The sequence below is a fragment of the Vibrio sp. B1FLJ16 genome, from assembly GCF_905175385.1.
Lineage (GTDB): Bacteria > Pseudomonadota > Gammaproteobacteria > Enterobacterales > Vibrionaceae > Vibrio.
Genome location: NZ_HG992750.1, coordinates 691762 through 807104 on the forward strand (window position 1 = coordinate 691762; position 115343 = coordinate 807104).

Consider the following 115343-nt stretch of genomic DNA (forward strand, 5'->3'; position numbering starts at 1 on the left):
CTAGAAATCTAAAAGATTGTTGAAAGATTAAAAAATTATTGAATAATAGGTGGCAAACAAGAAGTACGCAGCGCGGAAGCGCAATTATAACCTCTGCTCCACAACAGGATAACTAACTCATGTCTAATTCGTTTGTACTGGTGATCAACTCTGGTAGCTCATCACTCAAATTCGCGGTCATCGATTCAACATCAGGTGATGCTGTACTCAGTGGTCTAGGTGAATGCTTTGGTCTTCCAGATTCTCGTATGAGCTGGAAATTCAATGGTGAAAAAAACGAAGTATCAATCGAAGGTGACGATAGCCATCATAAAATCGCTATCGGAAAACTGGTAGGTTTAACTGAAGAGTTAGGTCTGGCGAAGAGCCTAGTAGCGGTAGGTCACCGCATTGTTCATGGTGGAGAGAAATTCACAAAAACCGTTCGCATTACAGGCGAAGTGACTCAAGAAATTGAAAAGCTATCTGATCTTGCGCCATTACATAATCCTGCTGGTGCAATCGGTATCCGTGCAGCGATTGAAGCATTTCCTAGCCTGCCTCAGTTCGCTGTTTTTGATACTGCTTTCCACCAGACCATGCCTCAAAAAGCATTTACCGGTGCAATCTCACATGAGCTTTATGAAAAGTACGGCATTCGCCGCTACGGTTTCCACGGCACAAGCCATTACTTTGTTAGCCGTGAAGCAGCAAAAATGCTTAACAAGCCTTTAGAGCAATCAAACTTCATCACTGTTCACCTTGGTAATGGTGCTTCGGTTTGTGCGATCAAAGACGGACAATCAGTCGATACATCAATGGGCTTTACTCCATTAGCAGGTCTAATGATGGGCACTCGCTCTGGTGACCTTGACCCTGGTATTATCGAGTTCCTGATGAAAAAAGGCTGGACTCAGGAACAAGTATTCGAAACGCTGAATAAAAAATCTGGCTTCTTAGGTGTCTCTGGTGTGACTTCTGACGCTCGCGGTATTCTGCAGGCAATGGAAGAAGGTCACGAAGGTGCGAAACTGGCTTTTGAAGTATTTACCTACCGCGTAGCGAAATACATTGGTTCGTACCTGATTCCTTTAGATAGTCTGGATGCGATCATCTTTACTGGTGGTATTGGTGAAAACTCTTTGGATATTCGCCGCGAAGTACTGAAGAACCTAAACCTGCTTGGCTTTGTTGAAAATGTTGAAGGCAACGAAGCAGCCCGATTCGGTAATGCTGGCGAGATTGGTAAATCAGAGATGCTAGATGCGAAAGTACTTGTGATTCCAACCAATGAAGAGTGGGTGATTGCTCAGCAATCGGTTGAACTTTTGTAATTTAAAGTAAAACAGATAGTTAAAAGCGAGCTTAGTGCTCGCTTTTTTGATCTTATATGTTGGATAGACCATCGCTAAGCATGTGTTGGCGACACGCCCATTGCTTACTAAATTGCCTTCTGTAATTCGTTTTGCTGCTACAAGTTAGCGAGGTTAGTGTTGAATTGTTTTTGTCCCATTTCGCGTTAAAGTATTTACCCAGTATCAGGGAAATCTCGCAGATTCCTTAGTATATGTAATTTGACTAGCCATAGATGCAGGCAATATCAACTTATAGGATTTCATCGTCGTCCCACTCCCAGTCAATTTGGGAAATATCACGGGATACTTTGTGTAAATACCATCCGAGCAAAGCGACATTAGAAAGAATTAAACTATAAAGGTAAAAAGCATATCCTACCCTTAGAGCTTGTATGTGACGTAACTACTGGGCTTACCATGGCAATTGGGTGCCGTCGTAGACAAAAAATAAACCTGAATGTTTAAGTTTTAAATTGTCGATAACATTAAGCATGCCTTTAACACTCTCTTCTACTGTTACCTTGCCATCCTTTCCACCCATATCGGTTTGTACCCAACCAGGATGAATAGCCATGGTCTTCACTCCCGCTTCGGATAGTTCACAGGCGAGCGATTTAATTATTTGGTTGAGGGCGGCTTTTGATGCTCGATAGCTGTATCGACCTCCTGAGCGGTTGTCATCGATACTGGCGAGTATCGAGGTCAATCCAATGATGGTTTTGTCTTCGCCAGCAAGAATATTATTAAGTAAAGCTTGCGTGATTAACATGGGCGCAATGGTGTTGACCTTTAATACATTTATCCATTCATTTTGCCCCATATTGCCTAGGTTTTCACATTCATCTCCGCTCACTCCTGCGTTATGAATGAGTACATCAATGGCGGTATCTGCAAATTTTTCTGTCAAAGCGAGAATATGGGACTCATTACTCACATCCAACGTATGAATACAAATGGTTGGATAAGTTTGTGTCAAGAGAGACAACTCTGGGGCTGTGTTAATGTCACGACAGCATGCAATCACACGCCACCCACGCTGAGCGTATTGTTTAACAAGCTCTAGGCCTAAGCCTCGATTGGCTCCAGTGATAAAAACCGTTTTCATTGTGAGCTACCTAAGTTGATTATAAGTAAGAATTAGCTGGTCAATGCCGAGCTTTGACCAGCTTGTAACCATTGTCGTGATACTTACTTCACAAGTACGTTTGCTTCCGACAAATGAACTTCTGTACGTTTATCAAGACGTCCACTCATTCGAGTAAGAGCGAGCGCAACGATCACTATCACGGCTCCAATCCAAGGGGTATGCATTAAGCCCATTTCTGACACAATCATACCGCCTCCCCAAGAGCCAAGCGCAATACCCACGTTAAACGCCGCAATGTTTAGACCAGAAGCGACGTCTACCGCGTCAGGAGTGTATTTTTCAGCTAGCTTAACCACATAGACTTGTAAACCAGGAACATTACCGAATGCAAAGGCCCCCCAAACTAAAATGGTCGCTACCGCTGCTATAGGGTTAATGGCCGTAAAGTTAAATACAACTAATACGGTGGCGAGTCCCGCAAAAATAATCGTCAGTGCTTTTATTGGCCCCATCTTATCGGCCATTTTGCCGCCCCAAATATTACCAATCGCTACTGATACGCCGTATACCAACATAATTAGGCTGATTGCATTGGCGCTGAATCCTGTTTCCTGTTGCAAAATCGGCGCAAGAAAAGTGAAAGCGGTAAAGGTACCACCGTAACCGAGTGCTGTGATGGCATAAACCAGTAGTAGTCTTGGTTGCGTTAACACTTTTAGTTGGGATGACAGTTTAGCGGCAGCAGGCTGTTTTAGGTTGTTTGGCACCAAGAAAGCACTACCAATCAAGGCAATAAGTCCTAATAGCGCTACAATCAAAAACGTCGATTGCCAACCAAAGGTTTGGCCGATGTAAGTACCAAGCGGCACGCCCGTTACTAATGCCACGGTTAATCCCGTGAACATAATCGCAATCGCGCTGGCTGCTTTTTCTTTAGGTACTAGGCCAGTCGCAATTGTGGAGCCGATTGAGAAGAACACACCATGGGCTAAACCAGTCAAAATGCGAGCCACGATAAGGGTGTTGTAACCAGGTGCTTGCCATGCCAATAAGTTGCCAATCACAAACAGTGACATAACAGCAATGAGGACGTGCTTACGGTTCCACTTTCCCGTTAGCGCGGTTAAAACAGGTGCGCCAATCGCAACACCGAGTGCATAAAGGCTCACCAATAGTCCTGCGGATGGTAGTGAGACGTTTAGGTCAGAAGCCATGGTCGGGATCAATCCCACGATCACAAACTCCGTCGTTCCGATAGCAAAGGCGCTGAGCGTCAATGCGAGAAGTGCTAATGGCATATCATTTACTCTCTTTTGTTAGGTTCTAGTACACAGCAGCGAATGTGCTTATCAACGTGTCGTGCTGCCGTGATTTGATGGCGGGATTTTGCGTGGAAATGTCGTTGCAAAAAATAGGTTATTTAACAAATAATATTTGTTATAAATGCAATAATTAAAACGAAACTGTAGAGTAAATGGTAGGCAGCATGCGCACGAAATCGGACGATTTAGAAATTCTACTTACTGTCGTTGATGCTGGCGGATTTACTGCGGCAGCAGAAAGTTTAGATATACAGGTGGCACGCGTATCACGAGCGGTGAGTAAGGTAGAAAGTCAGCTTGGCGTGACGATATTAAACCGAACCACAAGACGGATTGAATTAACCGATGAGGGGCGGCAATTCGTTGAGTCGGTGCGAATAGGGCTGATGCAGTTACAGCAAGCGGAAGACGAGATCATATCCCGTGGGGAATTACCCAAAGGGCGACTGCGTGTTGATGCCGCCAGTCCGTTTGTGTTTCACCAGTTAGTCCCACTCGTTCAGCCATTTAATCAAGCCTATCCTGATATTGAGTTGGAGTTGACCTCCAATGAAGGTTTTGTTGATTTACTAGAAAAGAAAACCGATATCGCTATTCGTATCGGTGCATTAAATGATTCAACTTTACATGCAAGGCCTCTTGGCCGAAGTTTACTTTACATTGTTGCTTCACCTGATTATTTATCAAAGCGCGGCTTTCCGAGTAAGAGTAGTGATTTGGAACATCACGATACCATCGGATTTTCAACACCAAAAACACTCAATGAATGGCCTCTGAAAGGTTTTTCAGGGCTGAGACCCACGCTGACCTCAAGTAACGGTGAAACGGTGAGACAGCTAGCATTGATGGGAAATGGAATCGCCTGTCTATCGGGTTTTATGGTGAAAAAAGATATTGCGGAAGGAAGATTAATTTCGTTGTTAGAAGGTGAAAAAATCGGCAAATCAGGCAGGGAGCAAATTAATGCTGTCTACTATAAGTCTTCTTCTGTTGCCAAGAGGATTTCTGCTTTTATCGATTTTATTCAGCCGAAACTGGATCTGTAAATCGTTCAACGCGAGGTAACTCCGTACCTCGCTTAGGCTATTTCCTCTGGCACCCTGGACAAGATAGATTCCTATAAAAGTCGATGAGTCATCGACACCCAATAAGACCATTGCTGTAGTGCGCTTAGACTGTTGCATTTTTAACAAATATCATTTGTCTTTGTTGCTATCAATGCGATGCATTGAGTTTGTTAATATCCCTCTCAAGAAATAAGAGGGCTTATTATGTCTAAATCACTTTTTCAACCTATCCAATTGGGGGCGTTGACTCTCAAAAACCGCATCGCAATGGCACCGATGACTCGTTCACGCACGTCTCAACCTGGTGATGTACCAAACGAGATGATGGCAACCTACTACCGTCAGCGTGCCAGCGCTGGTTTGATTGTCACAGAAGGCGCTCCTGTCTCAGCCGTTGGTCGGGGCTACTCTATGACCCCAGGCATTTACACAGAAGAACACATTGAAGGCTGGAAGAAAGTGACTAAGGCTGTTCATGAGGAAGGGGGTAAGATATTTATCCAACTCTGGCATGTTGGCCGTCGTAGTCATTCCGATATTTCAGGTTCACAACCCCTGGCACCATCAGCGATAAAAATTCCAGATCAGGTCTTCGGCCCATTACCTGAAGGCGGGTTTGGCATGGTGGAAACCCAGCAGCCAAAAACAATGAGTGCAGATGAAATCCAAGCAACCATTGCCGACTTTGTTCAAGCTGCAAGAAATGCGGTTGAAGCAGGGTTTGATGGTGTTGAAGTTCATTCTGCGCATGGTTACTTGTTTGATACCTTTTTACGCTTAGAAAGCAACCAAAGAAGTGATCAATATGGTGGCAGCCAAGAGAATCGTATGCGCTTTCTGGTTGATACGTTACAAGCACTTACCGAGGAAATTGGTGGGGAAAGAGTAGCGGTTCGTCTGTCTCCTCATATCGGAGAGGGTTTTGCTGGGGATGATGTTGAAATTGTTCCACTAACGTTAGCATTGCTGGAAAAACTACAACCGATGAACCTTGCGTATGTGCATTTTTCAGAAAACATATCACGCTATGTAGAGGTGCCTGAAGAGTTTCGCCAGCAAGTACGCCGAATATACTCCAATCCAATCATGGTTGCAGGAAAGTTGACCAAGCAATCTGCACAACAGTTGTTAGACAAGCAGTATGCTGATTTCGTTGCCTTTGGTACGCCTTTTGTAACGAACCCTGATTTAGTCGCCCGATTTGCCCATGATTTACCATTGGCCGAGTTTGATGCCGATGCTAGGTTAACCTTGTATGGAGGCGGAGCCGAAGGCTACACCGATTATCCAACTTATCAGGCCTAATACACCAGGTACCAAGGACGATAACTCTTTGGTGCCTGACCTTTTCATTAAGCGGGTGGAAGTGATATGGAACCCTATCGAATTTGGCAATAAACTAGTCTGAGCGAAGAGCGAGCCAAAAGCTTAGGTATTCGCCAAGTTTATCGAGAACAGTCTCAAATCGACATGAAATACTTCGCCATTTTTGATGCAGTGAGTGGGGAAAATGCCGCTCATTTAGTGCCACGGTTGAGAGTGAATGGACATATTATCTGCATTCAAGACCGTATACCTAAACCTATTGTTCCTCCATTTACACGCACTATTTCTTACCACGAAATAGCCCTTGGAGCGTTACATGATTTTGGAGATAAATACGATTGGTATGCATTGATGAAAAACGGTGAAGCGTTACTTGAACGTATTGCAAATGGAAGCGTTGAAGTTAGTTTACCTGCATCTTTTAAATTCGATCAGGTGTCAGAGGCATTGAAACACAGTGAATTAACAAAACCAAAAACAGTGATTACATTGAGTTAGACTGCGCTATTTATTCTTTTGCTGGGAGTCACATAGCGCTGACTCCCTACACTTTGCTTGGTTAGTTGTTCTAATAGCTTATATTGAGTAAAACTCATCTCTGAAACATCGTTTAAAATATGGTCTAAATAATTTTGGTCACACTCCTGCTAGCAGATGCGATACTAATAGCAATCCAACCAATGAAGAATGGGTTATTGCTCAACAGTCGGTAGAGTTACTGTAAACAGCCAAAAACCTGAACATGAATTTGAAGCCCTTTCTTATATTGGAAAGGGCTTTTTATTTGGTGATTGCGATGCTGATAAAGGTAACTAGTGTGCAATTCCTTAGATTGTTAAATGCGGTGGGTCACACATGGTTATTGTGTATTTCATTGATAAGTCATATCTGTGTGATAAATGTTTGATTTCTAGTATACTTCGTGACTAATTTGTAATCTAACTAAAGAACTATTCCAGACCTGAAGTTAATAAGCCTTTGATTTATAATAATTTGGTCGTTTGAGGGAAGTCATGTTTTTCAATAAATCACTTCAAAAAGAAAATCAACAGTTAAAACAACAGCTGCACAGTCTTACGCAAATCCAGCAAAAACTTGATCAGGACATGTTGAGACTCTCACTCGATACTGAAGGAAAAATCACATCCGCGAATGCGAATTTTCTCAAGCAGCTCGGACTGACTGAACAAGAAGTTTTAGCAAAGCATATTTCTGAATTGGTGCCGTCAAAAGCCAGAAATACAGAACACTTCCAGCGAATGAAACAGTCGGTTACTAATAAAGCCTTCTGGAATGGTGCAATACAGGTTGCTAAAGGTAATGGTGAAGAAGCGTGGCTGCGCTCAGTGATTCAGCCTATTGTCGATGCCAATGATAAAGCGACGAGTATAGTGGTGTATGCCTCTGAACTGACTCGCACGATAAAAACCTCCCGTGAACAAGAAGATATGCTCAATGCATTAAACAGTTCTATGGCTGTTATTGAGTTCAGTCTGGATGGTAACGTTCTGAAAGCTAACGATAACTTTCTGAGTACGATGGGGTATTCAATAGAACAGGTTATTGGACAGCATCACCGGATCTTTTGTGAGCAAGAAGAAGCCAACTCTCAAGGCTACAAAGAATTCTGGCAAAGATTGGCTGCCGGTCGTTTTGCGTCTGAACGATTTAAAAGGTTGAATCGTCTGGGGCAGGTGGTCTGGTTAGAAGCGTCTTATAATCCGATCCACAATGATAGGGGCGAGCTCTATAAAGTAGTGAAGTTCGCTACGGATATAACTGAGCAAGTGAATCAAGAGCAGTCAATGGCACAAGCGGCATACTTGGCCAACGAAGTATCTGAAGAAACCGGCACTCAGACAGTTCTAGGGCAGCAAGTCATCGGCTCGACTGTCGAGAACATGCAAAAGCTTTCTGAGCAGATGCAGCAGGCGAACACCGCGATTGAAGAGCTTAAAACGCACTCCGCGAAAATCAATGATTTGGTAAAGAGCATTAGTGGTATTGCTGATCAAACCAATTTATTGGCATTAAACGCCGCGATTGAAGCCGCTCGTGCAGGTGAGCACGGAAGAGGATTTGCGGTAGTTGCAGACGAAGTCAGACAGCTTTCTCTGCGCACCAATACGACGACCGATGAAATTGTGTCAATGGTGGAAGAAAACCTGATGCGTACCAACAACGCGGTTGAACTGATTGCACAGTGTCAAAGAGATGCGCTTAATACCCTTGAGCTATCTGAAAAAGCAGGTAATGTGATGAACGATATTCAAGATGGCGCCAGTCGTGTTGTTGAGGCTGTTTCTCAGTTTAATCGCTCATTGTAGAGCTGATTGATTCTCTTATCTCAATACTTTTCGACAATCTGGCTCTCTTCCTTGTCAAGTGCTCCTATTCACTTGGCGAGGAAGAATAATTGACGCTATACCCAGAAGATTTCCATTTAAATGGCATTAACCCCACTGATGAATATTTCATCGGACACTTTTGTGAGTAACTATGCTTAATTCAGAACGTAAAGCGACGATCATTCTGATTGTCACCACTATGCTCGCAGCACTCGGTTGGATCTTTTCGAAAGAGACTATACAAGGGCTTCCTCCGTTCGGCTTTATCGGTGCCCGCTTTACCATCGCGTCACTCTGTTTACTCCCTCTATGTTACCGACCGCTGCTATCTGCCAATATGAGAGATGTTTTTGCGGCAAGCTGTGTTGGTCTTCTGCTTGGCAGTGCAGTAATGACATGGATTTATGCTATTTCAATAAGTGACACCTTGGGCGAGGGGGCGTTTATCATGAGCCTGTCTATGCTTTTCGTCCCTGTTATTGCCTGGGTTATGTTCCGTCAAAGGCCACAGCGTATATTCTGGGTGTCATTACCTATCGCGGTTCTCGGGTTAGCGTGCCTTTCACTTGCGGATGGATGGAAGCAGTCGGCTAGTCAGCTTTGGTTTCTTGGCGCAGCGCTTATCCTAGCGTTACACTTTAATGTAAACAGCAAGTACTCACAAAAGCTGCCAGTTTTATTGCTTACTTGTCTTCAGCTATTTTCGGCGGGCTGCCTGGGTTTGGTTGTTTCCTATTTTATGGAGTCATTTCCGAGTGAAGTAGATTCATCAATTTGGTGGTGGTTTGCGCTTAGTACCTTGCTTGCAACCAGCTTACGCTATGTGATGCAAACCATGGGACAGAAGTTTGTTCAGGCCGGTAATGCTGCATTGATTATGATTTTAGAGCCAGTTTGGACGGTGGTGCTGAGTATCCTTTGGTATGGAGAAGTGCTGACGACCAACAAGCTTATTGGTTGTTTACTGATTCTGTTTTCTCTCGTGATTTATCGAACTGGCGGCAGGTTCCGTTTTCCAAAACGTATTTAGCCTAAGCTAGAGGTAGAAAAACGGGTGAGTTAAGTAAAGGAATTTACTCATGGCAGATATCGACCATCAGGAAACGCTGGATTTTTGGGATAAACTGAGTGTCAGTTTGTACCGTGCCGGCATCAGTCTGTTTTCTGTCTCTTTGATTGGATTTTCTGCAATGGCATTCGGCTGGTTTAGCGGGCTGGGTGAGCACTACCGAAGTGCGCTTGTTATGATTTCTATTGCTGCGGCGTTGTCGGCCGCAAATGTTCACATATACAGTAAAACAGTCCGCCTGGTCATTAGTTGGTCAAGCTGGGTTGCTTTGGTGCTCATGCTTAGTGATTTTGAGTTGAACCGGGTATGGTTGTCTCTTGGGTTTGTTTTTGTGACATTCTCGGGTATTGCACTTAAAGAGTCTTATTGCTTCAAGGTACCGGGTTTAAAACTAGTCCCCGTACTTTTTGCGGTGAGTACCTTCGCACTTTGTTTTGGCTTCCAGGTTGTCGCTGCTATAGCGATGATGATAGCGGGTTTCATTATGGGGTATTTATCCATCGCGAAATGGCGAATGCCGCTTTATTACGACATTGGCATCAAAGCTAACTATGAGGTGTAGCGGTAGCTTGGAGTTAGCGGGGTTGCTTATCCAAAGCGGTGTCGTAATACCAGCGACACTTTAGATGTCGGTTGACGATGTAACTCTTCGCTTATCATCCATCCCGCTTTTGCTAACAGTTCTAAGTCTACTCCGGTTTCGATGCCTAGCCCCTGACAAAGGTAGAGGACATCTTCTGTTGCCACATTTCCTGAAGCGCCATGTGCATAAGGGCAGCCTCCAAGCCCGCCTACGCTGCTGTCAATGGTGTTGATTCCCATCGTTAACGCCAGATAAATATTTGCGAGTGCTTGCCCCCAGGTATCATGAAAGTGAACGGCTAATTGCTGGCTTGGTATATTCGTCATAGCGGCATAAAGCATCTCTCTGACACGATTGGGAGTCCCCGTTCCGATTGTGTCGCCCAGTGACACCTCATAACAGCCCATGTCAATGAGGCTGTTGGCTATTTTCGCCACTTGCTTAGGACTGGTTGCTCCGTCATACGGACAGTCGATAGTACACGACAAATAACCTCTTACCGGAATATCATGTTTAGTGGCCAGCTCCATTACCGGTTCGAATCGAGTCAGGCTTTCTCCAATCGAACAGTTAATATTGTGCTTGCAAAACCCGTCAGAAGCGGAAGTGAAAACAGCAACCTGATTTGCGCCTGCTTCTAGGGCTTGCTCGAAGCCAGATATGTTTGGGGTAAGGGCAGAATAGATCACCTTATTCCGACGTGTGATTGCCTGCATCACCTCTTTAGAATCGGCCATTTGTGGCACCCATTTAGGCGAGACAAATGATCCTGATTCTATGTGAGTGAGCCCAGTGTCGGATAACAAGTTGATTAGCCTTATCTTCGCTTGTCTTGATACGGGCGGCTCATTTTGCAAGCCGTCTCGCGCACCCACTTCGACAATTTGTACCTTGGAAGGAAGCGTCATCATTCCTCCTTATCTGAACTATGTACCCAATGTGGAGAGCGTTTCTCAAGAAAGGCTTGCAAGCCCTCTTGCCCCTGAGGGGAAACACGAATGTCTGCAATCACTCTGCTGGTGTAAAAAATAAGATCATCATCAATCGGGTTTTGATGGCATTGCTGGCACAAGGCTTTTGCCTTACGCATGGCATCTGGACTGTTCAGAATAAGAGAGTCAATCACCTTCTGAAGTGCAGATTCTATTTCATCGTATTCTATAAGTTCATGAACAATACCGAAACGCTCCGCATCAACGGCGGAAATCACTTCGCCGCTTAATATGTAGCGGCGTGCTTGGCGGTTGCCCATAGCACGCATTACATAAGGGGTAATTGTCGCGGGAACCAGACCTAGTTTTACTTCACTCAAACAAAAACTGGCGTTCTTGCAGGCGATGGCGATATCACTACAGCATATTAAACCTAACGCTCCCCCAAATGCAGAGCCTTGAACGACAGCAACCGTTGGCTGGGGAAAAGTATCCAATGTCTCCATAAGTCGAGCGAGGTTTAGTGCATCAATGAGGTTTTCTGAGCGGGTACTGTTTGCCATGGACTTCATCCAGCTCAAATCCGCACCAGAAGAGAAGTGCTCTCCGTTGCTGCGCAGGATCAAGCAACGGACATCATTCCTCAGGGCCAGATAGTCGAGCCGATGTATAAGAAGATCAATCATACAAGCATCAAAAGCGTTGTGTTTTTGGGTTCTGTTGATGGTGATGGTCGCTACGCCATAGTCATCGACCTGCCAAAGCACATCATCTTGCCTTTTGGCGTTAGGAATGATGCGTGGTTGTAGTTCCTGCATGATGCTTTTCCTTTATTAAAAAATTAGCCTTATCTGTATCTGGTGTATTTACATACCGCTTTCGCTCATCCTGCATTCTCACATGCGAAAAATGCCAAACTCACTGTCAGCTATGGGGGCATTAAGCGCGGCATTGAGCGCCTGAGCCAAAACTTGGCGGGTATTTTTTGGATCGATAATCCCGTCGTCCCATAATCTTGCGCTCGCGTAGTACGGGTGCCCCTGAGTCTCATATAAGTCTATGATCGATTCTCGAAATGTGTGTTCTTCTTGTTCTGACCAACTTTCTCCCTGACGCTCTTTTATGCCTTTACGAACTTGCGTTAATACTCCGGCTGCCTGCTCACCTCCCATTACTGATATTCTGGCGTTTGGCCACATCCAAATCATAGTTGGGTCATAAGCTCTGCCACACATTCCGTAGTTTCCTGCACCGTAAGATCCACCAATGATAATAGTAAATTTCGGTACTTCCGCACATGCAACCGCCATGACAAGCTTCGCGCCATGTTTGGCTATGCCTTCTTCCTCTGCTTTCTTACCGACCATAAAGCCGGTGATATTTTGTAAAAAGAGCAGGGGCGTTTTACGTTTAGTACACAGTTCTATAAAGTGTGCGCCTTTTTGCGAAGAGTCAGAGAACAGGATGCCGTTGTTAGCAATAATGCCAATCAAGTGTCCGTGTAGTCGGGCGAAGCCGCAAACCAGGGTTCTGCCGTACAGCGCTTTGAACTCATCGAAGTCTGAGTCATCAACAATACGCGCAATGATTTCTCTTACATCAAATGATAATCGCAGGTTGGCGTTAACGATGCCGTAGATCTCTTCTGCATTGTAGCGAGGGGGTAGGATTGTGTGTTCGGCTTTGCGGACTTTGGGTTGATTGGCGTTAGCAATAGCCTCACGCGCGAGCATTAGGGCATGCTCATCATTTTCTGCATAGTAATCTGCGACACCGGATTTCCGGCAATGGACATCAGCGCCGCCTAGCTCTTCTCCGGTCACGACTTCTCCGGTTGCTGCTTTAACCAGCGGTGGGCCCGCGAGAAAGATGGTACCTTGTTCTTTAACCATGATGGAGACGTCAGCCATGGCGGGGACATAGGCTCCTCCTGCGGTGCAAAGGCCCATTACAACGGCAATTTGCGGAATGCTTTTGGCTGACATTCTGGCCTGATTGAAAAAGATTCGTCCAAAGTGGTCTTTGTCTGGGAAGACTTCAGACTGATGCGGGAGGTTGGCGCCGCCCGAATCGACCAGATAAACGCAGGGTAATCGGCAGCGCTGTGCAATCTCCTGCGCTCGCAGGTGTTTCTTTACTGTAAGTGGGTAGTAGGTACCGCCTTTAACCGAAGGGTCATTAGCGATTACCATGCATTGAATCCCCGCAATCTTACCTATACCAGCCACAACGCCAGCGCATGGTATGGGCTCTTCATATACCTCCCAGGCAGCGAACTGGCCGATTTCAAGGAACTCACTCTCATCATCGAGTAATTTGTTTATACGCTCACGTACAGGGAGCTTTCCTTTTTTTCTCTGATGTAAAATGGCTTTTTCACCGCGGCCTTGCCTGATGGTTTCAATGTCGCTATGGAGTTTATTTACTAGTTCCTCCATTGCCGCTTTGTTAGAAAGAAACAGATCGTCATTTGGCTTGGTTTTACTTTTTATGATTGCCATGGAGACTCCGTTTTCACAGAAAGGTGACTGTATGGTTAGCGTGACTCTTCGAACAACTCTCGTCCTATTAACATGCGGCGAATCTCTGAGGTACCCGCGCCGATTTCATACAGCTTGGCATCTCGTAGCAGTCTTCCGGTAGGATATTCGTTGACGTAACCATTACCGCCGAGTAGTTGTATCGCATCTAGTGACATTTGTGTGGCGAGTTCTGCGCTGTACAAGATAACGCCTGCCGCATCTTTACGCGTGCATTCGCCTCGGTCACAAGCTGAAGCGACGGTGTAGACGTAGGATTTAGCGGCGTTCATGCGTGAATACATGTCGGCGAGCTTGCCCTGGACTAACTGAAACTCACCAATTGATTGACCGAACTGCTTACGCTCGTGAACGTAAGGCACGACGATATCCATGCAAGCCTGCATTATTCCCAACGGGCCGCCTGCGAGGATTACTCGTTCATAGTCAAGACCACTCATTAATACTTCCACACCACGATTCAGTTCACCGAGAATGTTTGTTTTGGGAACGGAACAGTTCTTAAACACGAGTTCACAAGTGTTGGATCCGCGCATCCCCAATTTGTCGAGCTTCTGCGCATCGCGGAATCCAGCAAACTCTCTTTCGATAATAAAGGCGGTTATTCCCCGAGATCCTTCGTCTGGATCTGTTTTCGCGTAAACGACCAGTACATCCGCATCCGGTCCGTTAGTGACCCACATTTTACTGCCGTTCAGTACAAAGTGATCGCCTTTACTCTCCGCTTTAAGTTGCATGCTTATGACATCAGAACCTGCGTTTGGCTCACTCATAGCCAACGCACCGATATCAGAACCGTCGATTAAACCGGGTAAGTATTTCTCACGTTGAGCAGGGGTACCATTTCGGAAAATTTGATTCACGCAGAGGTTGGAATGGGCACCATAGCTAAGTCCGACAGAAGCTGAAGCACGACTGATTTCTTCCATAGCAACGACATGAGCGAGATAGCCCATACCTGCGCCGCCGTATTCTTCATCTACAGTGACACCCAGTAGTCCCATTTCACCAAAAAGCGGCCACAAATAATCGGGGAATTGATTGTTGTGATCGATATGCGCAGCAATTGGGGTGATATGCTCTGCAGCAAAGGCATTGACGTGGTCGCGGAGCATATCAATGGTCTCGCCAAGACCAAAATTGAGTGGGGTGTAAGCAGATTTCATAACATTTCCCCTGTAACAGGATAAAAGTCAGAGATGCGTGGATATTTTATTGTGCTTCTGCAACGTTTGTAAGCATCGCTCTTTAGCTGCGTTTAACTCACCCATCACAACGTTAATATCATTCATCTGTTGCTGTAGCAGAGCTTGTTTTTCTTCAATGATATTGAGCATTTTAAGTAGCTGCTCATCGGTTTGTTGAAGGTCATAAAGTTCAAAAAGTTCGCGAATTTCGGCGAGTGAGAAACCGAGTCGTTTCCCTCGTAATATCAGTTTTAAACGGACTTTGTCTCTGCGCTGATATACCCGCATATTACCTTTACGTTCAGGCTCAATGAGTCCGACATCCTCATAGAATCGGATGCTGCGAGTCGTAATCTCAAACTCTTTAGCAAGGTCGCTAATTTTGTATTTTTCCATCACACACTTACCTCAATCTGGAATCCAGCTTCTCGAAGTCGGACCTTGTGGTGAAAGGTCGGAGGAAAATATTGTTTTTATCAATTTGTTTCTTTACCTCACTGTAAAGGCTAGTGCTATGCTTACGTAAACGTCAAGAAATCACAGTGCGAAAGATTCGTCGTTATATTGGAAACTTAAGTTGGTTTGAAAGGTTTTGATAGCGAGTGTGATGGGCAAATTCGTACGCTGTGATACATCGTTAAAGGATGTGGAATCATGGAAAACGACATCTGGATTGTCAGTGCGAAAAGAACACCGATCGGACGCTTTCAGGGCCGGCTACAAACCCTCTCCGCGCCTGCATTAGGGGCCATTGCGATTAAAGCTGCTCTCCAACAAGCGGAGATAACATCAGTAGATGAAGTGTTTATGGGCTGCGTGTTACCCGCGGGTTGCGGTCAGGCTCCAGCACGGCAGGCGGCGCTAGAAGCCGAACTGCCAATCTCTACAGGCTGCACCACTATCAACAAAGTATGTGGCTCCGGAATGAAGAGCGTAATGCTTGCTCATGATTTGATTAAGGCTCGTACTATACATAGTGCCGTCGCTGGTGGCATGGAGAGTATGACTAACGCCCCTTATCTAATGAAAGAAGCCAGGAGCGGGATGCGAATGGGGCATCAATCGGTTTACGATCATATGTTCTTAGATGGATTAGAAGATGCCTACGAAGGGCTTTTGATGGGCGTATACGCTCAGCAAATCGCAGACAGGCTCAAGTTTAGCCGCACGAAAATGGATGAATGGGCAGCGATGTCCGCGGCACGAGCGTTAGAAGCGCAAGAGCAAGGGCTGTTTGAAGAGGAAATCTCCCCGGTTGAAATTCGCAGCAAAGCGTCGAATACGGTCTTGGACTACGATGAACACCCACGTTCAATAGACTTCGAAAAAATTGCCCGACTTAAACCCGCATTTGATATTCATGGCTCTGTCACCGCCGCTAACTCAAGCGCAATTTCAGATGGCGCTGCTGCACTCGTCCTGATGGACGCAGAAACTGCTCAGCATCATCACCTCTCACCACTGGCTGCAATCAAGGGCCATTCAACGCACGCCAGAGAACCTGCAGAATTTACTCTCGCTCCAGTCTATGCGATTGAGCAGTTATTATCGCAACTCGATTGGTCGATAGATGAGATTGATCTGTGGGAGATTAACGAAGCCTTCGCTGTTGTCACTCAAATCGCTATCGCTGAACTGGGCCTCGATCCCAGTAAAGTAAACATTAAGGGCGGAGCGTGTGCACTCGGGCATCCAATCGGTGCAAGCGGAGCCCGAATTCTGGTGACCTTAATTCACAGTCTGCGTCAGTTGCAGGCATTGGGTGTGGATGGTGATTCAGGCACTAAAAAGGCAGTAAGAGGGATTGCCGCAATCTGTATTGGTGGTGGAGAAGCAACGGCAATCGGTATCGAGATACCACTTTAGATTAAGAAATATCAGAAAAGGAGTGGGATATGACAACTCGTTTTGTTCCTCTGTTTATTGGTGGTGAGTTTCGTGAATCGCAAACCGCAGATTGGGTGGAAGTGACCAATCCGGCAACTAACGATGTCATTGCTTATGTTCCGTGCTCAACGAATGAGGAGATGCACGCTGCAATCGACAGCGCTAAAGCGACGTTTAAAACCTGGAAAGAGGTGGCGGTTTCTGAACGTGCGAGATTAATGCTCCGCTACCAACATTTGTTGAAAGAGCATCACGATGAACTGGCGGTTTTACTTTCCCATGAAACGGGTAAAACATTAGCCGACGCGAAAGGGGATGTTTGGCGCGGAATCGAAGTTGTTGAGCAAGCCGCCAGCATTGCCAGCAATCTTATGGGTGAAACGGTTGAAAATGTCGCGAGTGATATCGACAGCTACTCGATCATTCAACCTTTAGGGGTATGTTGCGGTATAACCCCGTTTAATTTTCCGGCAATGATTCCGTTATGGATGTTCCCGATTGCGATTGCCAGCGGTAATACCTTTGTTCTTAAACCTTCAGAGCAAGTGCCTCTCACTTCTATTCGACTCGCTGAGATTTTTGAGCAAGCAGGGGCACCAAAAGGCGTGTTGCAAATTGTACATGGCCGTAAGGAGCAAGTGGACTTTCTGCTTGCTCATCACGATATTCGGGCGATTTCCTTTGTTGGTTCCGTCCCCGTAGCTCAATACATCTACACCACGGGTACACAGCACTTTAAACGTGTACAGGCTTTTGCCGGCGCAAAAAATCACATGGTGATTATGCCGGATGCTAACAAGGAACAAGTGCTAAATAATTTAGTTGGTTCGTCGGTCGGTGCTGCGGGTCAACGCTGTATGGCAATATCAGTAGCTGTCTTTGTCGGTGAGTCGAAAGAGTGGATTGCAGAGCTTAAGGATGAGATGGCAAAAGTGCACCCGGGTGCCTGGGATGATGAAGATGCCGCTTATGGGCCGCTGATCAGCGAGCAGGCCAAACAACGGGTATTAGGTTTGATTGAGCTGGGTAAGCAGCAAGGCGCAGTTTGTGAACTTGATGGCAGTCAGTGCGAAGTGGATGGTTTCCCTGACGGGAATTGGGTGGGGCCGACGCTATTCAGCGGAGTAACAACGGGTATGTCGATTTACACCCAGGAGATCTTTGGTCCCGTCTTGGTTTGTATGGAAGTTGACACCTTGCAAGAGGCGATTGATGTCGTCAACCGCAACCCATACGGCAACGGAACGTCGATTTTTACCGCGAGTGGCGCTGCGGCGCGAAAATATCAGCATGAGATTCAGGTTGGTCAGGTCGGTATCAATGTACCTATCCCAGTTCCGTTACCATTCTTTTCATTTACTGGGTGGCGCGGCAGTTTCTATGGGGATTTGCACGCTTATGGAAAACAGGCGGTCCGATTCTATACCGAAACGAAAACCGTCACTTCGCGTTGGTTCGATGATGACCTTCCTGGCGGACCAAACCTGACGATTCAGCTACGTTAAGACTTTACGTCACCTTAATGGTAGGGGGCTTATATGGATTTTGAACTCAGCGACGACCAACGAGCGTTTGCTGATACCGCTGAGCAGTTTGCGACCGAATGTCTAGCCCCGATGGCTGCGGAATGGGACGAAAAACAGATCTTTCCCAAAGAGGTGTTGCGTGAAGCAGGTGAGTTAGGTTTTTTAAGTCTCTATACACCGGAAGAGCAAGGCGGCTTAGGTTTGAGTCGCTTGGATACCTCAATCATTTTTGAACAATTATCCATGGGCTGCACCTCAACAACGGCGTTTATGACCATTCATAATATGGTCACTTGGATGATAGGCAGCTTTGCCAGTGATGACGTTAAACAACGATTTTGCCCTAAGTTAATTACTGGTGAATGGTTAGGCTCTTACTGTCTGACGGAGCCTAACGCAGGTTCAGATGCCGCGTCACTGACGACTTCCGCGACGAGAAAGGGTGGCCAGTATATTCTCAATGGCAGCAAGACCTTTATCTCAGGCGCAGGAGGTACCGACGTTTTAGTCGTCATGGCAAGAACCGGAGACTCGGGCGCAAAAGGTATTTCAGCTTTTGTAGTCGAGGCAAACGCGAAAGGTATCAGTTACGGACGTAAAGAGCCTAAATTGGGCTGGAACAGTCAGCCGACCCGTGCCGTGACTTTTGAAAGCGTTGCCGTTCCCGCCAGTCAAATATTGGGTGAAGAAGGGCAAGGGTTTGTCTTTGCAATGAAAGGGCTGGACGGTGGACGAATCAACATCGCTACATGTTCGGTAGGTACTGCTCAACAGGCACTCAATCACGCTACTCAGTACATGCAGGAACGTAAACAGTTTGGTAAACCATTGGCTCAGTTGCAAGCGTTGCAATTTAAGTTAGCCGATATGGCAACTGAACTGGTCGCAGCAAGACAACTCGTGCGATATGCAGCTAGCAAGCTGGATAAGGGTGATAGCGACGCAACGGCTTATTGCGCAATGGCAAAACGATTTGCTACCGACGTCGGCTTTCAAATCTGCGATCAAGCGTTACAGATATATGGCGGTTACGGCTATATCAAGGAGTACCCGTTGGAGCGTTACTTCCGTGACGTTCGTGTACACCAGATTCTGGAAGGTACTAATGAGATCATGCGTCTGATTATTGCACGTCGCTTGCTGTCAGAAGAGTCAGCGTTACTTTGATTCTGCGTTTAAACATGTCCAATTAGGAGGTTTCAGGCTATGTCATCTACGCAACAAATCAGCGCAAGCATGCCAAAAGAACTGGGCTTAGCAGAGAGTTATTAGTAAAGGGAAAGGCGCTGAACCAAGCAGTGGAACTGGCGACTCGTTGGCTGTTTGCCTTTCTTGAGAAACGTCAACCGAATTGGATGAACCAATAGGAGGCCAAATGGCGGGGACAGTAACGATCACTGAAATGGATTGTCTGGACGGTATCCACAGGGTTGGTGTTGCGACTCTGGATAACACGTCGTCTTTAAATGCGTTGACTTATGACATGTTGTCCCAGCTCCATGAGCAATTAGTTAAATGGAAAGATGATCCCCATTTAGTCTGCGTAGTGCTGTCCGGGGCGGGAGAAAAAGCGTTCTGTGCGGGCGGTGACGTTAGGGCTATTTATCACGTCATGCACAAAGAGGGCAAAGATGCGACAGCAGATTTTTGTACTCGTTACTTCACGTTAGAGTATGAGTGTGATTATCTCATCCACACCTATAACAAGCCAGTGATAGCCTGGGGAGAAGGGATTGTTATGGGAGGAGGGATGGGGCTCTTTATGGGCGCGAGTCATAAGGTGGTTACACCTACATCTCGCTTGGCAATGCCAGAAGTCAACATTGGTCTCTACCCTGATGTTGGTGGTACATGGTTTCTGAGCCAGATAGATCCTGATGTGGGTCTGTTCCTTGGTTTGACCGGGGCAATAGTAAATTCAAGTGACGCTGTCACTATAGGGTTCGCTGACTGGTTGTTGCTAGAAGAGCATTTCCCGACCTTACTGAAAGAACTACAGAGGATATCTTGGGGTACCGAGAAAGCAACGGTACTGGTTGACGCTTTGTTGGCATTGCTGGAAGACGAAATTATCGACAGTAAGCCCGTCACACAAATTTGCCCGTGTTTGGAGCAAATTAAAGAGGCGTGTAAAGGCTTCGATTTAGAACTTATCGGACAGCGGATCATGGCAATGGATAATACCAATCAGTGGTTAGAAAATGCTAAAAACGCTTTCGCTACCGGCAGCCCAATTACGGCTCATATCGTCTTCAGACAAATCAAAGAATTCCACAGTTTGCCGCTTGCAGATTGCTTCCGCTTAGAGCTTACGTTATCCGTTCGCGGTGCATTACTGGGAGAATTTGAAGAAGGCGTTCGCGCGAGACTTATCGACCGTGATGGCGAACCAAATTGGATGTTTAAAAGTATTTCGGAAGTCGATGAGGATCTTATTGATACGCTTTTTAACTCGTTGTGGGCTAAAGATGAACATCCGTTATCAGGGTTAGGAGCTGAAGGAGATTAATCATGAGTACAATCGCATTTATCGGGTTAGGTAATATGGGTAGCCCTATGGCACAGAACCTGCTGGCCTCGGGATTCAATGTTCAGGTGTTTGACTCGGACATAGCAGCAGCACGAAAACTTGAGACATTTGGCGCTGTTGTTGCTGGCTCTCTTCAGCAAGTTATTGGTGGAGCGAGTATCGTCATCACTATGCTGCCAACGGCGACTCAGGTCAGAAGTGTCTACCTTGGTGACTTACATGGTGCGATAGGGGTACTTCATCTAGTGGCTCCGAATACATTATTAATTGATTGCTCAACCATTGATCCTGACTCTGCACGATTAGTGGCTAACGAAGCGGCTAACAGACAGCTGTTGTTTGTCGATTCTCCTGTCTCTGGTGGCGTCACCGGGGCAAAAGCAGCAACCCTGACGTTTATTGTGGGCGGTTCGGATGAGGCGTTTTCCAAAGCCAATGCAATTTTACGCTACATGGGTAAAAACGTGTTCCATGCCGGTAAAGCAGGGGACGGCCAAATGGCGAAGATTTGTAATAACTTAATGCTCGGCATCTTAATGTCAGGTACTTGCGAAGCGCTGAACCTTGGCATTGACCACGGTCTGGATCCGAAGGTTTTGTCGAATATTATGATGCAAAGTTCAGGGAGAAACTGGGCACTAGAGCTGTACAATCCATGCCCGGGAGTGATGGAGAGCTCTCCCGCAAGTCATCAGTATCAACCTGGCTTTATGAGTAAGTTAATGCTGAAAGATTTGGGCTTAGGGTTAGATGCAGCGTTGCAGACACATTCATCGGTACCGATGGGATCGCTCGCTCGTAATCTGTATGCGTTTCATAATGCGAATGGCAACGAAGAGCTCGATTTCTCAAGTCTGTTTGAGTTTTATCAAAAGAAATAATCAGTTGGATCAGGGTCTAAAAAAGGTCCATATCACGTTCTTTGTCGTCTAAATACCATGTGACAATTGTGTGAAATCGTAAAGTTGATTTACATCACACTTTGTTGGTTTGCATTTTGTCCAGTTCGCTTGTCGATCCGGAGTGACTTTTTCGTCACAGAATATCCTTTTTCTCATACATTAAAGCCCCTTTCTGTAAGGCCTCAAGGGTTTCCCGCTGCTATCTAAATAAACCACACAAACACTTAGCTTCCTAACTGATTTGTTGATTAATGCAATGTTAGTTTTCAGATATGACTCGTGAGCTTTAACTTTCAAATCCTCATAATGCGGCCGAATGTAACATTGTATTTCAAAATGTAACAATAAACACATGCTGTTAATGTGGTTTTATATTTTGATCTCCAGTGTTTCACATGCTCAACACATAAACATTCTAATGACTATAACAACTGGTTTTGGACGCAAGTCCTTAATCCAGACAACCATCGAGAAAGTTAATGGAAGCCTCAAGATACAAACGCATCTTATCGAGAGGAAGTCTGGCATCCGTCATACTTTTGCTCTCAGGATGTAACTCTGCTTTGCTTGACCCTAAAGGAGCTATCGGTGTCCAAGAAAAAGAGCTGATTATCACTGCTCTTTTGCTGATGTTGATCGTTGTGATCCCTGTGATTCTGATGACGATTTACTTCGCTTACAGATACCGTGCAAGTAACACTGAAGAAGAGTACGCCCCGGAGTGGTCACACTCGACCAAAATTGAAGTGGTGGTATGGACTATTCCAATCATCATCATTGCGATTCTGGCTGCTATCACATGGCGTTCTACCCACGAACTAGAGCCGTCTAAGCCTCTTGTCAGTGACGTAAAACCAATAACGATAGAAGTCGTAGCACTGGATTGGAAATGGCTGTTCATTTACCCGGAAGAAAACATCGCGACGGTTAACTACGTAGCGTTTCCAAAAGATGTTCCTGTTCAGTTCAAACTAACGTCCGACAACATCATGAACGCGTTCTTCATTCCTCGCTTAGGCAGTCAGATTTACGCCATGCCAGGCATGGTAACCAAGCTGAATTTGATTGCTAACCATGAAGGTGATTTCAAGGGCTTTGCTTCGAACTTCAGTGGGGAAGGGTTCTCACAAATGAAGTTCACGGCGTCGGCTATGCCTGATCGCGCGGCATTCCTTAACTGGGTGCAAAAAGTAAAAGCGAGTCCGGATCGTATTGAAGACTGGGTACAGTACAGCACGTTAGCTGAACCTAGTATCGCTGAGCCGGTGACCTTGTTCTCAAGCGTACCTCCGTTCCTGTTCAATAACGTCGTGACTCAGCACCCTGGTTCTATGAACTGTTTGCCTGAAAACCAAGGATAATCGCAATGTTTGGAAGATTAACTCTGGATTCAATTCCGTTCCATGAACCGATTATTGTCATCACCTTAGCGGTAGTGGCTTTAGTTGGTTTGGCCGTGGTTTACGCGGTTACTAAAGCTGGCAAATGGCAGTATTTGTGGAATGAATGGTTTACTTCGGTAGATCACAAAAAACTTGGCTTTATGTACATCGCAGTTGCGATGGTAATGCTTATTCGTGGTTTTGCTGACGCGGTAATGATGCGTAGTCAGCAGCTGCTTTCCTCTGCGGGTGAAGCAGGTTACCTGCCACCTGAACACTATGACCAAATCTTTACCGCCCATGGCGTAATCATGATTTTCTTCGTGGCTATGCCGTTAGTAATTGGTCTGATGAATATCATTGTTCCACTGCAAATCGGCGCACGTGATGTGGCTTTCCCTTACCTGAACAACCTGAGCTTCTGGCTGTTTATTGTCGGTGTGATTCTGACAAACATGTCGCTTGGTCTTGGTGAGTTTGGCCGTACTGGTTGGTTGGCTTATCCGCCATTATCAGGGATAGAGGCAAGCCCGGGAGTCGGCGTCGACTACTGGATTTGGGCACTACAGATATCGGGTGTGGGTACAACGCTAACCGGTGTAAACTTCTTCGCGACTATCTTGCGTATGCGTACACCTTCAATGCCAATGATGAAAATGCCTGTTTTCACTTGGGCATCTTTGTGTGCAAACATCCTAATCATCATTTCGTTCCCGATTCTGACGGTAACTATCGCGCTACTGACGCTCGACAGATACTTGGGCATGCACTTCTTTACCAATGATCTTGGCGGCAACGTAATGATGTACGTCAACTTGATTTGGGCGTGGGGTCACCCGGAAGTGTACATCCTGATCCTGCCTATTTTCGGTGTGTTCTCAGAAGTAACGGCAACGTTCTCGCGCAAGAAGCTATTTGGATACACCTCGCTTGTATGGGCAACGGTTGTAATTACGATTCTGGCGTTTGTTGTTTGGCTGCACCACTTCTTCACCATGGGCTCTGGTGCGAACGTAAATGCCTTCTTTGGTATCGCTACGATGATTATTTCTATTCCGACCGGGGTGAAGATCTTCAACTGGCTGTTCACCATGTACAAAGGCCGTATTCGCTTTACGACCCCAATGATGTGGACAGTAGGATTCCTGATTACCTTTACAGTTGGTGGTATGACGGGCGTATTGATGGCAGTACCGGGCGCAGACTTTGTTCTGCATAACTCAGTATTCCTGATTGCACACTTCCACAACGTAATTATCGGTGGCGTAGTATTTGGTTGTTTTGCTGCAATCACTTACTGGTTCCCTAAAGCGACAGGTTTCACCATGAATGAAACCTGGGGCAAGCGTGCCTTCTATCTTTGGATAGTTGGTTTCCTGATGGCATTCCTTCCGCTATACGCGCTGGGCTTTATGGGTATGACCCGTCGTATCAGCCAGGAAATCAACCCGGAATTCTTCCCACTGTTAGCGGTTGCCGCAGCTGGTACGGCAGTGATTGCACTGGGCGTATTGTCTCAGTTCATCCAGATCTACGTGAGTATTCGCGACCGTGAGCAAAACCGCGATCTTACTGGTGACCCATGGGGTGGCAGAACCCTTGAGTGGGCAACGTCTTCACCACCGCCGTTCTATAACTTCGCGCATCTTCCAAAAGGTGATGTTCTGGATGCATTCTGGTACCAGAAACAAAGCGGAGAGTTTGATCCGGCTAAGGAAGTCGAATACGAGCGTATTCACATGCCTAAGAACACAGCAACAGGCATCTATGTATCAGCGTGGTCACTGCTATTTGGCTTTGGCATGATTTGGTACATCTGGTGGCTGGCTGGTTTGAGTCTGGTTGCTATCGTCGTGACTTGTATAAAACACAGTTACAACGAAGACGTCGATTACTACGTTGAAGTTGAAGAAATCAAAGCGATTGAAGCGGCACGTCGAGCTGAGTTTGCACAAGCGAAGAAAGGTTCAGTGAAAGACAACGAAAGCGAAGAGGATCTGGAGGTGACGTATGCAAACTAATGTCGCAGCTCATCATGGCCACGATCATGATCACCACCATGATACTAACGGCAATAAGCTGTTTGGTTTTTGGGTTTACCTGATGAGCGACTGTGTATTGTTCGCAACTTTGTTTGCAACATACGCAGTACTTTCCAGCAACTCGATTGCAGGCCCTACAGGCAAAGAGATTTTCGAACTGCCTTTCGTATTTGTGGAAACCATGTTGCTGCTGTTCAGTAGTATCACTTTTGGTTTTGGCATGATCGCAATGAAACGTAATGACGTTGCTGGCCTTAAACGCTGGCTGCAAATTACTTTTGCACTGGGTCTTGGTTTCATCTGCATGGAAGTGTACGAGTTCCACCATCTGATCGAAGAAGGTTACGGTCCTCAGACAAGTGCGTTTCTTTCTGCGTTCTTTACGCTGGTAGGTACGCACGGTCTGCACGTGTCATTTGGTCTGATTTGGCTGGCAGTAGCCTATCACCAGCTGTCAACCAAAGGTCTGAACGATAACATGGCGATGCGTTTTAACTGCCTGAGCCTGTTCTGGCACTTCCTGGATATTGTCTGGATCTGTGTCTTTACCATCGTTTACTTACTGGGGGTAATGTAATGGGACAACATATTGAAACAAATGCGTCTGATTACGTTAAAGGCTTCGTTGCATCACTTATACTGACGGTGATTCCGTTCTACTTTGTCTGGGCGCAAACTTTGCCTCAGGCAACGACATACGCAGTGATGTTTGGTTGTGCACTGGTCCAGATCTTTGTCCACTTCAAATACTTCCTGCATATGGAAGCGAAGACATCTGACGGTCGCTGGAATCTGGTTTCACTGATGTTTACTGCCATCGTTGTACTTATTCTGATCGCTGGTTCGATCTGGATTATCTACAACATGAACGTCAACATGAAGCTATAGGGCAAGGTATGCTGAAAAGTTATTTGTCTATCACCAAACCGGGCATTATTTTCGGCAACCTGATTTCTGTTGCGGCGGGGTACTTCCTCGCCGCAAAAACAGAACCTGCTAGCTTGATGTTGTTTCTGACAACGTTAGCTGGCGTGGGGCTTGTGATTGCTTCAGGTTGCGTGGTGAACAATATTTTTGATCGCGATATCGATCAAAAGATGGCGCGCACTCAGAACCGTGAGTTAGCGAAAGGGAACATCAATATTGATGTCGCGTTTGTTTATGCTTTGGTTTTGCTTTTGGTTGGAACGGGTTTACTGTTTCAACTCGCCAATCCGCTTTCAGCCGTTGTTGTCCTTCTCGGTTACGTGTACTACGTGTTCTTTTACACAATGTGGTACAAACGAAATTCCGTGTATGGCACTTTAGTTGGTAGTATTTCTGGCGCGGTACCGCCATTAGTCGGCTATCTGGCTGTGACAAACTTCATTAGTTTAGAAGCCATACTGCTGTTCACGATGTTCTGCCTGTGGCAAATGCCGCACTCGTATGCGATTGCCATGTTCCGCATTCAAGACTACCGCGAAGCGGGTATTCCTGTTTTACCAGTGAAAGAGGGCATTCACAAAGCACATCGTCATATGAAGGCTTACGTGGTGGCTTTTGGCGTGGTGTCACTGGGACTGTTTCTGCTTGGCGAAGCAGGGTACGAATACTTGGCCGTTTCAGCAGTGGTTTGCTCTTTGTGGACAAAAGTTACCTTCCGCAGCATAGACGATAATAACTACGTCTCCTGGTCGAAGTCGGTATTTAAAGTTTCTTTGCTGGTGGTAATGGGCATCAGTGGCGTTTTAGGTGTGGAACTGCTTCCACTGGCGATCTAAAAGTTAGATGTCAATTCGGCACCGACAAGTCCTAGGCTATTGGTTTGCTCTGCAATTTAACAAATAAACGGCTCATGTTGAGCCGTTTTTAGTATTGCGTTTAAGTTGAATTACTAAACCAGTGTTTCCAACATCGCTGCATCGTACTCGACAAGTTCTTGGTTTTGCTGAACTCGGCTTACGTAATCTGGGTTTGCGATGAATGGACGACCAATCGCGAGTAAATCAAATTTATTAGCTTGGATCGCGTCTGCGCCAGTCTGTGCTGTATAGCCACCCACACCCATTAGCGTTTTAGAGTACGTTGAACGCATGTACTGCGATACGCTACCACCAAGGAAATCAAACTCCATGCTGTCATCGAACATACCTTCGTGCAGGTAAGCCAGATTACGTTTTTCGACTTCAGGTAGGAAGTAATCGAATACCTGACGGTCACGAACATCCGTTTCCATGTGTGCGTAGCCAGCAGGGGATACACGCAAGCCTGTCAGCTCGGCACCGATACGTTCTATGACCGCATCAATTACTTCTAGTGGGAAGCGTGCCATATTTTCCGGTGTTTCACCGTACTCGTCTGTTCGAAGATTCGTATTGTAATGCAGGAATTGATCGATCAAATAACCATTTGCGCCATGTATCTCCACACCGTCGAATCCAGCCTCTATCGCATTTTGTGCTGCCTGTGCATAATCTTCAACTAATTGAGCAATTTCTTCGTGACTTGCTGCTTTTGGAACGGTGTAAACCAGTTCTCGCATACGAGGAACGGTGCCATCAAAAGCGATTGCAGATGGCGCTAATACATACTCGCCACCGAAGAAATGCGGATGCGCTACGCGACCAGTATGCCATAGCTGTGCAAAGATCTTACCGCCGTTCGCGTGAACCGCGGCGGTTACTTTTTTCCAACCAGTTATCTGTGCTTGGGTAAAGAGTCCTGGAGTATTTGGGTAACCCTGACCATCAGGGCGAATAATCGTTGCCTCTGAAATGATCAATCCTGCATCAGCACGCTTTGCGTAGTAGTCCACCATTGCATCAGTAGGAACTAGATCTTCATCTGCCATGCAGCGCGTTAGTGGCGCCATTACGATCTTGTTTTTAAGTGTGATTTTGTCGTTGAGCTTATAAGTTTCAAATAATGTTGTTGTCATGAGCATGCTCCTTATGAATGCTGTGGACACATGCTAACTCTTTTTTGAATGATCATTCAAGATGTTTTTGAACGCTCATTCAAAAAGGTTGTGTAACCTTATGAACCCCAGTAAACTTATGGTGTTTGCAGCGTTACAGACCCCAGCTAATCGAGAAATGTCAGATGAGAAATGCCGAATTCGACCGAGAATATGTTTTAAGTTCAGCGATGAATGAGTTCATAGCCAAAGGCTATAACAAGACCAGTATGCAGGACTTGAAACGTGCTACTGGGCTGCATCCAGGCTCGATCTACTGCGCATTTGAGAACAAAAGAGGATTGTTGCTTGCCGCTCTCGATCACTATGCGACGACCAAATCCCAGTCATTTGAGCAATTTTTTGACGACCCTAAACATATCCTATCCTGTTTTGAACGTTATCTTCATGACATTATCGACTTCAGTAGCTGTGATAACAGTAAAGGCTGTTTATTGCAGAATGCGTTAAGCGAGCTGAATCATCAAGATGATGAAGTCGAGCAAATTATTTGCGATATGCTTAAACAATGGAAGCATAATATTCAATCGAAGTTAGAGCTGGCGAGAGCGAATAATGAGATCGGCCCTGAAGCGGATTGTGAATTATTAAGCGATTATCTAGTGATGAACATTTACGGTTTGCGCTCCTTCGCCAATACCAAGCCCTCCGACGCTCGTTTGGCTCAGCTTGTAGATAAAATTATGCAGAGCCTGAAAAGCGGCGGTATTTATAAGTAAAGAAATTTACTCAGGTGGATGCCTTATAATCTAAAGTATCCATGAATTTTCCTACCATATTGATTAAGAAGCTGCATAGCTAGCGCCTGTCATATTGGCGTAATAACAATTACGTAAATTCTTCACAAAAATGAAGGAACGAGTGTTTGTTATGAACGATGTGATTACACGGATGTGGAACTACAGCCAATTACCTCACGTGTACAAAGTATGTTGCGTGTTAATACTTACTGCGCTGCTTCTGGTCATCCAATTTCCCCGTACTGAGTTACCGCAAGCTACCCCGTTTAACCAGCTAACTTGTGCTGAACTGCAACAGAGTCGTCAATCTCTGGCTAATAAAACCCGCTTAGATATTCTCATTCCAGCGCATACGATGGCATTACCATTGCTGTCCAGGCTATGTGACGAAAGACAATTAGGACAGCAGTATTCAGATATCGCCGTTCATTGGCTACCCAGGCAGCAAGTTACACCGCAAACTATCTACAGACAAAAGTTTGATGTTATGTGGGGCAGAGATTATCAGCTAGCGGGTTTGAGCCCAGATTACGGCAACTACTACGAGAAAATTCTTAATCTTGGTGGCTATGATGTGTTGTGGTTTGCCCATCAGGAAATCGATGACGAGTTTTTAAAGTCACATAGAATTGGGCTTTTGAACGATACATTTAGCCGTTCTGGTTATCAGCTTCCGTTACAAAGTCTAAAGCGACTTTCGCTCGACCTTTCCTCATCTAAAATCATCTTATATCAAACGCGAAAACAGATGCAGGAAGCCTTCATGAGAGGTGAAGTAGACGTGATTGCCGGTACGAATCACAGCAGTTTGAATCAGATTGATAATAATGTTTATAAAGACGTTATCGCAAGTGATGTATCTGCTGGTGGGTGGTACTTATCTCGTTCATCAGAGCTCGGTTCTAATCAAACAACACGTATCCAATTAACTCAGGCGTTAGGGATGATTTTGTAATGCGCGTTAAAGATATATCTTTGAAAAAATGGAAATCTTTTACATGTCTGACGCTCTTTTATTTGGTTGTTTCTCTTATTACCGGAGCATACTTAACTCAATTTTTCTATGAGCAATATTTGGATGGGGACCTTCGAAGCGCAAGGAGTCAAATATGGTTAGACGGAGCTGAAAGTGGGGAACAAAAACAAACACAGCTTATATTCAGACTGAAAAGCCAACGGCTGCTGGAGAAAATCAACTGGCAAAACCCGATACAAATTTTTAATTTTTGTCAGATAAAGGAATTATCCCAAAAGAATACTCCGTTGAGCTTAACCTACAAATTCTCTCTCGATTTATCTTCTAATCAATCCGGTGATTTGGTTGAGGTCGGGTGTCAATTACAAAGCAGAACCTGGCTTGCGAGTTCTATTTTATTCTCTGCTTTATCAATGCTTTTATTTTCCCTTCAACCACGTCCTTTAAACCATGATGATTTGAATTTATTAAAACACTTACGGGCAACTAAGCAAGTAAGGCAGTGGAAACAGGCAATTCATCAATTTCGTGCCATCAAATCAGGCGATAAGATAAATCAAGATTTCTTGTTTAGATTATTGGAGACGAGAACAGAGAATCTTAGGTCTATAGAGGACAAAGTTGCGTTACTTGAAAAGGCATCCAAACCACTTACCTTATCTTTTACACTTAATAATGGGAATGTCGATGTCGCTGTCAATGATGTCGTTATTCCGATTTCAGTCACTCCTGCTATTTACTGGTTATGGTACGCAAAGAAACGGAAATGCGCTCAAGGTGATGGTTGGGTACTTAATCCTCCGAGTAATCGTCCTTCTGAGAAAATGGGCCATGAGCTGATTACATTAATGGAAACTTATGGTGGACACGGCAGAGCCATAAGTGAGCTAAAACAGAATGGATTAAAAGCGAAAACGCTCGATCAAAATCGTAATAAAATTAAAGATGCGCTGGTTAACGTGTTAGGAGAAAACTTTATTGACCACTTAGGCTTCGAAAGCGATAAACATGCAGATAACACCCAGTCAATTTATCGTTTGAAGATATCTCCAAATGCAATATCAATAAGCTGAAATCAAATTAAGCTACTGATTTTAATGTGATAAATTTTATAGATATCTTTAAAATGTATTAGGGGTAAGCCTGTAACGAAAGCTTCATCTTATTTCGTCAAAGTAGCTGCCAATGCGTTCAGACATGAAGTTTGAACGGGGAAAAGTAGTTAAATAAACGGAAATATTATGAACAAACTATCTAAACTTTGCCTTGCGATGGCAGTCAGTTCTTCATGTGTAATTGCATCAAATGCATTTGCGTTAAATATTGTACTAACCAATGACGATAGCTGGGAAACAACCAATATTAACGTAATGAAGTCGGCATTAGAGGCTGCGGGTCATGACGTAATCATGTCCGCTCCTTGTACCGGGCAAAGTGGTAAAGGTGGCGCGATGAGCCACTTTAAACCAGTGTCAATTGATGAGACCCAAGCCGCCGAACAGGAATATTGTATTGGTGATACAGATACAAGCGTTGCATTCAAAGACTATGTAGAGGGGACACCCGTTATGGCAGCGCTCTACGGCATTGATATCGCGGCACAACAAGTCTGGGGACAAAGCCCTGATTTGGTCATTTCTGGGCCGAACGAAGGCAATAACTTAGGTTTCATGAACAATAACTCTGGAACGCTAGGTGCAACAATGGCTGCTTTGAGCCGTGGTATTCCTGCTATTGCGATCAGCGCACATCACAACACGGCTAGTGATGCAGAACAGTCACAGTTAGTTGCAAATGTTATTGTCGATGTTGTCGCTGAACTGGTCGCGAATCAGCCTTCTGGTCAACCACTTTTACCTGCGTACACTGGTTTGAATGTGAACACACCAGAAGATATGAATAATCATCTTGGATACAAGTTTACTGATGTTGGTTGGAATGCAGGAGCAGAGTTCGCATTCAGTAGCGATCTTTCTCAAAACAGTACCGCTATTTATTACATGATGAAAAGTCTAATGGAACAAGGGATGGACTCTGTTGAAGCCCAAGTAGAAGCTGTGGCTTTACTAAAAGATAAGAAAGGGCTCTCTTTTAATGAAGGCGATGCAGGTGATAGCAACGAAAACTCCGAGGGTGTTGCAGTCAGTCAAGGTTATATCACTATTAGTACTATCGACGGAAATGTCCAGGCTGCACGCGGAAAAGTCGCACTGGTTGAACAACGTCTTGTTGGCTTGGAATAGGAGCAACAGGAATGAAACAACAGAATATTCTGCTTATCACTTTATTGTCGGTATCTGCCCTGTGGGGGTGTGATAGTGATGACAACGATCAAGTACAAGTGCAAAGTGGTGTTTATGAAGGCGTTATATGGGCGAGTGATGCCTCTCCGAGCGGTGCCCAGATAGTTGTACAACAGGGCATTGAACCACAACTGACGCTTTGGGATGCAAGAGAACACCAGCTTTCGTATCTGGGAACACTGAACGACGACCAAATCGATTTCTCCGCCGCTTCAGTTAGTTGTGAAATGTCGGATCAAGATCTGGTATGTACTAACGCCAACGGTTCTTCTGCTTTAACATCAGTGTCCTTGGAAAGTGCTGATATTGGCAGTTATGCTGGGACTTATCAGGCTAGGTACTCTGATGCTCTGTATCAGATGTCGATTGATGAATCAGGATCATTATCGTTAACTGGCTCTTCCTGTAATAGCGAAGGTTCACTTGTTACTTCTGGCTCGGTGGAAAACCTAGTAATGATGGAGCTAACTGATGAGCAGTGCATTGAAACAGGCACAGTAAATATTGTAATGCTTGAAGTCGATAACGATTCGTTGGATAGCATCAATGTCCAGACAGATAGTAATCAATTCCCGCAAGTCTGGATCAAATTGTAAAAAGTTTACAGTGTAAACAAAAAATCCGCAGATTTAGCACTTTGATACGTTATTAGGGATCTATGATTGTAGGTCCCTTTTTTATTTTCTTTAAAAATCATAACCTTATTATATTTTTTAAAGCCTTAAACGCGCGTTAGCAGCCAAAGACTATATGGGTTAAAGAAATAATAAACCAGCTAGGTGTCACTTCGAAAGGATCAAAGGCTTTTCAAAGGCGAAGAAAAGCCTGAAACACCGCTGAAAAGAAATCATTCAGGGTTACCATTAAAAACGTAAATTCGAGCTTCCCGATTCAAGTGCCCAAGTAACGCTTTTATGTGTTGCAACTTTATAACTAAGGTAGATGTATTCACATAAGGATGACATTGCAATTCATTAGCATTCCAAACATCTTGATCAATAACCAGTTGTACATGGTCGTTTTGATCTTTTACGATATCTAAAATAGAGACAGAACCTGGCTCGGTTAGTAAGTATTTTTTTAGCCTTGTCGGTGAGGCAAGGCTAAGTCGGTTAACATTGAGACCGTTAGACAACATATTAAAATCAACAGATTTTTCATCAGAAACAATGACTAAAAAATGATGTTTTCCCTTTCTATCGCGTAAAAATAGATTTTTAGTTTTAGCTCCGGGGATATTTTGCTCTAAAGAGTTCGCTTCAGCACAAGTATAAACTGGCTCATGATCAAACCTTTGATAAGCAATATTGTATCGACGAAGCACTTCATATATGTCCATAAACTTTCTCGTAGTACTAGGGGCTGTTAACCTCTCGCGGTTATATTTTGTTCGGGTGGGGCATCGGCTTAAACCCTTCGGGCACTGCTAAAAATCAGCTAGAAAGGTCAGCATACCTTAACTATTTAGATCATCGAATAATACTTTTATACTCAAGTGACCTCAAGATGCAGGATTCAGAGCTTCATCAACGAGTTCAGTTCAAGCTAAATAGCGATAGGAATGGTTATTCCCTTTCAACGTTATTTAGTACAGAAATGGGCTCGTTGATGAGTGCTTTTTTGTCCTAAAGGTTCTCCAATAAATGAGATATAACAAATTTGATATGTTTCGTATAAGTGCAATGACCTTGCTACTACGTATACTTTTCTAACCGTATCGAACGTATAAATTGTCACTATACTGTTTTTGTTTTCTCCCTTTTCTGCCTACTTTTTGAAATGGTAGCTGGTTTAGGATTCATTACCTTATTGGTTAGAGAGGTCAATAATGAATAAAAAACTTATCGTATCAGCGTTAATGTCGGCAATGATTTCAACAGGAGTACTAGCAGCTCCTTTTGACAGTATTTCACCGATTGATTCAAGTCACTGGAGTGTAAACCCCGTTGATTATGGCATGACTGCTGAGCAGTTCATACGCTCAGAGTCACTTAACTTTATGAAAGGCATGGCCGAACGTAATGGCGTAAATCAGTTCTTTCATTTCAAAAACCTAGCTAATTCAGAAGATAAATGGGTAGTGAGTCCCAATAACGACGTTATTTATTCTCTTGCGATTGTCGATGCATCTAAAGACTTCACATTAACACTTCCAGAAACGGGTGACCGCTTTATAACCACTCAAATAGTCAGTGAAGAGCACATGAGTCGGCAATTGGTTGGTGGCGGAGTGTATAAGTTCAAAGGTGGCGAATTTAATAGCGGTCATGTTGCTATAGGTGTTAGGGTGGGGACGAATGCAACACCAGAAGATGTCGCCTACATAGTCAACACACTTCAACCGCAAATGAAAATTGATGCACAGTCAGCAACGCCAGTACCAAGCTACGACAAAGAAACGTTGCTGAAAGTCAGAGCTGCATTGATTTCCGAATATAATAAGCTTTCCGATACCTTTGGTCAGATGACAGACGATGTCACCAAAGTTACTGATTGGGAACGCTTTACATATGTAACCGCGGGCGCTTGGGGTTTATCTGAAGATAAATACGCAATGTATCGCCCATATAACCTAAAGGGCGCAAAAAAAGATACATGCTATACAGCGACTTACACTCAGCCTAAAGTAGGTGAATTTTGGTCGATCACTGCATACAACAATGAAAAATACTTGATGACAAATGAGTTCAATATTGTGAAATCAGGCAATGCCGTAATCAATAAGGATGGGACATTTACTGTTCATTTTGGGCCTTTATCATGCAAAAAACGCAGTGACGTTAAGAATTTCATTTTAACCACCCAAGACGATTGGGGCTTCTTGATGCGTGCCTATGACCCAGATATCGAAGCGTTTAAATCTTATCAGTTACCTGAAATTAAACCCGTTCAATAATTTGCAAACAATTCATGGATGATGATTTTAAAGCTCCAACCGGTTGGAGCTTTTTTGTGATTAAAGCAGACAAAAATGCTTTTTCTTGATCCCATTCAGGCAGTTCAATTATTTAGGGTGTTCATGGCAAATTTGATATATTTAAGCTCTGCCTCATACAATCATTAACCTTCTGTTCAATAAAGACTGGCCAGAGATGAAACCTGATCAGTGTAAATAGTTCGAGGAGATAACAGGCAATGGCGAAACAGTATCTTAAAACAATTGACCTTAACCTACTTAAAGTATTCCTGGCTTTGGCACAGGAGCTTAATACGACACAAGCGGCTAGGAGACTTAAAATTGCTCAACCAGCAGTGAGTCGCGCTCTAGCAAAGCTTCGCGACCAATTGGATGATGAACTTTTTGTCAGAACAAAATATGGATTAAAGCCGACGGATAAAGGACAGATACTGTGTGACAAATTACCCTTAATAATGAAACAGTTTGATGAATTATTTACCGAAATCGAGTCATTTAACCCGAGCACTCATAAACAAACTATTCGTATTGCTATAAATAATTTTTTAGGCGTATCTTTACCAGCCTTGCTACATGAGAGACTTCGTCAAGTTGCCCCTAACACCAGTCTAATCATAGAAAATTGGTCATCTAACTCGGTGGAAAAATTAGTAAAAGGCGAGCTAGATTTAGGTATCAACTACTATATGGATTCACCCCCTAAAGAGCTAAAGCGCAATCACCTTACTTTTGACAAATTTAAGGTCCTAGTTAATGACCAACACCCACTAGCCAACAAAGCTTGTGTATTTGAGCAACTCAGTGCCTACCCAATTGTTTGCGCTATCTTGCCTGACTGGAACGATAACAAAACGTATATAGAAAAGTTGGCGCAAAAACAGGGGATAGATTTGGATGTCATTTTTCGCTCAGAATCTATCGCTTCACTGATTGAAATCACAAGCAGAAGTGATGTGCTGTTCCCAACTTCTGCATTTTTGTCACCACACCAATTTCCATCTCTAAGACCACTGACATTTGCTGGTGATTTTCCAGCAGAAGCTGCAGAGGTTTCGGTATACACACATTATCGCTACAACAAAAGTCCACTTTATCAATGGTTAATAGAACAACTTAAAGATGTGACAGATAAAATGTTGTACTCACCAGAGCATACAATTCCATGACCAAACAAGTTCTAATAGCGAGCATATCTCACATCAAAGCCGTTTCTATACTAGGGTCTGTTTATCTTTCGCGGTTAATTTTTGTTCGGATGGGGGCGCCCAGCTCGAACCCTTTGGGCAGCGTTTGTGGCTCCTTTCTACTGCGTTATCGGCTTATCAGGTAGAATAACTACATTTCAAAGCCTCTACCTTGTATAAATAACCCACAAATCGCTGCAAAAATCAGCTCGAAAGATAAACAGACCCTAATTATTTAGCAGTGATAAGTGGGAAGTTATGCATTTGAGCGATAACTTTTGCTTTATCACTCGGTCTGTAGGCTCGTACAGCAATATTCCAGCCAGTATCAGTGACTTCAACGATATTACTAGATGCTCCACATGTTTTACCCTCTGGTGCAAAGTTGATGGTATAAGAGCCATCTTTATTTGGTGTTGCAGAAGTCGAATCAGCACTATTTTTGTTGGTCATCAACCAACCTTTTCCAGAATACGCAGTAATAGACCAGTACCCGCCTTCATCATAACTTAGCATAGGCGATTTAAAGGTCATACTCGCACACTCAACCTTACCTGTACCCGCTCGTGATGCATAAACAGCATAATCTGCTGGTAGGCCACCCCAGCCAACAGCCGTTCCAATCATAAATTGTTTATTGTCTGGTGTTGCTGTGATTCCTGGAGTAAACGCTTCTTCTGTTTTGATATCCCCAACCTGTTTTTCCCATTTCGCACGAATCGCATCACGAGATGTATCATCCCAATCCGCCGCAGGTTTGAATGGTTTTGCTGATTTTGCATCAATCACAGCAGCATCTTGTAGTCGATGGGCTTCATCCATACCCGCAGTAGTGGCAGTGCGCATGAGAATATAAATGTAATCCGATCCTGCGATCTTAGAGTCGATATAAATATCTTCACCGCCGTAAATAGCCATATGGTTATCATGATTGTTATTGAACAAATGCATGATTTGGTAGGCTTTCCCTTTTGCCAAACGGAACGTAGCGCCCTTAGAAACGTCAACAACGGCAGTGGAATAAAGCAAGTCCGTATTAGAACGAATGATCATTTGATTTTCTACCGTTACACTCTCGCGATTATGATCAAAAGTATTGACTGGTTGACGTTCTAATTGTCGTGTGAAATACAAATCAGTTTCTGCACGAGCAAAGTTTTCATCGGTTACTTCAACTGATGCCAAAGCCTGCATTGATGTAATGGAAACAAGTGATGCTAACAATATCTTGTTCATAGAGTGTTCCTTGAGCTACTACTCAAAATATTAGTTTAAAGATAGTCTAATCTTATAGATTTTTAAGCTTCAGAAGATATGAATTAAAGAGATCATTTTCATTTTCATTGTCGCATACTTAGACGCAGCTTTCGTATCTAGGAACTCAGAGCGCCAACCAAATCGATTTCGCCGCAGCTTCAGTTAGCTGCGAAATGTCGGATTAAGATCTGGTATGTACTAACGCCAACGGTTCTTCCGCTTTAACATCAGTGTCCTTGGAAAGTGCTGATATTGGCAGTTATGCTGGGACTTATCAGGCAAGGTACTCTGATGCTCTGTATCAGATGTCGATTGATCAATCAGGATCATTATTGTTAACTGGTTCTTCTTGTAATAGCGAAGGTTCACTTGTTACTTCTGGCTCGGTGGGAAACCTAGTAATGAAGGAGCTAACTGATGAGCAGTGCATTGAAACAGGAACAGTAAATATTGTAATGCTTGAAGTCGATAACGATTCGTTGGTTAGCATCAATGTCCAGACAGATAGTGATCAACTCCCGCAAGTCTGGATCAAATTGTAAAAAGTTTACAGTGTAAACAAATAATCCGCAGATTTAACACTTTGATACGTTATTAGGGATCTATGATTGTCGATCCCTTTTTATTTTCTTTAAAAATCATAATCTTATTAGATTTTTTGAAGCCTTAAACGCGCGTTAGCAGCTAAAGACTATATGGGTTAAAGAAATAATAAACCAGCTAGGTGTCACTTCGAAAGGATCAAAGGCTTTTCAAAGGCGAAGAAAAGCCTGAAACACCGCTGAAAAGAAATCATTCAGGGTTACCATTAAGAACGTAATTTCGAGCTTCCCGATTCAAGTGCCCAAGTAACGCTTTTATGTGTTGCAACTTTATAGCGAGGTCAAGATTCATATACCCAAATGACTTCAAGATGCAGGATTCAGAGCAATGTCACTGGCACAAGTTCAAGGAAAATGATGCTGCGAAATAGCTAGCTCTTTCCAAATCATATGACGCTGAAATTGTGCCAGTGACATGCTCCCAAAGGGCGAGTTGCCTTGATTTACAGCCTTTGTTAACGATTTTCGATTTAGAACCACTAGATCTTCAAATCGTTGCCGCGCCTGGGAACCAAGCCATTCTCGCTGAACCTAGCATCTTGAGGTTACTTGGGAATAGTGACTTATTGTTTATTAAACTCTTCCCATAAAACGATTGCAGCAGCGAGATCTTCAAGCGAAGCACCAACGGATTTGAACAAAGTTATGGAGTTATCCGTCTTACGACCTGGAATTTCGTCACGGGTCAGTTGTTCTAAGTCACCCAAAATCTGGTCCATCTTGAAATAACCTTCGTCAACAGCCTGGTGCAGATCACCGGCTTCACCCATAGCGCCAGCCCAAGTGTCGACATATACGTCGCTTCTCTCTACGGCAACTCCGTCACATTCGCGCATATCTTTTCTGAACGCGCCAACCAAATCGAGGTGAGTTCCTTCTGTTAACCAGTTACCTTTGATTATTGGCTGCTTAGAAAGTGTTGCACAACTAATAATGTCGGCTTCGCTTGACGCTTGCTCTAAGCTTTTTACTACTGAGATGTCTTCAATGCGACAAAATTCACCTTGGTAGCTTTGATACTGAGTGACCAGCTCTTTTGCTTTGTCTTGGTTACGCCCCCAGACCAGTACACGTTTAATCGGGCGTACCGCAGCATGCGCCTCAATTAACATCGGTGCGACTTGTCCGGTACCAACAATGAGTAAGGTTTCTGCTGACGGCTTGGCGAGATATCTGGCGGCTAACGCTGAAGCCGCTGCAGTGCGTCGGCGTGTTAACTCATTTCCTGCAATACATGCGATCGTTTGGCCATGCTTACCTTCAGATAGCATATACAGGCCAGAAATGGAGGGCAGGCCAACAGCGGAGTTTTGCGGAAACACATTTAGCATTTTCATACCAATGTAGCCATCTTGTTCCCAAGCTGGCATTAATAGCATGGTTGCTTCTCCATCAGGTCTTTCAATCGTGTGATGGTGACGAGAGGGGGCGTAAACGCCTTTACGAAAGGTTTCATCAAGTTTATTAATTAACGCATTCCATGGTAGGTGACTGGCAACTTGATCTGCAGATATGAATTTCATAAATCCTCGAATAAGTAAAAACTGGCAGCGTGTGCTGCCAGAAGAAAGGTTATTACCAAGCCGGACCACTAGTTACTTCAGGTAACCATAAAGCGGTAGCAGGAAAAGCCAGGATGGCAGTAAGAACGAGCAATTGAATTATGATAAACGGCACAACTCCAGCGTACATGTGGCGCAGCGTAATATCAGGAGGCGTAATTGCCCGAAGGTAGAAGATTGACGGCGCTAATGGTGGTGTTAAGTAACTGGTTTGTAGCACGACTAAGAATGCAACACAGAACCACACTTCATCAAAGCCTAGTAAACGTACAACTGGCATTGCGACCGGAATGATGATCAAAACAACCGACATCATATCGAGGACGAAACCAGCCAAGAACGCAATGAACAGTATCAAGCCTATAATTGCCCATGGCTCTAGTCCCGTACCCATCAATATAGATTGCACTGTTGCCATACCGCCTGTTGCGAAGAAGACGCCAGCAAACATGTTTCCGCCCATTACGATCATCAAGATCATCGCTGAAATATTAACGGTGCTCATCAGCGAGTTCCAGACAACTGTTTTCGTAAGATTACGGTAACTAGCCGCAAGAATAATAGAGCCCAAGGCACCACAAGCGGCTGCTTCTGTTGGAGTCGCAAGTCCCATTAAAATGGTGCCCAGAACAGCAAAAATAAGCACGGCGGCTGGTAATAATGCAGTTGCTGTCGCCCAAAGCTTATCTTTCAGCGGGTAGCCGGTTTCATCTTCGATTTGACGTGGTGCAACAGAAGGTTTTAGCCAAGCTAAAACGATGACATAAAGAATAAACAGTATTGCCATCATCAAGCCGGGCATCAACAATCCGCTGAATAGCTGACCAACAGAAACACCCGCAACCGGACCTAAAACAATTACAGTAATAGAAGGGGGGATTGCGGTACCCAATGAGCCACTTGCGCAAATAACGCCGGATAGCAGGCGTTTATCATAAGCGTGTTTCATCATGATAGGAATGGCTAACATGCCTATAACGGCTTCTGTTGCGCCAACCACACCACTTGCAGCAGCAAATATTGTCCCTAACAGAATAGAGCCAACACCTAATCCGCCAGGTGTGGAATGCGTCCACATGTGTATGGCTTTAAACAGGCGCTCGGCTATCCCGGACTTTTCGAGCATGGCTCCCATGAATATGAAAAGTGGGACGGCGGCGAGAATAGAGTTTGAAGCAGTTTCTTCAATTTTGCTGAGCAACTGGTAAGCGGTTACGTCACCGAACAGTGCTAAGCCAAAAATGGCTGCAACCAATATCATTGAGAACGCAATTTGAAATCCGGCAAAGATCAATAGCATCAGAGCCGGGAACATCAACAGAGAAAGGTAATCACTCATAACTTAACCTCGCGGCCAAGTGCGGTTTGAGTTGATTTCAGCAGCTCGGCAAATATTTGTAGACTTAGTGTTGTCAGACCGACGAACCAGACCAAATAGACTGGCCACATGACAGGGTTCCATGCTGATCGACCCGAGCGCTCATTGCTTTCAAAAGCTTCATAGAAATAAAGGTAAAGCTCTAGGCTGATCCAACAGACAATAGGGAGAAACATCAGGTAGCAAAGTGACCGAACGGCCGCATTTACACGGGAACTGAGTTTGAGTGTGACGACATCAACACTAACGTGTTGGCCAAGTCTCAGGGCGTTAGCGATACCCAGCATGAATATTGCTCCCATGACCATATAGCTTATTTCAAATGCCCATAGGGTAGGAGTGTCGAAGACATAGCGGCTGAAGACCTCGAATACGAGAGCGCCAATGAGTGGCAATACCAGGAAAGCGGCGATATGGCCAGAAAAGCGCGTCAGTGCTTCGATACTAGTAATTAACTTCATAGTGTGAACCTAAAAATTACGAACTGAAAAGCAAAAATGGCAGCCGCTTTACAGCGGCTGCTTATACCCGAATAACGTTAAGTTATGTGAATACAGGGCAAGTTAACCTTCGTTTTCGCCGATTTTTAGGCGGTATTCTGGCCAGAGTTTGATCTTGTCTTTGAATGCACGTTGAGAAGTTAAAACACGTTTGAACCATTCGTTATCTGCGGCATGCTCGTCTTCCCATTTCTTGGTTTCGTCGAGGATTTTACTGATGAGTTCCGGCTCTAAACGAACGATCTCATTCTTTCCTTCAACCAGTTCTTTGTACGCATCTAAATCAGCGTAAGAAGCGGATAACCATGAATCAAACAGAGACAATTTAGCCGCTTGGCGTACTAGAGATTTGTTCTCGTCAGAAAGTTTGTTCCACGCTTTCTCATTCACTTGGCACTCAAGAACGCCACCTGATTGGTGAATACCCGGCAAAATGACGTACTTAGCGACTTCCTGGAAACCGGTAGGGCGGTTCATTTCTGGGCTTCCCCACTCCGCAGCGTCGATCACACCGCGCTCTAGAGCGGAGTAAATATCACTACCTGCCATTACAACCGTCGACGCACCTAAGCGTGATGCGATTTCCGCCCAGGCACCTGACGTACGGATGCGTAAGCCTTGGAAGTCCTCAAATGTACGTACTGGTTTATTGGAGTGAAGGAAAATTTCGGTGCCAAGAATGGAACAAGGAAAGGCAACCACACCAAACTTTTCTTTACGGTATTGCTCGTATAACTCGATGCCGCCGCCTTTGTACATCCACAACATAAACTCTTCTGGCGAAAGCCCACTTGAGTGGCCAGCAAGTAGGGCCGTTGTTGGATCTTTACCGTAGTCGTAGTTAATGTAGTTGTGGCTGACAGTTGCTATACCAGATTTTACTGAGTCGGTAACTTTAAGCGCGCTGCCTAGCGTACCACCGGGAAATACTTTCGCAGTAATTTCACCGTGGGTAAGCTCACTAACATTATCAGCAAAGTATTTTGCATCGCGCTCCAGCCACGGGCCACCGGACCATGGTGTTGCCATACGCCATTCATCTGCATAGACGCTGGTTGTTGCGACGGAAACACAAGCGGCTAACGTAGCGGTTTTTAGAATCTTACGGAGATTTCCTTTCATCTTTACTTAGTCCTTTTAGTTATTAGATTGGATAAATGAGTGAAAATGTAACCTTTTAGTTTTAAAAGCATTTAACCAAAGAGAGATTGCATTTCTTCTGCTCGGTCAGCGCAGTCGCGCATCGCTTTCTCAACAATCAATCTCAGGTTAGCGTTCTCAAAAGAGGAGATAGCGCGCTCTGTTGAACCTTGCGGCGACATCACATTACGCATGAGTTGTTCTGGATCCTGTTCACCGGTTAAAGCCATTGAAGCGGCACCTAAACCAGTTTGCAGGGTGAGTTTTCTTGCGGTTTCACGTGGTAAACCTTGTGCTACGGCGGCATCTTCCATTGCCTGGAAGAATAAGAAAAAGTAAGCAGGCGCACTGCCTGCTACGGCAGTTGCAGCGTTGATTAAAGATTCGTCACTCAACCATTCAACCAGACCTGTGCTATTTAATATCTCTTCAACATGGTTTTTCTGGTCTGTTGAAACGTCTGAGCTTGCCACCAAACTGGTTGCTCCGCAGCCGATCATTGCGGGTGTATTGGGCATAGCACGAACGATAGGAGTAGATTGTCCTAGCCAGTTCTTCAGAGATTCGAGAGAAATACCCGCAGCGATTGAGAGAACAAGAGGCTGAGTTTCTCGTTTGTTTAATGTTGGGCGTAACTCTGCACAAACTTGCTTGAGAATCTGAGGCTTTACCGCGAGCACTACAATGTCGGCGTCTGCTATTGCAGTGCAATTATCGCTGGTGGTGTTAATCGAGTACTTGGCTTGGATAGATTCCAACATGGCTGAATCTGGCGAAGTCGTTGTGATCTTTTCTGCTGGATATTGATTGCTAATCAAACCACCAACAATCGCACTAGCCATGTTTCCTGAACCAATAAACGTTATCTTTGCAGCCATTTTTCTCTCTTCCGAATAAGTATTCATTTCTATTTGCGAGCAGTTCTAGCATTTAAGCAGTTACGTTTGTTGAGCTCTTGTTTAAAACTCATGACTTTTTGCGCATTTTGCGGTAATTGATTAACACTTGTAACTTTTTTGAAATGATTGGTGTGTTTTTGAACTTTATTTGGTATAAGAGAATAATTCTTATTAACTGAGCTTTTACTCATCGAGAGAGACATGGGACTGCATATACGAACGGAATCGCTGCAGAATAGCTGCTTGCATCATGATCACGACTATCATCAAATTGTTGTCGCCTTTAAAGGAAGTGCCGCATTTGAAGTGGAAGGGCGTGGTGGGCAAGTTGATCCCTTTCATGGCTGCCTAGTTCCCGGTGGAGACGTGCATTTCTATGAAGGTATAGGTGATAACAGCCATATAATTATGGATATCCCAACAGAGTATATTGGCCCTCAAGTTGAGCGGTTGTTTGATGGGGCTAACTATTTTGATATTGACCCGGGTTTGCGTTATCTCCTTGCTTATATTTATCGCGAATCTCAAATGCTGAGCAGCTATCCTGAAGCCGCAGAAGGGGTGGCAACGGCTTTCTTATCCAGTCTTCATCAAAGGCTGTACGATGGAAGCGACTTGCAACGTACATCCCGAGGTCGTTTGGATTTGGTGGCCATTGATGAGTTTATTCAGAAACATATTGATGAGCCGCTTTCGACTTCCGTTTTGGCTTCAATCAGTAACGTGAGTCCCGGCCATTTTCATGAACTATTTCGTAACGCCTCAGGGATGACACCGGGGCAATACCTTCTGACTGCTCGAATGAAACGCGCAAGACAAATGATCTTAGATACCCGACTACCATTAATTGAAATCGCCATAAGTGTTGGTTTTTCAAGCCAAAGTGCGCTTACTCACGCGTTTAGACGTTTTTATAACGAGACACCGGGGCAGTTGAGAAGAAAAGTATCACCACATTCAAGTAATCAACTCTGAAGCCTAGCAGCGCATAATTTACGTCTATTTAGCAGCAGTTCTCTGGACTTCTTACAACTCTCTCGTATTTTGATCTTTCCACAATGTTGTCAGTTCACCTGCGATAGGTATAAAAAAAACTCCCGCATAAGGCGGGAGTTTGTTCTTTATTGCATTTATTTGAATCGGTTATGCCACATCAAATCGGTCAGCATTCATTACTTTCGTCCAAGCCGAGATGAAGTCTTTAACGAACTTCTCTTGGTTATCATCCTGAGCGTAAACTTCAGCGTAAGAGCGCAAGATTGAGTTTGAACCAAAGACTAAGTCAACGCGTGTTGCTGTCCATTTCGCTTCACCTGTCTTACGGTCACAGATATCGTAAGAGTTACGGCCAGTTGGTTTCCAAGTGTATGACATGTCCGTAAGGTTAACGAAGAAGTCATTTGTTAATGAACCTACTCTGTCTGTGAACACACCATGTTGAGTACCACCGTGGTTTGTGCCTAATACTCGCATACCGCCAAGTAACACTGTCATTTCTGGAGCTGTCAGACCAAGAAGCTGGGCGCGGTCAAGCAGCATTTCTTCGGGCTTAACAACGTAATGTTTCTTCTGCCAGTTGCGGAATCCGTCAGCCACTGGTTCAAGTACATCAAATGAATCAACATCTGTTTGCTCTGCAGTAGCATCGCCTCGGCCGGGAGTAAATGGTACCGTAAAGTCAAAACCAGCCTCTTTAATTGCTTTTTCCAGACCAACGTTACCAGCTAGTACGATAGTATCTGCAATGCTAATGCCAGATTCTTCAGCAATCTTAGTTAATACATCAAGTACGCGAGCTAAGCGTTGTGGTTCGTTACCTTCCCATTCGTTCTGAGGAGCTAGGCGAATACGTGCGCCATTTGCGCCGCCACGAAGATCCGAGTTACGGAAAGTACGTGCGCTGTCCCAAGCAGTTGATACTAATTCAGATACACTTAAATCTGTTGCAGCAATTTTTGCTTTTACACCGTCTACGTCGTAGTTGGTTGTGCCCGCAGGAATTGGGTCTTGCCAGATTAGGTCTTCTGCTGGTACATCTGGGCCAACATAGCGAGCTTTAGGGCCTAAATCACGGTGTGTCAGTTTAAACCAAGCGCGAGCGAAGACTTCGTTGAAGTATTCTTGATCCTGGTAGAAACGCTCAGAAATCTTACGATATTCAGGGTCAACCTTTAGGGCCATATCGGCATCAGTCATCATCGGGTTGTAGCGAATCGACGGATCTTCTACATCCACTGGCTTGTCTTCTTCTGCGATATCAACTGGTTCATATTGCCAAGCGCCAGCAGGGCTCTTAGTTAACTGCCATTCGTGTTCTAGCAGCATTTTGAAGAAGCCGTTATCCCATTGAGTAGGGTTGCTTGTCCATGCACCTTCAATACCACTAGTTACCGTGTCACGACCAATGCCACGAGACTTATGGTTGTTCCAACCCAGGCCTTGTTCTTCAACATCTGCGCCTTCTGGATCTGGGCCTAAGTTAGCAGCATCACCATTACCGTGTGCTTTACCAACGGTATGTCCGCCTGCCGTAAGAGCAACCGTCTCTTCATCATTCATTGCCATACGAGCAAAGGTGACACGCATGTCAGCCGCAGTTTTCAGAGGATCCGGGTTACCGTCTACACCTTCTGGGTTTACGTAGATCAAGCCCATCATTACAGCCGCAAGAGGGTTTTCCAGGTCACGCTCACCAGAGTAACGGCTACCTTCGCCACCGCTTGGAGCTAACCATTCTTTTTCAGAACCCCAATAGATGTCTTTTTCTGGATGCCAGATATCATCACGGCCAAAGGCAAAACCGAAGGTTTTCAGACCCATAGATTCATAAGCCATGTTACCGGCAAGAATCATTAAATCTGCCCAGCTGATTTTGTTGCCGTATTTTTTCTTAATTGGCCATAGCAGACGACGAGCTTTATCTAAGTTACCGTTATCTGGCCAAGAGTTTAGCGGCGCAAAGCGTTGGTTACCTGTTGAACCGCCCCCGCGACCATCAGTAGTACGGTAACTACCGGCAGAGTGCCAAGCCATGCGGATCATCAAACCGCCGTAGTGACCCCAGTCAGCAGGCCACCACTCTTGGCTGTCTGTCATCAGAGCTTTCAAATCATTTTTTAACGCGTCTACATCGAGTGTTTTCAGTGCTTCGCGGTAGCTGAAGTCTTCACCAAGTGGGTTCGTTTTTTTATCGTGTTGATGAAGGATGTCCAAATTAAGAGCATTTGGCCACCATTCCATTACCGTTGAGCCTGTAGAGGTCATGCCGCCATGCATTACAGGGCATTTACCTGCTGAATTGTTATCGCTGTTGTTCATAGGGTGTCCTTTTGTAGCAGTGAAATAATACTTCTCTTTAAATAGATATCTCTAAACAGGATGTTGAGATCATTTATCGATATTTGTTTACCTGTTTAGAAGTTAATGTTGATACATCTCAGTAACTTGAATTTGATAATAGTAAGGTTTTTCATAGTTATCACATCAATTAAACCGATTAATTTAATAAGAAATTCCTATCAATGTTAGTTATGATTTTTATTAGTGATTTACGTCACTAATTGGATGTTCTGACTATTGCTTTTATGGTTATGACTAAATTATTTAATCCACGATTTATTCTTTGGTGATAATAATCAACTTAATACTGGTTGTTATTATTTATATGATATTAGAAATCTATTAACTCGGGTCTGTACTCTTTATATCCTGCTTAGGCATATTCAAGTTTTCGATCAGATAGAACTTAAGCAGGAGAGAGTATGACTGCCAAAAGTAATCAATCCACTGATATAGAGACGCGTTTGCTGATATCAAAAGCTGATCTAGTTTGTTGATTAGCCGTGACTTTGGAGTAACTTGAGCCTTTTGGGCACTTTATAACTCATGGTTTACTAAGCCATTTAACATTTAATTGTTAGAATTATTAGTAATGAGACGTCTTTTCTGCATCAAGCGTTTAATTAGCTCATACACTTTAAACGTTTTTGTAAGGGTAGTCGTAAAAGCAAATTAGAATATTAGCTCCATAAATGTTGTTACCTTTAAAGCCGCTTGGACGTCTTTTAAGGCTAATTTTTAGCAATATTCATTTGGCTATTACGTCTGTTTTGAAAACGTATGATCTACTTTTTTATCAATATATAGAGATATGAAAGGCAGATTGTATGAACTTAAGTTTAGCTACTCTAAACAAGCGTTTAAATATAGTGAGCTTTAGCGTTTTACTAGTAAATTTTCGCCAATGCTCATGTAAACGTGAGAGGCAACTTGTATGAATAGTATAGAAAACGCAAAAGTAGAAGAATTTAAAAAGCAATTTGGCGGCGACGTAATTTTGCCAGATGATCCTTCTTATGACGAAGTAAGACAAATTTGGAATGCGATGATTGATCGCAAGCCCGGAATGATCGCGCGGTGTAAGACTGCAGATGATGTTGTTCAATCAGTAAACTTCGCTCGTGATAACGATTTGCTCATCTCCGTGCGGGGTGGAGGACATAACATTGCTGGTAACGCAGTTTGTGATGATGGTTTAATGATTGATTTATCCCTTCTTAACGAGGTACAGGTTTATCCATCAGCACAAAAGGCTATTGTAGGGCCGGGTTGTACGCTCGGTGACATTGATGCGAAAACACAGAATTACGGTCTGGCGATGCCTGTTGGTATTAACTCAACAACGGGCATTGCTGGTCTGACACTGGGTGGTGGGTTTGGCTGGCTAAGCCGCAAGTATGGTATGACGATCGATAGCTTAGTATCCGCAAACGTGGTTACTGCTGATGGACGTCAGGTGCTCGCCAGCGAGACAGAAAATGAAGATCTGTTTTGGGCTTTAAGAGGGGGCGGGGGTAACTTCGGTATTGTGACTCAATTTGAGTTCCAGCTTCACCCCGTAGGTCCTGAAGTATTAAGCGGCCTCATCGTATTCCCGTTTAGCCAGGCTAAATCGGTTATCAGTCAGTTCGCTAAATTTACTGAGACGGCACCGGAAGAACTTAGCGTCTGGATGGTCAGCCGTAAAGCGCCACCTTTGCCTTTCTTGCCTGAAAGTGTTCACGGAAAAGAAGTGGTCGTTCTCGCTATCTGTTATGCAGGAGACCCTGCCGAAGGCGAAAAACTGATTGAGCCACTTCGTTCGTTTGGTGAACCATATGGCGAACACGTTGGAGTACAACCATTCGCAGCATGGCAACAAGCTTTTGATCCGCTACTTACACCCGGTGCCCGTAACTACTGGAAGTCACATAACTTTACTGAACTGAGCGATAGCGTCATCGATGCGGCAATAGAATTTGCAGGTAAGTTACCATCGCCGCACTGCGAGATTTTTATCGCTTCTCTCGGGTGTGTCGCTTCACGTCCGGCACCGGAATCGATGGCGTATTCCAGCCGTGATGCAACCTACGTTCTTAATGTTCATGGTCGCTGGGAGTCCGAGAGTGAAGATAACCAGTGTATTGCGTGGGCGCGTGATTTCTTTGAGAAAACCAAACCCTATGCTAGTGGCGGTGCTTATATTAACTTCCTTACTCAGGACGAAGCTGATCGTACCGAATCGGCTTATGGGCCAACCTTTGCACGTTTACAAGCCATCAAGAAAAAGTATGACCCAACAAACCTGTTCAGAATGAATCAGAACATCAAACCGGAGTGATGGATCTTGTACTGGAGTGAAGGGTCTTGTACTAAGGTTTTTCTGGTGTGTTTGTCTCTAAAAGGAAAGGAGCCCATACCTGATTTATACGGGCTTTCTGTTACTTAACAGGGATTTTGAAATCTGGTTTAGACTCGGTCAAAAAAGCGCCCCTGTTTGAGAGCACTCAAATAGGGGCGTTTATTGTAGATTGGCAAGCCAGATCTTATCTGGCTCCACAGAACACGGATGCAGTTATAAATTAATTAGCAGTTATAAATTAATTGAAAGTTTGGCATTGGTTTGGATCGCCAGTTTCAAATCCTTTTTTAAACCAAGCGACTCGTTGTTCTGAACTACCATGTGTGAAATTGTCTGGCGACACTGCCTGACCAGCCATTTCTTGCAATCGGTCATCACCGACAGCAGTAGCAGCAGCAATGCCTTCTTCCGTATCTCCGGGTTCTAACATTTGCATTTCGTTGTTTACATAGTAACCCCAAACCCCTGCATAACAGTCCGCTTGTAGCTCCATAGCAACACTCAGTGCGTTTGCGTCAGTTTTTGACGATTGTTGCTGTAATCGTCTTACTTCTGCACTGGTACCAAGCAGCGTCTGTACGTGATGTCCGACCTCGTGAGCAATAACATAAGCAAAAGCGAAGTCCCCCGGAGCACCAAGCTGTTTTAATTGCTGCATAAAGCTAAGGTCTAAATATACCTTTCTATCTTCTGGGCAGTAGAATGGACCGGTTACCGCGCGCCCGACACCACACCCCGTCATTGTTGAACCGCTGTATAAAACTAAGATAGGCTCTTCATAACCGTTAGGTAGTAGCTTACCCCAAACCGATTCTGTTGTAGCCAGAATAGCGGCTACAAATTGCGCATTTTCATCTGTAGGTGTACCCGTACTGCCTGTTGATGGGGTTAGTGATGGATTAGCTGATTGCTGAGTTGGCATTCCCGGCATCCCGACCATCGAACCGCCGCCCATAAACATTTGGTAGCCGAAGAAGAGTGCTGCACCAAGTAATACGAGTCGGCCCATTTTACTTCTGAGTAAATAGGGTAAAAACCGAAACAACTGCGCAAAAAGTAAACCTTTCCCCATTCCGGCCGAGCTTCTTACTCCAGGCTGTCCGCGGCGATCCTCTACATTAGAGCTCTTTTCTTTATCGTCCCATTTCATGTCTTGCCCCTACTGTTCTGTGTCGACGAATACATTGTGGTCTATTTTGGGCATTTTTGCTGTGGCAGTTATGAAACAATCTTCAGTAATAAATACAGTCAGGAACAATCTTTATCCCTTCGCCGACATTCCGTGACTATCATTGTAGTTACATGATGTTTTATCGAAAAAGTACAAGAGATGTGCCGATTATCATGGGACAGAAACAATAAGAATGGCATAGCTATATTTATCAATAATATAGGCAGTAAGTCAGGAATCCTACAATGAATTGGAGGAGTGAAGATGCAATTACTTGAATCCTTTTTCGGTGTGATCGGAGACCTTACATGGGGCTGGGCTCTTGTTCCGTTCCTCGTGATATTTGGCCTTTTCTTTACAATCGTAACTGATTTTGTCCAGTTCCGATTTTTTAAACGCATGTTCCGGGTTTTACTTGCTAAGAACCAGACGGGAGATAAAAAGGCGATCTCTGGTCGTGAAGCTCTCTTGCTCTCCATTGGTGGTCGTGTTGGTGGCGGTAACATTGCAGGTGTTGCGGTTGCGATCACATTAGGTGGTCCTGGTGCTGTGTTCTGGATGTGGGCTATTGCTTTGGTCGGTATGGCAACCAGTTTGGTTGAATGTTCTCTGGCGCAATTATACAAGCGTAGAGAAGGGAATGATTTCCGCGGAGGTGCCGCGAGAACGATTATTCACGGTCTTGGAGAAGATTATCGCTGGCTCGCCTACGTATACGCAGTTTGTTTGATTGCTTCTTTTGCCATTGGGTTTAATGCATTCCAGGGAAATACTGTTGCAGGCGCAGCCGCTGACAGCCTTGGCATTGATCGTTTATATACTGGTATATTTCTCTCGATAATTGTTGGTTTCATCATTTATGGTGGTATTCACCGTATCGCAAAAGCCGCCGACGTGATCGTACCGATCATGGCGGTTGCTTATGTGGCCTTGGCACTGCTGGTTATTATCATGAACATTACTGATATCCCGGGCGTTGTTGTCACTATTGTCAAAAATGCATTCGGTATTGAAGAGGTTGTAAGTGGTGGTATGGGGGCCGCACTGGCAAATGGCCTTCGCCGTGGATTGTTCTCTAACGAAGCGGGGTTAGGGTCTGCGCCTAACGTAGCAGCAACGGCCGACGTGTCACACCCAATCAGCCAGGGTATCACTCAGTCTCTATCTGTATTTATTGATACCATTATCGTCTGTAGCTGTACCGCTTTCGTTATTTTACTCGGTGATGTTTATGTTCCGGGAGCAGAAGGCGTGGACGGCGTGGTACTTACTCAACAGTCTTTGGTTTCGCACCTTGGAGATTGGGCGCAATATTATCTGACTGGTGCGATTCTGTTGTTCTCGTTCAGCTCCGTTATCTACAACTACTACCTGGGTGAAAACGCACTAACCTTTATGTCTCAAAGTAAGATGTCAGTACATATTTTACGTATCGTGGTCATTGCTATTGTCTTTATTGGAGCGGTCGCTCCTGGTGCGACGTCAGTGTTCTTCTTCTCAGATCCTATGATGGGTATATTGGCCATTGTGAACTTACTGGCGTTAATCATGCTATTCCCGACGGCAATGCGTCTATTGAGAGACTACAAGAGAAAACTGGCAGCAGGTGCTGAGCACCCAGAATTCAACCCAGATGAGTTTCCGGATTTGGATATAGACCGGACTGCTTGGTTGCCGAAAAAGTAACAGACGGAAAGTAATGACAAACATAGCTAGGCTAAGGGCCTTCATACAATCTTTCACACAATTGGTTGAGCAAGCGGGCCAAGATGAAAAACGTATTTTTTCGGATGGTAAGAGACTCTTATCTGAACTCGTCAGGCACGATGATTGGTTACCTGATGAGTTCGCTCAACCCAACCCGGAACGGTATCAGCAGTATTTGTTGTATTGTGATCCTTTGGAACGTTTCTCTGTGGTGAGTTTTGTATGGGGCCCGGGTCAAGAGACTCCAGTGCATGATCACACCGTGTGGGGCATGGTAGGAGTGATGCGCGGCGCGGAGTCTTGCGAGGAATTCTGTCTGGATTCTGAATCGGATCAGCTAAAGCCAATCGGCAAACATCAACTCCACTGCGGTGACATCGACTTAGTGTCACCGCATATCGGAGATATTCACAAGGTGTCTAACGCCCATTCAAATCTTACGTCACTTAGTATTCACATTTACGGTGCCAATATTGGAGCCGTTAAGCGTCATATGTATGAAGCAGAAACTGGAAAGAGAAAGCTCTTCATTTCCGGATACTCAAACAACGTGATTCCAAATATTTGGGATCGGTCAGCGGAATAGGCCGTGTTCAGTTAATGATATAGCCTAGTCAGGCTAACCAGTTGCTCATAGATAGTTTTACAGTGATTCAGTCAATCCTTTAAAACAGTGACAGATTGCGCTATTGGTCCCAAATGTCTATTTCTCTTACAGAATTGTGCCTCATGTAGGGCTTGTATTGAAATCACCGCTCGCAACCAATACGTTGATTGAACAAGCCACCATAATCTTCATTTAAGATTACACTCAGGAGCATAGCTGTGGGGGGCTTTCGTCCTGCCTCCATTTATAGGGACAGTTTATGTTCCGCCTGACAAGAAGTTGAGTAGTGACTCCTGACGTGTCGATTTTAAGTTATATGTTACTCTTAGTGTTTAGCGTGCAATGAAGAAAAGCGTGTTTAAGTAGTCGTTAACATTATATCTAGTCAAGGAATACTATGAACTATAAGGAATTATTAGGTACGGATTTACCTATCATCCAAGCTCCTATGGCTGGAGTTCAAGGAAGTGCTTTAGCGATTGCCGTCAGTGAAGCTGGTGGGCTAGGGTCTTTACCCTGCGGTATGTTGAATACGGAAAAAATTATCAGCGAGATTGAATTAATTAAAGCATCAACTCACGCTCCATATAATCTTAATTTTTTCTGTCATGAAACGAGTCCTTACGATGAAAATCGACAAACGTCCTGGCGAAATACGCTCAAACCATTCTTTACTGAGTTGGGCGTTGAAATTGACTTTTCCGCAGGTAGTAACAGAGTACCTTTTAGTCATGATATAGCCGACGCAATAGAACCTTTTTCACCGGAATTCATTAGTTTTCATTTTGGGTTGCCAGATAAAGATCTATTGCAACGAGTTAAAGGCTGGGGAACAAAGGTTGTGTCATCTGCTACCACTGTGGAAGAGGCGGTTTGGTTGGAATCGCGAGGTGTCCACGGAATCATAGCACAAGGGCTAGAGGCGGGAGGGCACAGGGGAATGTTTCTATCTGATAACGTTTCAACTCAAATAGGGCTAATTTCTCTTGTTTCTCAGGTTGTTAATCGGGTCAATGTTCCCGTCATAGCTGCCGGTGGTATAAGTGATCACAAAGGTGTAAATGCTTGCTTGCAACTAGGTGCCTGCGCAGTGCAAGTTGGTACGTCATATTTATTGTGCACAGAAGCGGAAACATCAGAGATACATAAGCAGGCGATAAAGAGTGATAAAGCATCGCACACAGCCTTAACCAACATATTTTCTGGTAAACCAGCTCGGGGCATTGTGAATCGTGCTATGGACGAACTGGGTTATATGAGTGCACTGGCCCCCGAGTTTCCGTACGCTTCAATCGAAATGTCGCAATTACGTCATAGAGCCGAAAAACAAGGAATGGATGGTTTTTCTCCGTTGTGGTGTGGCCAAAACACTCAAGGGTGCACAGAGGTTTCGGCAAAAGAATTAACGCTTCAACTTGCCGGAAAGTACTAGCTAGTGCTTATACCTAAAGGTATTCGTATCATTAATAATCTCAATTTTAACCGGCGCTACGCCTTCTTTGATGTTGCCTATTTGCTCAAATGCCTTTTGTGAAAGATCAATGACCCGACCTTTCACAAAAGGACCTCGATCATTGATTTTGACATCTACCGTTTTGGAGTTGGCTGTATTTGTAACCCTTACGATGGTTCCAAAAGGTAAGCTTTTATGAGCCGCTGTATAAGCGCTTTTGTTATACCGCTCACCACTAGCAGTGCGTTTGCCGTGAAACTTATTACTGTACCATGACGCTTTTCCAATAAGCTCATGTGACTTTGAGTAGCCATTTGTTTGATCGAGGTCTACAGCTAAGGTTGAAGAACATCCGGCTAACAAATTAAGGATAAAAGCTATAAAAATGAGGTTTAATCTTTTCATGGGTTTTAGATTGTTATGTAAATTGGCGGGTATTACCACCATGACAATGAGACAGTAACAAATCGAATGAGGTAAAAGCTTTCATCCAATACGATTGCTGATTTTTTCATGAACTACATTTAGTTTGGTCATGTGTAAGAAAAATCTTGCATGTGAAATTAGCGCTTTAACCTTAAATCAATTTTCTCAGTACGTACTAAACTCACTCACTTATATTTGGGTGGGAGTATTGCTGGTATTTAGGCAGTTGCTCTCTCAATTTGGTAAATGTTGCTCGGGCACTCTGTTTAGAGAGCTTGTTTACTAACCAAATTGGCAGTGCTCCACCTGGGTCAGCAAATGCTTTATGCTCAATAAATGTAGTACCATTGCTAAGTTTCTGTAATTTCCACATGGCATCAACGGAGTGAATACGAATATAGCCGCTTTGCTCTGCAAGCGTTGATTCTGGCGCGTCTTTGATTTTTAACGTGAATCCTAGTTCATCGAGCCAATACTTAGAATAGGTAACCATGTCTCGATTTTTGGCCGGCCATGGAGCGGAAAATTGCGTATAGACGATGTTTTCAGTTGCTGAAATTTGTTGTAGGACTCGACTATGGCTTGCGTTATCAACCCAATTCGGAACATTGTCACTATCTTCCAGTAGTGTTAAAAATGCGCCGTAAGATGTCGGAGTAAACATCTGAGCACGAATCTCAACTAAGCCTTTTTTATGCTCGTGCGTGTAAATGGTTATTCCGTCATCATTGCTTACAAACTGCCAGTAGTTGTCCGCTACCGCGCTCGCTTTACCTGAGACTAAAACTGACATAATAAGTAAGCTAACTCGTAAATTTGTCATGATTCCCTTACTTGCAAAACTGCCATGATATCAAGCTTATGCAATTTGGTCTGCTATATACAAAAAGTATGGACTAATACTAGATTAGCCGCCGTGCGCTTGAAACATTCATCTTAGAGCACAACTATGAGCGATTAGGTTACCTTACTGTCATCTCATAGCGTTGGTCAGAAAAGTTCTCACGGAAATGCTGCTATGCCACTCGCTAAAGACGATTTAGAGCCAAATAACTAAATCGATTTTGCCCCATTTTTTGTTTTCACTGAAGCTATTTAACTTATTTCGGATGAAAGTTTCCCTTACCTTAAGGTTATCCGATGTAAGCTTTTAAAATTATGCGTCATTTTACAATCTAACATCCATTTCATCTAAGTAAGCTGTTGATTATCAATTGAATTGTAATTGGGAAGGCTGCTAAAGTCCGTATAAAAGCGTAATAAGCTAAGGAGGAAATATGACCAAAATCTACTTCATATGTGGCTTTATTGGTTCGGGTAAAACTACATATTCCAAAGCGCTAGCAGAAAAGCATGGAGCTTTTCGAGTATCCATTGATGAATGGATGCTCCCCCTATATGGTGAGCACATGGAACGTGAAGTTTTTGATAGTCGCTTGGCTACTCTACAGGATTTATTTAAAGATTCAGCGAAGCAACTTTTTTCGTTAAATGTTCCAGTTATTTTTGATTTTGGTTTCTGGCGTAAAACTGATCGAGATACTTTTACTGATTGGGCATCAAGCGTAGGTGTTGAAAGTGAAATTCACTACCTTGACGTTCCTTTTGATACTTGCAAGCAGCGGGCATTTGTTCGCAACTCAGAACTTAACGCTAAATCTTACGAGATGACGCCAGAAATGCTGGAGTTATTCTGGTCTTGGTTTGAAATTCCTACTTCAGACGAAAATGTGGTTTGGGTTCTGTAAATTACGTGAGTGCGCTTATAGCAAAGCGTTTAAGGCCGATTCTCAATGCGGTGTTACGTGCCAGGAGTGATTAATTAAAAATATTGAAGCATTCAATAGAGCAGTTACTTGTATTTTTGGACAATGCTACAAAGAATTCCCCTTAAAAACTAATAATTCTACTAGGGAAGTCGGTGAGGCGATCAAAAATAGTAGTGGAACAGAAAATCGTGACCACACTAACAACCTCGACGACTATGAATATAAGGTTGTCGAGTCAACGATGAAATGGTTAGTTCAATCAGGTTATTTGTGGTGCGACAACACCAAAAAACCTATAAATTTTGAAGGTGTGGTACTAACTCCTAGAGGGCTTGAAGTGCTCAATCTCATGCCTGATTCTCTTGGACACAGGCAAACAATCGGAGAAACTCTTTCTAAAGGCGCTAAGGCAATTGGTCGAGAAGTAACTATGACTTCTGTCCAATTGTGTTTAGGGCTTGGTGCGAAACTGTTGGCTGGCACTTAACAAACTTCTCAAGAGGGGGCGCAACGCGTGGCAGTTTTGGTATGCGTTGGCTTCGGTGTTGAAGTGCTATGTTGTAGCTTAGTCATTGCGTGCTTCATTCCTTAATTGGGCTTTATATTTCAGGAAGAAAAATGGACTTAAGTATCTACAAAATAGAGCCTTTAGCTTCAGAGCATATCAAAGAGGTTACCTCCCTTTGGCGCGAATCAATGACGGAAGCTTTAGGTATAAATCCTGTTCATACCTTTGAATCTCAAGCTTACTTTCTCGAACATATTCTACCCAATAGCTACCAGGTTTTCGTTGTCGTACGCATCGATAACTCTCGTCCAGTTGCCTTTATGGCTAGTTCGGAAACAGAAATCAATCAGTTATATGTTGCTCCTAATAGCCAAAAGCAGGGCATAGGTTCGTACTTACTGAACCAAGCTAAAGAGCAGTCAAATGGTTCACTTACTTTAAGAACGTTCGAAGTAAATCAAAAAGCTCAAAATTTCTATCGTGCTTATGGCTTTTCAGTTTGCTCTGGCAACAGTGAAAATGAAGAAGGTATTCCTGACTTAGAGTGTCGGTGGAAAAGTTGACATTACAACATGGAAAAGAGCTTAAGACGGACTCCTAACGCTCGGCGGTTTTGATTTGGCTTTGATGTTTAAGGTGCAATAATTACGTTTCGTGTTAGTGTTGCTCACCACTTAAGCTGGCGTTAGTTTCATGGAGGAAAAATGACTGATCGAGAGCTAATTGAAAAAGCACTTTATAGCAGTGCGACAATTCATCAACCTCATGCACTTAAAGCATACTTGTCAGCTAAGCGTCTCTACGAGCGTTTTGGTAAAGATGAAAATATTTGGATTAAGACTAGCGAGTTAATAGATCAAAGTGAACTTAGAGTTACAGCTGTGTTGTCTGAATCAGTTCTAGCACTAAAATTTTCAGATTTTCGAGTTCAAAGAGTGTTGGAACGAGGTATCTATCCAGCGGCTTACCAAGCCATGTCTCAGTGGCACGAAACCCAAAGTTTTCAAGATATCTTTTCCTACTATGTTAAAGATGCTTCATCTACTAGAGAGTACCTCTCCCATAACGTAACAATTTTGCTTGCGCTTAATTGTGTGTACGCAGAACTTGAAAGCCAACAGATCCCCGCATTTCTTGACCGATTTACAGAGTTTGTTACTTCAACATTCTCGAAAAATGAAGCCAGGGTAAGTGAGAGGGTCATTGTAGAAGTCGACAAAGTGCTAGAGTCTTGTATCAGTCAATTTGGTTTCTTTGGGCACAACTTGATCACCCTTGCTTGGATTTTACGTTGTAAAGATAGTTTGTCGGAGAGTCAGTATGAGTCAATGCTCTCTAACCTTTATGTACAGGCGAACAGTCCTTTGGAAGATCCGGACGACGAAATCAACATGAATCTTTGGGACCAATGCCAGAATAGTCATGGCTCGGAGGCGTTCGTTAACTCGACCAAAGCGCTTGTATACAATTATACGTCTAACCTTCATCAGGTCACGTTAGCAGATGCTCTTTGTTTCTTACAATCAACATTTCCTGAGCAAACCGGTGAGCTGGGGCGTATCGTAGAATATCATTGTTGTTTACTGGAAAAATGAAACTAACAATTTAAGAGTGATTCAGCATGAGTGGCATTTTTGGTATGCGGTGGTTTTTGGTGTTGGAATGTCATTAACTACAATATCTTGAAGTTACTGTACTAAGCTACATTGTGTTTGGCTAGCGCCTTACTTGCTAGACATAAACTTGAGAGTGCGCTTTACTCTAGTGATCAATCAAAGGAATGACTCGCAGCGATGATTTACTTATTTGATGGCTTTGAACTCGATACCGCTAATTTTCAGTTACGCGCCAATGGCGTTACTCAGGCTATTGAGCCGCAAGTGTTTAATTTACTGGCTTATCTTATCCAAAATAGAGAGCGGATTGTCAGTAAAGCTGAGTTAATGGACAACTTGTGGGTTGGCAAAATTATCAGCGAGTCAACGCTCAGTAGTTGCATTAAAGCGGCGCGTAAAGTTTTAGGGGATGATGGTCAGCAGCAAAAGTATATTGCCACGTTAAACCGTCGCGGAATTCATTTTGTTTATCCCATAATCGAGCAAGCAGCTGAGCTGGCGGTAGCTACAACTCACGGCGTTCATACACTAAATATTGATGAATCGCTGCGCCAGAGCGCTATTGCTGCTAGTAAAGAAGGCAGTAGCGTTTGTTTGTTTCCTATACGCAACTTAGCGCCAGATAAGCGACTTGTGATCGCGGTATTGCCATTTGAATGTATTGGCGCTGATATCGTCACGTTTTTTGCTGAAACCCTTTACGAAGAAATTAATATTCACCTTGCTAGAACGCCGGGTTTTTTGGTGACTTCGCGCAATACTGGTGCTTATTATCGTGCCAATCATACCAGCCACAATAGTATTGCAGAGGAATTAGGCGCTCAATATGTCGTTGACGGCTCTGTGATGAGTATCGGTGATAAAGTAACCTTGTCGGTTAAATTAGTCGATGTCAGTGGTGATCGTGTGCTTTGGGGGGTAAGAAAAAACCTACCGCTAGAACAGTTGACAGAGCAATTTGAAGATATCAGCTTAAACATTACCACAGCCATTGAACCTGAAATTAATCGCGTTGAATTTGCATCATTGCGCCAACGCCGTCAGGTTGACCTAGCCGCTTGGGAGCTTTACCGTCAAGGTCATGCTGTACTGGGTTTAAAAGGGTGGAGTGAAGAAACGTTTAAAGAGTGTGCCGACTTATTACGGCAAGCGATTGCTAAAGATCCTGAGCTAGCGTTTGCTCACGCATATTTATCGCTGATCTTGGCTATTGGTCATTTAGTGGGTTTGGTCAATCATGGTGGCTGGCAAGAAGAGGCGTTAGCCGCCGCTGAAACAGCCATTGCCCTTGATAGTCAAGATCCTGATGTCCTGGGCTATGTTGGCTGCGCGTTCGCCGATATGGGCGATTATTTTAGAGGCATTAAATTGCTTAAGCGCTGCGTCGAAATTGACCCGAGCAATGCGCAAGGTTGGGCGGCACTTGGCGCTGCACAATTACAAATAGGTGAAGAACAAGGCTTTGACCACATGTATCACGGCATCCGCATTAGCCCTCGCGATAATCGCATTGGTGCTTGGGGGGCCTTGTTAGCGAGAGGTTTACTTAGCTATGGTCGGTTAGAGGAAGCCATCGAGGTCGCTCAAAACGCTTGTGCTTTTGATGATAAGATTTTTTTACCGCGGATTGTACTTGGCATAGCCTTAGCGCAAGCCGATCAACCCGTTGAAGCGGCAAAAGCCATCGAAGATGCAAGACGAATTCGCCCCCAATTATGCATGGATGATATTAGCCGTTTTGTAAAACCCGAAGAAATGGCAAAGATGCAGCAATACGAACTTTTGATATAAATATAAAAGGTATAAATTTTAATAGCTTAATTAATCCCCACAGAATCCCCATAAAACCTACAAGCTATCTTCAAGTAAGTGCTAGCGGTCAATTCTATTATTGCTCCTGTAAAGACAACATAGTCTTAAACAACAATCAGGAGAAATATCATGTTAAATACAATCGACTCAAACGCAAACCAAGCGACAGTTAATCTAAGTAACACGGTTAACTATGACACAATCAAAGAAAAGCAACGCGCGACATGGGGCTCTGGGGATTACGGCCAAATTGGCGTGACACTGCAAATCACTGGTGAGCAACTCTGTGAAGCGATGGATGTAAAAGCCGGGCAATCAGTGTTAGATATTGCGGCAGGTAACGGTAACGTAACATTAGCTGCCGCGCGTCGTTTTTGTAATGTTGTGTCAACCGATTACGTCGAAGCATTACTGGTAAAATCGAAACAACGGGCACAAGCAGAAGGGCTAGATGTTAGCTTTCAATTTGCAGATGCTGAATCGTTACCGTTTAGTGAAAATAGCTTTGATAATGTTGTCTCTACTTTCGGTGTCATGTTTACCCCAAACCAAGCACAAAGCGCGGCAGAGCTTATTAGAGTTTGCAAGCCGAATGGCAAAATTGGCTTAGTGAATTGGACGCCCGAAGGCTTTGTTGGCCAACTCTTTAAATTAATTGGCAGTTATATCGCACCGCCTGCTGGGGTGAAATCACCCGCACTTTGGGGCACGCGTGATTTTATTGACCAACAGTTTAAAAGCCAAGCCAGTGAAATTACCTATCGATTAAGAGAGTTTAATTTTCGGTATCACTCACCGCAGCACTTTATCGATTTGTTCCGTTCATATTACGGTCCAGTACATAAAGCGTTTGCCGCATTAGGTGAAACACAGGCCGCCGATTTAGAACGAGGTATTCACGCATTGATTGCACGGTTTAACCGCGACCAAACCGGTGGCATGGTTGTGCCGTCAGAGTATTTGGAAATTGTTATTCAAAAAGCGTAATTAAGACACCGAATTAAAGAGGAAGCGATCATGAAAAGCACTCATGAAATGACACAGCAAGCACCATTATGTTCAAGTGTTAGTGATAGCGGCAAGCGAGTGGGGGTTTTAGCATACGGACTGTTTGCTTATGCAGTTGGCTGTTTCGGTTTATTTTGGTTGATATTAGGGGCAGGCGCTTTTGCACCTGTTGGCCTAAGTCACTGGAAAGCCGACTCAATATTATTGTCGATAGCGGTTAATGTTGTTTTAGTCGCCTTATTCGCTTTACAACACACTATTATGGCACGAGCTAAGTTTAAACAATGGTTAACAGCCTATGTGCCAGCAGCGGCAGAGCGCTCAACCTTTATACTGATGTCTGGGTTGGTGACTTGTGTTGTTCTGTACTTTTGGCAATCGGTACCGGGCGTTGTTTGGCAGGTGAAAAATCAGGTGGCTTACTGTACGCTTTATACGGTCTACTTGCTGGGAATTCTCTATTTGTTGCTGGCAACGTTTGTCACCAATCATTTTGAATTAATGGGGTTAAGACAGGTTTACTTATATTTTAGAAAGCTTCCTTACACACCCGTTGCGTTCACCAATCGCTTTATGTATCGCTACAGTCGCCACCCTATGATGCTTGGATTTCTGCTCCTGCTGTGGTCGGTGCCTGAAATGTCCGGTTCACGCTTTTTCTTGGCGCTGTTGTTTACTGTTTACACGTTTATTGGAATGCGCTTCGAAGAGCGAGATTTACGCCAACAATTTGGTGGTACTTACCGAAAATATAAAGCAAAAGTCGCCTGCTTTATTCCATATATTTATTAAATTTCATGTGAGTACAGGTAACGAATGGGGCAAAGCTAATGATGGAGCTGCCCCATTGAGTTATTACTACCTTTTAGAACTAACTCATTATTATCTTCAATAATTAGTAGTGTATGTTAGCCATTCGCCAAAAAATCCGAATTACAGTTGATTGGCAATAAATGGACAAAGTCGTCGAAGCAGGAGATATCAGGAATCTCATTGTTCACAATGCTGAGCACTTAGAGGAGAATCTGCATAGTAAGTAGCTTAGAATTGTTGCCAAAAACCTCAATTTAAATTCGCTTCAATTTTCTAGAGTCCACCTAGAAGTTCACTGGCTTATGTCTTGGAAGTTATTGAAGCTACGACTAATGTGGTTAACGAGCTCTGGCGTAACACGAAGGAAAATGCCCAGACACACGCTTTAAGACTGATTCGTAACGAGTGGCATTTTTACTATGCGTTATGTTTAGTATTTAAGGTTATATACGGTGGCATCGTTATTGCCTTGCTCACCTCAACGCGGCTATACCTTTCCTATAAAAAGGGCTAAGTTTGTTGATCAAATATCTTCGTCGTGTAGGGTACTTATATCTGAATGGATTGTTCTAGTTACCTCGAAGGAAATTATCATGTCTCAAATAGCTCAGACTCCTAAGCCTCCATACTATGCGGTCATCTTTACCTCTGTTCGAACTAAAGATGACAACGGGTATGGAGAAATGGCGGATAGAATGCTTCGTTTAGCAGAGCTTGAAGAAGGTTTCCTTGGTGTGGAATCGGCTAGAGAAGAAGTGGGGATAACCGTTTCATATTGGAAAGATTTGGCCTCCATTAAAAAATGGAAGGAAAATGCGGAACATTTAGAAGCTCAAAAAATCGGGCGCGAGTCATGGTATGACTCATTCAAAGTGCGTATCTCGCTAGTCGAGCGTGATTATGGAATCTAGGCACTAAAAAACGGTGGGTATGACAAACTGTAAGAGTGATTCGCAACGCGTGGCATTGTTACCATGCGTTGAATTTAGCGTTTAATTACGTTTGAGGAAGCTTCGGTATTGGATTTCCCCTCCTCTTAACAAAGCTTTATGGTGCAGGGCGAAAATGGACAAAATCATAGAACTGATAAAACAAGATCCAATCAGAGTTGAGGCGCTCAGCTATGTTTCTGAATTAGGTTTGCCACAGTGCTATATCGCAGCGGGTTTTGTTCGAAATTTAGTTTGGGACTCACTGCATGGCTTCAAAGTATCTACTCCCTTAAATGATGTGGATGTCATCTACTTTGATCCAACAGAATATAATCCCAATGCCTATTTGGAGTATGAAGCGCAACTAAAAGCTCGTATGCCCCAGCTTAACTGGCAAGTACGTAATCAAGCGACAATGCATGAGAGCAATGGTGACAACCCTTATCAAAGCTCAGTGGATGCAATGAGTTACTGGCCTGAAAAAGAAACAGCGGTCGCAGTGCGTCAGGTTGGATTAAATCAGTACGAGTGTGTTGCTGCCTTCGGGTTTGAAACCCTATTTAGTTATTGCCTCACACATAATCCCAAAAGGCTACGAGAAATCTTTGACAATCGTGTAAGTTCAAAAGGTTGGTTAGTTCGGTGGCCATCGTTGAGAATTGCGCCATAACAAGTGTGTAATGTCCCTAGGTGATTTTCTAAACTTATGATTTTATTAAGATAAATAAAAAGGGATCTGTCGTTCAGATCCCTAATAAAGTTTCAGCACAAAGTTAAGGCGGTTTGTCTTAGTGGGGGGGAGCTAAGAACTTACCAAAGGCCGAGCAGTTTCCACCATGCGCCACCCACAAAGATAAACACTGGGATAACGATGAGTGAGAAAATGAAGCCAATTTTCCACCAACTCTGCAAACTATGGTAACCAGCGCCGAACAGAATCGGTGCAGGGCCAGAAGAGTAGTGGGTTGTTGACATGTACAGGTTACTGAAAATACCTAATACGATAGCAGCCAGCATAGGTGGCGCACCGGCAGAAATCGCAATCGCAAGGAAAGCTGAGTACATCGCACTGATGTGCGCCATGGCGCTCGCCATCAAATAGTGGCTGTAGTAGTAAACAAGCAGCAGAATAACGACAGTCGTTACCCAACCAAAGCCAGACAGAGACTCGCTGATAGATTGGCTGAACCAACCGATAAAGCCAAGGCTATTCAGCTGTGCAGCCATCATTACCAAAACAGCGAACCACGTGATAGTGTGCCATGCTTCTTTCTCTCCAAGTACGGCATCCCATTTTATGGTGCCAGTGTAGAGAAGGAACACTAAACCCAATAGTGCAGTGACTGTTGAGTGAATGCCTAAAGTAGGGCCAAGAACCCACAGTGATACCATGCCGATGAAGGTAATACCTACCATGATTTCATCACGCGTCATGCTGCCCATTTCTGCCAGTTTCTGACGGGCAATTTCACGCATCTCTGGTGTTTTCTTCAACTCAGGCGGGAACACTACATACATAACAAGTGGGATCAGGAACAAACACAGTAATCCCGGTACTATCGCTGCTGCAGCCCAGCCAGCCCAGGTGATCTCAACACCTTGCTCAGCTGCAAAGTTCGCAGCCAGAGGGTTACCTGCCATTGAGGTGAGGAACATGGCACAAGTGATAGCATTACATTGGAAAATACACTGAACCAAGAATGCACCAATACGGTTTTCTGTTCCTTTTTCAGGATCGGAATCGTATGCGCTGGCAACAGAACGGAAGAGAGGAGAGATGATGCCACCACAACGTGCTGTGGTACTTGGAGTCGCCGGAGCAAAAAGCAAATCAGTTAACACCAGACCATAAGCAAGGCCAAGTGAATTATGCCCTAAGCGTGCGATAAACCAGTAGCCGACGCGGCGCCCGAACCCTGTAGTGATAAAACCACGCGAGATGAAAAACGCAGCTGCAATCATCCAGATAGTAGGGTGGGCAAAACCGGTTAGTGCGGTCTTAATCGGTAACACACCAAGCAATGTTGCGGCGGTTAAGCCAGTTAGTGCCATTGCGCCAAGTGGCAGAGGGGCGAGGATCAAACTCAGTACAGTGGTAACAAAAATCGCCATCATCTGCCAAGCTTGGTCTGTGAGTCCTTCTGGGGTTGGGATAAACCATAATATACAGCCTATCGCCACCAGCAGGAGCATCTTCATTTTGGAATTATTCATACATCCGTCTCCAAGTTTAAATCTAGGTTCATCATAGTGTTCGGATGTATAAGAAAACTGAGTCAAATCAATTTCATTAAAGAGTCGTTAGAATACGTGTTTGACTTGCATGTGAAGGCAACTTCTCGCTGAAAATTGCCTGAGAAAAAACGCATTAAATTAATTAAATTTATAAAAATCGTCAGCGGGATGTAGATCAATTTTTGTTGCGTTTTGGCCGATAATCACAGGTGAATTACGGTAGAATTAAGCCAAGCAATTTTAGGGATTCCTGTCGTGTCATTCACATCATTTTCCTTCACCAAACAACTGGCCGTGCTACTCAGTGGCGTGATGCTTCTAGGGATGTTGAGCTGGTGGGGCTACAGTGCTTACCAGCTGGACGAGACACTGACGCAGCAAATCAGTTTGCGCGCTCAGGTTCAGTCACAGCAGTTATCACAATTACCAAGCCTTGTTACCGCAGTTCAGTCAGGTAGTGCAGATGCGGTCTCGCAAATCATTAATGCGGTTCAGGCAGTGAGTGATGCCGACTTTATTACCGTCAGTGACATAGACGGTATAAGGCTGGCACATCCTGTAGAAGAGCGTATCGGTCTGCACGTCACAGGTGGTGATATTGAGAGGGCATTAAGCAGTGGTGAGTCCTATTTGTCGTATGGCGTAGGCTCACTGGGGCCATCCATTCGTTATATTTCACCCATTTTTTCCGGTGACGGCAATGTCATTGGCATGATCAAAGTTGGCTATCTGATAGACACGCTCGATTTATGGACCAGCGAACGTCTCATACCTTTACTTGTCATCGGACTCTGCGCGGTATGTATCTGTATCTGGTTATCCTGGAAGTTCTCGCACTATGTCAGAAAGCAAATGCAAGAGATGGAACCGTGGCAGCTTAAGCAGGCATTAAAGACGTATCAAGGTGTGTTAGAGGCCACTTACGAAGGCTTGGTAGCGATAAACTCACAAGGGCAATTATATCTAATTAATGATTCAGCCCGTTCCATGCTGGGCTATAGTGAATCGGTGGGCGGGGAGTTTAAAGACCGAATCGATAACCCGGGGAGCTTCTCTCTTGACGGAGAGGATTACATTAATGGGTTAATTCGCGTAAATGGTAAAAACCTTGTTGTTAACCGCGTTACGTTACGCACTTCTCTGGGCGAACCTTATGGTGCGGTATTCAGTTTGCGCGACCAAAATGAGATGCACGTCCTGTCAGAAAAAATCAGTCAGGTGACTCAATATATGGAGAACATGCGAGTCACGCGGCACGAGTATCAAAATAAACTCTCTACCATTTCAGGCCTGTTGCAAATGGGCGCGTATGAAAAGGCATTATCAGTTTGTTTGTCGCAAGCGAGAGCCAGCCAGTCTCAACTCGATTCGTTATATGCTCTGCATTATAGGCCAGCGCTATCGGCACTGATTCTGGCTAAAGCCAGTAAAGCTAATGAACTTGGCGTTGCTTTCAGTGTTGATTGTCAAAGCGATTTAAGTCGTCTGTCAAAACGTTTATCAGAAGAGCAATTGTGCGGCTTGATAGGTAACTTAGCGCAAAACTCATTAGATGCAGTTAAAGGCAGAGATAATGGCCGAATAGATATTCGTATTTCAGAATCTGAGAATGAATATACCATTCAGGTTATGAACAATGGCCCTATTATTGAGCGTGATCTCGATACCTTGTGTGAACTTGGCTTTACGACCAAACAAAGTAAATCTGAACATGGTGTCGGTATGCACATTGTGCGTTCAATAGTTGAGCAGGGAGTCGGCCATATGGAACTTGACAGCGACGAGTCAGAAACCGCATTCACTGTGTACTTTCCTAAGGAGGTCGCATGATCAAAGTCGTCATCGTTGAAGATGATCCCAATATCGCTGAGCTTCATCACCATTTTGTTGAGCAAGTCGAGCAATATCAGGTGGTGGGAATTGCGGCCAGTATCGATATTGCAAAACAGCTGGTAGAAAGAATTCAGCCAGATCTGGTGATTGTCGATAACTATCTTCCTGATGGCCAAGGTGTGGATTTGGTTTATCGCTGGTTAAGCAGCGAACACCGACCAGAGTGTATTTTGGTAACTGCGGCCAATGACGCCGATACGGTGCAGAAAGCTCACCGGTTTGGCGCGTTTGATTACTTGGTTAAGCCAGTGGATTATTCCCGTTTGACTGAAAGCCTACAGCGATTTGCAAAAGTAAAAAGTCATATGAGCAATCAAGGAAGCTTTCGTCAGTCTCAGCTTGATGATCTATTCCATTCCGGAAAGCCGAATCTGGTTACATCAAATCCGGTTGATTTGGCAGGGCTAGACCCATTCATGTACCGTCAGGTTATCGAACTGTTTAGCCATGTTCATGTTGAACATACGGCCGCGAGTGTTTCTGAACAGTTGCCTATCAGTAAAAGCACGGCGCGTCGGTATCTTGATAAAGCGGTAGAACAGGGTGAGTTAGTTGCTTTCTTAGAGCATGGCAAGGTAGGGCGACCGACAAGGGTTTATCGCAATAAACACTTATCAGAAAATTAGTTTAATTAATCGACGTCAGTGGTATCTATATGTTCAGTGGTATCTATATGAAAGGCTCTTAAAGCATACCCTTTAAGAGCCTTAAACTGTCTGACTTTTACAAATCTGAGGTTAAATTAGTGCAGAACCTCGCTACTAAACCTTACGAATTTGCAGTCGTTCATCAATGCTTTGAACGACGCTCTGTCAAGTTTGATCAGTGTTTCATGATCGCCTGCTTCAAGATAGACTTCATCCAAGTTGGCCAGTCTTTCGTCACACACAGTTGCCATGTGGTATGGGCTGCCAATTGGGGGAACCGCACCATGTTCACAGTCAGTGAAGAGTCGGTACACCATGCTTTCTTTGACCAAATGGAAGGTCGCGTTAAATTCGTCGTTTAGCCTCGACAGGCTGATTTTGTTATTAGCCGGTAACACTGCCATCATATGATGACCTTCATGATCTTCCAGAATCACTGCTTTTGCTATGTTCATTAGTGGAATACCTGCAGATACACCACTTTGAAGTGAGCTATGACTATGGCTGTGATTCACTGTCTGGAAATGAATATTGTGATCAGTGAGATATTGATCGAATCGGGTTGCAATCGTCATAAAGCCTCCGTGTCTATAACATCCATAAAGAGTATAGGAGAGATGCCAGGGGCTGGTGACCTTTCGGGACGATTTTCTCCGGGTTTGATGCCTCTGTTCTACGCTTATCTAAAAACCTGCAAGTTGATAGGTTCAGAACAAAACTGGAGGCAACATGAGTAAGCCAATTATCGCGGACAATAAACCAATCAAAGTCGAGTTAGTAGGAGGGAAAGAGTACTATTTTTGTCGCTGTGGTCGTTCGAAAAGCCAACCTTATTGTGATGGTTCGCATTCTGGTACGGGCTTAAAGCCAATGAGTTTTGTGGCAGAAAAAGATGAAGAGGCTTACTTATGTTGCTGCAAGCAGACCTCCAATGCCCCGTTTTGCGATGGCACGCATAATCAGTTTACCGATGAACAGGTAGGGCACGAAGCCCCCGAACGAGAGAAAAAGAAAAGCGATAAACCCACAGCAACGTCAACCCAAGAGGAACCTACTCTTGAGTTTATTCATCAACTCGCCAGAGAAGGTTTGTCTAAATTAGGGCGTCATGGGCCTATGGTTGCGATGGGCGTACCACGGCATCTGTTACCCCATTGGGATGCGATACAAATCATGGTTGCACAGTTAGCGATACAACCTCTGATGGAGGATGTCCCTGTAGCAACGGAGTTAATTGTTGGCCCCAATGCACGAAAACCACTTAAGCTGGATATCCCATTATTGGTTTCGGATATGAGCTTCGGCTCTTTGTCTCTGGAAGCAAAAGTTGCACTTGCAAAAGGGGCTGAACTTGCCGGAACGGGAATATGTTCTGGCGAAGGTGGTATGTTACCGGAAGAGCAAGCCGCTAACTCGAAGTACTTCTATGAACTCGCCAGTGCTAAATTTGGTTATGCAGAATCGAAACTTCATGGTGTTCAGGCGTTTCATTTCAAAGGTGGCCAGGGGGCTAAAACTGGTACAGGAGGGCATCTGCCAGGCAGTAAAAATGTGGGCAAAATTTCCGAAATACGCGGTATTCCGGAAGGTCAGCCAGCGATATCACCGCCGACATTCAAAGACCTTCACAGTGCACGAGATTTCCGCAAGTTTGCCGACAGAGTTCGTGATATTACTGGCGGGATACCGATTGGCTTTAAGCTCAGTGCTAACCATATCGAACAAGACATCCAGTTCGCATTAGACGCCAGTGCAGATTACATCATTCTTGATGGACGCGGAGGCGGAACAGGCTCCGCACCATCTATGTTCCGTGACCACATTAGCGTACCGACCATTCCTGCGTTAGCACGCGCTCGTAAATATTTAAACGAGAAGGGCGCTAGTGACAATGTCACTCTAATCGTCACTGGTGGATTAAGAGTACCAATGGACTTTGTTAAAGCCATGGCACTGGGAGCCGATGGCGTTGCGATAGCGAATAGTGCAATGCAATCCATCGGATGTGTCGCAGCCCGAATCTGCAATACCAACAACTGTCCGGCAGGCATCGCGACGCAGAATGCCGATCTAAGGCAGCGGCTGGATATCGAGAAATCATCACAGCAGTTAGATAACTTCTTACGTGCTTCGGTTGAGCTAATGCAGGTGATGGCGAGAGCGTGTGGACATCACTCATTGAGTCAGTTCAACCGCGATGACTTGGCTACATGGAATCTTGATATGGCGAGGTTATCCGGAATCAAGTATTCGGGAGTGAATAGGGTCTGATGTTAACTCTAAATGGGTAAAACCACGCCCATTTTAGATATCACAAAATATTGACCAAAAAGTCATCAGCAATCTGTTGTATGAACTACGCTGTTATAAATGAGTATTTTCTGTATTCATTTGATCGAGAGAACATTTTCTATTGGCGGCTTCAGTGCCCCTAAGAAGGAGTGCTTTATGAGCAATACAAGTGGCGGTTCGGGAGGTAAATGCCCGGTCATGCATGGTGGCCTGACATCTACAGACAAGTCAGTGATGGATTGGTGGCCGAATGCGTTAAACCTTGACATTCTTCACCAACATGACACCAAAACCAACCCGTATGGGAAGGATTTCGATTACAAAGAAGAATTGAAAACACTGGACTTCGATGCGCTAAAAACAGATTTAAAAGCCCTCATGACAGACAGCCAGGACTGGTGGCCAGCAGACTGGGGACACTATGGCGGCTTAATGATTCGAATGGCTTGGCATGCCGCGGGTAGCTACCGTATCGCAGACGGACGCGGTGGTGGTTCAACCGGTAACCAACGTTTTGCTCCTCTCAATTCCTGGCCAGATAATGGTAACCTCGATAAAGCACGACGACTCCTTTGGCCGATTAAGAAAAAATATGGCAACAAAATTAGCTGGGCAGATCTTATTCTGCTTGCTGGTAATGTGGCCTATGAATCAATGGGTTTTAAAACCTTTGGATTCGGTTTTGGCCGTGAAGATATTTGGCACCCAGAAAAAGATACGTACTGGGGCTCGGAAAAAGAGTGGCTCGCACCAAGTGGTAGCGAAGGAACACGCTACTCTGGTCAACGTGATTTAGAAAACCCACTTGCTGCAGTAATGATGGGTCTAATTTATGTTAACCCAGAAGGGGTTGACGGTAACCCAGACCCACTAAAAACCGCGCAAGACATGCGTGTCACGTTTTCGCGTATGGCGATGAACGATGAAGAAACAGTAGCGCTCACCGCTGGTGGACACACTGTCGGTAAAGCACACGGTAATGGTAATGCCGATGAATTAGGTCCAGATCCTGAAGGTGCAGACCTTGAAGAACAAGGGCTTGGTTGGAACAATCATAAGTCTCGTGGAGTCGGACGTAATACAGTGACCAGTGGTATCGAAGGTGCGTGGACAAGCCATCCTACCCAGTGGGACAACGGTTACTTCAAAATGCTGTTAGAACATGAATGGCAGTTAACGAAGAGCCCAGCAGGTGCGTCGCAATATGAGCCGGTTGATATTGCAGAAGAAGACAAGCCTGAAGATGTTGAAGATCCATCAATCCGTTACAACCCGATGATGACAGATGCCGATATGGCACTTAAAGTTGACCCTGAATATCGCAAAATCTCAGAGCGATTCATGAATGATCAAGCCGCGTTTGAAGATGCGTTTGCTCGTGCTTGGTTTAAACTGACTCACCGTGATTTGGGTCCGAAGTCTTGTTATGTAGGTCCAGACGTCCCAAGTGAAGATTTGATTTGGCAAGACCCAACTCCGGCAGGCAGTACTGGCTATGACGTAGACGCGGTCAAAACCAAAATTGAAGCAATTGGTCTATCCGTTGGAGATCTGGTGAGTACGGCCTGGGACAGTGCGAGAACATTCCGCGGCTCGGATCGTCGTGGTGGTGCAAACGGTGCTCGTATCCGTCTTGCTCCGCAAAAAGACTGGGAAGGTAATGAGCCACAACGTTTGAGTAATATACTGACTGCACTTGAAAAAGTCGCCGCTGAGTCAGGATGTAGCGTGGCAGATGCCATTGTTCTGGCTGGTAACGTTGGCGTTGAACTTGCTGCACGAGCCGCAGGTTACAATGTCACGGTTCCGTTCTCTCCGGGGCGTGGTGATGCGAGTCAGGAAATGACAGATGTAGACTCCTTCGAAGTCCTGGAGCCATTAGCTGACGGATACCGAAACTGGCTGAAACAAGACTACGTGGTGAAACCAGAAGAGCTGATGCTAGACCGTACCCAGTTAATGGGACTGACTGCACCGGAAATGACGGCGCTTGTTGGTGGTATGCGTGTTATGGGTACAAACTATGGCAGCAGCGAAGACGGTGTCTTTACCGACCGGGTTGGTACTTTGTCGAATGACTTCTTTGTCAACTTAACAGACATGGCAAACAGCTGGGTACCAAAAGGTGAGAATCAGTACGAAATCATAGACCGCAAATCAGGCGCAGTGAAATGGACAGCAACTAGAATTGACTTAGTGTTCGGTTCTAACTCCATTTTACGCTCTTACGCAGAAGTGTATGCACAAGATGATAATGAAGAAAAATTCGTTCATGATTTTGTCGCAGCATGGGCAAAAGTGATGGATGCTGACCGCTTTGATCTTTAGTAGGTTGAATGTAAGACTTCATTAACTTTCAAGTAATCAAAGCAGGCGGGCGTGATGTCCGCCTGTTTTTTTCGCCTGTTTATTTATTCCGTCTATTTATTAAAAGAATGCCTGATTGATCGTTTGGCTCATTTGGACCATAATTATAAGGCCAAATGGACCAGAGGAGATCGGTATGGCAAGTGCAGCATTAAAAAGCTTTAAACCAAAGCAGCCTGATAAGGCAAATTTTTGGTTTATGCTGGGCATTGAAGATGCCGAAACCGGACGTATTGATGCTGTCCATAAGGGCTTTGAACCAGTTGTTTATCGCAATATCGTTGATAGGGTTAAGCTCTCTCAGAATGAGTTTCAACATGTCACTCTTATTCCTGTAAGCACGATTAAGCGCCGTTTAAAAAATGATGAGCGTTTCAATACGCAGGAAAGTGATGCGATCTATCGTCTGGCAATGTTATTAAAGCTAGCCACTGAATTGTTTGACGATGAAGAGCGAGCGCTAAAGTGGATGAGAGAAAACGTCTATGGCTTAGGTGGTAAGAGGCCGTTAGACATGGTTTCAACAACTGTGGATTTTGAGATCGTAAAAGATTTGATAGGGCGTTTAGAGCACGGGGTGTTCTCGTAGTGAAGCTCTACCGTCTGACACAAAAGAAGTTCTCTGATGCTCCTTTCAGTCCTATTGGCGCAAAATTGTTTGGCGGGCGATGGAACTCAAAAGGTACCGAGGCACTCTATTTTTCTGAATCGGAGTCCTTGTGCTCGCTGGAGGTGTTTGTTCACGTCAATAATGATCCGGCTATTACCAAATTATACGATTTGTATCGCATCGAAATGCCAGAATACTTAATTGCGACGCTAGATGAAGAAGATCTACCAATTACGTGGCGTGCTATTCCAGCCAGCGAATCGACCCAATACATTGGCGACCAGTTTTTGAATGAGCCGCACCCTGAGTTTGCGGCCTTACAGGTACCATCGACCATCTCTCCACGAGACAAAAATTACGTCGTAAATCCTAATCATCCAAAGATGAAAGAGATTCTTAAGAAAGCTGAAAAACTGGAATTCGCATTCGATCCACGTATCTTCAAGTAAGAAGCTGCAATTAATTAGTCCCGAATTAAAGTGAAGCGTAATGAGTCAAACTGCCATTCTAAACAAAATCGCAAGCTTTACTTGCATAGAAGAAGCACTGAATTATTTCGAAATTGAATTCGATAGCCGGTTTATCGAAAACAATCGTAATGAATTAGTGAAACGATTTAATGGCTATTTGATCTTAACTAAGCCTGATGACTGGTTTTCAGCTCGCCGGGCCTTAAAGAATGCGTACTGCAAAGTGCAACGCAGTTTACTGGATAAATCGACGCGTTCTGCGTGCCGAGGCTGCACTTCCTGCCAAAGAAGGTAAGAATTGCGGAAACTAACCCATTATTCCAAGGAGGGAATGTGAAAGAATTTGATGAACTGCTTTCAATCGCGGCGAGGAAATCAGAGTTTGATCTTACTAACACTTGGTTCAAGGGTGTCGAGACCTATCTGGTTGCGATTGGAAAAGAAGTCGAAGAAGTGCGAGAGGAGATAGCGGAAGAACGCTTATGTTACCTTGAAGATGAACTTGGTGATGTGCTCTGGAACTATCTTAACGTATTAAAAGTGCTCGAAAGAGAAAAGGGGATTGATCCGCAAAAGGTTCTGGACAGAGCATGTCAAAAATACGAACAGAGAGTGTCTGCCATTGAGTCCGGTAGTAGCTGGGAAACGGTAAAATCAGAACAGAAATCTGCGTTAAGTGCAGAGCAGGCAGCGCTGCAAGGTTGTTGAAAACCGGCTTAGTACTTTATGCGGCGGTGTTATGTATGTGGCTCCCAGAACTCTGGGAGCCACAAATTTGAGGTTATTTGGCTATATAAACAGACAAATCCAGATGCTAAACTACGCGTCTGTTTTTACTTATTATTTAAAGGTAATTTGATGAACCCGATTCTTGCAATGTTGAAAGAGAACAATATCAGTGACGCTCAGGTTAAAGAGCTTTTCCAGACGTTGACGCAGAATCCTCTTGCTGCAATGGCAACTTTAGGCCAGTTAGGCTTGCCTCAGGATCAACTTCAAGCGTTGATGGCGCAAGTAATGCAAAACCCTGCATTGATTAAAGAAGCCGTTGAAGAGCTGGGTTTGGATTTCTCTAAAGTGGTAGAAGCCAAAGAGAAACTTCAGCAGTAAACTAAACTGCAAACAAACAGTTATTTGGGTATATAAAAACCGCCAGAACATCAGTGTGTTCTGGCGGTTTTGTTTTGCAAGCTATCTAATCAGAGAAGATTGTGATGGCTTATCCATACGCTACGCTAGGGAACCACAAGACTAATTGTGGCCATATGACCAAGCAAACTAGTGCAATCAACTGAATGGCAATGAACGGAATCACGCCGCGGTAGATATCCTTCAGTGCAACACCCTCCGGACAAACTCCCTTCAAGTAGAACAGAGCAAAACCAACGGGTGGAGTGAGGAAGCTGGTTTGTAGCGCCATGGCGACGAGCATGACAAACCAAACTAGGCTTGGGTTATCAACTACGCCATGACCGTCAAGTTCAATACCCAAACTCGCTACGACCGGAGCTAACAGCGGCAGCGCAATTAGCGTGATTTCTATCCAGTCCAAAAAGAAGCCAAGGAAAAATACGATCAACAAAATAAAAGCGATAATGCCGTACTGCCCGAATGGCAAGCCACTCAGAAATGACTCAATCAGTTCGTCGCCACCAAGCTCTCGCAGAACCAGTGCAAAACAGGATGCACCTAAGAAGATCATGAAGATGTAAGCTGTGGTTCCGTAAGAAGAAAGCAGTACTTCTTTGAGGACTTTTAGATTGAGCTTTCTGTTATAAGCCGCCAGCAAAGTAGCGCCTAATGCACCAATACCAGATGCTTCTGTTGGTGTTGCAATTCCAGCGAATATCGAACCTAACACACAGAAAATCAGGATAACGGTTGGCGTAATATCTTTGAATACTTGTAAGATCAGTTTCCAGTCTACTGGCTCGACATTTTCCGGAAGTGGCGCTTTATTTGGCGTCATCTTACCAACGGTAAGGATATACAAAATGTATAAGCTACCCAGAAGAAGACCTGGCATGATCGCACCCATGAACAGATCCCCAACTGATAAACCTAGTTGGTCTGCCATGATAACCAGCATAATAGATGGTGGCAGCAGAATACCTAATGTACCTGCTGACGCCACGGTGCCCAGCGCTAACGGAAGGTGGTACCCCTGACGCATCATACTTGGAAGAGACATCACCGTAAGCAGTACAACGGACGCACCGATAATGCCGGTGGATGCCGCGAGTATGATACCTATAGCCATGACGGTAACCGCTAAGCCGCCGTGAACCTTACCAAACAGCGCTTGCATTGAAGACATCAGCTTTTCAGCAATACCAGATTTATCGAGCATATTGCCCATGAAGATAAACATCGGTAGGGCAACTAAGATCCAGTTATCCATCACCTTATAAATACGGTTAACCACCAGCCCGAGCGTCGTGTAATCTAACCCTGTGAACGTATCCAGATAGATATCGGCGAAATAGCCAACTGCAGCAAAGACGATACCAATCCCGCCGAGCACATAGGCGACTGGAATACCGGTAAATAACAGCAGGATAAAGGAGCCAAACATGGCAATGACCATCCATTCATTCGCTTCCATGATCGTCTCCTTTCGTTAAGGTTTCTAGGTCACGTAATAATTTCGCCAGCATTGAAAGCAGCAGCAGGCTAAAGCTCAATGGAATAACACTTTTAATCATCCAGCGATAAGGCAGGCCAGATGGTGACGCTGAGCTTTCATTGACTCGCCACGCTTCGTAGGCAAAGTCGTAGGAATGAAGAATAACCACGACAACGAATGGCATCGCCAGAAATAGGATACCGAGAATATCGACCAAGGCTTTTTTGCGCGCAGAAAACTTGTGATAGAACAGGTCGACACGTACGTGCAAATTGGTCACTTGCGCATAGGCGGTTCCGAACATAACTGCGGTGGCATAGAGGTGCCATTGCAACTCTTCAAGAGCAATCTGGCCATTGGAAAATACTTTACGCAGCACAACCTGAGTGATGATTACCACCACTAAGGCGAGGTTTGCCCAGGCTAACGCTTTACTCGCCGAAATAACCAGTCTCTCGATTTGAAAATAGAGCGGAACGGTAGGGGAAGAATATAGCACTTTGCTCATTGACTACTCCTAAAGGCCGACGAGAGACGCCGGCCCTTGCTTACTTCGAATTATTGTTTATGTGTCTCGCGAGGCAGGAAGCCATTCTCGGACCATAACGCGTATCCTTTACGGAAGTTACTTAGGTCACTCCATACTTTGTCAAAGAATGGGTCTTCAGCTTTCATCTCTTCGACCACTTCCATCCAGGTACTCTTAAACAGATCCAGCATTTCTTTATTCCAGTAGCGAATCTCTACGCCGTTCTGTTTTGCTTTTTCCATTGCGGCATACTGTATTGCTTCGCCTTCCGCAATTGAGTATGTCATTGCGGCCATACAGGTTGTTTCAATCGACGATTGTTGAGCTGTACTCATGCCATTCCAGGTATCTTTATTGATTAATAGTTCAAAGACAGTGGATTGTTGATGCCAGCCAGGGAAGTAGTTGTATTTCGCTACTTTATGGAAGCCTAAGCGATCATCAACAGCAGGCTGCGAAAACTCAGAAGCATCAATTGCTCCTTTTTCCAGCGCGCCGAAAATTTCACCACCTGGCAGCTGAACAGTACCTACCCCTAGTTTTTCCATGACCGATGCACCTAAGCCATAGAAGCGCATGTTTAGACCTTTTAGATCCTCTGGTTTGTCAATCGGTTTACGGAACCAGCCTGATGTCTCAGGAGAGTTCACCGCACAAGGTATAACTTTTACGTTGTAGCCTCCGTTGTCATACATCTCTTGATAGAGTTTCATGCCGTTACCAAAAAACAACCATGCCATAAACTCAGGTGCTTCCGGGCCAAAAGGAATTGAAGAAAAAATCGCCGATGCAGGAAGTTTACCTTGCCAGTAGCCAGAGATCGCATAACCAGAGTTCACTTTACCGGTGGATACCGCATCAAGAATTTCTGGTGGATTGACCAACTTACCTGGCTCATAGATTTTCATTTTGATCGTGCCACCAGAGGTTTGCGAAATTCGATCAGCAAACCATTGGATAGGCGTGCCCAGAGCTGGAAGGTGGCTACCAAAGGCAATAGGGGTTTTAAGCAGTACTTTTTTATCAGCGGCCTGTGCAGTAACAGAAAGACCAGCAGCGGAAAGCGTTAACGCAGTAGCAATGGCAACTTTCTTAAGATTCATGGAGATCTCCTTATTGGGGTATTCCTTATTAATATTGTCAAATGTGAACAATGCGTATTAAATATTGTTAATGCAATGTTACATTGAGCTTTAGTTTAGGAAGGAGATGAGATGCTCTCCATTAGCAAAATTGCGCAAATTGTGTCAGTACTAAACGCAAAATCTGGCGAACTGAATCAGTAAAACTACGTACAAGAACGGACTTAAATAATGGGATTGGTTAGTAACAGCAGGCTTACAATAAATATCATTTTGCTCTCAATTGTTCCTTTGATTGTGGTCGTCGTTACTGTCGCCAGTATCCTATTTAGTCAGGCAAAACAGTTAGTTGACGACCAAGTGGCTTTGACGCGACAGAATGTGTTGTCGGTGAAAAAGCAAGAGCTCAAGCAGTACGTAGATATGGCAGTAAAAATTATTAAGCCATACTATGAAGATGACACCTTGTCAGCCGAAGAGGGCAAGCTAATTGTTGCCGAAAAGTTGAGCCAACTCACGTATGGAGAGGATGGATACTTCTTCGTGTACAACTGGCAGGGGGATGCTTTGGTGCTGCCTTACCAACCCGAGCGAGTGGGAAGAAACTGGTGGGAAGTAGAAGATCTTACAGGAAAAAAACTGCTTCAGGAGTTGATTCAGGCAGGGCGCTCTGGTGGTGGGTTCGTTAACTATCTGTGGCATAAACCTTCAACAAAAGAACCGCTACCCAAGCTCAGCTATGCGATTTCTCTCGATAAGTGGCAATGGATGGTTGGGACTGGTGTCTACCTGGATGATATCGACAAACAAGTGGCTCAAATGGAGAATGGTTTTGATCAGAACGTCGGGAAAACTAGTAGTGCACTGTTTGTACTGATGTTTGTTGCGATAACAGTCATTGCAACATTAGGAGCTTCACTTAACCTCAATATGCGCCGCTTAGCCAACGAACAACTCAGTATATTAAATCAGCAGATCATTGATTCTCAGGAAAATGAACGACACAGGGTATCAAGGGAATTACATGACGGAGTAAACCAGCTGCTGGTGGCGGCAAAATACCGCTTAGACAACATCACGAAAGAGCGTGATGAAGAAAAGAAAGAGCTAGAACTGGATGCGAGTAAAAATGCCATGGAGCAGGCAATTGTTGAGGTTCGGCGTATCTCCAAAGACTTGCGGCCACCCCAGTTGGATGACTTGGGTTTGGTTGCAGGAATCGAAACCTATATTAATGAGCTACGTGAGCGTACCCAATTAGAACTGGTTTTTGAGCACGACATCGAAGGAGAAGAGTTTGCCGCGCAAGTGGAAACGACACTTTACCGAGTGGTGCAAGAGGCACTGCATAACGTCGAGAAACATGCTAATGCTCAAGGCGTCGACGTAATCATGCAGCGTGAAGGGCGCATGTTAATCCTGACAGTCAGTGATGATGGTGTTGGGATTCCTGCAAACCATCTCAAAGCGTATAAGAACAAGCGCTCTACCTTTGAGCATATGGGGTTGCAAAACATGAAAGAACGGATTCAGGCTATTGGTGGCATTTTCGATGTCACTAGTGAAGTAGGACAAGGCACGGAAGTCCGTGTGAGTTTAAACATGGAGTTTATATGATTAAGTTGGTATTGGCCGATGATCATAGGTTGATGCAGGACGGACTCAAGTCTCGCTTAGAAAGAGAAGAAAACTTAGAGATTCTTGATTGTGTAGGCAATGGAAAAGATGCACTCAACAGTACATTAACCTTAAAGCCGGATGTGCTTTTACTCGATATCAATATGCCCAAACTCAACGGGATTGAAGTGTTAGAGAAGCTAACCAAGAATTCGAGCAAAACCGCAGTAATTATGCTTTCAATGCATGACAGCCGTGATTACGTAATGCGTTCGGTGAAGGCGGGAGCTAAGGGTTATGTTCTTAAAGATGTTGGTTCTGAAGAGTTAGTCATGGCAATAAACCAGGTAGCTCAAGGACGTTCATATTTATGTTCTCAGGCGTCCGATCGTCTGCTCGAACAAATCAATGAAAAACCAGAACCAAGCGATAACACCTTGTCAAAGCGTGAGTCGGACGTATTAAAAGCAATCACCAATGGCGCCGGTAACAAGGAGATTGCTGACTCTCTGCATATCAGTGTGCGAACGGTAGAAACGCATCGTTTGCGGATCAAAAAGAAGCTCGGCGCTACCTCTACCGCTGCGTTGGTTAAGCTTGCGTTACAAAAAGGGCTGGTAAGCTGATGGTCGCAAACTTACTTTCTAGCCGCCAGCCTATTTTAGACAAAGTCGTGTTCTTTTGTGCGGTCGTTCGCTTGGGATCGTTTAGAGAAGCAGCAATACAGCAAGGGATCTCACCAGCGGCTGGGAGTCGTTGGGTGAAAGAGCTCGAAGAAGCGCTTTCCGTTGAACTGCTAAAACGCAGTACTCGTCAGTTAGTCACAACTCAGGCCGGGCAGCTTCTTTATGACAAATTCGCGCCTTTGTTGCCCGATATCGCAAGCTTATGTGAAGAGGTACAGAACCTTGCGGAGGAGCAGCAAGGGGAAATAAAACTCTCCTCAACACCATTATTCGCTCGCCAATATTTAACGAAGATCGTTGCCGAGTACATGACGCTGCACCCTCAGGTGAATTTCAGAATATTTATTGAAGCAGGGGGTTTTGACCCGCTTAACGTCGATTTTGCCTTTCGCGCCAGCGCGAGTTATCAGGGAGAGCCCGAGCAAGACTCATTACTGGTGAGGCGGCGTCTGCTGAGCGAGCCGTTATATCTGTGTGGATCCAAGCACTATTTAGAGCAAAACGGTACACCGCAAAGTCCGCAACAACTGAGTCAGCACCGCTGTTTATATGCCAGGACTTTAGTTGGTGGCAATCGTTGGTGTTTCGAGTATCAGGACAACATTGAAATGGTCACCATCTGTGACACGTTAGAGTGTGATAACAGCGAGATGCTTTTGGATCTTGCTCTTGAACACGCAGGGATTGCTTATCTTCCGCATTCACTTGTGTCAGATGCGATTGAGCGCGGTGAGTTGGTTCATATATTACAAGATCACGAATGTGCCAGTTTTGACATCAATATGTTTTACCGCCCACGCACACCAATGCCAGAGCGTTGCAACGGTTTTAAAGACTACCTCTATAAGCGCGTAGCTGAAATCGGTGATTATTCCTAATACGAAATTCTGAATCTCTATTATTGAAATTAACATTTTGATAACGCAGCACTAAGATAAGAGTCAGCAAAGTACAATGACTAAGGAAGGTTAATGTGGTTACCAAATTGACGGCAGAACAAGCAGCGAACTGGATCAAAGACGGTGATGCAGTATTACTTGGCGGTTTTATTGGTAGTGTTGTACCAGAGGCAATTGAAAGGGCGATAGGGGAACGCTTTAGAGAAACCCAGTCCCCTAGAGATTTGACCTTGCTTTTTGCAGCAGGACAAGGCGATGGCCAAGGGCGCGCAATCAACCACTTAGCAGAACAAGGTCTGGTGAAAGCGGCTATTGGTGGACACTGGGGATTGGTTCCCAAATTACAGCAACTAGCCGTCGATAACCTCATCCAGGGATACAACTTACCGCAAGGCATCATCTCGCACTTGCTTAGAGATACAGCGGCAGGCAAGTTAGGCACGATCAGTAAAGTGGGTTTGGGTACCTTTGTTGATCCGCGTTTAGAAGGCGGAAAAATCAATCAAATCACAGAAAAAGACTGGGTCGAATTGATTGAGTTAGCTGGTGAGGAACACCTTTTTTACCACAAATTACCTGTCACCGTTTCGATTCTTCGAGGTACTACTGCCGATGAGAATGGCAACATCACCATGGAAGACGAATGTCTTATCGTCGAGAGTCTTGCAGCGGCACAAGCGGCGCGTAACAACGGCGGCAAAGTGATTGTTCAGGTCAAGCGAGTCGTGCCAGCAGGGCAGCTTGATCCACATGCTGTCAAGATCCCAGGAATCTTCGTCGATGCCGTTGTCGTGTGTGAAGACCCAAATGAACATATGCAAACTTTCGCAACGTTGATGAATCCTGAGTTTGTAGGTATTGAAATCACTGAGGACAAAGTTAGCGCCAAGCAATCCAATTCATCTGAAACCCGCCTCGATGCTAAAACGATCATAGCGCGCCGCGCGGCAATGGAGCTGGAACCGAATTCAATTCTTAATCTTGGTATAGGCGCTCCGGAGTACATTGCTGAGGTCGCCAGGCAAGCTGGAGTACTCGACCAATTTACCTTAACCGTAGAGCCAGGTGCTGTTGGTGGCACACCGCAAAGCGGTCTGGATTTTGGCGCGTCTCGCTTACCGCAAGCCATTATCAGTCAGGATCAGATGTTTGATTTTTATGATGGTGGTGGCGTCGACCAAGCGTTTCTGGGTCTGGCGCAGAGTGACGAATCGGGGAATATCAATGTATCCCGTTTTGGTAGCAAAATTGCCGGGTGCGGCGGATTTATCAACATTACTCAAAATGCCAAAAAAGTGTTCTTCTGTGGCACCTTTACCGCACAAGGTTTAGAGATAGAAGTCGACAATCAGAATCTTCACATTGCCCAAGAAGGCAAACAGAAAAAGTTCATCAAGCAGGTAGAGCAGATCACTTTCAGCGCTTCACAAGCGTTAAGCAATCACAAACCCGTGATGTACATTACCGAGCGCGCGGTATTCCAATTGACTCAGAACGGCCTCGAATTAATTGAAATCGCACCTGGGATGGATTTGGAAAGAGATATCCTACAGAAGATGGAATTCACGCCAGTTATCAGCCCATCATTAAAAACGATGCCTGCGGCTATCTTTCAGCCTGCATTCGAACTAACTCTATAACCGATTTTCATTACAAAAATACAAGGACTAGAACATGTTTGAAAACAAAGTCTGCCTAGTAACAGGCGCCGCACAAGGTATTGGCCGCGCGATTGTGGAGCGATTTGCTAGCAATAGGGCACAGTGTGTCTATGCTTTGGATGTTAATGCTGAAAGCTTACAAAGCGCGTTTCGTCATATCGAAAATGTTGAACCAGTCGTCATCAATATCTGTGACAGGAAGGCAATTAATCACTTGGTGGAACAAATCAGAGAAACGCATTCACGTATCGACATTCTAGTGAATAACGCAGGTGTCACGCGTGATGCGCTAATCGACAAAATGACTGAGCAAGATTGGGACTTCGTACTGGATGTTAACCTCAAAGGTGTGTTCAATCTCACCCAAGCGGTTGCACCAATTATGATGGCAAACAATTACGGTTCTATCGTCACGATGTCTTCCGTGGTTGGTACTGATGGCAATATCGGCCAGTCCAACTATGCAGCAACCAAAGGTGGCGTGATAGCAATGACGAAAGGCTGGGCGAAAGAGTTCGCGCGCAAAGGTGCACAGGTGCGTGCTAATTGTGTTGCGCCGGGTTTTATAGAAACGCCGATGACAGAAGACCTACCAACGAAAGTGCTTGAACTGATGAAACAGAAAACGCCGTTGGGCAGAATGGGTACCGCAGAAGACATCACCAATGGTGTAGAGTTTTTAGCGAGTGACAAGTCAGGTTTTATTACCGGGCAAGTGTTAAAAATTGATGGTGGTTTGGTGTTGTAATCAATCGATGTATGGGATTAGTTTGACCGGAATTTTGTGTAAAACAAACTTATTTGGATATCGGGAAATCGTCCCTGAATTTCATAAACTAACATTCTGATTTTCTCTCTTTATTTGTATGACTCGTTAAAATGTCAGACTATGATGACTTAGATTTGATGACTTACGGGTAAAAAGAATGAGCAAGACACAACATTTGATTGACGGGCCAATTAATAAAGCGTTGCTGTCTCTTGCTATTCCTATTGTATTTGGTCAGTTATTACAGTCGGCTTATCAGCTTACCGATGCCTTTTGGGTAGGGCGTTTGGGGGCTGATGAAGTTGCGGCGGTGTCTGTGAGTATGCCCGTAACATTTTTGGTGATTGCGTTAGGTGCCGGACTTGCTATGGCGGGCGCAACCCTAACGGCTCAGTACATGGGCGCACGAAAAATGGATAAGGTTAACCATGTTGCTGGGCAAACCATGCTGATGGTTTTCATTACTTCGGTTGTACTTGGTTGCTTGGGTTATGTGTTATCCCCTTACTTTTTAACTTTGCTTGGCGTTGAAGAAGCCGTTTATAACAACGCCTTGAAGTTCATGCATATCTCGTTTATCAGTGTCATTTTTGTCTTTGTCTACAACATGTTTCAAGCCCTCATGCGAGGGATTGGACAGGTAAAGATTCCCCTCTATATCGTATTGGCAACGGTGTTGCTGAACTTCATTTTAGATCCATTGTTTATTTTCGGATTAGGATCTTTTGATGGTTTGGGTGTCGCAGGTGCAGCGCTGTCAACACTGGTTACTCAGGCGTTAGCTGCGTTTGCCGGCTTTTATATCCTCTCTAAAGGGCGACATGGTATCCATCTTAAATGGAAAGACCTGTCTCCCGACTGGGACTATATTAAGCGTGCTTTTTTCCTTGGGGCCCCCGGCTCGGTTGAGTTGTCAGCGAGAGCGCTTGGGCTTATTACCATGTCGTTTCTGGTTGCGAGCTTTGGGACGGTGACCATTGCATCTTATGGCGTAGGCTCCAACATTCTCCAGTTAATCACGATACCGGCGATGGGACTGTCGATGGCGGTATCGACACTAGTCGGACAAAACCTTGGTGCTAACCGAGTAGACCGCGCCGCAAAGATTACTGTAGTTGGCTCTGTTTGGAGCTTTGTCATGCTCACTGTGATAGGCGTCTTTGCCTATTTAATGGCACCGAGTGTAGTGCGATTTTTTATACCGGATAACCCACAAGTGATAGAGCAGGGGGCTCAGTTTCTAAAAGTGATGTGTTTGTCGTGGGGGTTCATCGGTGTTCAGCTCTCTATCATGTCTGCTTTTCGTGCATCAGGAAATATGACGAACAGTATGGTTCTGTCATTGCTGACTCAGTGGGTGTTCCAGTTCCCTCTGGCGTACATTCTGTCTAAACATACTGTTCTTGCTGAGAAAGGCATCTGGTGGTCATTTACTGTAACAAACGTATTGGTCGCACTCGTAGCGGTCGCGTGGTACGCACGTGGCAGCTGGAAGAAAACACGTATCATTGAGCAAGAAGACATAGAGACGCTAACGACTTCAGAAGAAGCGCTAATAGAAGTAGGAGAGCGCAGGGCATAGTGGAACCAAAGTTCAGCGTGATAAAAAAACGCCTTTGATACTAATACTCTTTTTAGTTAAAACATATTAGAGTCAAAGGCGTTCAATTAAAGTCAGTTCTAGTAGTCGAAATTAAAATTTACAACGAGACTTTATGTGTGTATTTACTTGTTTAACTCCACGGTACGAATGATATTTGCGTCAATGTCTTCCTGAGCAAACAGAACATCCCGCCACTCTAAATCACTATATAGTTGAGTTTGGTCATCAAAGAATTCAGACTCAGGATCGTGTGATTGGCTATAGCTCAAAAACATTTGAGCGTTTGGACCGCTTTCATTGTACTCAAGTGCAAAGACAAAACTTGAACCGTAGTTGATGCGATAGCGTGCCGTCGAACCATTTCCATCTTCATCCAGATCCGTCAAAGGAGAATCACTACGTTTTGTTCCAACGACCACGGTGGCGAATTCGGAAGTCGAGCGGGAAGGTGCACTGCTTTCCGCCATATTGAACACACCTTCATAGCTGTTTCCTCCTGTAATAGGAATTGCAGCTTTTCCTTGTGCTTTAATTACATACTGGATAGAACCTAACGTTGAATCTAATGCAATTCCTGCATCGGACAGGCGTTTGGCGGCGGTAGCTAACGCGACAAGAACGGGATCATTATCTACATCACTTACGTCAATTGCTTTTAAACCAGAAGGGGTTGTAGATGGATTTTCTGGGTCAAAAGGCACTTCAAACAGTTCGTCGTTGAGCGCCCGGTGACCTGACACTCTGAAACTTGCCAAAAACTCTCTCATTACTTGGGCACCAGTACTCTGTAAATTATAAGTACCATCCCAAGCACTCAGAGCGTTACAAGCAGGAGTGAGATCATATGATTCTCCGTCTAACTGAACTGTTGGGTAAAGTGTACATCTTGAAACCAGTAGATCTCGGAAATCGCCGGCGAATAGAGAGCTATTATGTGTAGAGACGGATTTAAGCTCATCAAAAGAGAAGCGACTATCCGCACCTGCCAATCCGGAGCCTGAATTATCACTAATAAGTTGAGCGTTATAGCGTGTGCGGGGGCTGCGAATAGTTTGGTCTGGACCATACATCAGGCTAAACCCTTCCAGTGGCTCATCTAGGTTACTTAACCAATAACTGCTGTTGGCATTGTATTCGTAATCTGTTCTGGTTTGTTGCGGTGCCTTACTAAAGGGAACTAATCCCGGAGCTCCGGCATCGCCACTGTCGACCCATTCATAAACGGAACTGTTTCCTGGCAAAAGGACATTGCCTGAGCCATCCTGCCAAATCGGTGCTAACTGGGGACTTTGCGACGCTTGCGCCCAATAGCCTTCAGCCGTCGCACTGAGTTGAGGAACTTGAGTTCCGTCTATATAAGACGTGGTGCCTTCGTCCGTTATCATTAATGTATTTACCCAAGGGATCCCCTGGTTGTCAGCAAACGCCTCAAAGAACTCTTCTTTTGTTTTCGCTTTGCCCATCGCTAACCATTGTGACAACATGCGTGTGTTGCCTGAGTTTGCATCACGGAAAGTAATGGCACTAGAGCTCGTCCATCCTAGTGTTGGTGAGATTGATGCTAGGTTCACTATTGGTCCAAAGTGGCTGTAATAGACCGTATGCGGAACTTCTACTAAAGAGCCATCAGCCTGTTTTACTGCCACTGTTACTGTTTTAGTCGTGACATCTCTGTACTCGCCATCGTAGCTGTAGCGAAGAGGGTTTTGTGGATCAAGTTCTAATTGGTATAGCGTAAATCGTTTAGATTGAGATACGGTATGTGTCCAGCCCAAATGTTGGTTAAACCCGATAACAACAGCAGGTAGACCAATCATACCAACGCCAGTCACGTCCAGTTCTCCCGGAATAGTTAGGTGCTGCTCATAGAAGCGTAATTCACCATCCCAAGGAAAATGAGGATTTCCTAACAGGGCAGATTTAGCATCTTCTACTTTATCCTCACCGAGTGCCCAACCGTTACTTCCGATCCCTTCTGAGGTAAATACTTTCTTCGCGTCCAGTTGCAGATTAAAGTTCGTGTTTATTTGCTTGCTAGACTGTGCGGTTACAGGCGGCGCTGCCGCAGCGATAGCTGCTATAAAGTTTCGGGAGCTTGCCAGAGCTGCAATATCAAGTTGATAGGCAAGCAAATCATGAGGAGTTATTGGTGTGACCCATTCAGCGTCTCGACATGGAGAAGGGTAGTCGCTTGCACTCGCACGTTCACTTAATAATTGGTTAAAACCTTTAGCATAACCTTCTAGTAGCGCCTTTTCAGAATTAGGTAATTCCGCATAAAGTGAAGTAGCCTGTTCTGGATATCCCAGAGCTAAGTAACCGACATCGGATAGAAAGTTTGAATAATTCTCGCCTAAACCAAAATAACGGGATTTCTGCGATTTTAGTTTCATTAACTGTTCGGAAAGAGTACACAGATTTTCTTCTGCTTGCGCGTAACCAATACCAAAGCCCAAGCCTGAATAGCTTTCTGCCTTTATGTGAGGAACGTTATGTTCGGTATAAGTAATGGTTGCCTGATAGAGGTTTATAGACGAACTTTCACTATTGCAGGCTGATAATATCAGGAGGCTGGTAATACTCAGCGCGACTTTACTCAATTTTGAAACTCTATGCTTGTGACTCATTTACGCTCCATGTGCATTTTGTTGTAACAATTTTATAACATCAGGGGTTCATCAAAAGCTGTCAATCAACTTTTTAGGTATTCATGATGTTGCGCATGATTTTCTGAGGTTTTATCTCCTTGGTGATGGAGATATTCCTGAGTTCAAAACTGTCAGCGGTATTGCAGCAGCTATGACAAGCGCAAAAGTGGTGTAAATATAAGACTGGTGGCAAGCTATAACTGGACATCCGGACGATGTCTAGCGTCAGCATTTGGTGAAATCCATTAGCTTTGGTGGCTTTAGACTACTGCTATCTTAAGCGCGGGTATAGAATCTATGTGATTGCACTGAATAGATGAGAACTTACAGTTGAAGACGAAAATTAAAGCGAGAATCTTAACCATATCTGCTGCTGTATTACTGGTTAATGGCTGTGCAAGCTACAGTATTACCGAGCGAGATATGAATCAATACCTTGAGGAAAAAGCAACGATTAATCAATCCGTAGGGGTTGAAAACGTTATGTATGCGCAAGTCTCCGTTGACGATCTCGAAGTGAAAATTGGGCGTGTCGATGATGATCGTATTTCGGTATTTGCTAACACAAAGGCGGACGTGCAGTTTTTAACGCAACGTACGGTAGGGTTGGATCTCGATCTTGAATTTAGTGCGGTTCCAAAATACGACCAACAAACCGGTGAAGTATTTTTGCAATCACTACGGCTGGAGAAATTTGAAGATAAAAGTAATCTACTGACACCGGAGATCACCAATCTGATTAAGCCTGCGGTTTCGATGATCGGTTACGCATTGTCAAATCAGCCAGTTTACAAACTAGAAAGTGATAAGGTTCAGTCAATCCTACTGAAATCGGCGAGTCCGAATCTGGTGATTAAAAACAACAGATTAGTGATTGAGTTATTCGATTAGAAGCTCACTCGAAATCCGCCGATGAATCCTCTATAGCATTGTCAGTGTCATAGTCTCGGCGGAAATAGGAACGCTACTTTTCATCACTTCGACGTAAATTGGTGTCCAGTTCAAGGCACAGCACTCTTAACGCTTCAATACTCTCTGCAGACATGCTCGAATGCGACTCAAGTTTCGCGGTTAACTCTCGTGCATCATCTTTTAACTGGCTCCCCTTAGCTGTCAGTGAGATGACTTTTTTACGCTCATCCAAATCAGAAACTTTTCGAGTCAATAAGCCTTTTGATTCTAAGCGCTTAACGATGGGTGTCAGGGTACCTGAATCTAAATGAGTATCTTGGGAAAGCTCTTTCAGGCTAACGTCGTTTTTACACCACAATGAATGCATCACTATGTACTGAGGGTAGGTGAGATCGTATTCGTCAAGCAATGGACGGAACGCGCGTACCAACGAGTTGGTCGCGGTGTATAAAGCAAAACAGACGTTATCTGATAATTTCTCGGCCATGACGGAATCCAATTTTGAGCATAAGTCAATGTTAACAAATTTTCCGTAATTTAAAATGCTTTGTGCGCAAATTATTTTTGAGCAAAGTGGTTGCTTTCTTATTTATCCCAAGTTAACGTATTCGCAAATTGTTTGTGCGCAAACTATTTGCTGGCCAAGCAATAGATAAACGAAAACGTGAGTACTGTTTATTATTGATGAATGGTTTCGCGTACCTCAAAAAAGTAAGAGAGAAAGATAATGATCAGCCAACAAATCCACTTAGCATCACGCCCAGTCGGTATGCCGAAAAAAGAAAACTTTAAGTCTGTTGAAGTCGAGTTACCGGCGATTCAAGAGGGTGAAGTGTTAATCAAGAACACTTGGATGTCCGTTGACCCATACATGCGCGGCCGTATGTATGTGAGAGAGTCATACATTCCACCTTTTGAAATTGACCAAGTATTGGAAGGTGGTGCAATTGGTGAAGTCATCGAATCAAAAAATGACAACTTCCCGGTAGGTTCAAAAGTCAGCAACATCAGCGGTTGGCGTACGACGTTTATCAGTGATGGTTCTGATTTAACTTTACTTCCAGCAGTTGGCTTGCCAGACCAGCACTTCCTCGGTGTTATTGGTATGCCTGGGTTAACGGGTTGGGTAGGGCTGTTTAAAATCGCTAAGCTTAAGCCGACTGATACTGTTTTTGTTTCTGCAGCATCCGGTGCGGTAGGTAGCGTAGTTTGTCAAATCGCTAAACTGCATGGCTGTAAAGTAATTGGCTCAGTAGGCTCGGATGAGAAAGCTGAACTAGTGAAAGCAATGGGCGCAGATGCGGTTATCAACTACAAAAAAGTTAATGATCTGACTCAAGCACTACGCGAAGCTGCGCCAGAGGGCATCGATGTTTACTTTGAGAACGTAGGTGGTGCGCACCTAGAGGCAGCCTTAGAAGTTCTTAATCCTTACGGTCGTATTCCTGTATGTGGCATGATCGCAGATTACAACGCAGATAAGCCTCAACCGGGTCCAAGCAATCTACTGCAAATCAACACTAAAAAGCTGACAATGCAAGGCTTTATCGTAATGGATTACTGGGATTGCACTGGTGAGTTCGTTCAGCAAATGGGTCAGTGGATTAAAGAAGGCAAAGTGAAGTCTGAAGAGACGGTATACGAAGGCCTAGAAAATGCAGCTGAAGCATTCATCGGCCTGTTTGAAGGCAAAAACAAAGGTAAGATGCTGGTTAAACTTTAACTCGTTGATTACATGAAAATTCATTGCGGCTTTCTGTTCAAAGCCGCAATTATCCTTACCTTATTCGCTGTGGTGCAAGGTTGGAATGCTATATCTGCCCAGAGTCAATTTTGTTAGCGATGTCTTTCATTGTGTCGATCATTCCATGCTCAAATAATAGGGCATCGGTAAAGGTGTATGACTTAGACCAAACGCTTTCGGGTTCTTTCCTGTCTAGTGTTATAAATGCATAACCACCACCGCCTTCACCATCGGCATTAAAAGCACGTCCAAGTTTTAGTCGCTCACCATCTACAACACCTTCATCGTTGAATTTGCCTTTGGGTAATCCACCTTCCGCTGCCGTTTTAAAAAACTTACCTTCTAGTGTGTCTAGGAACCAACGCAAGCCGTGTTTGGGAAACTCGATTTGGTAGTGCAGCCATTTACTTTTTCCGGTTCGCTTGTTGGTAAAGTATTTTGCGGTTGCGAGAATGATGTAGTTATCAATCAATAGAAAGTAGAAGTTTTTTGTTGCTTCATCATCATCCGGTACTGTTGCGATCAAGTTTGGGTCCTGACCCACCGTTAGTGGGTCTATATCTTTAAATTGCTTCATTAGTTTCTCTTTTCCCGATGTTAATTCGATTTATGGCTCCCGCTTTTTCTAACGTTCCTAGTGTTTGTGGGTTTTTATCCCACGTAAAGGTTTCAGGTGGACCGTATTCAACGTCATCATCTATGTCACCAAACGGCGTAGTGTCATATGACACATTAATGTCTCTGGTGACGCCGTTACCAAGAAAGTGTTCGTTTGCACCTAAACGTTGTTCGATTTGAAAGCGAGTACGTAAGGTGTCGGTCTGGCTAGGGATAAAGCCAAGTTCTTGGCAATATTCGATAAAATCTTCCTGCATTTTTAACTTTATACCTTCTTCTTCGGCTGATACTTTGACTTGTTCATAGTATCGACTGAATTCTGGTGTCATGCATGGTGCAATTAAATCGAAGCTATCTTCAAATTCAGTGGACAATTCAGATTCCGTAAACCCACCAATTCTCTCGTAGGTAGGGATGAAGCTAAGCATGTCGCCTATTTCGTTAGCTTTTTTATGGTCGATGAGCAATATGGTGTATTCACAATCTGGCTTATATTCAATCCCTACAGCATTGCAGATAGCTTCTGGGTCCGTATCTCCGTGTTCAGCTTGAGTGAATGTGGTTGTCCAGTACTTTAATTCGGTTGCACCTTCAGGTTTGTAACCAATATAGCCATCATCTTTGTTGTATTCGGACTCGATAATACGAAATAGCAGTGGTTCATCTAATCCTTTTTGAACAATGTCTCTTTTATCAGCAGTAGAGTAGGCTGAGCCTGGCAAAGCCGCACCTCCTTCACGGGCTGCATCGACATAAGGCTTGGCATCCAACAAGCGCTGTTTTGCTTCTTCATAAGTTGTAGGTGGAGGCTGCTTATCGGCACGATATTTCTCACCAATTAAGACAGTTGGGTTACCAATGACGATCTTACCACCGTGTTTAGTTGAGTCGCCCATTCTGGCTGCCGGTTTACCATTAATGAATACTGAGCCAGAGCCTTGGCTTATTGAGTCGGGTGGGCCGACACATATGAGTCGGTCTCCTTCACGGGCCGCTGACAAACCTCCAATTTTCACATTGGGTGAACCAGCGACTACCGGACCGCCTACATGCGGGACCTTAGCGGTAACTTTGGGACAGATATGCATAGATGTTAATGTTGCGGCAGGCTTACCCATAACAGCTCCCTTGTGTGATTTGAGTTGCATATCTTAATCCCGGTCGGGAAACGATATCCGGTGGTTAGGGAAATCTTTGGATTCAGTTCACATACTAGCTATGAAGAAGTTGCCGCCAAATTATCTTTTATCAAATCGCTCATTACTGGATGGGAATTTTGTTAAGACGTTCGCAATGTGTTTAATTTGAGGTTAGTGCTTTGTTTTTATTGATAAAAATACTCACCTGGTCGCAACATACATGCAATGAGTAGGTTCTAATGAGCCCTCACGATTTGTATTTTTTAAACTCTATATTTGAGGTGTTATAGGTGAAAGGCAGAAAACAATTGCTACTCATGACAAGTATTTCGGTTTTGACAGCATGTGGCGGAGGTGGTGGAGGGAAAGAAGAGTCATCTGTTCCTGCTGCCGGCAGTGTTGTAGAGATAGCAGCAACGACCCCAGGTAGTGCTTCATCTTCCGGGTATAATACAAGAGATCTCGCTTACAATATTAACATCATCTTTGACAATAATAATTGGAGTGTAACAGGAGTATCCACGATAAGTGCATCTCACCTGACGGGTACTAACAGCGGTTTGGATGTTAGCGACACCGATAAAGTTTCATCCTATATAGATGGGGAAGAGTTGGTACTAAATGAAAACTGGGACAGTGTTAATGGAAGTTACTACACATTTCCATTGTCCAGAGATGCCAATATTTACGAGTTCAAGTTTACCCGAGGTGATGTAATTGTGGTGGAAGGCAGTATTGATTCTCTGCCGGAATACATTCACGCAGTGGGTACGGCAAGTGGTAACGATGTCCAAATTGAAATCACCGAGAATTCAGAACACAAGTACACTTACAACGCTGAGTCGCTCGAATGTAAGTCTGCCGGTGATTATGGTTACTACACCATCGAGAACAATTTCTATCTCGGAGATGATGCTGTATTGCTTACTGATGATTACCGAAAGTCTATCGTTGATGCTTTTGGTGTTGAAATTGGGGATCTACAAGCCAGTTATGAAAGCTGCAACGTTTCAGTATTTTTAGTTGCCGAGTCTCAGCGAATCAATATAACGAAGAGCCACAGAAATATCGGTATTCATCCAATTAGCATTCATTTGGTTGAAGTGCCACTTTTCTAAACTAAAACGCCACACAATGAAAACAGCGCCAAAATTTGAATTTTGGCGCTGTTTTCATTTGATATCACGCCAGCTTTGGTTGAGACAGGTAGCCTTTTGCATAATCCTTATGTAAGTCGGAAACTGTTTTACTCTCAGATATGGTTTAAATAGCTTCACGTCAATGGAATGTAGCTCAAGAGAACAACGCTTCTAGAACAATCACAATCTCAATTCTGCTACGGAAAGTCTCTTTTTACATTATGCTATGCGCTTAATGCTACTATTGTTAAAGATGTAAATAATCAGGTGTTATGTTGTGAACCAGGAGCAGTTATCTAAACTCATCGACAACATTTATGATGCTGCTCTTAACTCTGAGTCTTGGGCAACGGTATCCCTTGAAATTCAAAAATATATTGGAGGTCACACTGTCAACTTCGCCATTGAAGATACGAGTGCTCATCACTTTAGGTATCTTTTTTCTAACGGAGTCACTGCCAGTGATGTCGACTACTACCAAGCTAATGTTATTCAGAGGGATGAATTAACCGATATCTTTGAGAATAACCCTTTAGGTCAGGCGCTACTTACTCAAAATATATGGACTCTTGAGCAGTTGGAACGGGTTTGGGCATACAACGAATATTACAAAGGAATTGGGCAAACGTACTTTAATGCAGGCAAGTTTTATCAGGCTGATAATATAAGGGCTTTTATTGCGGTAGCACGCTCCCGATTTGACTCGAAGTTTAATGCTTCTGAGCAGCAAAAGTTACAGTTGATTTTACCTCATTTGGCGAGAGCATTATTTATCAGTAAAACTCTTTTGAGTCAGGATACTACAATAGAGGCTTTAGGAGACACCTTTGAGCGTCTGTCAGCGGCAGTAATCATGCTTGATATCCGAGGGAAAGTGATTTTTTCTAATAAGAAAGCGATTCCTTTCTTGGTTAAAATGAAAAATGCTTGTAGTCATTACAATATCCAATTACCAAATGATGCTGCTAACTTACAGCTTTCAACACAGATCAATAAAATGTTGAATGGTTCTGTCTATCAGGAAGGGACGTGTTTGCCTTTTTTGTTCAATGGTGTACGCCATATCGCATATTGCTTCCCGTGGTGCTCAAGCTTTAATCATCAGGAATGGTTTGGAGATGCCTCCCGTTGCATTGTCTTTATCGTATCTTCATCTTCATTTACTGTGGCAGGTCGTTACTTGATGGCGCTGTTTAAGCTCTCTAATGCAGAGGTCAATATTGCCGAAGGGTTAATTCGGGGTCAATCAACCAGAGAGCTATCACAAAACTTATTTGTTTCAGAAGCAACAGTCCGTTTTCATGTTAAAAACATACTGAGAAAAACAGAGACAAATAGCCAAGTTGCCGCAGTCAGTACCATGCTGAGGAACTTAGTGGTTTCCTTACCATAAAATATATTCATTCTTTATCTGTACTTTAATTTTTTTTGGTTGGTATTCATACATTAAAACAAGAGCATGAGATGACTCTTTAGTTGTGTTCATTAGTACTCTAAATAGGCATGTTTTGTTATATTTTTTATATAAATAAAACTATCAAATTTGATAGTTGCTTGAATCATAATCTTATCTATTTTTACTTATATTGTGGGGTGCACATAAATGTTCTCTCTGGAAGAAATTACTTCAGCAGAGAGTTGATGTGTATTCATTATTAATACAATAAGTTATCATCATCGACAAGAAAGTAAAACGTCAAGGCTAGAGAAGCCGTTAAAACAAACTACGGCATACATTATTAATCAGATGATAATAACTTGTTAGGTGCCTGCTAGATATCATGAAAATACCAACACGTAATCATTGTATTGTTGGCTTTGAATAAATTAGTAGGATTAATAAGGTAGTTATCATGGCATACGTTACTCCAAATACTGCAGTTGAACCTCGTGAAATAAGAAAAGCGACACTTTCTCAAAATGATGCACAAGCCTTGGGTCCACTTCAGCATCTACCTGGTACCTGGGCAAATATTCGTCCGGAACACCGTTTAATCAAATCTGATGGCGAAGCAGATCCATTTCAATCTGAAGGCACTTTGACGGGCACGGGAGCTAGTGATTTTGACGGGCGTGGTTGGAACTTAATCGCTTTACCGTTTGCTAACCAAGTTGGCGCGCCATATCGTATTTTAATGAATCAATATAATGAGGTACTCAAGTTTGATCGCATTGACGATAACGTACCGAATAGAGGCTTTATCAATGGCCAGCAGGCAGACCAAAAAGTTGCAGCATTAGACTATGTTCAGCAAATTGCGCAAATAGCATCTGATGATAACCCGAAAAGTCAGGTGGCTGGAGATGCGCTCGCGGCCATACATCATGAGCCCGGATTTTTCCTTCATATGAAGGAGCAAACGATTGATGGTTTTAATGTAGCCCGCCTAGCGACCATCCCACATGGTAATGCAGCAACCGCCATCGGTAAGGCTGGAGATCCTATAGAAGGTCAACCGATAATTCCGGAGCTGAGTTCTTTTCCTGAAGGTGCTATTCCAGTACCTCCTGGTATAGACCCTGCACAATTCATCGCACAAGCAGTTGAAGAACAAAGTGACCCAAGTAACTATCTTTTCCCATATCATTTCTTTAAACACAATCCGTTTAAAGGTGTATTGAACAACAATCCAAACTTTCCCGGTTTTAACACGGTGAATTCCAACGCGTTATTGAACTTTTTGCCTAACGATATCGTGCGTACTACGGTATTACCGCTTAACACTGATGTGCGACAAGCGGGTATCCGCAACATTCCTTTCATAGAGCAAGAGGCAGATGCTTCGCTCATGCGCTCTACATTCTGGATAATGGAGCGCGAAGGCCTGGATAGTATGGGTAACCCAAAACTGTTGTTAGCATATTCACAATTTATCTTCCTCGATTTCTTTGCACGTAGAGACGGTGTAGAAGGGAAAATTCGTTGGCCTCACATCTCTATCAATGTAATGGAAAAAATCTTAGGACCGAACGGTGAAGAACTATAAATACAGTCATGGGTTCGCTGGTTTATATAGAGATACGATTTAAATAAAATTCGAAATCAAATTATTTTTATAATTAATATTGCGATTATAGGATCAAAATGACGTTCTAGTTAAAGCTTAAATAATCAGGCCAAAATTGTGTTTGTTTATTCCTTTAGTCCCTATCTAGGAGACGAGAATGCTAATAATTACAAATAGAAATATTAATAAATCAAACTTCAAAAATGGAGTCGGTGATCACAATGCATTTGGTGATGGAGTAAATAGTAAGGGGCCAAATGAAGTCAGGCTGGCGGAAGCTGAAAAAGTGGGTGGTAAATGGCAAGTGAAAATCGTCAAAGAGCCTGCGAAAATTACCGTTAACAACATACCGTCAAAGAAAATGTTTGACAAAATGAGAGATGATTTAACGTCGAATAGAAAGAACTGTGTTTTCTTTGTACATGGTTTCAACCAGAGTTTTGAAAAAAATTTGGAAAAAGCGTCAGATTTAGCCCGTATACATGAGGTTGAAGTTGTTGTGTTTTCATGGCCATCAAATCCGGGTGGAATTACAACTAAGGAGTACCGTACCGCTAAACGAAACGCACAAGCATCAGTAGGAGCTCTGGATGCAACCTTAGAGAAATTAGGAGAGTACTTGAAAGAGCCATTTAATAAGGAAGCGCTTGAAAAGTGCGATATAAAACTCTCATTTATGACATATAGCTTGGGCAATTTCTTATTTCAAAACTATGTAATAAATTCGGTTTACGAGTCTGAAACAAGGATATTTGACAATGTTATTTTATGTCAGGCAGACGTAGACAATAAAGGTCATGCTCATTGGGTTGAAAAAATTGAAGCTGGCAAGCGAGTCTATATCACCATCAATGAGAATGACTGGGTATTGAAGTGGTCAGACGCAAACTTCCAAAAAGATAGATTGGGTAGAACTGCAAGGGATCTGAACGCGCAAAACGCTTCGTATTTCGACTTTACAGATGGTCCTAAAGTGGGAAACACCCATGGTCTTTTCTATGAAAAAACAAATGACATTGTTAAGTCGTTCTTTACTGCAGCCTTAAATGGAGAAAGGGCAGAGCGAACTGAAGGGTTGATATTTGATCCTATTTTAAATGCGTATCGGTTTGAGTAGTGACGACTTACTGAACCTAGCTCCTTGAGATTATTTGGTATAACCGTTTGTACCAAGCGTTGTGTGCTAATACAGGGTTAGACATTTAGGAAGTTTCTTCAAAACGTTGGGTGTCAGAAATTCAACGAGGTTTATATGGATGCAAGACAGAGGATATTTCTGGGTTCGATTGGTGGAATAACGCCGTACTTGGTTACATTGTTGTCGATTGATTTTAAATCAGCCGTAGGTAGTTATGAGACTTTAGACTGGATAGGTTTAGCTGTTCGATGTCTTGTATTGATGTTTTTGGGTTCGCTAGTTGCGTTTCTGCACAAATCGGAAAAAGAACAGTTCAAAGTATTCCAGTTAGGGTTGGCTGCACCTGCACTATTAGCGACATTTATTAATGGCAACCTTGGTAATCATCAAACTTTACCTTCGCCTATAGAGGACGATAGAACAGCATATATCTCTCTGTTTTCTCGTGCAAATGCTGCTGAGTATATAAATACAAGTATGCTAAGAGAACCAAACATTAGTGCATCCTCCCGATTTCTCCGTGGTGTTTTTGGTACAAAATTAAATACTTCCGGAGATGAGAGGTATTTTGTAATCGTTGGCTTTCACAATAGTAAGGAGAAAGCCTTGGAACAAGTCGATTTATTAGCGACTAAAAGGTACAAAGCTGTTGTTTATAATCCTGATACCAACTCGAATTTTTATGCTGTTGTGATTGCTTCTTATGTTACGCGTGAAGAGGCTTACGCTGTTAAGAAACAGGCTATTCAAAATGGTTTGTCCCCAAACGATATCTATATTAAGTGATCCCGATGGCAGATATATTAAAGTGGTTAAAGTTAGTTAGATCAGCTAGTAAGATCATTCTGTAACTCATCCAACTGGAAAATATCTTAATCTCCACCACAATTAAAACAATCAATAACGTCGGGTTGTGTTCCTATGAAACGACGCCACTTTTTAGCATTATGGTCATTGCTGCTTACACCTTTAGTTAAAGCATCAAGTGTAATGAAGCCAACGCCTTCACAAACAGAAGGTCCCTTTTATCCAGTTGTGGATATTCCTCTGCGTGAGAATTTGATTTTGGAGCGGGAAGGATTGGTTGGCCAACCAATTATGTTACTCGGTAGGGTCGTTGATACAGCGGGTAACCCTCTTTCTGGCGTTAAGGTCGAGATCTGGCAGTGTGATGGGCAGGGTATCTACGACCATCCAAATCAACCGGGTACCGATAGCTTTGATCCTAAATTTTCCGGTTTTGGGGCTGCGCTTTCCGATGATGACGGGCGTTATCTTTTTCAAACTTTGTATCCTGTTTCCTATGGCTCTCGTCCTCCTCACATACATGTAAAACTCTGGCGTGGTGATCGAGAGTTGTTAACCACACAGCTCTATTTGAAAGGTCAAACCGGCAACGAGTGGTGGGGTGGAAAAGCTCGTGATTATCTTCAGTTTGATCCAGTTAAAATAGACGGGCGTTTAACAGGCGAGTTTACCTTCGTTATAGCTTAAGTCTCTATGCCTGAATCTTTTATGGATTTGTTTAAAAAGTACTTTTCCAGCTCAACTAAAAACAGTACTGAAGAAGCAACGACGATAATTTTTAACCACACATCAAACTCAATGCCTGTTGTGCCGAACAATAACTGCATAAAGGGCAGGTAAGTGAAGCCTGCCTGAAACACTATGAGCACCGCGATTGCGATTAACACATAGGTATTCCCAAACAATCCTTGGCGGTTGAATACCGAATCAAGGATGTATCGGGTATTGAACAGATAAAATATCTCGAACATCACCAGAGTGTTTACCGCGATAGTGCGTGCTCGGGCTATATCTCCATTTAGTCCCATTTCCCAAACAAACATGCCTAACGTACCAAGCATCAATATGAGTGACACAAAGACGATACGCCAGACAAGATGAGAGGTAAGCAGAGGTGTATTCGGGTTGCGTGGTTTTCGTTGCATCAGGTTAGGTTCTTTAGGCTCAAACGCTAAAGCCAATGCGAGCGTGACAGCGGTGATCATATTAACCCATAGGATCTGAATCGGTGTAAGCGGCAGGTCTTTAAAGCCCCAAACCACGGCGGCCAGAATAACTAAAGCTTCGCCTCCGTTAGTTGGCAGGATAAACAGAATCGCTTTTTTGAGGTTGTCGTAGACGGCTCTGCCTTCTTCAATCGCTGCGGTTATAGAGGCAAAATTATCATCGGTGAGTACCATCTCTGCGGCTTCCTTGGCGGAGTCTGTGCCGGTAATTCCCATTGCAGTGCCGATGTCAGAACGTTTGAGTGCAGGCGCATCGTTAACCCCATCGCCAGTCATCGCGACAATCTGTTGATGCTTTTGCAGCGTGTTGACCAGACGCATTTTGTGTTCAGGGCTAACGCGTGCATAAACATCAACTTCTCTGGCGACATCAAAAAGCTCTTCGTCCGTCAGTGCATCGATTTGTTGTCCTGTGAGTGCCTTGTGTGAGTTGATAAGCCCAATCTGATTCGCAATCGTTTGTGCTGTAAGCGCATGATCACCGGTCATCATTTTTACTCTTATACCGGCATTTTTACACACATCTATCGCATCTATCGCTTCTCGCCTTGGTGGGTCAATCAGCCCAAACAGCCCGAGCATGATGAGGTTGTCTTTAACGTCATCAAAAGTAAGCTCAAGTTGAGTGTACTCAGTCGGCCGATAAGCGATAGCTAAAACCCGCATCCCTTGTTTAGCCAAGGTTTCAATTTGTGTGTGCCAGTATGCGCGGTCAATATCAGTGGCGCTGTTGTCCGTGCTGTGGTCGAAATGTTGTCGGTTACATATGTCGAGAACCTGTTCTGGCGCACCCTTAATGAATATGAATGCTTCGCCTTGATGGTTGTGGTGCAGTGTCGCCATAAAACGGTGTTCTGACTCAAACGGAATAAGGTCAGTTCGGGGAGAGCTTTTCGTTTCAGTCTCGGTATCAATACCTACTTTCATGCCGGCTATGAGTAGTGCGCCCTCCATTGGGTCACCTTGTATCTGCCACTTTTCATCCTGCAGACTGATGGTGGCATCATTGCACAAAACCGCAGCACGGATTGCCTGAATGAAGAATGGGTGCTGCTCAGGATAAATCGATTTCTGATTAACGGACACTTCACCATGAGGATCGAATCCCGTGCCACCGATCTCAAACTCAGTATTCGATGTAATGATGGTTTTCACCGTCATTTCGTTTCGGGTCAGTGTGCCGGTTTTATCAGTGCAGATAACTGAAACTGCGCCCAATGTTTCTACTGCGGGAAGGCGACGAATGATGGCATTGCGTTTTGCCATTCTTTCCACCCCAATCGCAAGCGTGATGGTCATGATCGCAGGTAAGCCTTCCGGAATTGCTGCGACGGCCAGGCTCACAGCGGCAAGGAACATATCTGTGATCGGATAGCCTTGAATCAGTAAACCGTAGGCAAAAGTCGCGAGTGCGACTATCAATATGCCCGCGGTTAACCAGCGACTGAACTGCGCAATTTGTTTGAGAAGTGGCGTGGTGGCGGGTTTTACATGTGAGACTAGCGAGCTGATTTTCCCGAGTTCTGTATTTACGCCAGTTGCCACGACAACGCCTGAGCCTTGTCCATGAGTTATCATGGTACCCGAGTAGACCATGCAATAGCGGTCGGCTAATACACTGTCTGAACTGACAGGTTGCGTTGTTTTTTCTATCGTCATTGATTCGCCGGTCAATACTGCTTCTGCGACTTGCAAGCCTTTGCTGCGGAACAAGCGAAGGTCAGCAGGGACACGATCGCCGGATTGCAAGATAACCACATCACCAATCGCCAGCTGTTCTGCGTCGATACTGATTTGATGTCCATTGCGCAGTACCAAGGCAGTTGGGGCGAGCATGGCTTGAATTGCATTGAGTGCGTTTTCGGCTTTGCCCTCCTGAAGAAAACCAATGATGGCGTTAATGAGCACCACGCCTGCGATCACAGCCGCATCCAGCCAATGGTTGAGAGCAGCGGTTACGACCATTACGACCAACAACACATGAATCAACACATTGTTGAACTGGCCAAGTAAGCGCTGAAATACCGATCGTCCTTGAGCAGCGGGGAGTTTATTAGCACCGAATTGATAGAGGCGTTGTTGGGCTTCCTGAGGGGCGAGTCCGTCCGGTTGGCTGGAGAGTTTGGAAAACGTCTCTTCAATGGATTTGTTGTGCCAAAGGTCACTGGTTTCATCCATATCAGAGTCTCCTGGCTATCTGTCACCAAATAGTGGCATATGGGGGTATGCTCATCATTTGATAATTATAGGATATCGACTAGCTTATGATTATGAAACGGGAAAGCGGGAGGCACTCGTGGCTGACATCTATGGTTTTGATTCATTCTCGCCTAAGCAAATCGCAGAGAAAGTGGATTCTATTGGTGTGACAAAAGCAAGGCTGCCTCTGCTCTCTATGGTCATGTTGGGGATTTTAGCCGGGGCTTTTATTGGCCTTGGCGGGTTGTATTTCACCATCGTTAAATCGGATGCTGCGTTAAGTTTTGCTACTCAGCAAGTTCTCGGTGGGCTGACGTTCTCGCTAGGATTAATTTTGGTGATCATCGCCGGCGCTGAGTTATTTACCGGCAACAACTTATTGGCGATGGCATGGGCAGATAACAAAATCACTACGGCTGAACTGCTAAAAAACTGGGTGGTCGTCTGTTTAGCAAACTTTGTTGGTGCAGTTGGAGTCGCTGCACTGGTGTTTCTGTCAGGCCACCCACAAATGAATCAAGGCGCGATTGCAATGACGTACGCAAAGATAGCAGCAGCAAAATGCGATATGCCTTTTTGGACGGCGTTTTTCCGTGGCGTGCTGTGTAATGTATTAGTATGCATGGCAGTGTGGATGGCACTCGCAGGTCGAACCGTTATAGATAAAGCAGTGGCGATAATTTTTCCTATCTCTGCATTCGTCGCGGCAGGCTTTGAACACAGCATTGCCAATATGTACTTTATTTCTTTAGCTATGATGCTGCAAAGCTCAGGCACCGTAGAAGTAGCTAGCTCTGTTGGAGTGATGGGCTTTATTAGCAACTTACTACCAGTGATTTTGGGCAATCTGGTGGGAGGAAGTGTATTCGTTGGTTTGGTTTATCACATTATCTACCAGCGTGGTCATTCAGAAAACGATCAATAGCTTATTTTTTTGAGACAGGCTCTTCTAATGCTAAGAGCCTAACGAACAATAAGAAACTGCTATAATTTAGTAAGGTCTATATAGCAGGGTAAAGCTATGAGCTCTCGCCAGCGCAATTTGTCCCAAGCTTCTGCTCCTCCGGTGGGAGACGATAGTGTATTGTCATCTGTTCCCCTGCTCAATCACGTTACGGTCCGGCCTCAACCGATCCAAACCGTATGCCCGTTTTGTGGCGTTGGTTGCGGAATGCTGCTTTCCTGTAATGAACATGGTCAGGTTTGTGGTATCAGCCCGCTAAAAGATCACCCGATAAGCCAAGGTAAATTATGTGAGAAAGGGTGGAGCAGCCTTTATGCCATTTCCCCTGAGAACCGAATTACTCAGCCTCTGAAACGCTGCAAAGATCAATTTATACCGATAACCTGGGATGAAGCGCTCGAAGAAATCAGCTCAACACTGCTTGATATCATTGATGAATTCGGCGCTGATGCCACTGGGGTAATAAGCAGTGCCCGAGCTACCAATGAAGATAATTATGCGGCGCAGAAATTCGCCCGTGCCGTTCTAGGTACTAACAATGTCGATCACTGTGCCCGTATTTGTCATAGCCCGACTGTTGCTGGTTTGAAGCAAGTACTCGGTTCGGGCGCTATGACCAACAGCACTAAAGATCTGTTTGAAGCAGAGGTCATTGTCGTCATTGGAGCCGATCCGACCGAAAACCACAGTGTTTTAGGTGGACAGGTGATGCGCGCCAAACTCGCTGGTGCCAAGTTAATCGTCATTGATCCCAGAGTGACACGTCTGGCCAAGTTAGCGGATTTACATTTACAACTCACACCGGGCTCCAACATTGCGCTGATTAATGCCATGATTCATGTGATTTTGAGTAATCAGTGGCATGACAAAGCGTTTATTGCCGATCGCTGTGACGGCTTTGAGGAGCTGGAAAAACAGGTCGAGGGCTTAACGCCTGAATCTGTAGAGAGTATTACTGGTGTAGAGGCCAACCTGATAAGGCAAGCAGCACAGTATTACAGCCAGGCAAAACGTGCGATGATTTTGTACGGCATGGGCATAACCCAATTTGTGAGTGGTACTTCCAATGTCATTGCTTTGGCTGATTTGGCTTTGGTTTGCGGACACATCGGCAAGCCGGGTACTGGAATCAATCCTCTGCGCGGGCAAAATAATGTTCAGGGCGCTTGCGATATGGGTTGTCTGCCCAACGTTTATCCCGGTTATCAATCTGCGGATGACAGCGAGATTCAACTGCGGTTTTCTGACTATTGGAAGTGCGAGGTTGCATCGACACAGGGACTAACTTCTTTAGGCATGAGCAAAGGCACACTGGACGGGCATTTTCGAGCGCAAATTCTGTTTGGTGAAGATCCGGTGGTTACTGACCCTGACCAGAACCACGTTAAACTTGCCTATAAATCGCTTGATTTGCTGGTGGTTGCTGAACTGACCATGACAGAGACGGCTAAACTGGCCGACTATATTTTACCTGCCTCCTCTTTTGCCGAGAAGTCTGGCACCTTTACTAATTGTGAGCGTCGGGTACAGCTGATTAATGCTGCAATGCCGCCATTGGGTGAAGCTAAAGCGGACTGGCAGTGGTTGCAAGCGCTAGCCGAGAAGATGGGCAGCAGTGCTCTGAACTGGCAAAACAGTGAAGAAGTGTTTGATGAAATGGCGGCCATCACGCCCGCTTATCAAGGGATGACTTATTCCAAATTAGAACAGCATTACGGTTTACAGTGGCCGTGTAACGATACGGCACCGGAAGGGACCCCCGTTCTTCATTCGAAAGCGTTTCCTATCGGGCGGGCTCGTTTAACGCCTGTGCATTATGTACCGGTTGATGAGTCTCCGGATTCCGACTTTCCACTGTTGTTAACGACTAATCGGCTGCATTTCCATTATGGTTGTGGATCGATGACGCGAAAATCCCCATTATTAGAGCGGGAAATCCCCCCTGGTATTCTGTTTATTAACCCTAAAGATGCCGACCTGTTAGGTATCTCTCTATATAGCCCGGTCAGCGTTCGCTCCAGACGAGGTTACATCGAAACACGAGCTATGATCACCGATGATGTTCCGGTTGGTGTGGTGAGTATGCCTTATCATTTTAAAGAAGCCCCCTCTAATCAGCTTACCAATACCGCGCAGGATCCCGTCACCAAAATGCCCGAACTAAAAGCGTGTGCGGTAGAAGTTGAACTATTGCCTGAAGGGCATAAGCCGCTTGCAGCGTGGGAGCGACCGGGAGAGACGAAATGACTAAGACTTACGAGTTAGATTCATTAGATGAGCTCAGGTTGCACTTGCTGCAGAGTAGGGCGCTGTACCAGATCGTTGCTAATAGTGAGCAAGATTCAGGTGATTACTATTGGCAGCAAGTACTCGCGCATGACCTGCCGGTAGTCATAAATAAAATGCCAACTCATTCTGCCAAAGGTTTCTTTTTTACTGAACGAGAGCCACTGTATGTATTTGATGGTGAGGTGTTTAAAGAGACGTTACCCAATGTAGAGCCTTTCGTTTTGTTTGGCGTGCAAAGTTGCGATTTGGTGGCAATTCATTATCAGGACGAGTTTTTTGACCAAGACCCGTATTATCAGGCGCGCCGAAAACAAGCTTTACTGGTCGGTATGGATTGCACAGCGCCGTGTGAAAATGGTTTTTGCCCAACAGTAAACGCGGGCCCGAGTGTACGTGATGAAACCGCAGATTTAGCCCTTCACCCGCTTGATGGGCAACGATGGCTGTTAGTTGTGCTTACAAAACTAGGCGAAGAGTCTCTGCAAGGCTTTGATTTGAAATTGGCGTCGACTCACGACAAGAGTCAGCGTTGGGAGAACATCGCACACTGTGAGCAGCTTTTTCCTGATGATCGTTACCTTATTGAAGGAATAGAGAAGATCAGTGAGGGAAGAGTACCAGAGGAGTTCTGGCAACAAGTGGGAATTCAGTGTTTGGGTTGTTCCGGATGTACAACACTGTGCCCGACATGTTCCTGTTTTGGAACCCGTTCTGTTTCGAATGATAGCAACGCTGAAAAATCAGGAACTTCTCAGGTCAGATTCTGGGACTCTTGTTTGTATGAAGGCTTTCAGCGCGAAGCGAGTTTTCATAATCCGTCTAAGGAAGCGGGCCAGCGGGTAGAGCGCTTTTGGTATCACAAATTCGGTATGGACTTTGTACCTGAATTTGGCCGCTATGGCTGTGTGGGTTGTGGTCGCTGTGAGCAGACGTGTCCCGGAGTCATTGGTGTACATTCATTAATGAAAAGGATTATCGATGATGTTTAGCCTAACTCCGGACAGTATCGAGATTATTGACTTTTATGATGATGGCGAAGACACCAGACATTACTATTTTCGCTTATCGGATCTTAACTCGAACTGGGCAAGAGCCAAGAGCGGACAGTTTTTTATGCTGTGCGTACCGGGCGTTGGTGAAGCGCCATTTACCTTTACTAAGCTGCCTGATGAGTTAGGTAACTTTCGCGCTTTGGTTCGTAAAGTGGGTTCGGTTACGGAGGCTCTGTTTACTAAAGACAGAGGCGAGATACTTGGTGCTCGCGGGCCTTATGGACACGGCTGGCAAATCGACGATTTGGCGGACAGAAAGATCCTGGTAATTGGAGGAGGGTGTGGATTGGCACCGTTAGTGAGCGTTGTTGAGCAACTTATCGAGCAGCAAAATTTTGCTCAACTGGAAGTGGTGTATGCAGCGCGTAGCAAACGAACCTTGTTGCTCTCACCTGAAAGAGATCACTGGAAACACTGCATTCCGATATTCAACGTAGTGGAAGATCTCACCGGGTTGGATGAGCAGGAATACTATGTCGGTACGGCAATCAGCATTTTACCGACCGTTTTGCAGTCATTTGGTGAACAGCCAGACTGTGTATTGCTAGCAGGGCCAGAAGCCATGATGGGAGTCGTGAGTGAATATCTGGTCTCATACGGTATTGATGCAAAAGACATCTATCTTTCTGTAGAGAGAAGGATGCATTGTGCGGTGGGCTTGTGCGGACATTGTTACCTGAACAATCACTATGTTTGCACCCACGGCCCAACATTACGCTGGGCCGAAGTGAGTGAATCACTTACTGTATAACTGTATAGTAGTTAACCTCAGCTCGGGATAATTTAAGCCAGTCACCACAACTCTTCTAGCGCCTAACTGCGTTAAAATCACCGCAATAGACTAGCTATTGACTTGTGATTTTGCCTTGTTATCCATCTAAAATTGCTGCACTGACTCACAGTCCGACTCACTATATGAAAGATAAAGTTTTATAGACTTTACTTATCCCGAGCTGAGGTTAGTTAGCTTCCCATTAAGACACTTTGTCTTGAGAGATCTCTTGTTTTGCTATTGCTTGTTCTGCTATTTCTTTCTCCGCTTTGGCTACGACGGTGCAGCCTTTTGCAAATGAGTCTGGGTTGAGCGATATAGAATCAATGCCACAAGTGACAAGAAACTGTGCAAATTCTGGGTGATCTGAAGGTGCCTGCCCGCAAATACCGACTTTGCATCCTTTACTGTGTGCAACACGTATGACTTGTTCGATCAGGCTTTTTACTGCGTCATCCCGCGCATCGAACATTGGCTTGAGCTCAGCTGAATCGCGATCTATACCCAGTACTAACTGAGTCAGGTCGTTACTGCCGATAGAAAAACCATCAAACCGCTCTGCAAAACGATCGGCAAGAATGACATTCGATGGGATCTCACACATCACATAGACTTGCAGACCATTTTCGCCTCGTTTAAGTCCGGCGTCAGCCATCACTTCCAGTACCTTGTCGGCTTCGCTGACAGTGCGGCAGAATGGGATCATCACGATGATATTATCAAAGCCTATCTCTTCTCTGGCTTTTAATATCGCTTTGCATTCCAGTTGAAACGCTTCTTTATAGCGAGGGTGATAGTAGCGAGAAGCTCCTCGTAAACCCAGCATTGGGTTCTCTTCATGCAGCTCAAAGAAATCCCCGCCGAGTAAGCCGCGATACTCATTGGATTTGAAATCCGACATACGCACAATCACCGGTTTAGGATACTGGCTTGCGGCGATTTTACTTACACCAAGCGCGAGGTTATCGACGAAATAATCTGCGAGAGTGGCAAAACCTTCACATCGGCGACGGATTTCGTTTTCTACTTCTGGATCAGTTATTTGCTCTGGATGTAAAAGCGCCATAGGGTGCAGCCCGATATGACTGGAAATAATAAATTCGATACGGGTTAAGCCAATCCTGCAGTAGGGAGTTGCCACCAGTGGAAAATACCATCAGGCATGGCAGCGTTGATCATGATGTTGGTGCTGGTTGTAGGTAAAGCTTTTAGATCGATCTCCTGTGTGGTGTAGCTAACTTCGCCCTCATAGACCTGACCAACTGCACCTTGCGCGCAGCTTAGTGTCACCAATTGCCCCGATTTAAGTTTTTGCGTAGCGTGTTCAGTACCAACAATCGCTGGCACTTTAAGCTCGCGACTGACAATCGCCGCATGGCTGGTTGGCCCACCAGAATCAGTAATGATGCCTGCGGCTTTACGCATTAACGGAACCCAATCCGGGTCAGTGCGCTCGGTCACCAGAATAGCACCTTCAGGAAATGATTCTATGTCATCGGGTGACAGCACAGTAAAGGTTTGAGCGATGGCAATTGCACCACCGACGCTAGCACCTTCAAGCAGTACAGGTGCATCGGTTTTATCCAGTTTGTAATTGACCAGCAGAGCAGCATCCCGGTGTGATTCCACTGTTTCTGGTCTTGCCTGAACCATAAACAGTTGCTGGGTTTGGCTGTCTTTAGCCCATTCCATGTCCATAGGGCAGCCATAATGTCGCTCTATGATCACCGCCCATTTACTCAGTTGCAGTATTTCATCATCATTGAGTACGAGCTGTTTACGTTCTTCGTCACTCGTAGCGAGGGTAACGGTAGGCTGCTCTGCATTTTCAGATTTATTGAACTGCATTTTTTCCAGTTTGTTACCGAGGTGCTTCTCAATAATTGGTCGTTTGTCAGGTTGTTCAAGCAGAGGTTTATAAACCATAAAGCGATCCGGTGTGACGGAGCCTTTTACAATAGTTTCACCCAAGCCCCAACTGCCATTTATCATGACGACATCCGGGAAGCCGTTTTCGGTATCCAGACTGAACATGACCCCGGCACATTCTGACTCAATCATCTGTTGCACCCCAACAGATAACGCGACTTGTTGATGTTCGAATCCTTGCTCTTGACGGTAAACAATGGCGCGATCCGTATAAAGGGAAGCGAAGCATTGCTTGCAGGCTTCAAGGACCTGTTGATCACCGCGAATATTGAGGTAACTCTCTTGCTGACCAGCAAAACTCGCCTCAGGCAAGTCTTCTGCCGTAGCAGAGCTTCGAACGGCGACTGAAGCGGAAGGTACGCCAATTTGTTCACATAGTGCATGGTACGCATCTAAGATGGCGCGCTCTTGTTCTGGGGTAAAACTTGCCTGACTGATGAGCGCACGAATGTTGCGTCCGGCTTCTGCGAGGCTTATCTCATTGCGATTCATCCGGTTTAAATAGTCTGTGATTGGGCCATTGAGTTCATTCTGCTGTAAAAAATCGCGGAAGAATTGCGCGCTGGTGGCAAAGCCGTCTGGGACCCGAATCCCGCTTTCACTTAGCTTGCTGAGCATTTCACCTAGACTGGCGTTTTTGCCCCCGACAAGACTGACATCGGTTGTATGAAGTTGTTGATAACGATAGATTAACGGTTGTATGTTGTGTGTGGACATGGTCAGCGTCCTTATATTTGGTTATAAAGGAGCTGTCTGCTGCCATTGGCGCTCCTGCGCTTACTGACACCTTTCTTGCAGATAGCTTTTTAATTGGTTGTAGCTGCGGACTTTGGTGTAGTCGCCTTCCGGTATACTGACTCCGGTACTCTTTTTCAGAGAGGCCAGGAGATTAAGAAAGTCCATAGAATCAAGGTCGCACTCTTCGCGCAGGTCTTCATCTAAGTCGATTTCATCTATCTCAATTTCCGGTGCGATGCGTTTTATCGCGTCGGCTATCGTTGTTGGTATGTTGATGTTGCTCATAATGCCTCCGGATGTTGTAGCTGCTTCGCCAGTGCCTGTAAAAAACGAGCACCTGTGACACCGTCACTTACGCGATGATCAGCCGCGAGTGTGACGGTCATGATGTCGCCGATTTCGATTTGGTTATCTTTTATGACAGGAGCCTGACGCTGCCGGCCGAGTCCTATGATGGCGACTTGGGGTGGGTAAATTACGCCGGTAATACTGTCAGCGCCGCGCTCACCAATACTGGTCACTGTGATGGTAGTCTGACTTATCTCGGAGCTGCGAAGTCGCCCGCGTCGGCTGCGTTCTGCTAAATCACGTAAAGCCTCCATCGTTTGATCGATACTTAGTTTATCCGCATCCAGAATCCCAGGAATCACCAAGCCACCTTCTCGCAAACTGATGGTATTGCCGATATTTACTGACTCGGAAGGGGTAAAATGACCATCCTGATAAAAGCCATTGAGATCGGGGAACTTCGCCAGCTGACGTGCGATGGCGCAGAGAATAACCGCGGGAAGCAACAGACGCTGCTCTGGCTCGCGCTGCTGATTTAGTTCAGCCAACCAGGTTTGTACTTTAGTCAGATTAATATCCAACGCGAGGTAGTAGTGTGGGATTTCTTTTTTCGAGCGACTCATGGCATCACTGATTGCCTGGCGCATCGGTGACATTTCTTGTTGTTTAGTAGTAGTTCTCTCGGTTTCTGAAGGATGCTGCTCTTCTATATTTTCAGGCAAGTCACGTAAAAGAACCGCACCGTATGGACCGCTGCCTGTTAAGGTTGAAAGTTCTACTCCTGAAAGGTAAGCGGTTTTTCGCGCTAGCGGTGATGCATACTTGCGTTGCTTATTACTGTTAGAAGAGGCAGGGCTGATACGTTTTAATAACTCTGAGTCCGATACAACATCATGCTGTAAGGTATCGGTATTTCTTGTTGAAGGCTCAGTGTTTTCAGATCGAGCTGCTTTAGGTTCAATGTAGGGCGGCAGTTCTACATCGTTTGTTTCTGGTAAAACCTCAGGCGAATCTTGTGAGCTTGTCGTTGACTTAGTATCAGCTACAGGCGTATCACTTTGCATTCTGGCGATCACGCTACCAACCGGAAGTTTGACATCGGCCTCTATTAGCAGCTCGGAAATGGTGCCTGAATAGTAAGACTCCATGTCGATTGCACCCTTGCTGGTTTCTATTACCGCAATGATGTCACCTTTCTCAACGTGATCTCCCGGTTTGACTTGCCACTCCATTAATGTTCCGTGGCTCATATCAGCACCGAGTGCTGGCATGGTGATGTCAATCAAGGCTTCGTTGTGGTTATTGTTTGTCATGAGCCACTACTCCTCACTTCGCCTGCCAGTCGGGCGTCATCAGTACGGCTTTCGCTGCACTGACGATCTTATCTGCCTGAGGAATGGCGGCTTGCTCCAAGTGATGAGGGTATGGGATAGGGACTTCTTCAGTACAAACCCTATTAACTGGCGCATCGAGTTGCCAGAAGGCGTTTTCCATGATGATGGCACTGATTTCACCAGCGAGACTGCCTGTATACCATCCTTCATCTATGACAACGGCGCGGTGAGTTTTTGAAACACTCTCTATGATGGTGCTGGTGTCGAGTGGTCTGAGAGAGCGTAGATCAATTACTTCGGCGTCAATGCCCTCGGTTTCAAGCTGGTAGGCCGCTTGTAAGGTTTTGCCAAGGTTACCGCCGTAAGTGATCAGGGTGATGTCTTTACCAGTGCGTCGAACTAAGGCTTTATCCATTGGAGCATCGGGAGCTTCAGTAATCTGGCCTTCTTCGTTAAGCAGCATGACATGTTCAAAAATAATCACAGGATCGGGGTCAGCTATTGCCTGACTGAGCATGTAGCAAGCATCATTTTGAGTGGCGGGGCTAAGTACTTTTAGCCCAGGAACATGGGCATAGAAGTTCTCCCAACTGTGTGAGTGTTGCGCGGCGAGCTGTTTACCCGCGCCGCAAGCCATACGAATAACGATAGGAACATTGAACTGGCCGCCAGACATATGCTGAAGGGTTGCGGCGGTATTAATAATCTGATCCATTGCGAGCAAGCTGAAGTTCACGGTCATGACTTCAACAATAGGGCGCATGCCGCCAAGAGCAGCACCGACACCGACGCCGACAAATCCTGATTCACAAAGGGGCGTATCAATGATTCGATCAGCACCGAACTGTTCAAGGAGTCCTTTACTCACGGCATAGCAACCGCCATAACGGCCGACGTCTTCTCCCATCAGAAAAGCGCTTGGCTCGTTGGTCAACACGTCACTGATTCCGGCGCGAAGGGCTTCACGATAGGTCATTTTGTCTGGTGCCCGGCTGCAAGGCAGAGGCGCGTGCTTCGGCTGGTTGTCCGGACTATGCACATAACGAGTAAGCTGTTCTATAGGCTCTAACTCGCCACTTTCCGAGAAAGCGATAGCGTCACTGATTTCATCAGCGATTTTGGCTTCGATATCAGAGAGCTCCTGATCCTCAAAATGGCTGTTTTTTTGCAGCCAGTGGATGAGTTGTTTCACTGGCCCTTTTTCTTCCCACAATGCGATCTCACTCTTGTCTCTGTATAACTGAGTATCGAAACTTGAGTGGCCGCGGAAACGATAGGTCTGGCATTCAATAAAATAGGGCTTTTTCTGTTCGCGGATAAAATCAACCGCGTCACAAGCGGCGGCTTCGACATCCACAACATTCATGCCATCCACTTGGACTGACTCGATACCGTAACTCTTGGCTTTTTGAGAAATATTGGTATTGGATTCTGACAGTGCGAGTGCTGTACCCATGGCGTAACGGTTGTTTTCACAGATGAACAGAACCGGAAGTTCCCAAAGCGCAGCGAGGTTCAGGCTTTCATGAAACTCACCTTCGGCAACTGCACCTTCACCAAAAAAGCAGACTGCAATGGCATCGCGCTGCATTTTCTTATTCGCGAGCGCAAGACCAGTCGCAAGAGGGAGACCGCCGCCAACGATGGCATTACCACCGCAGAAGTTGAGGTTCTTGTCAAACAGATGCATCGAACCGCCACGCCCGCGGCTACAGCCATTGGTTCGGCCGTACATTTCAGCCAGCACGCTACCCATGCTCATGCCACGGGCAAGCGCGTGTCCGTGTTCGCGATAGGTCGCGACAACCTGATCATCGTTATTAAGTGTGGACATTACACCGACAGCGATGGCTTCTTCACCAATATAGAGGTGTAGAAAGCCACGAATTTTTTCCAATGCATAAAGCTCGGCACACTTTTCCTCAAAACGACGAATACGTAACATCTGCTCTAATTGTTTAAGCAAGTGTTCTCGATTGATATGGAGTCTTTTGTTCATTGTTCATCACTCTCCAATGTCGAAATATCGCCTTCAGGTAAGCCTAGTTCACGTGCTTTGAGTAAGCGACGCATGATCTTGCCACTGCGTGTTTTAGGCAGGTTAGTACGAAAGACGATTTCTTTAGGCGCTACAGCCGCGCCAAGTCGTTTACGTGCAAGCCCCAATAATGATTGAAGAAGTTCATCATCTGCTTTGATGTCTGGCTTGAGTGCCACAAAGGCTTTGACGATTTGTCCAGCGACCGGGTCGGGCACGCCAATCACTCCCGCCTCTGCGACGGCGGGGTGTTCCATCAATGCACTTTCAACCTCGAACGGACCAATTAAGTGACCGGAGGATTTAATCAGATCATCTTTACGGCCAACGAACCAGAAGTAACCGTCTTCATCTTTCATTGCCAGATCGCCGCTGAGATACCATTCACCTTTGAAGCAGGATTGGTATTTTTCTTCCTGATTGAGGTAACCGCGAAACATAGATGGCCAACCGGATTTTAGGGCCAACTCTCCCACTTGCATCGGCTCTGTTTCCTCACGCAAAGATCCATCATCGTTTAAATTGACAATCGTGGCTTTAATTCCGGGAAGTGGTTTGCCCATCGAGCCGGGTTTGACCGGCATGGAAGGAACATTAGCTATCATGATCCCGCCAGTTTCGGTTTGCCACCAGTTGTCATGGAAGGGCATACCAAAGACTTTCTCACCCCATTCAACCGCCTCGGGGTTAAGCGGCTCGCCGACGCTGGCCATAAAACGTAAACGAGATAAATCGAACTGCTTAGGTAAGGCTTCACCAATTTTCATCAGCATTCGGATAGCGGTAGGGGCGGTGTACCACACCGTGACTTGTTGATCTTGCAGAATCTGATACCAGCGCTCAGCATCGAACTCGGCTTCGTCAATGATCATAGTGACACCCAAACAAAGGGGAGCAATGATGCCGTAAGTTGTCCCGGTTACCCAGCCGGGATCAGCCGTACACCAGTAAATATCATCAGGCTTAAGATCTAATGCGTAAAACGCTGAGCGGATATGATGCTGCACAGCCTGATGGACATGGATAACACCTTTAGGTTTACCCGTCGTACCGCTGGTAAAGTGAAGCAGCGCCATATCTTCTGGCTGAGTAGTAACGCAAGTGTGATCAGGGTTGGTGTCGGCCATTAGCTCATGATAGTCATGGCATCCTGGTTCGTCATCCAGACCGCCATCAATCAATAATATCGCTTTTATATGAGGCAGTTCGCGCCACCAACTTTTGAGTTTTTTGCGATATAAACTGCGCGTAGTAATCACCACATTCGCCGAACCTATTTCCATTCGCGAACGTATTGGTTCAGGGCCAAATGCAGAAAATAGTGGGGTAAACACACAACCTGCTTTGAGCGTCCCGATTGCTGCAATGTAAAGTTCTGGTCTGCGCCCTGCGAGACTGAAGACGCGGCTGCCTTGTGGTAAGTCGAGTTTGGATAAGAGATCCGCAAAACGGTTCGTTTGCTCGCTGAGATCACGATAACTGAAATCAAAGATTTCATTTTCTTTACTGATCCACCTCAGAGCGAGTTTATCTCGACTATGCTGGTTTAAGTGGCGATCCAGTGCTTCAAAACCAATATTCAAACCACCAGAGTTTAACCCTTTGATTTGTGGAGGGGAGGGTGTTGCTTTGTGTGGTTCTAATTGCAGGTTGGCATTGTCCGCCAGCGTTTGGTGAAAAATTGTTTTAACCATAATTCGGCATCCCGCACAAAAGTAAACGTTTTCCAGAAGAGGAATTACACTTACTAAAAGTATGGTTTATCGAGACAGCTTTTCCACCGAGTAAATAAGAATTTACTAATATTTTAATTTAAGGTTTTAAGGACTGGCATACAGAACCTTATTACCCTGTTTGGCGAAATAACTCGGTCAGGTTCGGTAGATGCGTACATCTGAAATCGCGAGCGGCAATTGACCGCGTGAAAGTGAATTTAATCGCTTAGATAGAGAGTGAGTTTGTACTTAAAGTAGTAAAGCCTGAATATAAGGAGACTAGTAAATGGATAACACAACATCGTTGATTTACGACACGTTAGTAGATTTAACTCAAAATGAGCCAGAGTGTCACGCTCAAATACGACAAAAGCTCTATGATCAACTTAACTTGCCATTTGAAAAACAAGTTGCGCTTTATACGAATATTTTGGCTGCGGCCAGTTCTGGGAAACTTGAAAATCGCGCTGATATTGACTCTGCGGTAGATCTCGCAGCTAAGGTATTAGGAACTAAATAACGTTAACCTAATTACAAACGCAAAAGAGTCAGACTTCGGTCTGACGCTTTTGGGATTTAAGGTAAATTGGGTCGTTAAGGTAATAACGCGAAGGGCTAGCTCACACAGCTCTCATTTTCTTCGTCCAATAGATAAACTGCCTGAACATGTGATTGCG

At 44.7% G+C, this 115343-nt stretch carries 100 protein-coding genes and 2 pseudogenes (1 of these 102 running past the window's edge); 67 read left to right on the forward strand and 35 right to left on the reverse strand.

Translation table 11 applies throughout. The features are described from left to right. Nucleotides 1-119: 119 nt before the first annotated feature. Nucleotides 120-1313: an acetate/propionate family kinase gene (locus tag KHN79_RS17145; RefSeq protein ID WP_211907310.1), complete on the forward strand. Its 1194-nt coding sequence runs from the start codon at nucleotides 120-122 to the stop codon at nucleotides 1311-1313. A gap of 433 nt (nucleotides 1314-1746) precedes the next feature. Here the strand turns inward: KHN79_RS17145 and KHN79_RS17150 are convergent, their stop codons facing one another. Both KHN79_RS17150 and KHN79_RS17155 read right to left on the reverse strand, forming a co-directional pair. Beyond that, complete coding sequence (locus KHN79_RS17150) at nucleotides 1747-2439, reverse strand: SDR family oxidoreductase (RefSeq protein ID WP_182010061.1); 693 nt, start codon at nucleotides 2437-2439, stop codon at nucleotides 1747-1749. An 83-nt stretch (nucleotides 2440-2522) separates the two neighbouring features. Continuing rightward, entirely contained in the window at nucleotides 2523-3719 is a 1197-nt protein-coding gene (locus KHN79_RS17155) for an MFS transporter (protein WP_182010060.1), read from the reverse strand. A gap of 188 nt (nucleotides 3720-3907) precedes the next feature. Between KHN79_RS17155 and KHN79_RS17160 the strand changes: the two genes are divergently transcribed. From KHN79_RS17160 to KHN79_RS17185, 6 genes are all read left to right on the forward strand, one after another. Next, on the forward strand, nucleotides 3908-4789 hold the full coding sequence (locus KHN79_RS17160) for a LysR family transcriptional regulator (protein WP_182010059.1): 882 nt from the start codon (nucleotides 3908-3910) through the stop codon (nucleotides 4787-4789). A 225-nt stretch (nucleotides 4790-5014) separates the two neighbouring features. Continuing rightward, complete coding sequence (locus tag KHN79_RS17165; protein ID WP_182010058.1) at nucleotides 5015-6115, forward strand: alkene reductase; 1101 nt, start codon at nucleotides 5015-5017, stop codon at nucleotides 6113-6115. Between the two features lie 165 nt (nucleotides 6116-6280). Further along, a complete protein-coding gene (locus tag KHN79_RS17170) occupies nucleotides 6281-6634 on the forward strand; it encodes a hypothetical protein (RefSeq protein ID WP_244812774.1) in 354 nt (117 codons plus the stop codon). Nucleotides 6635-7149: 515 nt separating this feature from the next. Beyond that, on the forward strand, nucleotides 7150-8463 hold the full coding sequence (locus tag KHN79_RS17175) for a PAS domain-containing methyl-accepting chemotaxis protein (protein WP_182010057.1): 1314 nt from the start codon (nucleotides 7150-7152) through the stop codon (nucleotides 8461-8463). Nucleotides 8464-8635: 172 nt separating this feature from the next. Then, nucleotides 8636-9514: a DMT family transporter gene (locus KHN79_RS17180; protein ID WP_182010056.1), complete on the forward strand. Its 879-nt coding sequence runs from the start codon at nucleotides 8636-8638 to the stop codon at nucleotides 9512-9514. Nucleotides 9515-9563: 49 nt separating this feature from the next. Further along, nucleotides 9564-10115, forward strand: coding sequence for a hypothetical protein (locus KHN79_RS17185; RefSeq protein WP_182010055.1), 552 nt, complete (start codon nucleotides 9564-9566; stop codon nucleotides 10113-10115). 26 nt (nucleotides 10116-10141) lie between these two features. Here the strand turns inward: KHN79_RS17185 and KHN79_RS17190 are convergent, their stop codons facing one another. The 5 genes from KHN79_RS17190 to KHN79_RS17210 all read right to left on the reverse strand — a co-directional run bounded on the left by KHN79_RS17190 (nucleotide 10142) and on the right by KHN79_RS17210 (nucleotide 15191). Further along, a complete protein-coding gene (locus KHN79_RS17190) occupies nucleotides 10142-11044 on the reverse strand; it encodes a hydroxymethylglutaryl-CoA lyase (protein ID WP_182010054.1) in 903 nt (300 codons plus the stop codon). Next, nucleotides 11044-11886 carry an enoyl-CoA hydratase-related protein gene (locus KHN79_RS17195; protein ID WP_182010053.1) on the reverse strand — a complete coding sequence of 281 codons (843 nt, stop codon included), beginning with the start codon at nucleotides 11884-11886 and terminating at the stop codon, nucleotides 11044-11046. Before KHN79_RS17195 ends, KHN79_RS17190 begins: the two co-directional genes overlap by 1 nt. A gap of 78 nt (nucleotides 11887-11964) precedes the next feature. Continuing rightward, nucleotides 11965-13569, reverse strand: a complete 1605-nt coding sequence (locus KHN79_RS17200) for a carboxyl transferase domain-containing protein (protein ID WP_182010052.1) — start codon at nucleotides 13567-13569, stop codon at nucleotides 11965-11967. A 35-nt stretch (nucleotides 13570-13604) separates the two neighbouring features. Then, nucleotides 13605-14774, reverse strand: coding sequence for an isovaleryl-CoA dehydrogenase (locus KHN79_RS17205; RefSeq protein ID WP_182010051.1), 1170 nt, complete (start codon nucleotides 14772-14774; stop codon nucleotides 13605-13607). A gap of 27 nt (nucleotides 14775-14801) precedes the next feature. Then, a complete protein-coding gene (locus KHN79_RS17210) occupies nucleotides 14802-15191 on the reverse strand; it encodes a MerR family DNA-binding transcriptional regulator (RefSeq protein WP_182010050.1) in 390 nt (129 codons plus the stop codon). Between the two features lie 258 nt (nucleotides 15192-15449). On the opposite strand from KHN79_RS17210, the gene KHN79_RS17215 reads away from it, so the two are divergent. From KHN79_RS17215 to cyoE, 10 genes are all read left to right on the forward strand, one after another. Further along, a complete protein-coding gene (locus tag KHN79_RS17215; RefSeq protein WP_182010049.1) occupies nucleotides 15450-16661 on the forward strand; it encodes a thiolase family protein in 1212 nt (403 codons plus the stop codon). Nucleotides 16662-16690: 29 nt separating this feature from the next. Continuing rightward, nucleotides 16691-18187 (forward strand): CoA-acylating methylmalonate-semialdehyde dehydrogenase, encoded by a 1497-nt coding sequence (locus KHN79_RS17220; protein ID WP_182010048.1) that lies wholly within the window; start codon nucleotides 16691-16693, stop codon nucleotides 18185-18187. 33 nt (nucleotides 18188-18220) lie between these two features. After that, entirely contained in the window at nucleotides 18221-19375 is a 1155-nt protein-coding gene (locus KHN79_RS17225; RefSeq protein ID WP_182010047.1) for an acyl-CoA dehydrogenase family protein, read from the forward strand. Nucleotides 19376-19583: 208 nt separating this feature from the next. Beyond that, nucleotides 19584-20717 carry an enoyl-CoA hydratase/isomerase family protein gene (locus tag KHN79_RS17230; RefSeq protein WP_182010046.1) on the forward strand — a complete coding sequence of 378 codons (1134 nt, stop codon included), beginning with the start codon at nucleotides 19584-19586 and terminating at the stop codon, nucleotides 20715-20717. Between the two features lie 2 nt (nucleotides 20718-20719). Beyond that, a complete protein-coding gene (mmsB, locus tag KHN79_RS17235) occupies nucleotides 20720-21619 on the forward strand; it encodes a 3-hydroxyisobutyrate dehydrogenase (protein WP_182010045.1) in 900 nt (299 codons plus the stop codon). A 500-nt stretch (nucleotides 21620-22119) separates the two neighbouring features. Further along, nucleotides 22120-23001, forward strand: a complete 882-nt coding sequence (gene cyoA / locus KHN79_RS17240; RefSeq protein WP_182010044.1) for a ubiquinol oxidase subunit II — start codon at nucleotides 22120-22122, stop codon at nucleotides 22999-23001. Between the two features lie 5 nt (nucleotides 23002-23006). After that, a complete protein-coding gene (cyoB, locus tag KHN79_RS17245) occupies nucleotides 23007-25043 on the forward strand; it encodes a cytochrome o ubiquinol oxidase subunit I (protein WP_182010043.1) in 2037 nt (678 codons plus the stop codon). Continuing rightward, nucleotides 25033-25641 (forward strand): cytochrome o ubiquinol oxidase subunit III, encoded by a 609-nt coding sequence (cyoC, locus tag KHN79_RS17250; RefSeq protein WP_182010042.1) that lies wholly within the window; start codon nucleotides 25033-25035, stop codon nucleotides 25639-25641. The genes cyoB and cyoC overlap by 11 nt, the downstream gene beginning before the upstream one ends. Beyond that, a complete protein-coding gene (cyoD, locus tag KHN79_RS17255; RefSeq protein WP_182010041.1) occupies nucleotides 25641-25952 on the forward strand; it encodes a cytochrome o ubiquinol oxidase subunit IV in 312 nt (103 codons plus the stop codon). The genes cyoC and cyoD overlap by 1 nt, the downstream gene beginning before the upstream one ends. Continuing rightward, nucleotides 25913-26827 (forward strand): heme o synthase, encoded by a 915-nt coding sequence (cyoE, locus tag KHN79_RS17260; RefSeq protein WP_211907314.1) that lies wholly within the window; start codon nucleotides 25913-25915, stop codon nucleotides 26825-26827. The genes cyoD and cyoE overlap by 40 nt, the downstream gene beginning before the upstream one ends. Nucleotides 26828-26940: 113 nt before the next feature. On the opposite strand, the gene KHN79_RS17265 is transcribed toward cyoE, so the two are convergent. Next, on the reverse strand, nucleotides 26941-27984 hold the full coding sequence (locus KHN79_RS17265; protein WP_182010039.1) for an alkene reductase: 1044 nt from the start codon (nucleotides 27982-27984) through the stop codon (nucleotides 26941-26943). 164 nt (nucleotides 27985-28148) lie between these two features. On the opposite strand from KHN79_RS17265, the gene KHN79_RS17270 reads away from it, so the two are divergent. The 5 genes from KHN79_RS17270 (at nucleotide 28149) to KHN79_RS17290 (ending at nucleotide 32638) form a co-directional block, all read left to right on the forward strand. Then, nucleotides 28149-28742, forward strand: coding sequence for a TetR/AcrR family transcriptional regulator (locus KHN79_RS17270; RefSeq protein WP_182010038.1), 594 nt, complete (start codon nucleotides 28149-28151; stop codon nucleotides 28740-28742). Between the two features lie 151 nt (nucleotides 28743-28893). After that, complete coding sequence (locus tag KHN79_RS17275; protein ID WP_182010037.1) at nucleotides 28894-29718, forward strand: hypothetical protein; 825 nt, start codon at nucleotides 28894-28896, stop codon at nucleotides 29716-29718. After that, on the forward strand, nucleotides 29718-30812 hold the full coding sequence (locus KHN79_RS17280; RefSeq protein WP_182010036.1) for a hypothetical protein: 1095 nt from the start codon (nucleotides 29718-29720) through the stop codon (nucleotides 30810-30812). The genes KHN79_RS17275 and KHN79_RS17280 overlap by 1 nt, the downstream gene beginning before the upstream one ends. Before the next feature lie 168 nt (nucleotides 30813-30980). After that, nucleotides 30981-31982: a 5'/3'-nucleotidase SurE gene (locus KHN79_RS17285; RefSeq protein ID WP_182010035.1), complete on the forward strand. Its 1002-nt coding sequence runs from the start codon at nucleotides 30981-30983 to the stop codon at nucleotides 31980-31982. A gap of 11 nt (nucleotides 31983-31993) precedes the next feature. Further along, complete coding sequence (locus KHN79_RS17290; RefSeq protein ID WP_182010034.1) at nucleotides 31994-32638, forward strand: hypothetical protein; 645 nt, start codon at nucleotides 31994-31996, stop codon at nucleotides 32636-32638. A 251-nt stretch (nucleotides 32639-32889) separates the two neighbouring features. Here the strand turns inward: KHN79_RS17290 and KHN79_RS17295 are convergent, their stop codons facing one another. Further along, nucleotides 32890-33381, reverse strand: a complete 492-nt coding sequence (locus KHN79_RS17295) for a prolyl-tRNA synthetase associated domain-containing protein (RefSeq protein WP_182010033.1) — start codon at nucleotides 33379-33381, stop codon at nucleotides 32890-32892. A 489-nt stretch (nucleotides 33382-33870) separates the two neighbouring features. Here KHN79_RS17295 and KHN79_RS17300 point away from each other — a divergent pair, with 489 nt between their 5' ends. Together KHN79_RS17300 and KHN79_RS17305 are read left to right on the forward strand one after the other, a co-directional pair. Next, the gene (locus tag KHN79_RS17300; RefSeq protein WP_244812776.1) at nucleotides 33871-34938 is read left to right on the forward strand and encodes a DUF1214 domain-containing protein; all 1068 of its coding nucleotides are present in this window, start codon (nucleotides 33871-33873) and stop codon (nucleotides 34936-34938) included. A gap of 239 nt (nucleotides 34939-35177) precedes the next feature. Then, entirely contained in the window at nucleotides 35178-36125 is a 948-nt protein-coding gene (locus tag KHN79_RS17305) for a LysR family transcriptional regulator (RefSeq protein WP_182010032.1), read from the forward strand. A gap of 249 nt (nucleotides 36126-36374) precedes the next feature. Here KHN79_RS17305 and KHN79_RS17310 read toward each other — a convergent pair whose 3' ends face one another. Then, a complete protein-coding gene (locus KHN79_RS17310) occupies nucleotides 36375-37379 on the reverse strand; it encodes a DUF1214 domain-containing protein (protein WP_182010031.1) in 1005 nt (334 codons plus the stop codon). 422 nt (nucleotides 37380-37801) lie between these two features. On the opposite strand from KHN79_RS17310, the gene KHN79_RS17315 reads away from it, so the two are divergent. Further along, on the forward strand, nucleotides 37802-37942 hold the full coding sequence (locus KHN79_RS17315; RefSeq protein WP_182010030.1) for a hypothetical protein: 141 nt from the start codon (nucleotides 37802-37804) through the stop codon (nucleotides 37940-37942). A 623-nt stretch (nucleotides 37943-38565) separates the two neighbouring features. On the opposite strand, the gene KHN79_RS17320 is transcribed toward KHN79_RS17315, so the two are convergent. The 5 genes from KHN79_RS17320 to proC form a co-directional block, all read right to left on the reverse strand. Then, nucleotides 38566-39525, reverse strand: a complete 960-nt coding sequence (locus KHN79_RS17320) for an ornithine cyclodeaminase family protein (RefSeq protein ID WP_182010029.1) — start codon at nucleotides 39523-39525, stop codon at nucleotides 38566-38568. 52 nt (nucleotides 39526-39577) lie between these two features. After that, nucleotides 39578-40903 (reverse strand): TRAP transporter large permease subunit, encoded by a 1326-nt coding sequence (locus tag KHN79_RS17325; RefSeq protein WP_182010028.1) that lies wholly within the window; start codon nucleotides 40901-40903, stop codon nucleotides 39578-39580. After that, on the reverse strand, nucleotides 40900-41403 hold the full coding sequence (locus KHN79_RS17330) for a TRAP transporter small permease subunit (protein WP_182010027.1): 504 nt from the start codon (nucleotides 41401-41403) through the stop codon (nucleotides 40900-40902). Before KHN79_RS17330 ends, KHN79_RS17325 begins: the two co-directional genes overlap by 4 nt. Before the next feature lie 102 nt (nucleotides 41404-41505). After that, a complete protein-coding gene (gene dctP, locus KHN79_RS17335) occupies nucleotides 41506-42564 on the reverse strand; it encodes a TRAP transporter substrate-binding protein DctP (RefSeq protein ID WP_182010026.1) in 1059 nt (352 codons plus the stop codon). Nucleotides 42565-42635: 71 nt separating this feature from the next. Next, nucleotides 42636-43460, reverse strand: a complete 825-nt coding sequence (proC, locus tag KHN79_RS17340; RefSeq protein WP_182010025.1) for a pyrroline-5-carboxylate reductase — start codon at nucleotides 43458-43460, stop codon at nucleotides 42636-42638. Nucleotides 43461-43682: 222 nt separating this feature from the next. Here proC and KHN79_RS17345 point away from each other — a divergent pair, with 222 nt between their 5' ends. Further along, nucleotides 43683-44456, forward strand: coding sequence for a helix-turn-helix domain-containing protein (locus tag KHN79_RS17345; RefSeq protein WP_182010024.1), 774 nt, complete (start codon nucleotides 43683-43685; stop codon nucleotides 44454-44456). 168 nt (nucleotides 44457-44624) lie between these two features. Here KHN79_RS17345 and katG (KHN79_RS17350) read toward each other — a convergent pair whose 3' ends face one another. Continuing rightward, a complete protein-coding gene (katG, locus tag KHN79_RS17350) occupies nucleotides 44625-46799 on the reverse strand; it encodes a catalase/peroxidase HPI (protein WP_182010023.1) in 2175 nt (724 codons plus the stop codon). 955 nt (nucleotides 46800-47754) lie between these two features. Here katG (KHN79_RS17350) and KHN79_RS17355 point away from each other — a divergent pair. Further along, nucleotides 47755-49140: an FAD-binding oxidoreductase gene (locus tag KHN79_RS17355; RefSeq protein WP_182010022.1), complete on the forward strand. Its 1386-nt coding sequence runs from the start codon at nucleotides 47755-47757 to the stop codon at nucleotides 49138-49140. A gap of 259 nt (nucleotides 49141-49399) precedes the next feature. Here KHN79_RS17355 and KHN79_RS17360 read toward each other — a convergent pair whose 3' ends face one another. Further along, entirely contained in the window at nucleotides 49400-50311 is a 912-nt protein-coding gene (locus KHN79_RS17360) for a neutral zinc metallopeptidase (RefSeq protein ID WP_182010021.1), read from the reverse strand. Nucleotides 50312-50596: 285 nt separating this feature from the next. Between KHN79_RS17360 and KHN79_RS17365 the strand changes: the two genes are divergently transcribed. The 3 genes from KHN79_RS17365 (at nucleotide 50597) to KHN79_RS17375 (ending at nucleotide 54078) form a co-directional block, all read left to right on the forward strand. Beyond that, a complete protein-coding gene (locus KHN79_RS17365; protein ID WP_182010020.1) occupies nucleotides 50597-52018 on the forward strand; it encodes an alanine/glycine:cation symporter family protein in 1422 nt (473 codons plus the stop codon). A 13-nt stretch (nucleotides 52019-52031) separates the two neighbouring features. Next, on the forward strand, nucleotides 52032-52625 hold the full coding sequence (locus KHN79_RS17370; protein WP_182010019.1) for a cysteine dioxygenase: 594 nt from the start codon (nucleotides 52032-52034) through the stop codon (nucleotides 52623-52625). Nucleotides 52626-53043: 418 nt separating this feature from the next. Further along, nucleotides 53044-54078, forward strand: a complete 1035-nt coding sequence (locus tag KHN79_RS17375; protein WP_182010018.1) for a nitronate monooxygenase — start codon at nucleotides 53044-53046, stop codon at nucleotides 54076-54078. Here the strand turns inward: KHN79_RS17375 and KHN79_RS17380 are convergent, their stop codons facing one another. After that, a complete protein-coding gene (locus KHN79_RS17380) occupies nucleotides 54079-54504 on the reverse strand; it encodes a septal ring lytic transglycosylase RlpA family protein (protein WP_182010017.1) in 426 nt (141 codons plus the stop codon). 202 nt (nucleotides 54505-54706) lie between these two features. Further along, entirely contained in the window at nucleotides 54707-55348 is a 642-nt protein-coding gene (locus KHN79_RS17385) for an START domain-containing protein (protein ID WP_182010016.1), read from the reverse strand. A 454-nt stretch (nucleotides 55349-55802) separates the two neighbouring features. Between KHN79_RS17385 and KHN79_RS17390 the strand changes: the two genes are divergently transcribed. From KHN79_RS17390 to KHN79_RS17440, 9 genes are all read left to right on the forward strand, one after another. Then, a complete protein-coding gene (locus KHN79_RS17390) occupies nucleotides 55803-56273 on the forward strand; it encodes an ATP-binding protein (protein ID WP_182010015.1) in 471 nt (156 codons plus the stop codon). Between the two features lie 262 nt (nucleotides 56274-56535). Further along, entirely contained in the window at nucleotides 56536-56781 is a 246-nt protein-coding gene (locus KHN79_RS17395) for a hypothetical protein (protein ID WP_182010014.1), read from the forward strand. A 131-nt stretch (nucleotides 56782-56912) separates the two neighbouring features. Continuing rightward, the gene (locus tag KHN79_RS17405; protein ID WP_182010013.1) at nucleotides 56913-57365 is read left to right on the forward strand and encodes a GNAT family N-acetyltransferase; all 453 of its coding nucleotides are present in this window, start codon (nucleotides 56913-56915) and stop codon (nucleotides 57363-57365) included. Nucleotides 57366-57506: 141 nt separating this feature from the next. After that, nucleotides 57507-58397 carry a hypothetical protein gene (locus KHN79_RS17410; protein ID WP_182010012.1) on the forward strand — a complete coding sequence of 297 codons (891 nt, stop codon included), beginning with the start codon at nucleotides 57507-57509 and terminating at the stop codon, nucleotides 58395-58397. Nucleotides 58398-58595: 198 nt separating this feature from the next. Continuing rightward, nucleotides 58596-60209: a winged helix-turn-helix domain-containing protein gene (locus tag KHN79_RS17415; RefSeq protein WP_182010011.1), complete on the forward strand. Its 1614-nt coding sequence runs from the start codon at nucleotides 58596-58598 to the stop codon at nucleotides 60207-60209. Between the two features lie 150 nt (nucleotides 60210-60359). Then, the gene (locus KHN79_RS17420; protein ID WP_182010010.1) at nucleotides 60360-61217 is read left to right on the forward strand and encodes a class I SAM-dependent methyltransferase; all 858 of its coding nucleotides are present in this window, start codon (nucleotides 60360-60362) and stop codon (nucleotides 61215-61217) included. Nucleotides 61218-61247: 30 nt separating this feature from the next. Then, nucleotides 61248-62030: an isoprenylcysteine carboxylmethyltransferase family protein gene (locus tag KHN79_RS17425; protein WP_182010009.1), complete on the forward strand. Its 783-nt coding sequence runs from the start codon at nucleotides 61248-61250 to the stop codon at nucleotides 62028-62030. A 614-nt stretch (nucleotides 62031-62644) separates the two neighbouring features. Continuing rightward, nucleotides 62645-62962 (forward strand): antibiotic biosynthesis monooxygenase, encoded by a 318-nt coding sequence (locus KHN79_RS17435; protein WP_182010008.1) that lies wholly within the window; start codon nucleotides 62645-62647, stop codon nucleotides 62960-62962. Between the two features lie 154 nt (nucleotides 62963-63116). After that, on the forward strand, nucleotides 63117-63653 hold the full coding sequence (locus tag KHN79_RS17440) for a nucleotidyltransferase family protein (protein ID WP_182010007.1): 537 nt from the start codon (nucleotides 63117-63119) through the stop codon (nucleotides 63651-63653). Nucleotides 63654-63793: 140 nt separating this feature from the next. On the opposite strand, the gene KHN79_RS17445 is transcribed toward KHN79_RS17440, so the two are convergent. Continuing rightward, on the reverse strand, nucleotides 63794-65197 hold the full coding sequence (locus KHN79_RS17445) for an anion permease (protein WP_182010006.1): 1404 nt from the start codon (nucleotides 65195-65197) through the stop codon (nucleotides 63794-63796). A 276-nt stretch (nucleotides 65198-65473) separates the two neighbouring features. Here KHN79_RS17445 and KHN79_RS17450 point away from each other — a divergent pair, with 276 nt between their 5' ends. Beyond that, nucleotides 65474-67048 (forward strand): sensor histidine kinase, encoded by a 1575-nt coding sequence (locus tag KHN79_RS17450; RefSeq protein ID WP_182010005.1) that lies wholly within the window; start codon nucleotides 65474-65476, stop codon nucleotides 67046-67048. Then, the gene (locus KHN79_RS17455; RefSeq protein WP_182010004.1) at nucleotides 67045-67737 is read left to right on the forward strand and encodes a response regulator; all 693 of its coding nucleotides are present in this window, start codon (nucleotides 67045-67047) and stop codon (nucleotides 67735-67737) included. The genes KHN79_RS17450 and KHN79_RS17455 overlap by 4 nt, the downstream gene beginning before the upstream one ends. A gap of 116 nt (nucleotides 67738-67853) precedes the next feature. Here the strand turns inward: KHN79_RS17455 and KHN79_RS17460 are convergent, their stop codons facing one another. Then, nucleotides 67854-68333, reverse strand: a complete 480-nt coding sequence (locus KHN79_RS17460; RefSeq protein WP_182010003.1) for a YbaK/EbsC family protein — start codon at nucleotides 68331-68333, stop codon at nucleotides 67854-67856. A gap of 154 nt (nucleotides 68334-68487) precedes the next feature. Between KHN79_RS17460 and KHN79_RS17465 the strand changes: the two genes are divergently transcribed. The 7 genes from KHN79_RS17465 (at nucleotide 68488) to KHN79_RS17495 (ending at nucleotide 74607) form a co-directional block, all read left to right on the forward strand. Beyond that, nucleotides 68488-70029, forward strand: coding sequence for a glutamate synthase-related protein (locus tag KHN79_RS17465; RefSeq protein ID WP_182010002.1), 1542 nt, complete (start codon nucleotides 68488-68490; stop codon nucleotides 70027-70029). 177 nt (nucleotides 70030-70206) lie between these two features. Then, nucleotides 70207-72378 (forward strand): catalase/peroxidase HPI, encoded by a 2172-nt coding sequence (katG, locus tag KHN79_RS17470; RefSeq protein WP_182010001.1) that lies wholly within the window; start codon nucleotides 70207-70209, stop codon nucleotides 72376-72378. Nucleotides 72379-72553: 175 nt separating this feature from the next. Continuing rightward, entirely contained in the window at nucleotides 72554-73006 is a 453-nt protein-coding gene (locus KHN79_RS17475) for an antitoxin Xre/MbcA/ParS toxin-binding domain-containing protein (RefSeq protein WP_182010000.1), read from the forward strand. Continuing rightward, nucleotides 73006-73476 (forward strand): RES family NAD+ phosphorylase, encoded by a 471-nt coding sequence (locus tag KHN79_RS17480; protein ID WP_182009999.1) that lies wholly within the window; start codon nucleotides 73006-73008, stop codon nucleotides 73474-73476. The genes KHN79_RS17475 and KHN79_RS17480 overlap by 1 nt, the downstream gene beginning before the upstream one ends. 40 nt (nucleotides 73477-73516) lie before the next feature. Beyond that, nucleotides 73517-73792, forward strand: a complete 276-nt coding sequence (locus tag KHN79_RS17485; protein WP_182009998.1) for a nitrogenase-stabilizing/protective protein NifW — start codon at nucleotides 73517-73519, stop codon at nucleotides 73790-73792. A 38-nt stretch (nucleotides 73793-73830) separates the two neighbouring features. Next, a complete protein-coding gene (locus tag KHN79_RS17490) occupies nucleotides 73831-74205 on the forward strand; it encodes a MazG nucleotide pyrophosphohydrolase domain-containing protein (protein WP_182009997.1) in 375 nt (124 codons plus the stop codon). 150 nt (nucleotides 74206-74355) lie between these two features. Next, complete coding sequence (locus tag KHN79_RS17495) at nucleotides 74356-74607, forward strand: DUF2999 family protein (protein WP_182009996.1); 252 nt, start codon at nucleotides 74356-74358, stop codon at nucleotides 74605-74607. Between the two features lie 109 nt (nucleotides 74608-74716). Here the strand turns inward: KHN79_RS17495 and KHN79_RS17500 are convergent, their stop codons facing one another. The 3 genes from KHN79_RS17500 to KHN79_RS17510 are packed head-to-tail and all read right to left on the reverse strand — an operon-like array spanning nucleotide 74717 to nucleotide 77755. After that, the gene (locus tag KHN79_RS17500) at nucleotides 74717-76102 is read right to left on the reverse strand and encodes a TRAP transporter large permease subunit (RefSeq protein ID WP_182009995.1); all 1386 of its coding nucleotides are present in this window, start codon (nucleotides 76100-76102) and stop codon (nucleotides 74717-74719) included. Beyond that, nucleotides 76089-76631 (reverse strand): TRAP transporter small permease subunit, encoded by a 543-nt coding sequence (locus KHN79_RS17505; RefSeq protein WP_182009994.1) that lies wholly within the window; start codon nucleotides 76629-76631, stop codon nucleotides 76089-76091. Before KHN79_RS17505 ends, KHN79_RS17500 begins: the two co-directional genes overlap by 14 nt. 50 nt (nucleotides 76632-76681) lie before the next feature. Continuing rightward, nucleotides 76682-77755 (reverse strand): TRAP transporter substrate-binding protein, encoded by a 1074-nt coding sequence (locus KHN79_RS17510; RefSeq protein ID WP_182009993.1) that lies wholly within the window; start codon nucleotides 77753-77755, stop codon nucleotides 76682-76684. A gap of 210 nt (nucleotides 77756-77965) precedes the next feature. Between KHN79_RS17510 and KHN79_RS17515 the strand changes: the two genes are divergently transcribed. From KHN79_RS17515 to KHN79_RS17540, 6 genes are all read left to right on the forward strand, one after another. Next, complete coding sequence (locus tag KHN79_RS17515; RefSeq protein ID WP_182009992.1) at nucleotides 77966-79351, forward strand: cache domain-containing protein; 1386 nt, start codon at nucleotides 77966-77968, stop codon at nucleotides 79349-79351. Then, nucleotides 79348-79977: a response regulator transcription factor gene (locus tag KHN79_RS17520; RefSeq protein WP_182009991.1), complete on the forward strand. Its 630-nt coding sequence runs from the start codon at nucleotides 79348-79350 to the stop codon at nucleotides 79975-79977. The genes KHN79_RS17515 and KHN79_RS17520 overlap by 4 nt, the downstream gene beginning before the upstream one ends. Further along, nucleotides 79977-80915: a LysR family transcriptional regulator gene (locus KHN79_RS17525; protein WP_182009990.1), complete on the forward strand. Its 939-nt coding sequence runs from the start codon at nucleotides 79977-79979 to the stop codon at nucleotides 80913-80915. Before KHN79_RS17520 ends, KHN79_RS17525 begins: the two co-directional genes overlap by 1 nt. Nucleotides 80916-81010: 95 nt before the next feature. Next, entirely contained in the window at nucleotides 81011-82576 is a 1566-nt protein-coding gene (locus KHN79_RS17530) for a CoA-transferase (RefSeq protein WP_182009989.1), read from the forward strand. A gap of 34 nt (nucleotides 82577-82610) precedes the next feature. Further along, nucleotides 82611-83345, forward strand: a complete 735-nt coding sequence (gene fabG, locus KHN79_RS17535; RefSeq protein ID WP_182009988.1) for a 3-oxoacyl-ACP reductase FabG — start codon at nucleotides 82611-82613, stop codon at nucleotides 83343-83345. Nucleotides 83346-83523: 178 nt separating this feature from the next. Further along, nucleotides 83524-84948, forward strand: coding sequence for an MATE family efflux transporter (locus tag KHN79_RS17540; protein WP_182009987.1), 1425 nt, complete (start codon nucleotides 83524-83526; stop codon nucleotides 84946-84948). Nucleotides 84949-85091: 143 nt separating this feature from the next. On the opposite strand, the gene KHN79_RS17545 is transcribed toward KHN79_RS17540, so the two are convergent. Next, on the reverse strand, nucleotides 85092-87596 hold the full coding sequence (locus tag KHN79_RS17545) for a penicillin acylase family protein (protein ID WP_182009986.1): 2505 nt from the start codon (nucleotides 87594-87596) through the stop codon (nucleotides 85092-85094). Nucleotides 87597-87947: 351 nt separating this feature from the next. Here KHN79_RS17545 and KHN79_RS17550 point away from each other — a divergent pair, with 351 nt between their 5' ends. Next, entirely contained in the window at nucleotides 87948-88508 is a 561-nt protein-coding gene (locus KHN79_RS17550; RefSeq protein WP_182009985.1) for a DUF1439 domain-containing protein, read from the forward strand. Nucleotides 88509-88581: 73 nt separating this feature from the next. On the opposite strand, the gene KHN79_RS17555 is transcribed toward KHN79_RS17550, so the two are convergent. Continuing rightward, complete coding sequence (locus KHN79_RS17555; RefSeq protein ID WP_182009984.1) at nucleotides 88582-89016, reverse strand: MarR family transcriptional regulator; 435 nt, start codon at nucleotides 89014-89016, stop codon at nucleotides 88582-88584. A 240-nt stretch (nucleotides 89017-89256) separates the two neighbouring features. Here KHN79_RS17555 and KHN79_RS17560 point away from each other — a divergent pair, with 240 nt between their 5' ends. Further along, nucleotides 89257-90252, forward strand: coding sequence for an NADP-dependent oxidoreductase (locus KHN79_RS17560; RefSeq protein ID WP_182009983.1), 996 nt, complete (start codon nucleotides 89257-89259; stop codon nucleotides 90250-90252). A gap of 88 nt (nucleotides 90253-90340) precedes the next feature. On the opposite strand, the gene KHN79_RS17565 is transcribed toward KHN79_RS17560, so the two are convergent. Both KHN79_RS17565 and KHN79_RS21820 read right to left on the reverse strand, forming a co-directional pair. Next, nucleotides 90341-90850 carry a hypothetical protein gene (locus KHN79_RS17565; RefSeq protein WP_182009982.1) on the reverse strand — a complete coding sequence of 170 codons (510 nt, stop codon included), beginning with the start codon at nucleotides 90848-90850 and terminating at the stop codon, nucleotides 90341-90343. 874 nt (nucleotides 90851-91724) lie between these two features. Beyond that, a pseudogene (locus KHN79_RS21820) lies at nucleotides 91725-92009 on the reverse strand (PAAR domain-containing protein); the annotation flags it as partial. A gap of 311 nt (nucleotides 92010-92320) precedes the next feature. Between KHN79_RS21820 and KHN79_RS17575 the strand changes: the two are divergent. The 6 genes from KHN79_RS17575 (at nucleotide 92321) to KHN79_RS17600 (ending at nucleotide 98809) form a co-directional block, all read left to right on the forward strand. Further along, nucleotides 92321-93148, forward strand: a complete 828-nt coding sequence (locus KHN79_RS17575) for a hypothetical protein (protein WP_182009980.1) — start codon at nucleotides 92321-92323, stop codon at nucleotides 93146-93148. A gap of 298 nt (nucleotides 93149-93446) precedes the next feature. Further along, nucleotides 93447-94562 carry a helix-turn-helix transcriptional regulator gene (locus tag KHN79_RS17580; RefSeq protein WP_182009979.1) on the forward strand — a complete coding sequence of 372 codons (1116 nt, stop codon included), beginning with the start codon at nucleotides 93447-93449 and terminating at the stop codon, nucleotides 94560-94562. A 460-nt stretch (nucleotides 94563-95022) separates the two neighbouring features. Next, on the forward strand, nucleotides 95023-96156 hold the full coding sequence (locus tag KHN79_RS17585) for a heme-binding protein (protein WP_182009978.1): 1134 nt from the start codon (nucleotides 95023-95025) through the stop codon (nucleotides 96154-96156). A 178-nt stretch (nucleotides 96157-96334) separates the two neighbouring features. Further along, complete coding sequence (locus KHN79_RS17590) at nucleotides 96335-97294, forward strand: alpha/beta hydrolase (protein WP_182009977.1); 960 nt, start codon at nucleotides 96335-96337, stop codon at nucleotides 97292-97294. Between the two features lie 135 nt (nucleotides 97295-97429). Then, nucleotides 97430-98101, forward strand: coding sequence for an SPOR domain-containing protein (locus KHN79_RS17595; RefSeq protein WP_182009976.1), 672 nt, complete (start codon nucleotides 97430-97432; stop codon nucleotides 98099-98101). A 135-nt stretch (nucleotides 98102-98236) separates the two neighbouring features. Further along, nucleotides 98237-98809, forward strand: coding sequence for a protocatechuate 3,4-dioxygenase (locus KHN79_RS17600; protein ID WP_182009975.1), 573 nt, complete (start codon nucleotides 98237-98239; stop codon nucleotides 98807-98809). Here KHN79_RS17600 and KHN79_RS17605 read toward each other — a convergent pair. Then, entirely contained in the window at nucleotides 98806-101526 is a 2721-nt protein-coding gene (locus KHN79_RS17605; RefSeq protein WP_182009974.1) for a cation-transporting P-type ATPase, read from the reverse strand. The two genes, KHN79_RS17600 and KHN79_RS17605, sit on opposite strands and share 4 nt — an antisense overlap. Before the next feature lie 118 nt (nucleotides 101527-101644). On the opposite strand from KHN79_RS17605, the gene KHN79_RS17610 reads away from it, so the two are divergent. The 4 genes from KHN79_RS17610 to KHN79_RS17625 all read left to right on the forward strand — a co-directional run bounded on the left by KHN79_RS17610 (nucleotide 101645) and on the right by KHN79_RS17625 (nucleotide 106603). Then, on the forward strand, nucleotides 101645-102472 hold the full coding sequence (locus KHN79_RS17610) for a formate/nitrite transporter family protein (RefSeq protein WP_182009973.1): 828 nt from the start codon (nucleotides 101645-101647) through the stop codon (nucleotides 102470-102472). Between the two features lie 96 nt (nucleotides 102473-102568). Then, nucleotides 102569-104758, forward strand: coding sequence for a formate dehydrogenase subunit alpha (gene fdhF / locus KHN79_RS17615; protein ID WP_182009972.1), 2190 nt, complete (start codon nucleotides 102569-102571; stop codon nucleotides 104756-104758). After that, a complete protein-coding gene (locus KHN79_RS17620; protein ID WP_182009971.1) occupies nucleotides 104755-105789 on the forward strand; it encodes a 4Fe-4S dicluster domain-containing protein in 1035 nt (344 codons plus the stop codon). The genes fdhF and KHN79_RS17620 overlap by 4 nt, the downstream gene beginning before the upstream one ends. Then, complete coding sequence (locus tag KHN79_RS17625) at nucleotides 105779-106603, forward strand: oxidoreductase (protein WP_244812778.1); 825 nt, start codon at nucleotides 105779-105781, stop codon at nucleotides 106601-106603. The genes KHN79_RS17620 and KHN79_RS17625 overlap by 11 nt, the downstream gene beginning before the upstream one ends. 223 nt (nucleotides 106604-106826) lie before the next feature. On the opposite strand, the pseudogene ppsA reads toward KHN79_RS17625, so the two are convergent. From ppsA to acsA, 5 genes and pseudogenes are all read right to left on the reverse strand, one after another. Continuing rightward, nucleotides 106827-109270: pseudogene (gene ppsA / locus KHN79_RS17630) on the reverse strand (phosphoenolpyruvate synthase). A gap of 60 nt (nucleotides 109271-109330) precedes the next feature. After that, nucleotides 109331-109576: an acyl carrier protein gene (locus tag KHN79_RS17635; protein WP_182009969.1), complete on the reverse strand. Its 246-nt coding sequence runs from the start codon at nucleotides 109574-109576 to the stop codon at nucleotides 109331-109333. Then, on the reverse strand, nucleotides 109573-110892 hold the full coding sequence (locus tag KHN79_RS17640; protein WP_182009968.1) for a dihydrolipoamide acetyltransferase family protein: 1320 nt from the start codon (nucleotides 110890-110892) through the stop codon (nucleotides 109573-109575). Before KHN79_RS17640 ends, KHN79_RS17635 begins: the two co-directional genes overlap by 4 nt. A gap of 13 nt (nucleotides 110893-110905) precedes the next feature. Beyond that, complete coding sequence (gene pdhA / locus KHN79_RS17645; RefSeq protein WP_182009967.1) at nucleotides 110906-112912, reverse strand: pyruvate dehydrogenase (acetyl-transferring) E1 component subunit alpha; 2007 nt, start codon at nucleotides 112910-112912, stop codon at nucleotides 110906-110908. Continuing rightward, nucleotides 112909-114645 carry an acetate--CoA ligase gene (acsA, locus tag KHN79_RS17650; protein ID WP_182009966.1) on the reverse strand — a complete coding sequence of 579 codons (1737 nt, stop codon included), beginning with the start codon at nucleotides 114643-114645 and terminating at the stop codon, nucleotides 112909-112911. Before acsA ends, pdhA begins: the two co-directional genes overlap by 4 nt. A 307-nt stretch (nucleotides 114646-114952) precedes the next feature. On the opposite strand from acsA, the gene KHN79_RS17655 reads away from it, so the two are divergent. Beyond that, nucleotides 114953-115186 (forward strand): PAS factor family protein, encoded by a 234-nt coding sequence (locus KHN79_RS17655; RefSeq protein WP_182009965.1) that lies wholly within the window; start codon nucleotides 114953-114955, stop codon nucleotides 115184-115186. Between the two features lie 95 nt (nucleotides 115187-115281). Here the strand turns inward: KHN79_RS17655 and KHN79_RS17660 are convergent, their stop codons facing one another. Continuing rightward, a protein-coding gene (locus KHN79_RS17660; protein ID WP_182009964.1) for a hypothetical protein crosses the window boundary here: on the reverse strand, nucleotides 115282-115343 show its 3' portion. 151 nt of this gene lie beyond the right edge of the window; the window shows 62 of its 213 coding nt (coding positions 152-213); its start codon lies off the right edge, out of view; the stop codon is at nucleotides 115282-115284.

Coding starts and splice junctions, on each gene's coding strand:
- KHN79_RS17325 (WP_182010028.1), bottom strand. CDS start 40,903: ATGAGTGATTACCTTTCTCTGTTGATGTTCCCGGCTCTGATGCTATTG.
- KHN79_RS17390 (WP_182010015.1), top strand. CDS start 55,803: ATGACCAAAATCTACTTCATATGTGGCTTTATTGGTTCGGGTAAAACT.
- KHN79_RS17355 (WP_182010022.1), top strand. CDS start 47,755: ATGAATAGTATAGAAAACGCAAAAGTAGAAGAATTTAAAAAGCAATTT.
- KHN79_RS17635 (WP_182009969.1), bottom strand. CDS start 109,576: ATGAGCAACATCAACATACCAACAACGATAGCCGACGCGATAAAACGC.
- KHN79_RS17165 (WP_182010058.1), top strand. CDS start 5,015: ATGTCTAAATCACTTTTTCAACCTATCCAATTGGGGGCGTTGACTCTC.
- KHN79_RS17365 (WP_182010020.1), top strand. CDS start 50,597: ATGCAATTACTTGAATCCTTTTTCGGTGTGATCGGAGACCTTACATGG.
- KHN79_RS17170 (WP_244812774.1), top strand. CDS start 6,281: ATGAAATACTTCGCCATTTTTGATGCAGTGAGTGGGGAAAATGCCGCT.
- KHN79_RS17510 (WP_182009993.1), bottom strand. CDS start 77,755: ATGAATCTTAAGAAAGTTGCCATTGCTACTGCGTTAACGCTTTCCGCT.
- KHN79_RS17305 (WP_182010032.1), top strand. CDS start 35,178: ATGGCGAAACAGTATCTTAAAACAATTGACCTTAACCTACTTAAAGTA.
- KHN79_RS17190 (WP_182010054.1), bottom strand. CDS start 11,044: ATGACGCTTCCTTCCAAGGTACAAATTGTCGAAGTGGGTGCGCGAGAC.
- KHN79_RS17500 (WP_182009995.1), bottom strand. CDS start 76,102: ATGGAAGCGAATGAATGGATGGTCATTGCCATGTTTGGCTCCTTTATC.
- KHN79_RS17310 (WP_182010031.1), bottom strand. CDS start 37,379: ATGAACAAGATATTGTTAGCATCACTTGTTTCCATTACATCAATGCAG.
- KHN79_RS17320 (WP_182010029.1), bottom strand. CDS start 39,525: ATGAAATTCATATCTGCAGATCAAGTTGCCAGTCACCTACCATGGAAT.
- fabG (WP_182009988.1), top strand. CDS start 82,611: ATGTTTGAAAACAAAGTCTGCCTAGTAACAGGCGCCGCACAAGGTATT.
- KHN79_RS17590 (WP_182009977.1), top strand. CDS start 96,335: ATGCTAATAATTACAAATAGAAATATTAATAAATCAAACTTCAAAAAT.
- KHN79_RS17545 (WP_182009986.1), bottom strand. CDS start 87,596: ATGAGTCACAAGCATAGAGTTTCAAAATTGAGTAAAGTCGCGCTGAGT.
- KHN79_RS17455 (WP_182010004.1), top strand. CDS start 67,045: ATGATCAAAGTCGTCATCGTTGAAGATGATCCCAATATCGCTGAGCTT.
- KHN79_RS17440 (WP_182010007.1), top strand. CDS start 63,117: ATGGACAAAATCATAGAACTGATAAAACAAGATCCAATCAGAGTTGAG.
- pdhA (WP_182009967.1), bottom strand. CDS start 112,912: ATGAACAAAAGACTCCATATCAATCGAGAACACTTGCTTAAACAATTA.
- cyoC (WP_182010042.1), top strand. CDS start 25,033: ATGCAAACTAATGTCGCAGCTCATCATGGCCACGATCATGATCACCAC.
- KHN79_RS17215 (WP_182010049.1), top strand. CDS start 15,450: ATGGAAAACGACATCTGGATTGTCAGTGCGAAAAGAACACCGATCGGA.
- KHN79_RS17275 (WP_182010037.1), top strand. CDS start 28,894: ATGAACGATGTGATTACACGGATGTGGAACTACAGCCAATTACCTCAC.
- katG (WP_182010001.1), top strand. CDS start 70,207: ATGAGCAATACAAGTGGCGGTTCGGGAGGTAAATGCCCGGTCATGCAT.
- KHN79_RS17540 (WP_182009987.1), top strand. CDS start 83,524: ATGAGCAAGACACAACATTTGATTGACGGGCCAATTAATAAAGCGTTG.
- KHN79_RS17415 (WP_182010011.1), top strand. CDS start 58,596: ATGATTTACTTATTTGATGGCTTTGAACTCGATACCGCTAATTTTCAG.
- KHN79_RS17585 (WP_182009978.1), top strand. CDS start 95,023: ATGGCATACGTTACTCCAAATACTGCAGTTGAACCTCGTGAAATAAGA.
- KHN79_RS17420 (WP_182010010.1), top strand. CDS start 60,360: ATGTTAAATACAATCGACTCAAACGCAAACCAAGCGACAGTTAATCTA.
- KHN79_RS17175 (WP_182010057.1), top strand. CDS start 7,150: ATGTTTTTCAATAAATCACTTCAAAAAGAAAATCAACAGTTAAAACAA.
- KHN79_RS17600 (WP_182009975.1), top strand. CDS start 98,237: ATGAAACGACGCCACTTTTTAGCATTATGGTCATTGCTGCTTACACCT.
- KHN79_RS17515 (WP_182009992.1), top strand. CDS start 77,966: ATGGGATTGGTTAGTAACAGCAGGCTTACAATAAATATCATTTTGCTC.
- KHN79_RS17300 (WP_244812776.1), top strand. CDS start 33,871: ATGAATAAAAAACTTATCGTATCAGCGTTAATGTCGGCAATGATTTCA.
- KHN79_RS17210 (WP_182010050.1), bottom strand. CDS start 15,191: ATGGAAAAATACAAAATTAGCGACCTTGCTAAAGAGTTTGAGATTACG.
- KHN79_RS17560 (WP_182009983.1), top strand. CDS start 89,257: ATGATCAGCCAACAAATCCACTTAGCATCACGCCCAGTCGGTATGCCG.
- KHN79_RS17525 (WP_182009990.1), top strand. CDS start 79,977: ATGGTCGCAAACTTACTTTCTAGCCGCCAGCCTATTTTAGACAAAGTC.
- KHN79_RS17445 (WP_182010006.1), bottom strand. CDS start 65,197: ATGAATAATTCCAAAATGAAGATGCTCCTGCTGGTGGCGATAGGCTGT.
- KHN79_RS17410 (WP_182010012.1), top strand. CDS start 57,507: ATGACTGATCGAGAGCTAATTGAAAAAGCACTTTATAGCAGTGCGACA.
- dctP (WP_182010026.1), bottom strand. CDS start 42,564: ATGAAAGGAAATCTCCGTAAGATTCTAAAAACCGCTACGTTAGCCGCT.
- cyoB (WP_182010043.1), top strand. CDS start 23,007: ATGTTTGGAAGATTAACTCTGGATTCAATTCCGTTCCATGAACCGATT.
- KHN79_RS17640 (WP_182009968.1), bottom strand. CDS start 110,892: ATGACAAACAATAACCACAACGAAGCCTTGATTGACATCACCATGCCA.
- KHN79_RS17425 (WP_182010009.1), top strand. CDS start 61,248: ATGAAAAGCACTCATGAAATGACACAGCAAGCACCATTATGTTCAAGT.
- KHN79_RS17330 (WP_182010027.1), bottom strand. CDS start 41,403: ATGAAGTTAATTACTAGTATCGAAGCACTGACGCGCTTTTCTGGCCAT.
- KHN79_RS17625 (WP_244812778.1), top strand. CDS start 105,779: ATGATGTTTAGCCTAACTCCGGACAGTATCGAGATTATTGACTTTTAT.
- KHN79_RS17180 (WP_182010056.1), top strand. CDS start 8,636: ATGCTTAATTCAGAACGTAAAGCGACGATCATTCTGATTGTCACCACT.
- KHN79_RS17475 (WP_182010000.1), top strand. CDS start 72,554: ATGGCAAGTGCAGCATTAAAAAGCTTTAAACCAAAGCAGCCTGATAAG.
- KHN79_RS17220 (WP_182010048.1), top strand. CDS start 16,691: ATGACAACTCGTTTTGTTCCTCTGTTTATTGGTGGTGAGTTTCGTGAA.
- KHN79_RS17465 (WP_182010002.1), top strand. CDS start 68,488: ATGAGTAAGCCAATTATCGCGGACAATAAACCAATCAAAGTCGAGTTA.
- mmsB (WP_182010045.1), top strand. CDS start 20,720: ATGAGTACAATCGCATTTATCGGGTTAGGTAATATGGGTAGCCCTATG.
- KHN79_RS17315 (WP_182010030.1), top strand. CDS start 37,802: ATGAAGGAGCTAACTGATGAGCAGTGCATTGAAACAGGAACAGTAAAT.
- KHN79_RS17505 (WP_182009994.1), bottom strand. CDS start 76,631: ATGAGCAAAGTGCTATATTCTTCCCCTACCGTTCCGCTCTATTTTCAA.
- KHN79_RS17605 (WP_182009974.1), bottom strand. CDS start 101,526: ATGGATGAAACCAGTGACCTTTGGCACAACAAATCCATTGAAGAGACG.
- KHN79_RS17595 (WP_182009976.1), top strand. CDS start 97,430: ATGGATGCAAGACAGAGGATATTTCTGGGTTCGATTGGTGGAATAACG.
- KHN79_RS17380 (WP_182010017.1), bottom strand. CDS start 54,504: ATGAAAAGATTAAACCTCATTTTTATAGCTTTTATCCTTAATTTGTTA.
- KHN79_RS17295 (WP_182010033.1), bottom strand. CDS start 33,381: ATGGACATATATGAAGTGCTTCGTCGATACAATATTGCTTATCAAAGG.
- KHN79_RS17265 (WP_182010039.1), bottom strand. CDS start 27,984: ATGACAACAACATTATTTGAAACTTATAAGCTCAACGACAAAATCACA.
- KHN79_RS17270 (WP_182010038.1), top strand. CDS start 28,149: ATGAGAAATGCCGAATTCGACCGAGAATATGTTTTAAGTTCAGCGATG.
- KHN79_RS17460 (WP_182010003.1), bottom strand. CDS start 68,333: ATGACGATTGCAACCCGATTCGATCAATATCTCACTGATCACAATATT.
- proC (WP_182010025.1), bottom strand. CDS start 43,460: ATGGCTGCAAAGATAACGTTTATTGGTTCAGGAAACATGGCTAGTGCG.
- cyoA (WP_182010044.1), top strand. CDS start 22,120: ATGGAAGCCTCAAGATACAAACGCATCTTATCGAGAGGAAGTCTGGCA.
- KHN79_RS17360 (WP_182010021.1), bottom strand. CDS start 50,311: ATGAAATGGGACGATAAAGAAAAGAGCTCTAATGTAGAGGATCGCCGC.
- acsA (WP_182009966.1), bottom strand. CDS start 114,645: ATGGTTAAAACAATTTTTCACCAAACGCTGGCGGACAATGCCAACCTG.
- KHN79_RS17555 (WP_182009984.1), bottom strand. CDS start 89,016: ATGGCCGAGAAATTATCAGATAACGTCTGTTTTGCTTTATACACCGCG.
- KHN79_RS17195 (WP_182010053.1), bottom strand. CDS start 11,886: ATGCAGGAACTACAACCACGCATCATTCCTAACGCCAAAAGGCAAGAT.
- KHN79_RS17160 (WP_182010059.1), top strand. CDS start 3,908: ATGCGCACGAAATCGGACGATTTAGAAATTCTACTTACTGTCGTTGAT.
- KHN79_RS17155 (WP_182010060.1), bottom strand. CDS start 3,719: ATGCCATTAGCACTTCTCGCATTGACGCTCAGCGCCTTTGCTATCGGA.
- KHN79_RS17205 (WP_182010051.1), bottom strand. CDS start 14,774: ATGAAATCTGCTTACACCCCACTCAATTTTGGTCTTGGCGAGACCATT.
- KHN79_RS17290 (WP_182010034.1), top strand. CDS start 31,994: ATGAAACAACAGAATATTCTGCTTATCACTTTATTGTCGGTATCTGCC.
- KHN79_RS17185 (WP_182010055.1), top strand. CDS start 9,564: ATGGCAGATATCGACCATCAGGAAACGCTGGATTTTTGGGATAAACTG.
- KHN79_RS17485 (WP_182009998.1), top strand. CDS start 73,517: ATGAGTCAAACTGCCATTCTAAACAAAATCGCAAGCTTTACTTGCATA.
- KHN79_RS17405 (WP_182010013.1), top strand. CDS start 56,913: ATGGACTTAAGTATCTACAAAATAGAGCCTTTAGCTTCAGAGCATATC.
- KHN79_RS17150 (WP_182010061.1), bottom strand. CDS start 2,439: ATGAAAACGGTTTTTATCACTGGAGCCAATCGAGGCTTAGGCCTAGAG.
- KHN79_RS17230 (WP_182010046.1), top strand. CDS start 19,584: ATGGCGGGGACAGTAACGATCACTGAAATGGATTGTCTGGACGGTATC.
- fdhF (WP_182009972.1), top strand. CDS start 102,569: ATGAGCTCTCGCCAGCGCAATTTGTCCCAAGCTTCTGCTCCTCCGGTG.
- KHN79_RS17385 (WP_182010016.1), bottom strand. CDS start 55,348: ATGACAAATTTACGAGTTAGCTTACTTATTATGTCAGTTTTAGTCTCA.
- KHN79_RS17370 (WP_182010019.1), top strand. CDS start 52,032: ATGACAAACATAGCTAGGCTAAGGGCCTTCATACAATCTTTCACACAA.
- KHN79_RS17495 (WP_182009996.1), top strand. CDS start 74,356: ATGAACCCGATTCTTGCAATGTTGAAAGAGAACAATATCAGTGACGCT.
- KHN79_RS17655 (WP_182009965.1), top strand. CDS start 114,953: ATGGATAACACAACATCGTTGATTTACGACACGTTAGTAGATTTAACT.
- KHN79_RS17375 (WP_182010018.1), top strand. CDS start 53,044: ATGAACTATAAGGAATTATTAGGTACGGATTTACCTATCATCCAAGCT.
- katG (WP_182010023.1), bottom strand. CDS start 46,799: ATGAACAACAGCGATAACAATTCAGCAGGTAAATGCCCTGTAATGCAT.
- KHN79_RS17620 (WP_182009971.1), top strand. CDS start 104,755: ATGACTAAGACTTACGAGTTAGATTCATTAGATGAGCTCAGGTTGCAC.
- KHN79_RS17280 (WP_182010036.1), top strand. CDS start 29,718: ATGCGCGTTAAAGATATATCTTTGAAAAAATGGAAATCTTTTACATGT.
- KHN79_RS17345 (WP_182010024.1), top strand. CDS start 43,683: ATGGGACTGCATATACGAACGGAATCGCTGCAGAATAGCTGCTTGCAT.
- KHN79_RS17565 (WP_182009982.1), bottom strand. CDS start 90,850: ATGAAGCAATTTAAAGATATAGACCCACTAACGGTGGGTCAGGACCCA.
- KHN79_RS17435 (WP_182010008.1), top strand. CDS start 62,645: ATGTCTCAAATAGCTCAGACTCCTAAGCCTCCATACTATGCGGTCATC.
- KHN79_RS17395 (WP_182010014.1), top strand. CDS start 56,536: ATGAAATGGTTAGTTCAATCAGGTTATTTGTGGTGCGACAACACCAAA.
- cyoD (WP_182010041.1), top strand. CDS start 25,641: ATGGGACAACATATTGAAACAAATGCGTCTGATTACGTTAAAGGCTTC.
- KHN79_RS17200 (WP_182010052.1), bottom strand. CDS start 13,569: ATGGCAATCATAAAAAGTAAAACCAAGCCAAATGACGATCTGTTTCTT.
- KHN79_RS17520 (WP_182009991.1), top strand. CDS start 79,348: ATGATTAAGTTGGTATTGGCCGATGATCATAGGTTGATGCAGGACGGA.
- KHN79_RS17225 (WP_182010047.1), top strand. CDS start 18,221: ATGGATTTTGAACTCAGCGACGACCAACGAGCGTTTGCTGATACCGCT.
- KHN79_RS17285 (WP_182010035.1), top strand. CDS start 30,981: ATGAACAAACTATCTAAACTTTGCCTTGCGATGGCAGTCAGTTCTTCA.
- KHN79_RS17145 (WP_211907310.1), top strand. CDS start 120: ATGTCTAATTCGTTTGTACTGGTGATCAACTCTGGTAGCTCATCACTC.